Source organism: Rhodoferax sp. RT5P35 (assembly GCF_056521385.1).
This window is the reverse complement of sequence record NZ_JBWMAX010000011.1, coordinates 1-114,917: the sequence shown is the minus strand read 5'-3', so window position 1 is coordinate 114,917 and position 114,917 is coordinate 1. Positions and strand designations below refer to the sequence as shown.

Below are 114,917 nucleotides of genomic sequence, written 5' to 3'. Positions count from 1 at the left end.
GCCACCTGGGTGATGTCCTGGCCGTCCAGGCGCAGAGACCCGGCACTGGGCTCTTCCAGTCCGGCAATCACGTTCATCAGCGTGCTCTTGCCGCAACCGCTGGGACCCACCAGCACCAGGAATTCGCCGTCGGCCAGCGAGATGGTGATGTCGTGCAGGATCTGAACGTTGTCGAAACTTTTTTGGATGTGGACGAGATCTAGCGAAGCCATGTGTTCAACCCTTGACAGACCCGGCCATCAGGCCGCGGACGAAGTATTTACCCGACACCAGGTAGACGATGAGCGTGGGAATCGCGGCGATAAAAGCCCCCGCGAAATGCACGTTGTATTCCTTCACCCCGGTGGAGCTGCTGACCAGGTTGTTCAGCGCCACGGTGAGCGGGAACGAGGTGTAGTCGCTGAAGGATGCGCCAAACAAAAACTCGTTCCAGATGTTGGTGAACTGCCAGATCACCGTCACCACGATGATGGGCGCGCTGTTGGGCAGCAGGATGCGCATCAGCACACCAAAGAAGTTGGCTCCGTCCATGCGCGCCGAACGAATCAGCTCGGTGGGAAACGCCGCGTAGTAGTTGCGAAAGAACAGCGTGGTGAAGCCAATACCGTAGACCACGTTGACAAAAATCAGACCCTTCACCGTGCCCGCCAGCCCCAGAAAACCCAGGGTCTTGGCCATGGGAATCAGCACGATCTGGAACGGAATGAACACCGAGAACAGCATGGCAGCAAACAGCGCGTGGGCAAAGCGCATCTTGAACTGCGTGAGGATGTAGCCGTTCAAGGCACCGATCAGCGTGGAGATCACCACTGCCGGAATCACCAGCAGAAACGAGTTAACAAAGTAGGGCTTCAGCCCCGTGGCCTGCACCCCGATTTGCGCGGTGTTCCAGGCACTGCGCCAGGGGGCCAGCGTCCAATCGACCGGCAGCGCCATCAGGTTGCCACTGCGGATTTCGTCCAGCGGCTTGAGCGAATTCACCACCATCACGTACACCGGCAGGATGAACATCAGCGCCGTACCCACCAGCACGGCATACAGCGCGATGCGCAGAACGCGCGACAAGGTCTTATCCATTTTTGACCTTTCGCATTTCGCCGTACAGATACGGCAGCACCACCACGCCAATCGCCACCAGCATCAGCACCGAGCTGGCGGCACCCACGGCCATTTCGTTGCGGGTAAAGGTGTACTGGTACATGAACACCGAGGGCAGCCAGGTGGAGCGGCCCGGCCCGCCGTTGGTCAGCGCAATCACCAGGTCATAGGACTTGATGGCCATGTGCGCCAGGATCACAAACGCCGAAATGAATACCGGCCCCAGCTGCGGAATGATGATGCGCTGGTAGATCTGCCAGCTCTTGGCACCGTCCAGGCGGGCGGCGTTGATCTGCTCGGAATCCACCCCGCGCAGCCCGGCCAGAAACATCGCCATCACAAAGCCGGTGGTCTGCCACACGGCAGCAATCACCACGCAGTAGATGGCCATTTCCGAATCCTTGATCCAGCCAAAGGCGAAGTTGCTCCAGCCCAGAGTCTGCAGGGTGTGCTCCAGGCCCACGCCGGGGTCGAGCAGCCATTTCCAGGCCGTGCCGGTGACGATGAAGGACAGCGCCATGGGGTACAAAAACACCGAACGCAGGCCGCTCTCGGCGCGCACCTTCTGGTCGATCAGAATCGCCAGCGTCAGCCCCAGCGCCATGGCGATCACGATGTACAGCGAGGCAAACACCCACAGATTCGACAGCGCCACCGACCAGTTTTCCAGGCCCATCAGGCGTACGTAGTTGGCCGTGCCCACCCACTCGTACTGCGGCATCAGCGTCGAGGCGGTGAACGACAGATAAATCGTGAACATGATGTAGCCGTAGACGCACACCAGCACCAGCAAGGCGCTGGGGGTGATCAGCAGCTTGGGTAGAAAACCAGCTTTCATGTGGAACCTTACGAGGGAAAAGGAAAGGCCGACGCTAGCGCGTCGGCCCGCACAAGAACAGGGCGAAAACCCGCTCTGCGAGTAGGTTGAGCCTCTTGTCAACCACCCAACCAAGGCTCAGACGCACGCTTCCCTTCCAGGGATACCGTGGAACCGGCTTTGCCGAGCCACTGGTATCGCCCCCTGCAAGGGGGTTGGCGTAGCGCAGCGAAGCCTGGGGGTGTTCAGCTTTTCGCGGCAGCGGCCAGTTCCACAACGGCTTTCTTCGAGTCGATCTGGCCGTTGAAGTGGCGGGTGATAACGTCGTAGAAAGCGTTCTTGATGGATGCAGGCACGGCGTGGCCGTGCGCCATGGAGCCGACCAAGGTGTTCTTGGCGTTGGCTTCGGCGAAGTCTTTCATGGCCTTCTTGCCGCAGTCGTCAAAGTCCTTGTCGGACACGTCGGTACGCGCAGGCACCGAGCCCTTGACGACGTTGAAGGCCGACTGGAAACCGGGCTCCATGATGGCCGAGGCCAGCTTGGTCTGGGCGGCCACCTTGTCGGCTCCTACCTTGAACATGGCGAACTGGTCGGAGTTGAACGACACCACGCCCTGCGTACCGGGTACGCGGAAGCAGGAGAAGTCTTTGCCCGGCACCTTCTTGGCACCGATGAACTCGCCCTTGGCCCAGTCCCCCATGATCTGGAAACCGGCCTTGCCACTGATGACCATGCCTGCGGCCACATTCCAGTCGCGACCGGAGAAGTCTTTGTCCACCAGCTTGCGCAGCTGCGACATGCGGTCAAAGGCCTTCAGCATGGTGGGCGAGTTCAGGGATTTCGGGTCCAGGTCGATGAAAGCCTTGCGGTAGAAATCGACACCGCCGGTAGAGATCACCACGCCGTCGAACATGGTGGCTTCCTGCCAAGGCTGGCCGCCGTGGGCCAGAGCGATGAAGCCGGCTTTTTGCAGCTTCTCGCCGTCGGCAATGAATTCGTCCCAGGTCTTGGGGTCGGAGGTGATACCGGCCTTGGCCAGCACTTCCTTGTTGGCCCAGACCCAGTTGGTGGAGTGCACGTTGACCGGTGCGGCGACCCACTTGCCGTTGTATTTGGAGAAGCGTTGCAGCGCGGCGGGCACGGTCTTGTCCCAGCCTTCTTTGGCGGCCACGTCGTTCAGGTCGGCCAGCACGCCTTGCTTGGCCCAGTCCTGGATGTCAAAGCCCAGCATCTGCACGGCGGTGGGTGGGTTGCCTGCGGTGACGCGGGCACGCACAGCCGTCATGGCCTGCTCGCCACCGCCACCGGCAACGGGCATGTCGTTCCACTTGATGCCCTGCTTTTCCAGGTTGCCCTTGAGCACACCCAGCGCCGCGGCCTCGCCACCGGCGGTCCACCAGTGCAGCACTTCGACGCTTTGCTGCGCCATAGCCTGACCACTGAAAGCGGCGGCCAGCGCCAAGCCCATGATTGTCTTTTTCATTTTTGTCTCCTGTCATTTTGGTAGTCGAATCACCGGCCAGCCCGAGGTTCTATGCCCCAGGTCCGTGCCGGTGAGGGTGTGGGCGCAGCCATGGCCTTGCCCCCTGCATCCGGGCCTGCAATGCACCACCCAGATTTATTAAGTATTTATTAATTAAAAATAAATAACACCGGTGTTTTCCCTGAAAACAGGGAAGTGACCGGAGGCACTACATACGCACACCGCTTTTCGCATCAAACCAGCTCACATCCGCAGCCGCCACGTGCAGGCCAACGGTGTCGCCGGGCCGGACGCTGACCTGCGGCGCGGTGCGCACGGTGACCAGGCCGGCCTCGGTCTTAACGACCACATAGGTGTCAGCCCCGGTGGGCTCCACCAGGCTGACCTCGCCGCGCCAGCCTGCCGTATCGGCCAGCGCGATGTGCTCGGGGCGCAGGCCCAGCAGCGTGTCCACGCCGGGCAGCGGGCAGTCCAGCGGCAAATGCGCGCCTTGTATAGAAAATTGACCGCTAGCGTCCGCAGTTCCTGCACGGCCAGCTATTAAATTCATAGTGGGCGAACCGATGAAGCTGGCCACGTAGGTATTGGCAGGGCGGCTGTAGATGTCGTCGGGGGTGCCGAGTTGCTGCAGCACGCCATCTTTCATCACCGCGATGCGGCTGCCCAGGGTCATGGCCTCGATCTGGTCGTGGGTCACATAGACGCTGGTGATGCCGCTGACCTGGTGCAGGCGCTTGATTTCGGCCCGCATCTCAACGCGCAGCTTGGCGTCCAGATTGCTCAGCGGTTCGTCAAACAAAAACAGCTGCGGCTTGCGCGCCAGGGCCCGGCCCATGGCCACGCGCTGGCGCTGGCCGCCCGAGAGCTGGGCGGGGCGGCGGTCCAGCAGGTGGGTGATTTGCAGCATGGCCGCTACCTCGTTGATGCGCTTTTCGCGGTCGGCCTTGGGCACCTTGCGCATCTCCAGCGCGAAGCCGATGTTCTCGGCCACGCTCATGGTGGGGTACAGCGCGTAGCTCTGGAACACCATGGCGATGTCGCGCTGGGCCGGGGCCACGCCCACCACGTTGCGGTCGCCGATGCGGATGTCGCCTTCGGTGGGTTCTTCGAGCCCGGCAATGATGTTGAGCAGCGTGGACTTGCCGCAGCCGGACGGGCCGACCAGGATCAGAAATTCGCCCGGGGCCACGTCGATGTCGATGCGCTTGAGCACCTCGACCATTTTGTCGCCGCTGCCAAAGGTTTTGCGGATGCCAGAAATTTTGAGTGCGGATGCCATAAATTAACCTTTCACAGCACCGGCTGTGAGTCCTTTAACGAAGAATTTGCCTGCCAGCACGTAAATGAGGATGGTGGGCAGGCCCGCGATCACGGCAGCCGCCATGTCCACGTTGTAGTTTTTCACGCTGCTGGTGGTGTTGACCATGTTGTTCAGGCCCACGGTGATGGGCTTGCTGTCGGCACCGCTGAAGGCCACGCCAAACAAAAAGTCGTTCCAAATGTTGGTGAACTGCCAGATCAGCGTGACCATGACGATGGGTGTGGACAGTGGCACGATGATGCGGATGAAAATGCGCCAGAAGCCCGCACCGTCGATGCGCGCGGCATTCACCAGCTCTTTGGGAATGGCGGCGTAGTAGTTGCGGAAGAACAGCGTGGTGCCCGCCAGGCCGGCCAGGCAGTGCACAAAAATCAGACCGTACACCGAACTGGAAATGCCCAGCCAGCCCAGAATCTGGCTCATGGGCAGCAGCACCACCTGGAACGGCATGAACACGCCAAACAGCATGAAGCCAAACAGCACTTCACTGCCCTTGAACTTCCACAGACTCAGCACGTAGCCGTTGATCGCGCCCCACAGCGTGGAGATGATCACCGCAGGCACCACGATCAGCACCGAGTTCCAGAAGAAGGGCTGCAGGCCCCGGCAGTCGGTGCCGGTGCAAGCGCTGGACCAGGCCAGCGTCCAGGCTTCGAAGTTCAGGCCGTGCGGCAGGCTGAGCAGGTTACCGCTGCGGATTTCTTCCGCGTCCTTGAACGAGGTGGCCAGCATCACATACATCGGTGCCAGGAAAAACAGCGCAGCGATGAACAGCACGCCGTAGACCAGCACACGGGAAAGGTTCTTACCGATCATGGGGTTTGCTCCGCAGTTCGCTGTACAAATAGGGCACCACGATGGCCGCCACCGTGGCCAGCATCATGGTGGCGCTGGCGGCACCCAGGCCAATCTGGCCGCGGGTAAAGCTCATCACATACATGAAGGTGGCGGGCACGTCGGTGGCGTAGCCGGGGCCGCCGCCGGTCAAGGCCATTACCAGGTCAAAGCTTTTGATGGACAGGTGCGACAACACCATGATGGTGGAGAACACCACCGGCCGCAGGATGGGCAAAATGATGCGCCAGTAGATGCGCGGCAGGCTGGCACCGTCGATCTGCGCCGCCTTGATGATGCTGTCGTCGATGCCGCGCAGGCCCGCCAAAAACAAGGCCATGGCAAACCCGGCCGATTGCCAGATGCCCGCAATCACCACGCAGTAAATGGCGGTGTCGCTTTGTACCAGCCAGTCAAAGCTGAAACTGCTCCAGCCGATGTCGTGCATCAGCTTTTCCAAGCCCAGGCTGGGGTTGAGCATCCACTTCCAGGCCGTGCCGGTGACGATGAACGACAGCGCCATGGGGTACAAATAAATGGTGCGCAGCAGGCCTTCGGCGCGGACTTTCTGGTCCAGCACAATGGCCAGGGCCATGCCGATCAGCATCGCGCCGCCCACATACAGCACGCTGAAGATGCCCAGGTTTTTCAGGGCCAGCCACCAGCGGTCCATTTCGAACAATTTGGCGTACTGGGCCAGACCGACGAATTCGTCGTAGTTGGGCAGCATGCGCGACGCGGTCATGGACAGCACGCCGTTCCAGATCATCAGCCCGTAAATAAAGGCAAAGCCCAGCACAAAGCCGGGCGCAATCACCAGCTTGGGCAGTGCCTGCTCAAAATTTGGTTTCATGGGGGGAGGCTCTCACAATTCACGGCTTAAAAATTAAAACCCCCAGCCCGGCAATGCGGGATGGGGGATGGCTTTAAAAAGCGCGATTTACTTGGTGGCAGCAGCCGCCACGATGTTCTTCATGGCCGCATCGACACTGATCTTGTCGTCGTTCCAGAACTGGCTCACCGCGTCCTTGATAGCACCTTCGGCCGCGGGGCTGACGGCCATGCCGTGGGCGATGGACGGCAGCAGGCTGCCGGTCTTGGCGGTGCTGACAAAGTCCTTGGCCGACTGCTTGGCGCAGTCGTCAAACTTGTCCAGGTTCATATTCAAACGCACCGGGATCGAGCCCTTGTTCAGGTTGAAAATTTCCTGGAACTCGGTGCCCATGATGGCGGCAGCCAGGTCGCCCTGGGCTTTTTGCGCATCGGCGGACTTGAGCTTGAACATGGCGAACGAGTCGATGTTGTAGGTGTAGGCCGTGGCCGTACCGGGGGCGGCCGCGCACAGGAAGTCCTTGCCTGGCACCTTGCCAGCGGCCAAGAACTCGCCCTTGGCCCAGTCACCCATGAACTGGAAGCCAGCCTTGCCCTGCATCACCATGGCCGTGGTGAGGTTCCAGTCACGGCCCGCAGAGGCTGCATCGGTGTAACCCTTGATCTTGCGGAAGGTTTCCAGCGAGGTCTTCATGGTGGGGCTGTTCAACGCCTTAGGGTCGAGCTTGACCAGTGCATCGCTGTAGAACTTGGCACCACCTACACCCAGCACCACCGATTCAAAGGTGGTGAAGTCTTGCCAGTTCTGGCCACCGTGGGCCACGGCGATCAGGCCGGCAGCCTTGATCTTGTCGGCAGCGGCGAAGAATTCGTCGTAGGTTTTGGGCATGCCGGCCACACCAGCCTTTTTCAGCACTTCGGGGTTAGCCCATACCCAGTTCACGCGGTGCACGTTGACCGGTGCCGCCACGTAGTTGCCTTTGTACTTCATGCCATCGGCCACGGCCTTGGGCAGCAGGCTGTCCCACTTCTCGGCCTTGGCGGTGGCGTCCAGGTTGGCCAGCACGCCTTCGGCAGCCCATTCCTGGATGGCCGGGCCCTTGATCTGGGCGGCGGCGGGTGGGTTGCCCGACACCACGCGGCTCTTCAACACGGTTGCGGCGTTGTCGCCACCGCCACCGGCGACGGCGAAGTCTTTCCAAACGTGGCCCTTGGCCTGCATTATTTTCTTCAGCTCAGCGACCGACTTGGCCTCGCCGCCCGAGGTCCAGTAGTGCAGCACTTCGACTTCACCGGCGTGCAATGCACCCGCCGACACCACAACAGCCATGGCCAGCGCCACTTTGGAAAGCTTCATCATCAATCTGTCTCCTGGATTTGCCGCCTCACAAGTTTGGGAGGCCTGGGCAAAGGTTGGGTTCAGCGCAGCACCATGCCGCGTTGAGAGTAGTAATTTTTCATTAATTAATAAATTATGAATACTAGGGCTTTCCCTTGATTTGTTAGAAAATACTACATATTTCATAGCTAAAAGTGCAGATAGACAGTGCGCCAGAAGCACTTTTTATACATAAAACGCGGGTCGAGTCACCCTGCCCGTCTATCATCGCTGCCATGCTCGCCAAGTTCACCAGTTTCATTTTGTTAGGCATCGTGCGGCTGCTCACCGGGGCCCAGGCCCGCTGGTACGGCTGCCCGCCCAAGGCCGAGCAGCGTATTTATTTTGCCAACCACCAGAGCCACGTCGACCTGGTCCTGATCTGGGCGGCGCTGCCCACCGAGCTGCGCAGCATCACCCGCCCCATCGCCGCCAAAGACTATTGGGCCGGGTCGCGCTTCAAGAAATGGCTGACCAGCGCGGTGTTCAACGCGGTGTACGTGGATAGGGTGCGGACTGGCGAGCAAGACCCGTTGGAGCCACTCGTGGACGCGCTGGAGAGCGGTGACTCCATCATTCTGTTCCCCGAAGGTACGCGGGGCTTTGCGCCCGAACCCCAGCCCTTCAAGGCCGGGCTGTTCAACCTGGCGGTGCAGTTTCCGCAGGTGGTGCTGGTGCCCACCTGGATCCACAACGTGCAGCGCGTCATGCCCAAGGGCGAGGTGATTCCGGTGCCGGTGCTGTGCTCGGTGACCTTTGGCACACCGATGCAGGTGCAGCCGGGTGAGGAGCGGCGGGCGTTTCTGGACCGGGCGCGGCTGAACGTGATTGCCCTGCGAGACATATGAACCAGTTTCTACGTGCGCTCAGTGGCAGCCAGCAGGTGGCTGCGCTGTTTTTGCTGGTGTTTGGCGTGCTATCCCTGGCCAGCGCCGCGCTGCTGCTGGTGTCGCTGCGCGAACGCGACGACGGAGCCTTCAAGGCCGCGTTTGGCTCCAACCTGAACGACCTGCGCCGGGTCATGAAAAACACCTGGTTCATGGCCGCCACCTTCTGGCTGGGCTGGGTGCTGGGCGGCTGGTTTGCCATCACCTTGTTTGGCCTGGTGGCGTTTTTTGCGCTGCGCGAATTCATCACCTTGTCGCCCACCCACCGGGGCGACCACCGCAGCCTGATCCTGGCGTTTTTTGTGGTGCTGCCGGTGCAGTTCTGGCTGGTCGGCGGGCGGTACTTCGACCTGTTCACGGTGTTCATCCCGGTGTATGTGTTTCTGGCCCTGCCGCTGGTAGGCGCGCTGGCCGACGACCCGCACCGCTTTCTGGAGCGCAACGCCAAGATGCAGTGGGGCATCATGGTCTGCGTGTACGGCACCAGCCACATCCCGGCGCTGGTGAGGCTGGAAATCCCCGGCTACGCCGACAAAAGTGCCTTTTTGGTCTTCTTTTTAGTGCTGGTGGTGCAGACCTGCATGCTGGTGCAGCACTTGGCCTCTCGCAAGCTCCAACGGCCACCGCGCGCGCCGCACATCAGCCAAAGTTTCAACTGGACCAGCTGGGGCATGGGCGTAGCCGCCGGTGGCCTGGTAGGGGGCTTGCTGGCGGGCATCACCCCCTTCAAACCCGGCCAGGCCCTGGCCATGGCGCTGATCGCCTGCGTGGCGGGCACCGCTGGCCACCTGGTGATGAAAGCCCTGAAACGCGACCGCGGCATCACCAACTGGGGCACCGAGGGCCAGTCCATCACCGGTGCCAGCGGCCTGCTGGACCGGGTGGACGCACTGTGCTTTGCTGCGCCGATCTTTTTCCACTCGGTTCGGTGGTTTTTCAGGCTGTAGCGCATACTCTACTTGCACAATCAGCTCTCAAATAAATAGCATGCGACTTCTCGGCATCGACCCTGGCCTACAGACTACAGGCTTCGGCATCATCGACGTGGATGGTTCCAACCTGGGCTACGTGGCCAGCGGCACCATCAAGACCACGCACCTGGACCTGGGGCAGCTGCCTGCGCGCATCAAGATTCTGTTTGACGGGATTTGCGAGGTCTGTACCCGCTACGAGCCGGATGCCGCGTCGGTGGAAATCATCTTTGTGAACGTCAACCCGCAGTCCACCTTGCTGCTGGGCCAGGCACGCGGGGCCAGCCTGGCGGCGCTGGGGCACAGCAATTTGCAGGTGCACGAGTACACCGCGCTGCAAATGAAAAAAGCCGTGGTTGGCCATGGCCGGGCCGACAAGACACAGGTGCAGGAAATGGTGAAACGGTTGTTGAAGTTGCCCGTGCTGCCCGGCAAAGATGCCGCGGATGCCCTGGGCATGGCCATCACCCACGCCCATGTGGGGCATGCGATGGCCCGGTTGGCGCAGGCCACACCACTGACCCGCAAGACCAGCGGCATGTACCGCGACGGCCGGATTAATTAGTACACCCCCAGGCTGCAGTGCTTCGCATCTTGCGCCAACCCCCTTGCAGGGGGCAACTGCAGCGGCCTGGCAGAGCCAGCTCCGCGCCGTCCACGAAGGGGCTTCGCTACGCTGGCCTTTGTTAAGCCAGGCGTTCGAGAATTAACACCGTGAAGAAACCAAACGCCGCCAGCAGCGTCCATTTCAAAACCACCCAGCCCCAGCGCAAGTAACGGCGGTCGCGCGTGCCGACATAGAAGGCGAAGGACACACCGGCGCCCAGCAGCAGGAACAGGATGGCCCAGCGGAACAGCAGCATGGAGCTACCAAGCCCGGGCGAGTTGGGCGAAGCCTGCGGGGGCCTTGGAGGCATCGTCAAACGTGACGATTTCCCAGGCCTCGGTGTTCAGCATCAGCGCGCGGATGAGTTTGTTGTTCAGCGCGTGGCCAGACTTCATGGCGCTGTAGCTGGCCAGCAAGGGCTTGCCCAGCATGTACATATCGCCCATCGCGTCCAGCACCTTGTGCTTCACGAATTCATCGTCGTAGCGCAGACCGCCCGCGTTGAGCACCTTGTAGTCGTCCATCAGGATGGCGTTGTCCATGCCACCGCCCAGGCCCAGGCCGTTGGCGCGCAGCATCTCGGCATCGCGGGTGAAGCCGAAGGTGCGGGCGCGGGCGATGTCGCGGGTGTAGGAGTCAGATCCCAGGTCGAACTCGACATGCTGGCCGGTGGAATCCACTGCGGGGTGGTCAAAAATGATGTCAAAACTCAGCTTGTAGCCGTGGTACGGCTCCAGCCGGGCCCACTTTTCTGCCGTGCCCGTGCCTTCGCGCACTTCTACCGGCTGGGTCACGCGGATGAAGCGGCGTGGGGCTTTTTGCAGCTCGATACCCGCCGTTTGCAGCAGGTACACAAAGGCCGCAGCGGAGCCATCCAGGATGGGTACTTCTTCAGCGGTGATTTCCACAATCAGGTTGTCGATGCCCAGACCCGCGCAGGCCGACATCAGATGCTCCACCGTAGACACCTTGGCCGTGCCGCTCGACACCGTGGTGGCCATGCGCGTATCGGTCACCGAGGTGGCCGTCATGGCAATGTCTACCGGCACCGGCAGATCGGTACGGCGAAACACAATGCCGGTATCGGGTGGCGCCGGGCGCAGCGTCAGTTCGACCCGCTGGCCGCTGTGCACGCCCACACCCACGGCTTTGGTAAGGGACTTGAGGGTTCGTTGCTGAAGCATGGAGCGATTTTAGTTGGCAGGCCTATCGCCCACGATCAGCAATGTTGATGGCTGAGATCGAGAAAAGGCATTCCCGCCGATCCCGCCACAGGTGCGAGATCGGTGGGTGAAGACCCTTAATCGGCTTGCTTACGGAGGAAAGCGGGGATCTCGTAGTCGTCCATGCCGCCCGACGAGAGTGCGTCCACCCGGGCGCTGGCCTGGGTGCGGTTGGGCGTGCGCCACACCGCTGGGCCGCGCAGCGACTCGTAGTCGGGCTGGCCGTTGCCCATGCCCCCCATGCCGTTACTGTTGCCTTGTACCGGCAGGGTGAAGCCTACGTTGTCGGTGCCGGTGCGCTGCACCACCACTTGCAGCGGGGCCGCTACACGGCGTTTGCTCAGGCCTGTGGCCACCACGGTCACGCGGATTTTCTCGCCCAGGCTGTCGTCGTAGGCCGTGCCGTAGATCACATGCGCGTCCGGCGATGCGTAGGCGCGGATGGTGTTCATGGCCAGCTTGGATTCGTTCAGCTTGAGCGAACCCTTGGCGGCGGTGATCAGCACCAGTACGCCCTTGGCACCCGACAGGTCGATGCCTTCCAGCAGCGGGCAAGCAACTGCCTGCTCGGCGGCGATGCGGGCGCGGTCAGGTCCGTCGGCCACGGCGGTACCCATCATGGCTTTGCCGGGCTCACCCATCACGGTGCGCACGTCTTCGAAGTCGACGTTCACATGGCCGGGCACGTTGATGATTTCAGCAATACCGCCGACAGCGTTTTTCAGCACGTCGTTGGCGTGGGCGAAGGCTTCGTCCTGCGTCACGTCGTCGCCCAGCACTTCGAGCAGTTTCTCGTTCAGCACCACGATCAGCGAATCCACATTGGCTTCCAGCTCGGCCAGGCCGTTGTCGGCATTGGCCATGCGTTTTGGGCCTTCGAAGTCGAACGGCTTGGTGATCACGCCCACGGTCAAAATGCCCATTTCCTTGGCCACGCGGGCAATCACAGGTGCCGCGCCGGTGCCGGTGCCGCCACCCATGCCGGCGGTGATAAACAGCATGTGCGCGCCAGCAATAGCGGCGCGGATGTCGTCCACGGCCAGTTCGGCGGCTTCACGGCCCTTGTCAGGCTTGCTGCCTGCGCCCAGGCCGCTCAGGCCCAGCTGGATGGTCTTGTGCGCCACGCTGCGGCCCAGGGCCTGCGCGTCGGTGTTGGCGCTGATGAACTCCACGCCCTGTACGTTGCAGCCAATCATGTGCTCCACGGCATTGCCGCCGCCGCCGCCGACACCGATCACTTTGATCTGGGTGCCCAGGTTAAATTCTTCGACTTCAATCATTTCGATAGGCATGTGGTTCTCCTTCATGGTGTCAATGGGGTGCTGTTGTTGCAAGATTCAAAAAACGAAACGGGGTTGACCGGGGACCAGGGTGGATGGCAAGTTCGCCATCGCCACAAGGCCATGGGTGCTGGGCTGCCACGCGGAAAGGAGTGGGGGGTGTGGGTAGTACGCATGGTCAGAAGTTCCCTACAAACCAGTCTTTGACGCGGCCCACCGCGGTCTTCATGGAGCCGTTTTTTTGCGCCACCTTGAAGCCGCGGGCACGGCCGATGCGGGCCTCTTCCAGCAGGCCCATCACGGTGGCGGCGCGGGGCTGCGAGACCATGTCGGACAGCGCACCCCGGTATTTGGGCACGCCACGGCGCACCGGTTTCAAAAAGATGTCTTCGCCCAGCTCGACCATGCCGGGCATGACCACGCTGCCGCCGGTGAGCACGATGCCGCTGGACAGCACTTCTTCAAAGCCCGACTCGCGGATGACCTGGGCCACCAGCGAATAAATCTCTTCTACCCGCGGCTCGATCACCCCGGCGAGTGCCTGGCGGCTCAGCATGCGCGGGCCGCGGTCGCCCAGGCCGGGCACTTCCACCTGGGCTTCCGGGTCGGCCAGCAACTGCTTGGCGTAGCCGCTTTCGACCTTGATGTCTTCCGCGTCCTTGGTGGGCGTGCGCAGGGCCATGGCGATGTCGCTGGTGATCAGGTCCCCGGCAATCGGGATGACGGCGGTGTGGCGGATCGCACCGTTGGTGAAGATGGCCACGTCGGTGGTGCCCGCGCCAATGTCCACCAGGGCCACGCCCAGTTCGCGCTCGTCTTCGGTCAGCACCGACAGGCTGCTGGCCAGCGGGTTCAGCATCAGCTGGTCTACATCCAGGCCGCAGCGGCGAATGCATTTGATGATGTTCTCGGCGGCGCTTTGCGCCCCGGTGACGATATGCACCTTGGCCTCCAGGCGGATGCCGCTCATGCCGATGGGCTCTTTCACGTCCTGCCCGTCGATGATGAATTCCTGCGGCTCCACCAGCAGCAAGCGCTGGTCGGTAGAGATGTGGATGGCCTTGGCGGTTTCCACCACGCGGGCTACATCGGCAGCGGTGACTTCGCGGTCTTTCACCGCCACCATGCCGCTGGAGTTGATGCCGCGGATGTGGCTGCCGGTGATGCCGGTGTAGACGTGCGAGATCTTGCAGTCGGCCATCAGCTCGGCCTCTTTCAGCGCCATCTGGATGCTCTGCACGGTGGCGTCAATGTTCACCACTACACCGCGCTTGAGGCCGTTGCTGGGGGCCACGCCAAAACCGGCCAGCTTCAGCTCCCCGCCCGCCAGTACCTCGGCCACCACCACCATCACCTTGGCGGTGCCGATGTCCACCCCGACGACTAAATCTTTGTACTCTTTTGCCATAGTGCGTCCTGTAATTCAATGTCCTGTTGTCTTGGTCTTGGGCACCGGCAGTGGTGCGGCCAAGGTGGTCACGCCGCGCAAGCGCAAGGCGTAACCTTCGGTGTAGCGCAGATCGGCCTGCTCGACGGCATCCACCGTACGGCCATATTCCTTGGCCACCTGGGCCACGGTGCCGATAAAGCGCTGCACGCGCTGGGTAATTTCTTCGGCCGTGCCACGGCCCAGTTCAACCTCGCCACCGGCATCGGTCTGCATGCGCCAGCCGCCGCGTTTGGTCAGGGTCAACTGGTCCAGCGCCATGTCCAGCGGTGCCAGCAAGGGGGCTAGCGTGTGGTACATGCCCAGAATCTGGCCCGCCTGCTCCACCGGACCGTCCAGGCGGGGCATGTCGTCGTGGTCTACCTCGCCCACGTTGGCCTCGAACACTTCGCCAAAGGTATTGAGCAGGCGCGACTCGCTGTCGTCGCCCCAGTACGCAGCCGCCTGCTGCTCTTGCAGTACCACCCGCAGGCGGTTTGGGAACTCGCGCCGCACCACCGCCCTGCGCACCCAGGGCACGGCCTCAAAGGCAGCCTTGGTGGCGTTCAGGTCCACGGTAAAGAACGTGCCCTTGATCTTGCCGCCCAAGTTAGCGCGCAAAGTGACATCGTTGTTGTGCACCACATCGCCCACCACCGAAATCCCACGGATGGCAAACAGCGGCTGGCGTGCCGTCCATTGCACCAGCGCCACCAGCCCGAGGACGAGCGCGCCCAGGAACAGCACCGTAGCGGTGGCGTTCATGAGTTTCACGTCCATGGGGGGGGCGACTTTTTGCATGCTCAGGCCGTCGGGGTTCCGTAGTCCAGCGCCGCGGTTTGCAGCAGGCGCACGCACAGGGCTTCATAGCTGATGCCTGCGGCGCGGGCCGACATGGGCACCAGCGAATGGCTGGTCATGCCGGGGGCGGTGTTGATCTCCAGCAAGTAGGGCTTACGGGTGGCGGCGTCGATCATCACGTCGGCACGGGCCCAGCCGCGGCAGCCCAGGGTCAGAAAGGCTTTGCGCACCAGGGCCTGGATAGCGGCCTCTTCGCCCTCGGGCAGGCCGCAGGGCACCAGATACTGGGTGGTGTCGGTGAAGTATTTGTTCTGGTAGTCGTAGTTGCCTTCTGGAGCCACTATGCGCACCACCGGTAGCGCCTCGGTCTGGGCGCCGGTGCCCAGCAGCGGAATGGTGACTTCGTCGCCGCGGATGAACTGCTCGCACAGCACCGCCGGGTCGAGCTGCGCAGCCAGCGCGTAGGCGGCATCCACTTGGTCCAGCGACAGCACCTTGGTCAGGCCGATGGTGGAGCCTTCGCGGGCGGGCTTGACGATCATGGGTGCACCCAGCGTGGCGAACGCTGCACGGGCCGCGGCCGCGCTGTCCACCTCGAACCAGCCGGGGGTCGGCAAACCTTCAGCACGCCAGATGCGCTTGGTCATCACCTTGTCGATGGCAATGCTGGAAGCCATCACGCCCGAGCCGGTGTACGGAATGCCCAGCAGCTCCAGCGCGCCTTGCACCGTGCCATCTTCGCCGAAGCGGCCATGCAGGGCGATGAAGCAGCGGGCAAAACCCTCGCGCTTCAAGTCGCCCAGATCGCGCTCCGACGGGTCAAAGGCATGCGCATCCACACCCTGGCTGCGTAGCGCGGCCAGTACGCCGGTGCCCGACATTTTGGAGACTTCGCGCTCGGCAGAAGCTCCACCCATCAGCACAGCCACTTTTCCTAATGTTGCCCCCCCGCTTGTCGCTCCGCGTACTACGCTGCCCCCCCGGGGGGTGTTCACGCCTTGGGGCGGCCCTGAGTCGCTCATATTTAAAAAATTTAGAGTCATAGCGCTTATTCCACCTGCGTAAGCAGCTCTTTTTTCGATAGCAAATCAACCACCTTGCCCGGCACGGCACCGATGGAGCCTGCACCCATGCACAGCACCACGTCGCCGTCTCGGGCGATATCGGCAATCGCCTGCGGCATGGTGGCGATATCGTCCACAAAAACGGGCTCCACCCGGGCCGCCACGCGCAGGGCACGGGCCAGCGCCCGGCCATCGGCCGCAACGATGGGGGCCTCACCGGCGGCGTAGATTTCGCCCAGCAGCACCACATCGGCCTCGCCAATCACCCGCACAAAGTCTTCAAAGCAGTCGCGGGTGCGGCTGTAGCGGTGCGGCTGGAATGCCAGCACCAGGCGGCGGCCCGGAAACGCGCCGCGCGCAGCCGACAGCGTGGCCGCCATCTCGACCGGGTGGTGGCCATAGTCGTCTACCAGGGTGAAGTTGCCGCCGTCTTTGGCAGGCTGCTCGCCGTACGGTTGGAAGCGGCGGCCCACGCCTTCGAACGTTGCCAGCGCGCGCTGCACGGCGGCATCGGGCAGGTCCAGCTCGGCGGCGATGGCAATGGCCGACAGCGCGTTCAGCACGTTGTGGCGGCCTGGCAGATTCAGCACCACGTCCAGGTCGGACAGCACCACGCCATTGCGGCGCTGCACGGTGAAATGCATCTGGCCGCCCACGGCGCGCACGTCCACGGCCCGCACCTGGGCGCCTTCTTCAAAGCCGTAGCTGGTGACGGGGTTGGTCACCTGGTCCACGATGGCGCGCACGCCGGGGTCGTCGGTGCACAAAATCGCCGTGCCGTAAAAGGGCATACGGTGCAGAAAATCGACGAAAGCTTTTTTGAGGTTGTTGAAGTCGTGGCCGTAGGTTTCCATGTGGTCGGCATCGATATTCGTCACCACCGCCATCACCGGCAGCAGGTGCAAAAAGGACGCGTCCGACTCATCGGCCTCGACCACGATGTAGTCGCCGGTACCCAGGCGGGCATTGGCCCCGGCACTGTTGAGGCGGCCACCGATCACAAAGGTGGGGTCCAGCCCGGCCTCGACCAACACGCTGGCCACCAGGCTGGTGGTGGTGGTTTTGCCGTGGGTTCCGGCGATGGCAATGCCCTGCTTCAGGCGCATCAGCTCGGCCAGCATCAGCGCGCGCGGCACGATGGGCACCTTGTTTTCGCGCGCGGCCAGCACTTCGGGGTTGTCGGCCTTGACGGCGGTGGATGTGACGATGGCATCCGCCCCGGCCACGTTCTCGGGCGTATGGCCGATGAAGGTGGTGATGCCCAGGTCACCCAGGCGGCGCAGGGTGGCGCTGTCGCTCTGGTCAGAGCCAGAAACCACATAGCCCAGCTTGTGCAGCACCTCGGCAATGGCCGACATGCCGGAGCCGCCGATGCCGACGAAGTGGATGTGGCGTACGGCGTGTTTCATACCAGTTCCTCACAGGCAGCGACTACGGCTTCGGTAGCGCCTATTTTTTGCATCTTTTTGGCCTCTAGCGCATATTTCACCAGTGCATGCCGCTCTAATTTTTGTAGCATTTGGGCTAAACCCTGCGCCGTTAGGTCACGCTGCTGCACCAGCATGCCGCCGCCTGCCTGCACCAAAAACTGGGCATTGGTGGTCTGGTGGTCGTCCACCGCCGCCGGGAAAGGCACGAACAACGCGGCCACGCCCACCGCCGCCAGCTCGGTCACGGTACTGGCACCGGCGCGGCAAATCACCAGGTCGGCGTGCGCGTAGGCGGCTGCGGCATCGTCGATAAACGGGGTCAAATCGCCCTGCACTCCGGCTGCCGCATAGCTGGCGCGCAAGGCCTCCATCTGCTTGGCTCCGCTTTGGTGGCGCACCTGGGGCCGCTGCGCAGTGGGCAGCAAGGCCAGCGCCTGGGGCACGGTGTCGTTCAAAGCCTTGGCCCCCAAGCTGCCGCCGACCACCAGCACCTGCAAGGGCCCGGCTCGGTTGGCGAAGCGGGTGGCCGGGTCAGGCTGGTGCAGGAATTCGGACCGCAGCGGGTTGCCGACCCACACACCGTGGGGCAACACATTTGGAAACGCCGTAAACACCCGTTTGGCCACCCTCGCCAGCAGCTTGTTGACCAACCCGGCGACCGAGTTTTGCTCGTGCAGTACCAGCGGCTTACCCAGCAGCCAGGCCATCAAACCGCCAGGAAAAGCGATGTAGCCACCCAGGCCCACTACCACATCGGGTTGGACGCGGCGCAGCACCTGCGCGCTGTGCCAGCAGGCTTGTGCCAGCCGCAGCGGCAGGCGCAGCAACGTGCCCAGACCCTTGCCGCGCACGCCGCCAAATGCAACCGATTCAAAGGCAAAACCACGCGGTGGCACCAGTTGCTGCTCCATGCTGCCAGGCACGCCCAGCCAGTGCACGCGCCAACCTTTGGCGCGCAGGGCCTCGGCAACGGCCAAGCCGGGGAAGATGTGCCCCCCGGTGCCACCGGCCATCACTAGTGCGCAGCGCTGCGTCATACACGGGCTCCATGCATGAGTTGCCTGTTTTCGTAGTCCACCCGAAGGACGACGGCCAACGCCACCAGGTTCCACAAAATTGCCGACCCGCCAAAGCTCATCAGCGGCAGCGTCAGCCCCTTGGTGGGCAGTGCGCCCAGGTTCACACCCATGTTGATGAAGGTCTGAAAGCCCATCCACAGGCCTACGCCCTGCGCGACCAGCCCGGCAAACAGGCGGTCCAGCGCAATGGACTGGCGGCCGATGTGCATGATGCGGCGGATAAGCCAGAAGAACAGGCAGATCACCGTGATCACGCCGACCAGGCCGAACTCTTCGCCAATCACGGCCAGCAAGAAGTCGGTGTGCGCCTCGGGCAGCCAGCTGAGTTTTTCGATGCTGCCGCCCAGGCCTACGCCAAAGATCTCGCCCCGGCCGATGGCGATCAGCGAGTGGGTGAGCTGGTAACCCTTGGCCAGCGCATTGCTGTCGCTCCAGGGGTCCAGATAGGCAAAGATGCGCGCCCGGCGGTAGTCGTTGAAGGCAATCATCATGCTGAAGGCCCCCACCAGCACGGTGGCGATCAGGAAGAACATGCGGGCGTTTACACCACCCAAAAACAAAATGCCCATGGCGATCACGGCGATCACCATGAACGCGCCCATGTCGGGCTCGGCCAGCAGCAGCACGCCGATGGTACCCACCGCTGCACCCATGGGCCAGACGGCGCGCCAGAAGTTCTCTTTCACGTCCATCTTGCGCACCATGTAGTCGGCCGCGTACACCACCACGGCAAACTTGGCCATCTCGGACGGCTGAAAGTTCATCACCCCTAGGGGCAGCCAGCGCCGCGCGCCGTAGACCACCTTGCCCACGCCCGGAATCAACACTGCGATCAACAGCAGCAGCGAAACGATAAATAGCCACGGGGCCCAGCGCTCCCAGGTGCGCATCGGTACCTGGAACGCGATCAACGCGGCCACAAAGGCTACGCACAAAAACGCGGCGTGCCGGATGAGGAAGAAATTGTGGTCGTACTTGGCGAAGCGGGGGTTGTCGGGCATGGCAATGGATGCCGAATACACCATTACCAGACCCCAGGCCAGCAGTGTCACCGTGACCCACAGCAAGGGCTGGTCGAAGCCATGCACCCGCTGCGGCTGGCTGGGCGTGCGCGAAAAGCCGCTGGCCCCGAGCTTGACCGGCAAGGCATCGGCCGCCGCCTTGGGCAGGCCCTTGAACCAGTCGCGGAACCGCGCAGGCAGGCGCAAAGACAAGGTGCTCATGCCTCGCCCTCCCCTGCATCGGCCAAGGCCATGACAGCTTCAATGAAAACCTGGGCGCGGTGCTCGTAATTTTTGAACATGTCAAAGCTGGCGCAGGCGGGCGACATCAGCACGGCATCGCCCGGGTGGGCGCGCTGGCTGGCCAACTGCACTGCCTGGGCCATGCTGTCGGCATCGACCAGGGCGACACCCGCATCTGCCAGTGCCGCGCGGATCTGCTGCGCATCGCGGCCGATCAGCACCACGGCGCGGGCGTAGCGCGACACGGGTGCGGCCAGCGGCGTGAAGTCCTGGCCCTTGCCCTCTCCGCCCAGGATGGCAACGATGCGGCGCTCGGCCCCCAGGCCATTCAGCGCGGCCACAGTGGCTCCGACATTGGTGCCCTTGCTGTCGTCAAAGTATTCGATCTCGCGCACGGTGTCGACGGATTCGACCCGGTGCGGCTCGCCCCGGTATTCGCGCAGGCCGTAGAGCATGGGGGCCAGCGCGCAGCCTGCTGCCGTGGCCAAAGCCAGTGCGGCCAGGGCGTTGACGGCGTTGTGGCGGCCCCGGATGCGCAATGCGTCGGCGGGCATCAGGCGCTGGATGTACAGGTCGTCTGCGGCTTCGCTGCGTTTGCGCTTGGTTTCATCCGCCTCCAGGGCACGCACCAGCCACGCCATGCCGTTGACCACTTCGATGCCGAAGTCGCCAGGGCGCTGGGGCATGTCGCCGCCAAAGGTGGTGTGGCGGCGCAACTGGGGCTTTTGCAGGCGCACGCGGATCGGCTCGGGCAGCATGGCCATCACACCGGGGTCTTCGCGGTTCAGCAGCATCAGGGCATGCTGGCCAAAAACACGGGCCTTGGCTGCGGCGTAGGCTTGCATGCTGCCGTGCCAGTCCAGGTGGTCTTGGGTAAGGTTGAGCACGGCAGCGGCGGTGGGCTCAAAGCCCTGGGCCGCGTCGAGCTGGAAGCTGGACAGCTCCAGCACCCAGACTTCGGGCAAGGTGTCTGCGGCCATATGGGCCGCCAGCGTATCCAGCAGCGTGGGGCCAATGTTGCCGGCCACCGCCACGGTTTTACCGGCGTGGGCCACCAGTTGGCCGGTGAGCGAGGTCACCGTAGTCTTGCCGTTGGTGCCAGTGATGGCCAACACGGCGGGCTGGTAACCCAGTGGTATAGCGGGTGCGGCGATGGCCGCGGGGGCTTCGTCGTCTTCCGACGGCAAGACCTCCTCGTCCTCCCGCTCAGGCTGCAGCTCTGTAGCAGGTGTATCGGGTGCGACCTGGCGCATATCGGCCAGCGCCCGGGCAAACAGGGTCAGCTCACCGCCGACAGGCACACCCGCGCGCTGCGCCTCGGCCAGCACCGGGGCCAGTACTTCGGGCGACAGGCCGGGCGAACGGTACACGGCGCGCACACCCTGCGCCAGGGCCGCGTTGAACGGACCGGCGATGAACTGCGCGCTGGGCACTTCGGCCTGCAAAGTCGCCAACTGGGGCGGGGCCTCGCGCGTGTCGGCCACCGTGACCTGCGCGCCATGCCGGGCACACCAGCGCGCCATGGCCAGGCCGGACGCACCAAGGCCCAGGATCAACACGGGGAGGTCTTGCAAGTGCCGCATGGTGCTAGCGCAGCTTGAGGGTAGACAGGCCCACCAGGCACAGCAGCATGGTGATGATCCAGAAACGCACGACGACTTGGGTTTCCTTCCAGCCGCTTTTCTCAAAGTGGTGGTGCAGTGGAGCCATTTTCAAAATGCGCCGACCCGCGCCGTATTTCTTCTTGGTGTACTTGAACCAACTCACCTGCAGCATCACCGACAAAGCCTCAACCACGAAGATGCCGCCCATGATGGACAGCACCACTTCCTGGCGTACGATCACTGCCACGGTACCCAAAGCCCCACCCAGCGCCAGTGCGCCGACATCGCCCATGAAGACCTGGGCCGGGTGGGTGTTGAACCACAGAAAAGCCAGCCCGGCGCCGGCCATGGCCGTGCAGAACACCAGCAGTTCGCCCGCACCCGTGATATGCGGCAAAAACAGGTATTTGGAATACACCGCACTGCCCGTCACATAAGCAAACACACCCAGCGCCGAGCCCACCAGCACCACCGGCATGATGGCCAGGCCGTCCAGGCCGTCGGTCAGGTTCACCGCGTTGCTGGAGCCCACAATCACCAGGTAGGTCAACACCACAAAGCCGAGCACACCCAGCGGATAGCTGACTTCTTTCAAAAAGGGCAGTTGCAGGCCGGCCTTGGGCGGCAGGCTCAGGTCAAAGCCGGACTGGACCCAGCTGAAGAACAGCTCCAGCACGCGCATATTGGAGTTTTCGGAAATGCTGAACACCAGGTACAGCGCAGCGACCACGCCGATCAGCGACTGCCACATGTACTTCTCGCGCGAACGCATGCCTTCGGGGTCTTTGTTGACCACCTTGCGCCAGTCGTCCACCCAGCCAATCGCCCCAAAGCCCAGGGTGACCAGCAGAACAATCCACACGAACCGGTTGCTTAAATCCACCCACAGCAGGGTCGAGATGGCGATGGACAGCAGAATCAACACGCCTCCCATGGTGGGCGTGCCCTGCTTGGCCAGGTGGCTTTCCATGCCGTAGCCGCGGATGGGCTGGCCAATCTTCAGCGCCGCCAGGCGGCGAATCACCGCCGGGCCTGCAGCCACGCCGATCAACAACGCCGTCATGGCGGCCATCACCGCACGGAACGTGAGGTACTGGAACACGCGAAAAAACCCGAACTCGGGTGACAGGGTTTGCAACCACTGGGCAAGACTAGGCAGCACGGGGGGAATCCTCGGAATGTTGTTGTTTTTGTACGTATGCGGCGATGAAGGCCACGACCCGTTCCATCTGCATGGAGCGCGAGCCCTTGACCAGCAGGCTGGCCGTATGCGGCAACTGGGCTTGCACACCGGCCAAGAGCGCGTCCATGCTGTCGAAATGCCTAGCCCCAAACGGGGTCAGGTATTTGGCGAGCGTGCCCAAAGTCAAAACCTGCTCGATGCCGCAAGCTTGCGCGTAGGCACCGGCTTCGGCATGGAATTGAGGGCCCTGCTCGCCCACCTCGCCCATGTCACCCAACACCAGCAGGCGCGGGCCGGGCAAAGCGGCGAGTACGGCAATCGCGGCCTGTACCGAATCGGGATTGGCGTTGTAGCTGTCGTCCACCACTGTCAGGCTGCGGCCTTCGATCTGCAAGGCCAGCGCCTTGGAGCGACCTTTGACTGGCTCGAACGCTGCCAGCCCTGGGGCGATGGCGGCCAGGGGTACACCGGCGGCCAGGGCACAAGCGGCAGCCGCCAACGAATTCTTCACGTTATGCAGGCCTGCGATGTGCAAGGCGTAGTCCAACGACCCGGCAGGGGTGTGGGCATGGACTTGCCAAGCGCCATCGGCCCACAGCGGGGTGGCGGCGGTCACGTCTGCAGCATCCAGCGCAAATTGCAGGCGGCGACGCGGAGCGCTGAGCACCTGCCACAGGGGGGTGAATGCGTCGTCCGCCGGAAACACGGCCACGCCGTCAGCGGCCAGTGCCGCCAGCACACTGCCGTTTTCCTGGGCCACGGCTTCCACCGTCTGCATGAATTCCAGGTGCTCGCGCTGGGCGTTATTGACCAGGGCCACCGTGGGCCGGGCCATGGTGGCCAGCAGCGCAATCTCGCCGGGGTGGTTCATGCCCAGCTCGACCACGGCCAGCCGGTGGTGGGCGCGCAGGCGCAGCAGCGTCAGCGGCACGCCAATGGCGTTGTTGTAATTGCCCTGGGTGGCCAAAAAGGCCTCGGGCTGGGCAGCGCGCAGGATGCTGGCCACCATTTGCGTGACGGTGGTTTTGCCGTTGCTGCCGGTCACCGCTATCAGCGGCAGGTGGAACTGGGCGCGCCAGCCGGTGGCCAGCGTGCCCAGTGCGGCCAGGGTGTCTGCCACCTCGATGCACGGCAGACCGGGCAGCGCGTAGCCGGAGTGGCACAAGGCGGCCACGGCACCACTGGCTTGCGCCTGGGCCAGCAGGGTGTTGGCATCAAAGGTGTCGCCCTTGAGAGCCACAAACAGGTCGCCAGCTTGCAGGCTGCGGGTATCGCTGTGCACACGGGTGATGGCAACCGTGCTGTCACCCACCAGCCGTGCGCCTGGCAGCAGAGCCAAGGCTTGTTGCAGCGTCATCATGCGGCGGCTCCTTTGGCAGGGCGGCGCGCCAGGGCGGCTTCGGCATGGGCTTTGTCCGAGAAGGCATGCTTCACGCCCGCCACTTCTTGCGTTGTTTCATGACCCTTGCCCGCCAGCAGCAGCACATCGGCGGGTGCTGCCTGGGCGACGGCTTCGGCGATGGCCTGGGCGCGGTCGGCCTGCACGTGCACGCAGGCGTTGTGGCTCAGGCCCAGCAAAATCTGGCTGATGATGTGCTCGGGCTTTTCGCTGCGCGGGTTGTCGCTGGTGACCAGCACCAAGTCGGCATGCTTCTCGGCCACGGCGGCCATCATCGGGCGCTTGGAGGCATCGCGGTCGCCACCGCAGCCAAACACGCACCACAGCTTGCCACCACGCGCCTGCGCCAACGGCTGCAAGGCCAACAAGGCTTTGTCCAGCGCGTCGGGAGTGTGGGCGTAGTCGATGGCCACCAGCGGCTGACCAGGTGGGTTGATGCAGTCCATGCGCCCCGGCACCGGCAGCAGGCCATGGCAGGCCTGCACAGCCTCAGCCAGCGGCACGCCCACGGCGCGCATGGCACCGATCACGCCCAGCAGGTTGGCTACGTTGTACTGGCCGATGACGGCGGTGCGCAGGCTGTGGCGTGCGCCGCCCTCCACCACCTCAAAGCACAGGCCTCCGGCTTCGTAGCGGATGTTGTCGGCCTGCAGGCGCGCGCTATGGCTGCAGGACAGCGTCCACACATCCAGGCCGCTAATGTCGGTAAGGGATGCGGCCAACTCCGCACCTTGTGGGTCGTCTACATTCACCACGGCGGCCTGCAGACCCGGCCAGCGGAACAGCTCGGCCTTGGCTTGCCAGTAGGCTTCGGTGCTGCCGTGGTAGTCCAGATGGTCCTGGGTGAAGTTGGTAAACACGGCGACGCGGATGCGGGTGCCGTCCAGGCGGCGCTCGACCACGCCGATGCTGGATGCCTCAATGGCGCACGCGCCCAGGCCCAGGTCCACAAAACCGCGGAAGGCCTGCTGCAAGCGCACCGGGTCGGGCGTGGTCAGGCCGGTGGCCAGCACGTCGGGCGGAATTCCAATGCCCAAAGTGCCCACTACCGCACAGGGAGTATGCGCATATAGCTCTGTTTTTGATAGCGCCTGTGCCAACCACCATGCAGTGGACGTTTTGCCGTTGGTACCGGTCACGGCCAGCACGTCCAGGCTTTCGCTGGGCTGCTGGCAGTAAGCGGCGGCAATCAGTCCGGTGCTGGCCTTGAGGCCGGCATAGCTGGCGACCGCATCGCTGGTAAAGCCAAAGGCCTCGCTACCTTCTTGCTCCACCAGGCAAGCGGCCGCACCCTGGGTCAGGGCGGCCTGCACAAACTGGCGGCCATCGGCAGCGGCACCCGGCCAGGCGATGAAGCCATCACCGGGTTGGATGGCGCGGCTATCCACCTGCAGGCTGCCGATGACCCGGCTGCGCAACCAGGCCACGGCCTCGACGGGGGTATGGAGTTGCAACATCAGAACGACTCGTCGACCGCTTTGGAGACCACCTGGGCTTTTACGTCCAGGTCGGGCTGCACACCCATCATGCGCAGGGTTTGCTGCACCACTTCGCTGAACACCGGGGCCGCCACGATGCCACCGAAATAGGAGCCTGCGCTGGGTTCGTCCACCATCACGGCGACGATGATGCGCGGCTTGTTGATCGGGGCCATGCCGGTAAACCAGGCGCGGTATTTGTTGCTGGCGTAGCCTTTGCCGACCTGCTTGTGCGCCGTGCCAGATTTGCCGCCCACCGAATAGCCCACGGTCTGCGCCAACGGGCCGGTGCCGCCAGGGCCTGCGGCCATTTGCAGCATTTTGCGGATGGCGGCGGCGTTTTGCGCCGAGAACACCCGCACGCCCACCGCCGGTTCGTCTGTCTTGAGCATGGTGGCCGGGATGATTTCGCCGTCGTGGGCAAACACGGTGTACGAGTGGGCCATTTGGAACAGGGACGCCGACAAGCCGTAGCCGTAGGACATGGTGGCCTGCTCGATGGGCCGCCAGGTCTTCCAGGGCCGCAGACGGCCCGACACCGCGCCGGGGAAGCTGATTTGCGGCTTCTGCCCAAAGCCGACGGCGGTATAGGTGTCCCACATTTCGTGCGGGGTCATGCGCTGGGCGATTTTGGTGGCGCCCACGTTGCTCGATTTCTGGATCACGCCCTCTACCGTCAGCGCACCATAGTTGTGGGTATCGGTAATGGTGGAGCCGGTAACGGTGTAGCGCCCCGGCGAGGTGTCGATGACGGTTTGCGGCGTGATGCGGCCCGCCTCCAACGCCATACCCACGGTGATGGGCTTCATGGTGGAGCCTGGCTCGAAGGTGTCGGTCAGCGCGCGGTTGCGCAGTTGCTCGCCGGTCAAATTCTTGCGTTTATCAGGCACATAGCTGGGGTAGTTGGCCAGCGCCAACACTTCGCCAGTGATGGCATCAAGCACCACCACGCTTCCAGCCTTGGCTTTGTTGGCCAGCACGGCATCACGCAGCTTCTGGTAGGCAAAAAACTGCACCTTGCTGTCGATGCTGAGCTGGATTTCGCGGCCATCCACCGGGGGCACCTGGTCGCCAATATCCTCTACCACCCGGCCCATGCGGTCTTTGATGACACGGCGCGAGCCGGGCTTGCCGCCCAGATCCTTGTTGAAAGCCAACTCGATGCCTTCCTGGCCGTTGTCTTCCACGTCGGTGAAGCCCACCACGTGGGCAATCGCCTCGCCTTCGGGGTATTGGCGCTTGTATTCCTTGCGCAGGTAAATGCCTTTGATGCCGAGCGCCGCCACCTCCTGGGTGATGGGCTCGTCCACCTGGCGCTTGATCCACACAAAGCTCTTGTCTTCGTCTAGCTTTTTCTTCAGGTCGGCCAGCGGCATCTCCAGCAGCTTGGCGAGTTTCTTGATTTTTTCGGGGTCGTTGTCCACGTCCTCGGGAATGGCCCAGACGCTGGGTGCGATCACGCTGGAAGCCAGAATCAGGCCATTACGGTCCAGAATGCGGCCGCGGTTGGCCGGCAACTCCAACGTGCGGGCAAAACGCACTTCGCCCTGGCGCTGAAAGAACGCATTGCCAATCACCTGGATGTAGGCGGCGCGCGCGGCCAAGCCGACAAAGCCGATCGCAATGGCGGCGACCACCAGCTTGCTGCGCCAAACCGGCGTTCTGCTGGCCAGCAAGGGGCTGGACGTATAACGGACGCTGCGGCTCATGGTGCCTTCCCTGCGGCCGTGCTGGCGGAGTTGGCGGAAGAGGCGGGCGCGGCAGCGACCGTCACGTACTGGGTGATGGCCGGGGTGCTGGTGCGCATTTGCAGTTGCTCTTTGGCCAGTTTCTCCACGCGCAAAGGCGTGGCCTGGGCGCGCTTTTCGACCTGCAGGCGCTCGTTTTCAATTTCCAGCTTGTGCGACAGCGCAATCGCCCGGTCTACTTCGACAAACAGGCTGCGCGAGTCGTACTGCACCCGTACCAGGTACAACGCACTGGCGATCACCGCAAGCATCAACACCAAGTTCAACCGCGTCATAGCGCGGCCGTCCTGCGTGCCACACGCATTACCGCGCTGCGCGAGCGCTTGTTGCCCGCCACTTCGGCCGCGCTGGGTTTGACCCGGCCCAAGGCCTCCAGCTTCATCTGGGTGGTGCCGCCCAGCATCCAGCTCGGAGCCCGACGGTCCACCACCTCGCGCGCATGCTTGGCAATGAATTGCTTGACGATGCGGTCTTCGAGGGAATGGAAGCTGATGACCACCAGACGCCCCCCCGGCTGCAGCACCCGCAGACTGGCGTTCAGCGCGTGTTGCAGCTCCTCCAGCTCGGCATTGATGAAAATCCGAAAAGCCTGAAATGTCCGCGTTGCAGGGTTTTGGCCCGCCTCGCGGGTTTTGACCGTGCCAGCCACGAGCTCGGCCAGTTCAGTGGTGGTTGATAGAGGGCCGCGTTCTTGTCGGCGAGCAACAATCGCCTTTGCAATGGGCCCAGCAAACCGTTCTTCACCGTAGTCACGTACCACCTCTGCGATCTGTTGAACCTCGGCTGTTGCCAGCCACTCGGCCACACTCTCGCCGCGCGTGGGGTCCATGCGCATGTCCAGTGGGCCGTCGAATCGAAAACTAAAGCCACGCACCGGGTTGTCGATTTGCGGCGAACTGATACCCAGGTCCATCAATACCCCTGCCACACTGGCGTCGGGCAAGGTGTCCAGATGGCGGAAGCCCTGGTGGCGGATGGAAAACCGCGGGTCGGTAATGGTCGCCGCCTCGGCAATGGCTTCCGGGTCGTGGTCGAAGGCGATCAGACGATCTTGGGGGGCAAGCTTGGACAGCAGCAGGCGCGAATGCCCGCCGCGACCGAAAGTAGCATCGACGTAAGTAGCCACAGCGCCATCGGCGCTGTGGGTTGAAGAGTCCGGCTTGTCGAGAAGAGCATCAACTGCTTCATCCAACAAGACGGTGGTATGTTTCCACAACGTATCCACCGTAGGGCCTTAGAAAGAAAAATCCTTGAACACTTCGGGCATCTCGCCTTCCATGGCTTTGGCTTCTTGCGCGTCGTAGGTGGCTTTGTCCCACAACTCAAAGTGCCGCCCCATGCCCAGCAACACGGTTTCGCGCTGGATACCCGCGCCTTCGCGCAGCTCCGGCGACACCAGCACACGGCCGGTGCTGTCCAGCTCCACATCCATGGCATTACCCAAAAAGATGCGCTTCCACCACTGGGCAGACATGGGCAGCTCGGCAATGCGCTCGCGGAATTTCTCCCACTCGGGACGCGGGAACAACATCAGGCAACCATGGGGATGTTTAGTGATGGTCAGTTGGCCACCAGCTGTCGCGCTCAGCACGTCACGGTGCCGGGTCGGCACCGAGAGCCGACCCTTCGCATCCAGACTGAGAGACGAAGCCCCTTGAAACACAACAACTGCCCACCCTTGCTATTGAGCGACAACCAAATGGGCGATGCGAAGGCACTTTTCACCACTTAATTGCACTTTTTTGCACTGTATCAGGAAAAAAAGACTGCGCCCACCGGCAGCGCAGTATTTTTTCAATCAAATCAATGACTTAGCCTCATTGTTGCATGTTGATTTGCACAAAAAACGTTAAAAATTAAGGACTTAGAAAGGTTTATGAATGTGCCGAATGAGGCTACGGCATCAGGTGTAACAAAGATGAGCAATCACCTGCGGCAGAACGCGCAGCCTAGAACTTTTACAAGATATACCGCGACAGGTCTTCGTTTTTACTCAGTTCCTTGAGGCGGGTGTCCACGTAGGCGGCATCAACGACCAACGTTTGCCCGGCCAACCGGGCGGCATCAAAGCTGATGTCGTCCAACAACCGCTCCATCACGGTCGACAAACGCCGGGCACCGATGTTTTCGGTACGCTCGTTCACGTCAAACGCAATATGCGCCAGCCGGGTAATGCCTTCGGGAAGAAATTCCAGCGTCACGTTTTCGGTGGCCAGCAGCGCCTGGTACTGCTTGACCAGCGAGGCATGGGTTTGCACCAGAATTGCCTCAAAGTCTTGCACTGACAGCGACTGCAGCTCCACCCGGATCGGAAACCGGCCTTGCAGTTCGGGGATCAGGTCGCTGGGCTTGCTCAAATGGAACGCGCCCGAGGCGATGAACAGGATGTGATCGGTCTTGACCGTGCCGTACTTGGTGGACACCGAGGTGCCTTCGACCAGCGGCAACAGGTCGCGCTGTACCCCCTGGCGCGACACCTCGGCCCCGCTGCCTTCGCTGCGCGAAGTAACCTTGTCGATTTCGTCAATGAAGACGATGCCGTTTTGCTCGGCATTGAAAATGGCCTGGGTTTTGATCTCTTCCTCGTTGACCAGCTTGGCCGCCTCTTCTTCGACTAGCAGCTTCAGGGCTTCGCCAATCGGCAGCTTGCGGGTTTTGCGCTTGGTCTGGCCGATTTGACTGAACATGCCGCGCAGTTGCTCGGTCATTTCCTCCATGCCGGGCGGGCCCATGATTTCCATCTGCGCCTTGGTATCGGCCAGGTCCAGCTCGATCTCCTTGTCGTCGAGTTGGTGTTCACGCAGCTTCTTGCGAAAGCTCTGGCGGGCCGCGCTGTCAGGTGTATCCGACGGTTGGCCCTGCCCTTCCAGGCTCCGCGCAGTGGGGATCAGGATGTCGAGAATGCGGTCTTCGGCAGCGTCCTCGGCCCGGGCACGCACTTTGCGCATCTCGGTTTCGCGGGTTTGCTTGACGGCAATGTCGGCCAGGTCGCGGATGATGGCATCCACGTCTTTGCCCACGTAGCCCACTTCGGTGAACTTGGTGGCCTCGACCTTGATGAACGGCGCATCGGCCAGGCGCGCCAGACGGCGGGCAATCTCGGTCTTGCCTACGCCCGTGGGGCCGATCATCAAAATGTTCTTGGGCGTGATTTCATAGCGCAGCGGCTCTGCAACCTGCTGCCTGCGCCAACGGTTGCGCAGGGCAATGGCCACGGCCCGCTTGGCCTGGTGCTGGCCGACGATGTGCTTGTCCAGCTCGGCAACGATTTCTTGGGGGGTCATGGAGGACATGGGTCAGTCCAGGGTTTCGATGATGTGGTTCATGTTGGTATAGATGCACAGCTCACCCGCGATCTCCAACGACTTTTTGACGATCTGGGAGGCCGACAACTCGGTGTTGTCCAGCAACGCCTTGGCCGCCGAATGGGCATAGGCACCGCCCGACCCAATGGCGACAATGCCATGCTCGGGCTCCAGCACATCGCCGTTGCCGGTAATGATCAAGGACGCGGTCCTGTCGGCCACGGCCAGCATGGCCTCCAGGCGGCGCAGCACGCGGTCGGTGCGCCAGTCTTTGGTGAGCTCTATGGCGGCGCGCACCAGATGGCCCTGGTGCTTTTCCAACTTGCCCTCAAAGCGCTCGAACAAAGTGAAAGCATCGGCAGTTGCACCTGCAAAGCCTGCCAATACACGGTCGTGGTGCAGCTTGCGGACCTTGCGGGCCGTGCCTTTGATAATGATGTTGCCCAACGTGACCTGGCCGTCGCCGCCAATGGCGACTTGCACGCCGTTGGGGGTTTGGCGGCGCACGCTGATGATGGTGGTGCCGTGAAATTGTTCCATAGGGTCTAGGTAAGGGTGGGGGCCATAAATGCAAGCGCAGCACATACGCCGCCAGGGCAGCAGGTCAATTCCGACGCGGAATGACGGTAGCGTTTTCGTTGATGCCGATCACGTTGAAGAAGATGGCGGCCAGGCGGTGCAACCCTGTAAATTGCACCTGGCGGCCCGCAGCATGCTGGTCTGCAGCCCAGTTGAGCACCGAGCCCGCGGCCGAGAAGTCGATACGCACCAAGGTGTCGCAAGCCACCACCAGCAAGTCGCGTCCACTGGCCTGGGCATCCACCAGCGCCAAAGCAACCGAGGCATCGCCCAGCACAAGCCCCGACAAAGCCCCCCGAGACACCAAGGCGGTAGACAGGTCTGGCGGCAGCGTACGCACGCCAGTATCTGAGTCTTTGAAGTCGGAAGATCCAAATGTCGAGACGGCCACCGCATCCCGCAAGACCCCATCGCTGTGTGCATCCAGCACGGCGTATCCGCAATGTGCCGCCTGCCATGCCGGTGGCGACACCTCGTAGGTAATGCAGTACTCCAACGCCACCATGTCAAAAGCATCCTGGCTTTGCAGAATGCGCAGCAGCGCCAGCCGCACGCGCCACCAGTGGGGATGGGCAGTTGCATCGCCCGACACGGTATGGCTTTTAAGCACGTCTTGCAGATGCCCCACATCGGCAAAAGTCAGTTGCACCACCTGGTCGGCCCAGGCCTCAAAAACGTCGCCCAGGGCTTGCACTGCGGTGCTGTCGATGATCCCCAGGCTGGCCCAATCGATCTGCACCGATGCCGGTGCCCGCAATTGCAAGGCAGCTTGCAGGCTGGCCACGGCTGCTGCGCTCAAAACCGCCGGACACATCCAGGTAAAACTCCCCCCCTGGCCTGCGGCCGCGCCAGGCAACACATGGGCCGTCAGCGACAGTCCGGCCTGGTCTGGAATCGAAAACCAGGCTGGTGCGGTACGCCCAAAACGGCCGGCGAAATCAATGGCCACAATGTCAAACCGGTCTTGCTGGTTAGTGGCGCGGTACAAATCAAACAGCGCCACCCACACCTCGGAATGGACCGATGGCACCGGGCTTTGCTGCAGCAAGGCTTGCAAAGCCGCTTCGGCACCGGCTACATCGCCATTGGCAAAACGGATGGCGGCCTCTTCAAGGTCAGGGTTGTGCTCGTACACACCCATTTCCAGGTCGGGCAAATCCAAATCCAGAGAAGCGGGCTGGGCCGCCTTTTGCGCGGGCACGCCAAAATCAAAATCCAGGTTCAGGTTGTGGTCCAGCGCAGCCAGCATGTCCACCATCGGCTCGCTACTCGGCGTGGGCACGCTCCACGGCCGTTCATCGCGCAACGGCGATATGTCGGTGGGCGCAAACGCATTCGCATGGTGGGCAGCAGCCTGGGTGGGCAACGCGGCGGGCACGGTGGGGGCGTAAGCGCGGGTATTGCCCAGCGGATGGGCTTCGGTAGCCGGCAAACCGGCATGACCCGACAGGCGCACGGGCTGGCTGGCACCGGCATCCTTGGCTTTCCACCACTGCTTGGACATTTGCGCTTCGATGTCGTCGATCTTTTTGATCGTACCGGCGCGGTCGTCCAGCTTGGACTGCATGCTGCTTTGGAAGAAGGACGGCCGCTCCACCGCATCAGACGAGGGCTGAACTTCCCGTTGGCGCAATTTGCGCAGCTGGTCAAACTCGCGGCGGCGTACAAAATCGTTGCGCTTTTTACGCTCAATCATCTCCTTGAGCATCTGCTTGCTGTACTGGCTCTCCTTGTCGAGCTCGGGCTGGTCCAGGTCAGACCAGTTCGTCGTCGGATTGCGGACAAACTTGACGACCTTGGACAGCAGACCCGAGGGTTCGTTAGGTGGCATGGTGGCAGCGGCGCAAGCAGCGGGGTTAGATGCGAACTATCAATCGCCAAACATTTTTTGTTTCAGCTCGCGGCGCTGCTGGGCTTCCAGCGACAGCGTGGCCGTGGGGCGGGCCAGCAACCGGCCTACGCCGATGGGTTCGCCGGTTTCGTCGCAGTAGCCGTAATCACCCGCGTCAATGCGGTTGATGGACTGCTCAATTTTCTTGAGCAGCTTGCGTTCACGGTCGCGGGTGCGCAGCTCCAGCGCGTGTTCTTCTTCGATGGTGGCGCGGTCGGCCGGGTCGGGCACGACCACCGTGTCTTCGCGCAGGTGCTCGGTGGTTTCACCGGCGTTGTTCAGCATGTCCTGCTTAAGCACCGTGAGCTTGAGGCGGAAGAAAGCGGTCTGCTTTTCGTTCATGTACTCGGAGTCGGGCATGGCGATGACTTCGGCATCGGTCAGCTTGTCGGCCGGGGTGGTCTTCCAGTTGTTCGCCAGCTTGGGGTCTTTTTTGGCGGCCACGTGGGGCGGAGGCGCAATCATGGGCTCGGGCGCGTTCTGCATGTAGCTGGACTTGGCCGCAGTGGATGCGACAGCCGGCGCCATGGAAGGCACAGTCAACTGCGCCAAACGCGACGAAGGACGCACGCTCTTGGCCGGAATCGACGTGTAGCGGGGGCTGGTCTGCACCGCCGGGGTGGCTTCGGTGGCAGCCGCCACGGGGGCGGGGGTGGGCTTGGGCGCTGTGGTCACTTGGGTAGTACTCATGGTTGGCGCGGGGCTTTAGCGTCCCGCAATCGTCACTATTTCTGTTCTGGGCGTCACACCAAACACTGTTCCATGCCTTGCAAAAAGATGTCCTTGGGCAAATCAATGCCTATAAACACCATTTTGCTGCCGCGTTTTTCGTCTGCAGTCCATTCCGGGCCCAGGTCACTGCCCATTAACTGGTGCACACCCTGGAAAATGACTTTACGCTCGGTGCCTTGCATATTCAAGACACCTTTGTAGCGCAACATGCGCGGGCCGTAAATGTTGACGATGGCGCTCAGGAAGTCTTCCAGCTTGGCCGGGTCAAAAGGCCGGTCGGACTTGAAGACAAAGCTCTTCACATCGTCGTCGTGGTGGTGATGGTGCCCGCCTTCGTGTCCATGGTCGTGGCCGTGCTGGTGCGAGGGGTGGTCGCAATGCTCGCCCTCGGCATGGTCGTGGCCTGCGTGGTCGTCTTCTTTCAGGAAGTCGGGGTCAATGTCGAGCTTGGCGTTCAGATTGAAGCCGCGCAGGTCAAACACTTCGCTCAAGGCTACTTCGCCAAAATGCACGGCTTTTTGCGGCGCCCGCGGGTTCATGTGCTTGAGGCGGTGCATGAGCGCATCGACTTCGGCAGGCTCGACCAGGTCGGTCTTGCTGATGAAGATCTGGTCGGCAAAGCCCACCTGGCGGCGGGCTTCCTGGCGGTCATTGAGCTGGGTGGCGGCGTGCTTGGCATCCACCAGGGTCAAAATCGAGTCCAGCAGGTAGCTTTCGGCGATCTCGTCGTCCATAAAGAAGGTCTGCGCCACCGGGCCGGGGTCGGCCAGACCGGTGGTTTCAATCACCACGCGGTCAAAGTCCAGCAGGCCCTTGCGCTTTTTGGCGGCCAGCAGGCTCAGGGTGGCACGCAGGTCTTCGCGGATGGAGCAGCAGATGCAGCCGTTGTTGAGCTGGATGATTTGCTCGCCCGGCTCGGACACCAAAATCTCGTTGTCGATGTTTTCTTCGCCAAACTCATTCTCGATGACGGCGATTTTCTGGCCGTGGGCCTCCGTCAGCACGCGCTTGAGCAGCGTGGTTTTGCCGGAGCCCAGAAAGCCGGTCAGGATGGTGGCGGGGATGAGTGCCATAGGTTCTTTCATTGCTAACTTTGCACCGGGAGCCGCGCGGCCCACCCGATTTCGTGGAAATTAACAGGTGGGGAGTGTAGCGGCCAATTCAATCGGCATCTGTACAGGCTCATTTACGCAAAATCACCAACCCTTTGAGGTATTCGCCCTCGGGGAAATTGACTGTCATCGGGTGGTCGGGCGCACCGCCCAGGCGCTCGCTGATATAGCCATCCACCCCCGCGTCGATACCGGCCGAGGCCACAATCTTATGGAACAGGTCGGCGTTGATGCCACCCGAGCAGGAATAGGTGAACAGCACGCCGCCCGGCTCCAGTATCTTGAAGGCCAGGCGGTTGATGTCTTTATAAGCCCGGGCCGCACGGTCGGCGTGGGCGGCAGTAGGGGCAAACTTGGGCGGGTCCAGCACGATGCAGTCGAAGGTCTGGCCCCGCACGGCAAACTGGCGCAGCGAGGCGTTCACGTCGGCATCCATAAAGGTGACGCACTCGGGCGCAAAGCCGTTCAGCGCCACATTGGCCGCTGCCCGCTCCAACGCGGGACCCGACGAGTCAATCGAGGTGACGTGGCCCATGGCTCCCCCGGCGCGCATCCCTGCCAAAGCGGCCACGGTAAACCCACCGGTGTAGCTGAAGCAGTTCAGTACCCGCTGGAACTGCAGGCGCTGGGCGTAGCGGGCCATCTTCTGGCGGCTGTCGCGCTGGTCCAGGTAGAAGCCGGTTTTGTGGCCTTCGGCAATGTCCAGCGTGAGCCGCCAGTCGTGCTCCTGGATGGTCAAGTCGGTCGGGCCGTCGCCGCGCAGCCAGCCAGTGGTGGGCTCCAGGCCCTCCAGGGCGCGGGTGCTGGCATCCGAGCGCTCGTAGAGCTGGGTCAGGCCGGTGGCGGCCAAGATGGCATCGATGAGCACGTCTTTCCAGCGCTCCACCCCGGCAAACAGAAACTGCGCCACCAGCGTGTCACCGTAGCGATCAACGATCAGGCCCGGCAAACCATCGGATTCGCCGTGGATGAGGCGCATGCCGTCGCTTTTTACGTCAAATCGGGCTCTAGCGCTTATAGCGCTTGCAACAGCAGCTACAAAAAACGTAGCATCAATGCGCTGAGCCTCGTCAAAGCTCCAGGCGCGGGCCCGTATCTTGGAGGTGGGGCTGAATGCCGCCCAAGCCAAGAACTTGCCTTCGCTGGACTCGACACGCACGGTTTCACCCGCATCGGCACCGCCCCGGGCGATGGCAGATTCAAAGATCCAGGGGTGGCGGCGCTGCAGGGAGCGCTCTTTGCCTTCACGTAAACGAATGGTTTTCATAGGGCCGGATTGTGGGGCCTTCCGGCCTGCTTTCCTGCTTACTTTGCGCCGGGCAGCTTGGCCCGGGGGTGGGCCTTGTCGTAGGTGGCCGCCAGGTGCTGGAAGTCCAGCCGGGTGTAGACCTGGGTGGTGCTGATGTTGGCGTGGCCCAGCAGCTCTTGCACCGCCCGCAGGTCGCCGCTGCTTTGCAACACGTGGCTGGCAAACGAGTGGCGCAGCATGTGCGGATGCACCGGGGTGGCGGTGCCCGCCAGGCGGCTGCGGCGGCGCAGGCGCTGCCACACCGAAGCGGCAGTCAGGCGGGTGCCGTAACGGCCCAGGAACATCGCCGCCGATACCTCTGTGCCCTGCCCTTCGGCGCGTATTTCCAGCCATTTTTCAAGCGCCGCCACGGCAGTTTTGCCGATGGGCACAATCCGCCGCTTGCTGCCCTTGCCCAGCACATGGGCCTCGCCCGCGGCCAGATCGACCCAGCCTTTGGCCGAGGCGTTGGGTGCCGCGTCCAGCCCGGTCAGTTCGCCCACCCGCAGGCCGCCACCGTACAACAGCTCGACCATGGCCGCGTCACGGGCTTCCAGCCACGGGTCGTCGGCTTCGTTTTCAAAGTCGGCAAAACCCACAGCCTCGTCCAGCCCCAGGGCTTTGGGCAGGGGTTTGGCGGATTTGGGGGCGCGCACGTCCTGCACCGGGTTGCTGGACACCCGACCCTGGCGGCCCAGCCAGACGTAAAACCCGCGCCAGCCCGACAAGATCAGCGCAATGCCGCGCCCGCTGCGCCCCTGGCTGTGCATCTGCACCACCCAGCGGCGGATGTGGTGGTGGGCCACATCGGTCAGCGCCACCCCGGCGGACTCGGCCTGGGCGCTCAGTTTGGCCAGGTCCAGCGCGTAGAGCGCCAGCGTGCGCTCAGCCAGGCGCTTTTCAAAGCGCACGTAGTCGAGGTACTGGGCGACCAGCGCGGAGGAATCGCTGGCACCGGCCATTTACACCCGCAGACGCGACAGGGCCGCCCCGGCCAGCTCGGCGATGCGCTCCAGAAAGTCCGTACCCATGGCCGACTCGAAGCGCTGGCCGTCGGGCGAGGCCAGTACCAGCATGCCAAAGGCCGGACTGGGGCTGTTGAGCACGCCGGTACGCAACGGCATCAGGGCAATCGACATGGCGGCGGCGGGGTTGGCCAGCCAGCTGACAGCCTCAAAGCCGGAATTCACACCGCAAAACGGCGCGGTCAGCGACGAGGCAAAAATCTTCGCGTCTTCGCTCACGCCCTGGGCCCAGGCAGCGTGGGCGTATTCGTCCGACACGCCCCAGACCTTGATGGCCACCTGCGGCACCGCAAACTGCACCTCGATCTCGTGGGCGATGCGCTCGGGCAGGTCGCCGGGCGCGCGGGTCAGCAGCAGGCTGCGGGCCCAGCGCTGCAGCTTGTCGGCAATGATCACGTTTTCGTTACCGTTGCGCACCATGTCCATGATGCGGTGCTCCAGGCCCTTGATCTTCTCGCGCAGCATCTCGGCCTGGCGCTCTTGCAGGCTGACCGCCCGGTTGCCGTGCGGGCTGGTGAGCTGCACCGAGGCCAGCACCTGCGAATGGCGCTCGAAGAACTCGGGCGTATTGCTCAGGAAGTTGGCGATGTCGTCTTCGGTGATGGGGTTGTTGGTGTTCATGTTCATAAAAGGTTTAATCTGGAAGGGTGATGCTGCCGTCGAAAACGGTGGTGGCCGGGCCGGTCATCAGCACCGGCTGGTCCATGCCCGCCCAGGCAATGCTCAGGCGGCCCCCAAAGGTGTCCACATCGACTTGTGCGTCCAACAGGCCCAAGCGGATGCCCGCCACTACCGCGGCACACGCGCCAGTGCCGCAGGCCAGGGTCTCGCCCGCGCCGCGCTCGAACACCCGCAAGCGGATATGGCTACGGGACACCACTTGCATAAAGCCCACGTTGACCCCGTTGGGAAAACACGGCAGGGCTTGCACCAACGGACCGGTGGCCAGCACCGGGGCGGTATCCACATCGTCTACCAGGTGCACCGCATGCGGGTTGCCCATGGACACGACTGCTACACTAAAGATAGCTACTTGCGCAGACGCTACCTGCACCAGAGGCCATTTTTGCCAATTATTTACCGCTTTGGGCTGCAGGCCTTGTGGATCGAATGGAATCTGCGCCAGGTCAAACACCGGCAGCCCCATGTCCACGGTGACGCGGTCGTCAGCCTGCATGTGGAGCTGCAGCACGCGCTCCATGGTCTGCACCCGCACGCTGCGCTGCGTGGTCAGCCCCCGGCTGTGGACAAAGCGCATGAAGCAGCGCGCGCCGTTGCCGCAGTGCTCCACCTCGCCGCCGTCGGCATTGTGGATGGCGTATTCGAAGTCGATGCCCGGTGCGCTGGCCGCGCGCACCGACAAAATCTGGTCTGCGCCCACGCCGAAGTGGCGGTCGGCCAGAAACCGGTACTGCGCCTGGGTCAGGCCCAAACGGCCCTGGGTCTCGTCGAGCACCACAAAGTCGTTGCCCGCGCCCTGCATTTTGGTGAATGGGATGTGCATGGGGGAATTATCCGCGCAAGAGGGTGCGCCTTGAAACGCAAACGGCCCGTCGCACGCTGCGACGGGCCGTGGAGCCTGTGAAAGCGGGGGCCTGGCTTACACGCCGTGCTCTTTCAGCCAGTCCAGCGCCAGCTTGGTGGCATAGGTGGCGGCGGTTTTGTCGTAGCTGGGGCGGTAGTCGGCGTTGAAACCGTGGTTCACATTAGGGAACACCACGATCTCCGAGCCACTGCCCGAGGTGCGCAGGCCCGCCGTCATGCGGTCGATGGCGGCGGGCTTGATGAAATCATCCAGCCCGGCGTACATGCCCAGAACCGGCACCTTCAGTTCGCTGGCGAAGTCCACCGGGTCCTGCGGGCGGATGTCGGCCTGCATGCCGTCCAGCAGGCCGTAGTACGACACGGCGGCCTTCAGCTTGGGATTGTGGCGGGCGTACACCCAGGCGACGCGGCCACCCCAGCAGTAACCCACCAGACCGACGCGGCTGGCATTGGCGTGGCCGCTGGCGGCGGCAAAGGCCACGGCCGAGTCCAGGTCTGACACCACCTGGGCATCGGGCACCTTGGAGACCACGGTGGACAAAATTTCGCCGATATCGGTGAGCTTGGACACATCCCCCTGGCGCGCATACATCTCGGGTGCGATGGCGTAGTAGCCCAACTTGGCAAAGCGGCGGCACATGTCCTTGATGTGCTCGTGCACGCCGAAGATTTCTTGCACCACTAGCAGCACCGGGTGCTTGCCGGGCTTGGCAGGCATGGCGCGGTAGCCGGGAATTTTGCCGTCGGCCACGGGAATGCTGACCTCCCCCGCCACCAGGCCAACGGAGTCGGTAACGATGGCCTGGGCCAGCACCGGGTTGGACGCGACCGCAAAGCCGGTGGCCAGCGCGGTCACGGCAAAGCCGCGGCGCGACAGGCCGTCCGACGGCGTTTGCACGGTGGGGTTTTGAAAATCGATGGGCTTCAAGCCGTAATCCATTAACTTCATGCTGCATCCTTGGTTAAAAGAGCTAGAAATTATCTGTGGCCCCGATAGCCCGCGGTGGTTGCGGGGTATGGCGCATGGATGCTATTGAATAAATAGCTACTTGCGAAGGTGGAATATGCGCTAGAGGCCTATTCCACATATAAAAGTGTGAAGCCCACCGATAAGCCGGATTCTGTGCGCGAAGGTTGCCCTTCGTGTGACCGCCATTAATCTGGGCCGGGGATCGCTCGCCCGGCTCGGTGCTACCTACCCGCCAACTCAGGGGGCCCCGTCAACGTTGGCCTATTTGGTATTGCTGCGCGTAGAGATTGCCCGTTTCACCCTTTGCGGGCTCTGTCCGCAAAGGGTGCTGTGCTATCCACGGCTTGCGCCGTGGGCGTGCGGCTTACGCCACCCGCGTGCCAGCTTGCGCTGACACCGCACAGACCACCCGCGGGGGTTGCCTGCAAAGACTCGTCTCTGTTGCTCTAATCCTCACCTCACGGTGGACAGCCATTAGCTGCTACGCTGCCCTATGCAGTCCGGACGTTCCTCCAGTGCCTGGTTTCCCAGATTGCACCAGCGGCGGTCTGGCGGGCTTCACCCCCCGATTATGCAGTGCGCCACAATGGCAAATTTCCGTCCACTTCCGAGGAGACCTATGAAAACCGAAACCATCCTGCAGACCATTGGCAACACCCCGCACATCCGTATCCAGCGGCTGTTTGGCCCGGGGGCCAACGTCTGGATCAAGTCCGAGCGCAGCAACCCGGGCGGCTCGATCAAGGACCGGATCGCCCTGGCCATGATCGAGGACGCAGAAAAATCCGGCGTGCTGCAGCCCGGCGGTACCATCATCGAACCCACCTCGGGCAATACCGGCGTGGGCCTGGCGGTGGTGGCGGCAGTCAAGGGCTACAAGCTGGTGCTGGTGATGCCCGACAGCATGTCTATCGAGCGCCGCCGTCTGATGCTGGCCTACGGCGCCACCTTTGACTTGACCCCGCGCGAAAAAGGCATGAAAGGCGCCATCGCCCGCGCCCAGGAGCTGGTGGCGGCCACGCCCGGCAGCTGGATGCCGCAGCAGTTTGAAAACCCGGCCAACATCGCGGTGCACGTGCGCACCACGGCGCAGGAAATTCTGGCCGACTTCCCCGACGGACTGGACGCGCTGATCACCGGCGTAGGTACCGGTGGCCACATCACCGGCTGCGCCCAGGTGTTGAAGGCGGCCTGGCCGAATTTGAAAGTGTTTGCAGTCGAACCCACGGCCTCACCGGTGATCTCGGGCGGCGCACCGGCGCCGCACCCGATCCAGGGCATTGGCGCGGGCTTCATACCCAAGAATCTGGACGTGTCGCTGCTGGACGGCGTCATCCAGGTAGATGCCGAACCGGCCCGCGAATGGGCCCGCCGCAGCGCCCGCGAAGAAGGCATGCTGGTGGGCATCTCCAGCGGTGCCACGTTGGCGGCGATTGCGCAAAAACTGCCCGAACTGCCCCCAGGCGCACGGGTGCTGGGCTTCAACTACGACACCGGCGAACGCTATTTATCGGTAGACGGGTTCTTGCCCACCTGAACCCCTGGCGCAGGCAGGCAGCCCGTGGCCTCGATTTCCATCAGCAGGTCGTCTCGGCACACGTCGGCCTGCACGTAGACGCGCACGGCGGCAGGCGGCAACTGCGCGTCCAGCACCGCCCGCACCGCTTCAAAATCTGCCGCGTGGCGCACGTACACCTTGTACTGCACGGCGGCCTGGGTCCAGTCCTGGGCATCCTCTGCCCGGTTAGCCTGGGCCAGCAACACGGCGATATTGCGCAGGGTTTCTTCGGTTTGTGCGCGCACATCCCCGGCGTGCAGGGTCTGGTGGCCGACGATGCTGGCGGTGCCGCTGATGAACAGCCAGCGCTGGCCCGGCAGCGTCGCCAGTGCCGCGCGTGAAAATGACGGCGTGCGCGGCCCGTATTGGTCAGGGTAGAAGTAGGCGCTGACTTGGCGCGGGTTTTCCAGCGCCAGCGGCGGTACTTTAGCGGCCAGAAAATACACCTGCAAGCCGCCGCCATGGGTGCCCAGCGCACAGGCCGCCGGGGCATCGGCCAGAAACGGCCGGACCATCTTGCGAAAAGCATCTTGCCGCCCGATGTTGAACTGCAGGTAGCGCTCCATACCCCAGGTCTCGGCGTTGATGGCCGAAAAGTAATTCCAGACGCGCAACAGGTGCGGGTAGCCCAGCGACTCCAGCGCGGCAAACACGGCCAGGTACGCCTGCTCGGAAGCCTGTTGCAGCAACGACGGACGCAGCGGGTCGTAGCCGCCGCCGGGGTACTGCGCCACATCGCTGTCGGTGTCCGCAATGCAAATTGCGCCGAACAGTACGTCGTCCGACATGGCGTAGTGCAGCAGGCCCTGGGTACCAGTGCGCACCGGCTGGCCGGTGTGCCACAGCTCACGCACATCTCCGGCCTGACCGAGCACCGGGGTGGCGATCTCCAGCGACGAGGCCTGCAGCGTGGTGCCACCAAACCGCACGGCACCCAGGGCCGCCGGGTGCGGCCCGGTGCCGCAGGACAGGTAGTGCAAGGACAGCGGTGGGGCAATGGGTGCCAGACCCAAGGGCATAGAGGACAAAGCGTTTTCGGTCTAAATAGAGATGGAGAGGGGTTTCTACTTTCCATAATAAACGCATTCCAGGCCACGTTTTCCTGGCGGAAAACGCACCAAACGCAGAGAAATGGCGGGCGGTGTGGCAAGTAAAATCTGCAACTTCCTGATTCGGTCGTTGCCCGTCCGGGCCCCTGTCATCCCTGCTCTTTGAAGGCCGCCCCATGACCGAAACAAACCCTGCGACATCTGCGCCCACCCCCACCGCCTGCGATGTGCTGGTCATCGGTGGCGGCCCCGCAGGCTCCACAGCCGCCACCCTGCTGGCCGAGCGTGGTTACTCCGTGGTGCTGCTGGAAAAAGCCCACCACCCGCGTTTTCACATCGGCGAATCCCTGCTGCCCGCCAACCTGCCCCTGCTGGACAAGCTGGGCGTGCTGGAACAGGTGAAGGCCGTGTCGATGGAAAAGTGGGGAGCAGAATTTGTCTCGCCCTGGCACGCCCAAAAAAGCTCCACCTTCCACTTTGCCGACGCGTGGGACAAGACCATGCCCTTTTCCTACCAGGTACGGCGCTCGGTGTTTGATGAAATCTTGATCCGCAACGCCGCCACCAAGGGCGCCGAGGTCATCGAGGGCTGCCGCGTGCGCGACGTGGCCTTTGCCCCCGACCATAGCGGTGCCACCATCCACGCCGAGCACGACGATGGTCGCCAGGGCGCATGGCAAGCCCGGTATGTGGTGGACGCATCCGGGCGCGACACCTTTTTGGGCAAAAAATTCGCCTCCAAAAAGCGCAACCCCAAACACAACAGCTCGGCCATTTACGGCCATTTCACCGGTGCCAAACGCCACGACGGGCAGGACGCGGGCAACATCACCATCTTCTGGTTCGACCACGGCTGGATCTGGTTCATTCCGTTGGCCGACGGCACCACCAGCGTGGGCGCGGTGGTCTGGTCGTACTACCTGAAAACCCGCAACCAGCCGGTGAAAGACTTCTTTCTGGCCACTGTGGCCATGAGCCCGGCGCTGTCCGAGCGCCTGGCGGGGGCCACGCTGGTGTCGGATGTGGAGGTGACCGGCAACTTCTCGTACAGCTGCGACCAGACCCACGGCCCCAACTACCTGCTGCTGGGCGACGCGTTTACCTTTATCGACCCGGTGTTTTCGTCGGGCGTGATGCTGGCCATGCATGGTGGCTTCGTGGGGGCCGAAACCGTAGACACCTGCCTGCGCGAGCCCGCCCGCGCGGCCCAGGCGCTGCGCCACTTTGACCAGCAAACCCGGCTCGGGCCGAAAGAGTTTTCGTGGTTTATCTACCGCGTGACCAACCCCACCATGCGCGACCTGTTCATGGGGCCACGCAACGACTTCCGCGTCAAAGAGGCCCTGCTGTCCATGCTGGCGGGCGACATCTTTGGCAAAACCCCCATCTGGAACTCGCTGCGCCTCCTCAAGGGCATTTACTACACCGTCTGCGCGCTCAACTTCAAACGCACCTGGCAGGCCATACGCCGCCGCAAGAGCAACATCCGCGTGCTGGATACGGGGAGCCTGTAGCCTTTGCCGACCTCTCGTCTTTTACGCGGCATCCGCCACGGCGTGGACGCGCTGCGCCTGCGCCTGGGCTTGCTGCTGTTTGCCATGGTGTGCATGGACTGGACGGTGCTGGCCCTGCCCCTGTACTGGCTGCTGCCGCGCGCGGTGGGCACCTGGGTCGGGCGCTGGGGCATCACACTGGTGTTTCGGGTGTATTTACGGGTGCTGGCGTGGATGGGGGCCTGCCAGTTTGACCTGTCGGCCCTGGATGCCTTGCGCGGCGCGCCGGGCATGGTGATTGCGCCCAACCACCCCTCGCTGCTGGATGCGGTGCTGGTGATCTCGCGCCTGCCCCATGTATCGTGCGTGATGAAGGCCGAGCTGATGGACAACCTGCTGCTGGGCTCAGGCGCCCGGCTGGCGCGTTACATCCGCAACGACTCGCTGCGCTCCATGGTGCAACTGGCGGTAGCTGATGTGCGCAAAGGCAACCACCTGCTGCTGTTCCCCGAGGGCACGCGCACCACCCAGCTGCCGGTGAACCACATCCAGGGCACCGTGGGGCTGATCGCCAAGCAGGCCCAGGTGCCGGTGCAAACCGTGTTCATCGAGACCAATTCGCCGTTTCTGGGCAAGGGCTGGCCGCTGCTGCGCCGCCCAGCCATGCCCATGGTTTACCGGCTGCGGCTGGGCCAGCGCTTTGACCCGCCGGACAATGTGGAGGTATTTGCCCGCACGCTGGAGCAGTATTTCCACACCGAGCTGGCCAGCGCCATGCTGCCCGTGACCGAACATTCCCGCTAAATGACTTCCGCCTCATCCACCCACCTCGTGCTGATCCCCAGCTACAACCCCGGCATCAAGGTGGCCGACACCGTGCGCGCGGCCCGCGCCCAATGGACGCCGGTGTGGGTGGTAGTGGACGGCAGCACCGACGACAGCGCCGCCCTGCTGCAAGCCATGGCCGCCGCCGACCCCGGCCTGCAGGTGCTGGTGCTGCCGCACAACGTGGGCAAGGGCGCAGCCGTGCTGCAGGGCCTGGACCAGGCCGCCGCGCAGGGCTTCACCCACGTGCTGACCATGGACTCCGACGGCCAGCACCCGGCGGAGTTGATCCCGTCCTTCATGGCCACATCGCAACAGCAGCCTGCCGCCATGGTGCTGGGCGTGCCGGTGTTTGCCGCCGACGCGCCGCAACTGCGCGTGCAGGGCCGCAAGATCTCCAACGGCTGGGCCAACCTGGAGACGCTGTGGGCCGGCATTGGCGACTCGCTGTTTGGCTTTCGGGTCTACCCCATCGCGCCGCTGCGCCAGGTGATGCAGGGCCAGCGTTGGATGCGGCGCTTCGACTTCGACCCCGAGGCCGTCGTGCGCATGAGCTGGCGCGGCGTGCCCGCCATCAACCTACCCGCCACGGTGAAGTACTTCACCGTGGCCGAGGGCGGCGTGTCGCACTTCAACTACCTGCGCGACAACTGCCTGCTGACCTGGATGCACAGCCGTTTGTTTGCGGGCTTTGTGCTGCGCCTGCCGCTGCTGCTGGCGCGGAGGCTAAAATTAATAGCCTTTTAGGCCTCTAGCGCATATATAACCTGCGCCAGCAGCTATCAAAACAATAGTGTTCTGGTTTATGCCGCTACGCCAGCAGGCACGGGCAGCGCATGCCCCACCTGGGGTAGCCAGCGGCGCAGTAGCGGCGTGGTGATGACAGTGCTGCCAATCGCCATGATCACCAGCATGGTGAACATGTTTTGCGAGATCACGCCCAGGTCAAAACCCACGTTGATGATGATCAGTTCCATCAGCGCGCGGGTGTTCATCAAAATGCCCAGGATGCTGGCCTCGGGGTGGTTCAGGCCGGTAGCGCGGGCGGCGAGGTAGGCCCCGCCAAACTTGCCCAGCGTGGCCAGGCCAAACACCAGCGCGCACCAGCCCCACAGCGCCAGGCTGTCCAGCCCGCCAATGTTGGTACGCAAGCCGGTGTAGGTAAAGAAGATCGGCAAGAAGAACACCAGCACAAATGGGCTGACCCGCGCCTTCCAGGCCCGCACAAAGGCGTGCTCGTCGTGCAGGACCACGCCCATCATGAAGCCGCCAAAAATCGCAAAAATGCCCAGCTTGTAGGTGGCCATGCCCGACACAAACACCATGGCCAGCGCAACCCCCAGCAGGTGCGGGTGCAGCTCATCACTGCCCGCCGCCTGGCCGCGCTCGAAGTGGCGGATCACACGCTTCATCAGCGGCCGCACGCCCCACTGCCACAGCAGCAAAAAGCCCAGCACCAGCGCCACTTTCACGGCAAAGGTCAGCGCGTCAAAGTTGGACACTGCCAGCGTGCTCACCAGGGCCAGCAGCAGCCAGCCCACCACGTCGTTGATGGCCGCGGCGCTGATGGCAATCACACCCAGCGGCGTGCGGGTCATGTGGAACTCCATCAAAATGCGCCCCAGAATAGGCAGCGCGGTGATCGACAAGGCCGTACCGATGAACAGCGACGACACCAGCGCATCGGCCTGCGGCGACAGGATGGGCGCGCTGATCCAGCCCAAGCCCACGCCCAGCGCAAACGGCAGCACCATGCAGGCGATGCTGACCCACACCACGGTGCGGCGGTTGCGGCGCTCGGTCAGGTGGCCAAAGTCAAACTCCAGCCCGATCTGGAACATCAGCAAAATCAGCCCGATCTGCGACAGCATCTGCATCGGCTCACCCGAGGCCGACTTGAACACCGTGGCAAACACGTCCGGTGCCAGCAGCCCAAACAGCGATGGCCCCAGCAAAATACCCACAATGATTTCCCCCACCGCCGCCGACTGTCCCCAGCGCGTGGCCAGCGCCCCGCCCATGCGCCCGGCCAATACGATCAGCGTAAGTTGCAGCAGGGTAAAAAATAGCAGCAACTCGGCCTTGTGGACCGAACCAGCGGCCGCCGCAGCGTGGGTTAAAACGGTCATGCCATGCCTCCGTTGATCGAAATAATTTGTCCGGTGATGTAGGCGGCCCGGTCGGATGCCAAAAAGCTCACCAGGTCGGCCACCTCCTCGGGCTGGCCTGCGCGCTTCATGGGCACCATCTGCGCAATGCGGGTGGCATCGAACGCGGCTTCACTCATGGCGCTCTGGATGATGCCCGGGGCCACCGCATTCACGGTGATGCCCCGGCTGGCCAGCTCTAGCGACAGCGACTTGGTGGCGGCGTGCAAAGCCCCCTTGGCCGCCGAGTAGTTCACCTGGCCCCGGTTGCCCATCAGTGCTGCCACCGAGGTGATGCTGATGATGCGGCCCCAGCGGGTGCGGATCATCGGCATCATCAAAGGCTGTGTGACGTGAAAAAAGCCGTTCAGCGACACATCCAGTACCCGCTGCCACTGCGGCAGTTGCATGCCGGGGAACACCACGTCCTCGTGGATGCCCGCGTTGTTGACCAGCACCTGGATGGGGCCGTCGGCCAGCAGCAGGTCTAGCGCTGCGGTGGTGGCGACCGGGTCGGTGATGTCAAAGGCCACGGCCTGGGCCTGGCCGCCGGCCAAGACGATGTCATCCACCAGCGCCTGCGCAGCCGCCACGCCGCGGTGGGCGTGCACCACCACCGCAAAGCCATCGCGGGCCAGTTGGCGGCAAATGGCCGCGCCAATCGCCCCGCTGCCGCCGGTGACCAGCGCGCGTTTTGTATCCGTCATGGGGAATCCTTGAATAGCGTGGCATCCAGCACCACGGCGGCCCGGCCCGTCAGCAAGGTCTGGCCGTCGGCGGCCACGGTGAACCAGTAGAGGATGTTGTTGGCATCGCCGGTGATGCGCTCGGCGGTGATGGTGAGGTCACCCGCCAGATCGTCCAGGCGCGGCACCCGCAGCGCCACCGCGCGCAGGCTGGCCAGATAGCCCACGCGCGGCGCACTGTCGGCTTGCGCCAACAAAGAACCATGCACGGCCATCGCCTGCGCGGCGTATTCCACGCCACAGGCCGCACCCAGCCGCCCATGGGCCCGCAGTGGGTTGTCCAACGCGCGGTGGCTGCTGGCGGTGCAGACGATGGTGGTGTCATCCCACTGCGTAACAAAGTCCAGCAGGCACATGGCACCGTGGTGCGGAATGCGCCGGGCGATGTCGGCGGCGTTCAGCACGGGGTGAACTCCAGTTCCAGGCGGCAGCCGTCCAGGTAGTCCAGCCGCACCATGCCTGCCTGCTGGCGCACCAGCGCGGCCAGCAGCGGCAGGCCGCGCGCGGCGGGAATGCTCTGGCGCTGGCCTTCCAGCACGGTATCCACCAACACGTCGGCGGGGCCAGGACTGAGGTAGCGGCCAGGGTGCAAACTGATCTGGCCCAGGCTGTGGGCGCTGCGCACCGGCGACAGCACCAGCGCCAGACCAAAGGTGTCGGGCACCGGGCGGTAGCTGCGCAGCGGCTCGGGGTAATCGGTGTCAAAGGCCACCAGCAGCACCGGCTCGGCCTGCACCACCGCCTGGGTCAGGGCCTCGACCAGCCCGGCGGCAAAGCTGCCATCGAACGCACACAGGGCGGTAGATGCCGCCATGGCACCAGTGGCAATACCCCAGTAGCCCGAGGCGGCGTTGTGCACCGAGTTGTGGAAGCGGGTGGGCGAAATCAGGCGGTCGTCGGAGGCCAGCTGGCTGCAGATCTCATGGCAGTTGACCCCGTCGCCGCCGGAGGAAGTGAACACCGACACCAGGCCCTGCGGCGTGATCCCGGCGGCCGCAATCGCCTCGAAACCCACGGCTTGCGAAACCCGGATGACGGCCCCGGAGCGGCGGCGCTCGGCAGGCGGCAAATGCGCGGGTGCGGGCAGCACGGTTTTCAGCCACTGCCCCGGCGCACGGCCCGCCAACTGTTCCTGGCCCTGCGCCCAGTCGGCAATGCCGGGCCCGAGCAGGCCCACGCCGTCGATAAATACGGTGAGCGCGCTCACGGTGCGGTCCCCAGCACCAGGCTGCAATTGGTGCCACCAAAACCAAAGGAATTGCTGAGCACGCGGCGCAGCGGCCGGTTTTGGCTGTACAGCCGGTAGTCCACGTCGAGGCGCGCATCCAGCACCTCGGTATGCACGCCGCCGGGCAGCAGGCCGTGCCGCAGGGCCAGCGCGCAGAACACAGCCTCCAGCCCGCCAGCAGCGCCCAGTGTGTGGCCGGTGGCACCTTTGGTGGAACTGCACGGCGTGGTGCGCGCACCAAACACCGACTGCACCGCCAGGCCTTCGGCGGCATCGTTGCTCTGGGTGGCGGTGCCGTGCAGGTTGATGTAGTCGATGTCGCCCGGCACCAGCCCGGCGCTGCGCAGCGCCTGTTGCATGGCCAGGCGCGCGCCCAGTCCTTCGGGGTGCGGCGACGACATGTGGTGCGCATCGCTGGACTCGCCCAGGCCCAGCAGCAGCACCGCGTCGGCGGGCAACCGCTCCGGTGCGCGCTCCAGCAGCACAAAGGCTGCGCCCTCGCCAATCGAAATCCCGCTGCGCGCCGCATCGAACGGGCGGCATGGATGGCTGGACAGCAAGCCCAGCGAATTGAAGCCGTACAGCGTGGTCAGGCACAGGGTGTCCACGCCGCCCACAATGGCCGCGTCGATCAAGCCCGCCGCCAGCATGCGCTGGGCCGAGGCAAACACCTTGGCACTGGACGAGCAGGCGGTGGACACGGCCATGGCCGGGCCGGTGAGCGCGCAACTGCGGCGCACAAAGTCGGCCACCGAATACGGGTTATGGGTTTGCGGGTAGCAAAAGTCGGCAGGCAATGCGCCGGTAGCCGCATCACGGTGCTGGTAGGCCAACTCGGTCTGCAAAATACCGGCGGTGCTGGTGCCTAGAAACACGCCCACCCGCTGCGGCCCCACGCGCGCCGCCACGGCCTGCACGGCGGTAAAAAAACCGTCCTGGCGCAGGGCGAGTTGTGCCAGCCGGTTGTTGCGGCAGTCAAAGGCCTGCAAATCTGCAGGCATGGCCTCGTCGTCCACCACGCTGACACGGCCTATCCAGGTGTCCAGCACGGCAGACCCGAAGTCGCAGGGCGTCAAACCGCTACGCTGCGCCCGCAATGCGTCCAGCGTCGGCACCAGCCCGTGGCCGATCGCGCTGGTGGCGGTGAAGTGGGAGAGGAGAAGTGCTTGCACAGGGGAGAAGGAAAAAGCTTAGCTAATTTTAAGGATGCGCCGTTACTACGCACACGCATTCGAACGGCAGAACGTCGGCCCCTCAGGGATACCGTGGGACCGGCTTTGCCGGACCACTGGTATCGCCCCCTGCAAGGGGGTCAGCGTAGCCTGGGGGTGAGCCATTACATTGGGCCACGAGCAGCACATTGGCGAATAACGTGCCCTGGCTCATGGGTTGCGGCGTGACAGTGAAACCCAGCGCCTGCAAGGCTGCCATCCAGTCGCCCAGCGGGCGGCAGTGCAAAGCCCCCAGCCGGTGGCCGCGCAAGGTGGTGACCACAAAGTCCACCCAGTTGCTGAAGCGAAACGGCCAGCCCGCGCCCGCGTCGCCGATGCGCAGCAGCAGCACCCCGCCAGGGTTCAAGGCGGATTTGACGCGGCGCAGCACCTCGTCTTGCGCAGCGATGGGCACGTAGTGCAGCACGTCCAGGATCACCACCGCATCGACCGGCGCAAAGTCGGAGCGGCACATATCCCCGGGCAAAAAGCTTACGCGGCCCGCCAGTACCGCCTCCGGCATGGCCGCAAGCGCACGCCGTACGTCGTGCGGCATTAGCTCGATGCCCTGGATGTGCTGCGGGTTGGGAGCCGCCGCCCAGCCAGACGGCCAGCGCCCTTGCGCCGCCAGTTGCCGGGCCGACAACAGCCACGAAGTCAGCAGACCCTGGCCGCAGCCGATGTCCAGAATGCGGGAGCGCCCGGCCAGAAAGCCCTGGGCCAGCAGGTGCACAAACACCGGGTCGCCCCCCAATTTACCGGCGGCAAAGCGCCAGGCGTACTGGCCCGCAGCCCGGTAGGGCGCAGCGGCCTGGGTGATAAGGGTGCGCACGGTCATGGAGAGGGTCATAGCAGGGCCGAACGCAGGGTGACGGGTTTCAGATGGGCGGCCTGGATGGCGGCCAGCAGCAAGGGCAGTACCTCCAGAATCACCGGCACACCTTGCGGGGTGGCGGCGGCATGGCGGTCGTGCAGCAGCAAGATGTCGCCCGCGCGCAGACCACGTGTGAGGATGCGGGCTACCGCGGCGGCATCGCCATTGCGGGTGTCAAAGCCGCGCCGGGTCCAGCTGGCCAGTTGCAGGCCCAGGCGTTGCAGCACCGGGTCCAGAAACGGGTTGCGCAACCCAGCGGGTGCCCGAAAGAAGCGCGGCGGCGTGCCGCTCAAACGGCCCAAGGTATCTTGCGCCGCCTGCAGTTCACGCTGCAGCTTGACCGTGCCGAGCAGCGAAAAATTATGCCGGTGCAGTTGGCTGTGGTTTTCGATGGCGTGGCCCCGGCGCACGATGTCAAAGCACAGATCGGGGTGTAGCGCGGCCTGCGCGCCGATGCAAAAGAAGGTGGCGCGGGCTGCGTGCTGGTCCAGCAAGTCCAGCACCAGCGGTGTGACCAGCGGGTCGGGGCCATCGTCTATCGTCAGCGCCACCTCGCCGCGGGCGGCTGCGGCGGCGGGCAAGCGCGTCCAGTTGGAGCCCAGCAGCGTGCAGCGCGGCAGCAAACCGGCCAGCGTCAGCAAGGCATGGTTCAGCACCAGTGCCCCCACGGCCCATCGCCATAGCGCGGGCTGCCACACCAGCAGCCCCAGCACGAGCACATGCCAGGCCAAGCTCAGCCACACCAGGGGCGCCAGGCGTACGCGCATCAAACCGTCTTTGGGGTCTGCGCCCACACCGCCGAGAAGCAGAGGGCCAGAATCGCCCCCGGCCCCACCGTCAGCCCAATGGCTTGCAGCACCGGCAGCTGCGAGAAGCCCAAAATGCCAAAGCCCGCCACCGTGGTCATGTTGGCAAACAGCAAAGAGGCCAGTGTGCGCGGCGTGATCTCACCCTGGCCGGAGCTGAAAAACAGCGCGTAGTTGGAGCCCACGGCCACAATCAGCAGCAGCCCCACCAGGTGCAGAATCGTCAGGCTCTGCCCGGCCGACACCAGCGCCGCCGCCACGCACAGCACCGCGCCCACCAAGGGAGCCAAAACGCGCAGCACAGCCATGGGCGAGCGCAAGGCCACGGCCAGCAGCAGCACGATGGCCAGCAGCCCGGCCCCCGACAGCAGCACGGCTTCGTGCAGATAGCTGCGGTACAGACTGTCGGTTTCGCCCTTCATGTCTACAAACAAGGCACCGGTTCCGGCCAGCAGCGGGCGGATGCGGACCGGGTCGATATCGCCCGATGCAGCAGCGTGCAGCGGCAAAAACACGCTCCAGCGCGGCGTGCCATCGGTGGACTTTTGTTGCAGCAACATGCCGTCCACCGCCAGCGCCAAAGACGTACCGGCCAGGTCGGCCCGCTGCAAGGGCGGGGCCAGCCGCGCCGCCTCGGCCTCTTGCACAAACGGGGCCAGGCGCTCGGCGCGCAGCGGCATGCCGGCCAGCGCCTCGGCCAGCCGCGCCTGCAGCTCGGAGCTGGCGGGCAGGCTGGCCTGCCGGGCCTGTTGTGTGGCCAGGCTGGGCAGCAAGCTGGTGGGGCTGTCTACCCCGGCAATACTGTGGTCGTCCACCAGCGGCTGCAGGCGGGCGACGACTTTTTCAGCGCCCTGCAAAACTTCTTCCTGGCTGGCCCCCGACACCACTACCAGGTAGCGCACATCGGGCGCACCCAGGTCGGCGCGCAGCGCGCCGTCCAGGGCCATGTCGGATGCCGACACCGGGCTGAGCGCCGACAGCTCCTGGTTCCACACCGTGTTGCGCTGCACGGCCAGCGCCAGCGCCGCCACCGCGCACAGGCCCAGCACGGCCCAGCGCAGGGTCGCAGCCCGCCGCGCCACGACGGCCAGCCGCGCGCCCAGGGCCGATACATCGCGCACCTTGAAGCTGCGGGGCAGCAACTGCGGCAGCACAAACCGGGTTACCAGAGCCGCGGCCACCAGCCCGGATATGGAATACAGACCGAGTTGCGCCAAGCCCGGAAAGCCCGACAACAGCAGGGACGCAAAGCCGCAAATCGAGGTCATCACCCCCAGCCGGATGGTGGGCCAGAAGCGCTTCACCCACGCGCTGCGGTCCCGGTCGGTGGTGGCCGCGTCCGACTGCACAAAAAGGTAGATGGAATAGTCCACCGCCTCGCCGATCAGCGTGGTGCCAAAGCCCAGCGTGAGGCCGTGCACCGTGCCAAAGCCCAGGCTGACCGCCGCAATGCCCGCCACGGCCCCCACCAGCACCGGCAGCAGGCCCAGAGCCAGGGTGCGCAGCGAGCGGTAGATCAGCCAAAGCAAGAGCACGATCAAACCCAGACTGATGATGGACAGGCGCGTGACCTCGGACTCGATGGTGTTGCGCACGTTCACACCAAACACGCCAGGGCCGGTCAGCACCATGGTGGCAGTGGCCGCAGAACCTTTCTGGGCGGCAACGGCTTCCGAAAACGCTGCGCGTATGCGGTCCATGGCCTGTTGCTGGCCATCGGTATCCGAACCCGCCGCGCGGGTTTGCAGCAGCAGCAAGGCACGTTCGCCGTCGCGCGATGCCCACACGCCGTCGGCGTTGCGCGGGCCGGTGCCGCCACGGCCTAAATTGTCCAGCAGCAGCGGCAATTCGCCGGTCGGGTCGCGGGGCAGCAGCGACTTGACCAATAGCCCAGCGGGCGAAGCCAGCAGGTCCAGCGTGTCGCCCAGGGCCGCACGCAGGCCGTCCACCGTGAAGTGCGCGGGCACCATGGCCGGGCTGAGCTGGTAGCGGTGCGCCATCAAAAACGCCTGGTCGCGTTCCAGGGATACCGATTCGCCGTTGCTGACGCTGCTGAATTGCGGCTCGGCGCGCAGCTTTTGGGCTACGGCTTTGGACAGGGCGGCGCGGGTCGGGCCGTCACCGCCCTCCAAACCCACCAGCACCAGTCGCGACACCAGGCCGTCGCGCAACTGGTCTACCAGCAACTGCTGCTCGGGGGTGGGGGCCTGGGGCAAAAAGGCCGACATGTCGGAGGTAAACCGGGTTTGGTGCACCACGGCGCCGCCCAGCAACAGGGCCACCAGGGCCAGCCACACCGGCAGGAAGCTGCGGCTGAAAATGCGCTGCTTCATGTGTTGCTCTATGCCTTGCGTCATGGCGCGGCGGCGTTGTCGATGCGCATCACCGAGCGGTCTTTATCGGCCTGCTCCACCTCGATGCTGCGCAGCTCGGCGCGTTCGCCCTGCATGGTGATGCGCTGCACCACGGCCAGCATCTTGGGGTTCAGTGGGCGCAGTACCAAGGTCCAGCGGGCTTCGCTGCCGTCCAGCGTCAACTGGTACAGGCGCTCCAAAGAGGCCCGGTCGCCCGCCAGCGTGCCGCGGATGCTCTCCACAAACACGCCCAGCTCGGGGTAGTCTTTGACGCGCAGCACGTACTGGCGCTTGCCGCGCTCCACGGTCACGGTGTCGCCGTCCAGCACCAGGGTTTCGGGCTTGGGCAGCAAGGTGCGCTTTTCTAGTCGATCCGGGGCGGTGTAGAGCAGCTCGCCGGACGACAGCACGGGCTTGTCCAGCAGGGCGATAAATTTTTGTTCGGTAAACGTGGCCCGGCCCGAGGTATTGCGGGCCAGGGATTGCATCAGTTGCGCCAGGTCCCACGCGTGGGCCGACAGCGCAGCGCAACCCAAGGCCAGGGCCGCAAGCGATCGAAAGAATGGGGGCATCATGTGCTCAGGATGGGGGTGGCCGGGGGTTGCCAGAAATCAAAGAAGTTGAACCAGTTGGTCGGCGCGGCGTGGCAGTATTTTTCCAGCAATTCCACATACCGCGCCATGGCGGCCTGCACGGCGGCTTCGCGCCCGCCCGCCGGGATCTGCGAGAAGTCGGCTACGGTTTCAAAGTGGATGTCGTAGCGGTTGCCGCCGCCGTACAGGCCGACCATGAACAACACCGGGCGGCGCAGGATCGCAGCCATGCGAAACGGTCCCACCGGCAGCGCCGCCGCAGCGCCTAAAAACGGCAGGCTGCGGGTGCTGTCGCTGCCCAGCGAGCGGTCGGCCAGAATGCCCACCACCGCGCCCGACTCCAGCAGCTCGTGCACCACCATCATCGAATCCACCTTGCCCAGCGGCACGATGTGGCTGTGGGCGGCGGGGTTGATGGCGTGTAGCAAAGCGTTGATCTTGCGGGCGTTTTCTTCGAACATCACCATCGCCAGCCGCAGGCCCGGCTGCTGCTGGCCCACGGCGCGCAGCACCTCGAAGCTGCCCAGATGGGCCCCCAGCATGAACGCGCCCCTTTTCTGGTCCAACACGCTGTGGACCAGTTGCTGGCCATGCAGGCGGATGTCGTACAAATCAAACCGGTCGTTGACCAAGTAGACCCGGTCGTGGATCACCGAGGCAAAGGCCATGAAGTGCTGGAACTGCAGTCTCCAGCCAACCCGCTGGCCGGGGTGCACCCGGCCCAGGTACTGCCGCGATGCCCGCCGCGCCGAGGGCGACAGCAGCAAAAAATAGCCCGCAATGCCGTACAGAATGCCACGCGCCATGCGCCGCCCCAGCCGCAGCGAGATCCAGGTCATGAGTCGCAGCATCGGCATATTGCTGCGCTCCGGACGCTGCTTCCAGTGGGTAGACGGGTCGCTCATGGCGGGGCACCAGCAGTCAGCGCCAACTGGCCCGTCGCCACCTTGCGGCCGCCGCAGGTAATGTCAAAGCGGGCGCTGCCCGGCGTGGTGGACTCCAGAATCATGTTCAGCACCTCGCCAGGGCGCACCGGGCTTAAAAACTTGGCGTTGCCAATAGTGCCCGCCACGCTGTCGGTCACCGTCTCGGCCCACAGCAGCACCGCGTCCAGCAGCAGCACACCGGGCAGGATGGGCGCGCCGGGGAAGTGCCCGGCAAACGCAGGGTGGTCTGGCGCGACAGCCCAGGTGGTTTCAAACAGCATGCGGGGGTCTTTGGAGGTGGTTTGCCAGCGCTTGCAAGGCCTCGCGCGGCAGCTTGCCGGTGCTGTTGCGGGGCAACTCACCCAGCAGCAGCAGCGGGCGCGGCAGAAAAATCGGGTCGATGCGCTCGCGCAGTGCGCCCAGCAGAGCCGCCTGCGTCAAACCCGGGGCCACTACAAAGGCCATCAGCCGGGTCACGCCCTCAAAGTCGCGTTCTTCGGGCATGTAAAAAGCGCCGTCCTGCACCCCGGCAATCGCGTTGAGCTGGTGGTCCAGGTAGGCCAGCGAACTGCGTTTGCCCGCAATATTGACCAGGTCGGCAATCCGCCCGTGCAGCAGGAAATGCGTGGCGCTCAACGGCTCCAGCACGTCGCCCATGGGCACCGGCTGCTCCACATGGCCGCCCGAGACCCAGGTGCCGCCGTCTTGCGCGGTCAATTGCACCCCGGGAAACAACTGCCATTCGGCCCCGTGCGCAGTGCGCCGGGTGGCGACCTGGCCAGTTTCGGTGGAGCCGTAAATCTCCAGCAGCGGCATGTGCAGCGCGGCCTCGGCGGCCTGTGCCAACTGCGGTGACAAGGGCGCGGTGGCCGACACCACCAGGTCCAACGCCGGAATCTCCAACCCCGCATCCAGCAAGGCGCGCAAATGCACCGGGGTGGTGACCAACACACGGGGCCGGTCTACCCGGGCCAGCGCACTGCAGATGTCGGCGGGGTAAAACGGGTGGTCGGCGCTGAACACCGAGCCGCCTTGCCAAGCCACCAGCAGGGTGGATTCAAAGCCGTACATGTGCTGCGGCGGCACGGTGCCGACGATGCTGTGCACCACCCCATCCACCAATCCCAGCCGCTCGGCCTCGGCCCGCACATTGCGCACCAAGGCCCCCCAGGTCTTGCGGTGCGGCACGGGCAGGCCGGTGGAGCCGGAGGTAAACACAAAGGCCACGGTCTGGTCGGCCGGAATCTGCGGCACGGCAGCCACCGGTGCATCGGGGGCCACCCAGGCCGTGGGATACACAAACTGCGGCAGATCGATGGTGCAAGGGCCGTCGCTCAGGCAGAACACGTCGGGGGCAAACACCCGCATCTGGCGCACCATCTCGGGCGTGTGGGTGGACGGCAGCAGGCTGGTCTTGCGCGACACCATGGCTGCAGCCAGGCCGACGGCGAAGTGGTAGCGGTCGGCGCAGGCGTTGAGCACGTGGTCGCCTACGGGCAGCACGGCCACCAGCTGCGCCACGTCGGCCACAAAGCGGGCCACGGTGATGCGGTGATGGTCGGTGCTGCTGAAGCGGCGGGTGGCCACCACGTCGCTCAAATGGGCGTGCGCCACCAGGGGGAAAGTCAAAACGGGCTCCATCAGTGCAAGGGCGGCGTGCCCACTTGGCGGTAAGCCTGCACGGCCTGCCAAATGCCGGTGACCTGCTCGGGTGGCAGCACGCAGCGGCGCACCAGGTAGTCGCCTACAAACATCAAGGCCATCAAGGGCAGGCCCAGCAGATTCGCAAAGCCCGACCACCAGGCCATGGGTGCAAAGCTAAACAGCAGCACCGACAGACTGGCCATCAGACCAAAGTACAGCGTCCAGGCCCAGGTGACCCCACGGGTGTAGCGCTGCAACGGCGGCGACAGCGGGCCGTGCACCACGGTGGCAAAGCGCGACACCAGGGGCGTCTGGCCCGCAGCCAGTGTGCGGCCAAAAGCGATACACAGCAGGCTCTGCATGCCTGCATGCTCCAAAAAGAAAAGCCAGTGGTAGTGCAGCCGCAGCCAGTCACCCATGCTGAGCAGCATCGCAGCCCCGGCCACGCAAAGGGCCAGCATCGGCCAGCGGTGCGCCGAGCGCCAGGCTAGGGACACGGCCAGCACCAGCACCAGAAACAGGGCTGTCAGCACCTGCCATACGCCGGGCTCCGGGTGCACGCTGGCCAGGTGCGCCAGCAGCGAATAGGCTAGGCACAGCGCCACGCCCCCGGCGACTTTGCCCCAGCGCATCCAGCGGGCAAAGGTCGGCGCAATCACTTGGTGCGCTGGGCCGCAATATGGTCGGTCAGGCTGCGCAGGGAGCTGAAAATCTGGGCGTTGTCTTCGTGGTCGGCGCGCAATTGCAAGCCGTATTGCTTGGACACGCTGAGCGACACCTCCAGGATGTCGATCGAATCCAGGCCCAGGCCGTCGCCGTACAGCGGGGCATCGGGGGCGATATCGGCAGCGGCCACTTCCAGGTTCAGCGCAGTCACCACCAGCTCGGCCACTTCCCGCAGCAGGGCGGCATCGCCGGTGGCCAAAGAAGTTGCGGGCGCGGCTGGGGTAGGTAATGCAGACATGGGGAGTTTTGGAGAGAAGGGCTGCGTGCCCATCGGGCACACGCTAAAACCCTTGAGTTTAACTGGCTTTAGGGTCCTGCCAGGCGGGTAGCCCCAGCGCACAGGGCGCACAAACCGGCAGCTGTGCGGTGGACGGCACGTTACTATTCCCGCATGGAAAGTCTGGATTTACGCGTTTTGGGCGATGCCCTGGCTTGGCGGCATGCCGGACATGCCGTGTGCTTGTTCACCGTGGTGGAAACCTGGGGCAGCGCCCCCCGCCCGCCAGGAGCGCTACTGGCCTTGCGCGGCGACGGACTGGTGAGCGGGTCGGTGTCGGGCGGCTGCGTCGAAGACGACCTGCACACCCAGCGCTTGCCCGCCTCGGCTCTGCCCAGCCTGCTGTCTTACGGCATAAGCCATGCCACCGCCGCCCGGGTCGGCCTGCCTTGCGGCGGTAGCCTGCGACTGGTGCAAGAACCGCTGACCGACACCGGCTGGATCACCACGCTGCTGCAACGCACCGCCGCCCACCAGTTGGTCGCCCGCACGCTGGACCTGGCCACGGGTGCCGTGCAACTGCACGCCGCCACGCGCGGCCAGACCCTGGCGTTTGACGGCCAGACCCTGACCACCCTGTTCGGACCGCGCTGGCGGCTGCTGCTGGTCGGCGCCGGGCAGCTCTCGCACGCCGTAGCCGCCATGGCTACCGCGCTGGACTTCGAAGTGCTGGTCTGCGACCCGCGCGATGCCTATGTCCAGCCGCTGCCCCCCGGCGTGCGGCGCGTGGACGGCATGCCCGACGATGCCGTGCGGTCCCTGCCGCCCGATGCCCACACGGCCATCGTTGCCCTCAGCCATGACCCCAAGCTAGACGATATGGCGCTGATCGAAGCCCTGGCCTCCGACGCCTTCTACGTCGGCGCGCTAGGCTCGCAGCGCAACCAGGCCAGCCGCACACAGCGCCTGGCCGACCACTTTGGCCTGGGTGCCGCGCAGCTGGAACGCCTGCACGGGCCGGTCGGCCTGCGCATCGGCGCGCGCACCCCGGCGGAGATTGCGGTGTCCATCCTGGCGGAGATCATCCAGGTCAAAAATGCCGTGGCCGCACCCCATGGCACGGCCCATGGCTGAATCCATCGCTGAGCCCATCGCTGAGCACTTGCCGGTGGTGCTGGTGCTGGCCTCCGGGCGCGGCGAGCGGTTTACAGCCTCCGGCGGCAGCGGCCACAAACTGCAGGCCGACCTGGGCGGCACAAGCGTGCTGCAACGCACCCTGGCCGCCGTACGGGCCAGTGGTTTGCGCTGGCATGTGGAGGACGCAGGCCACCCCGGCATGGGCGACAGCATCGCCGCTGCCGTGCGGGCCACGCGGAATGCGCCGGGCTGGCTGGTGCTGCCAGGCGATTTGCCGCTGGTGCAGGCGCAAACCCTGTGGCACGTCGCCACAGCCCCCATGCCGACGGAGATGCTGGTGCCGGTGTTTGAAGGACAGCGCGGGCACCCGGTACGCTTTGCGGCGGCCTGCGGGGAGGCGTTGGCCAATTTAAAAGGAAATCGGGGTGCAGCGCATATTCTGCCTACGCAAGCAGCTACAGAAATCGTAGTACTGGACGCGGGGTGCGTGCTGGATGTGGATACGGTGGAAGATTTGGCGCGGGCGCGGGGATGTCTAGAGAAGCGTCAAACCACGCCTTGGCGCAGGTAATAGGGCAGGTGGTGGGGCAGTGCATCACGCGACGGCTGGTGAGTCGCTGAGAAATTCTAAGAAAATACGGCTCCAGCGCATATTCCACAAGCACGAGTAGCTACAAAAACTGAAGCATCGAATATGTATGCAAGCCCCATGCCGCCCGGCGGGCAGCGCCCTCTCTGGCAGTAAACTGCCAGAAATAAAGGGAAATTCCAATTGGCAAAAGTGTCCACGATTCGCGATGTTGCCGAGCATGCGAACGTCTCCGAGGCAACGGTTTCGCGGTATCTGAACCGCAGCCTGACTTTGCTACCGGAAACCGCAAAGCGCGTCGATGAAGCCGTGGTCGCGCTGAACTACCGGCAAAACAGCCTGGCCCGCCGCCTCAGCCTGGGCAGCAGCGAAACCATTGGCCTGGCCATGCCCGATGTGGCGAACCCGTTTTTTGCCGAACTCGCCGACGAGGTCGAAGAAGCCGTCTCCGAGGCAGGTTACGGCCTGGCGCTGTGCATCACGCGCAACAAGCTGGAGCGCGAAAAACTCTACCTGCGCTGGCTGGACACCCAGCATCTGGACGGGCTGGTCTTCGTCACCAACCGGCCCGACGATGGTTCGCTGCGCAACCTCATCAGCGGCCGCAGCAATATTGTGCTGATCGACGAGGACGTGCCCGGCGCCGACGTGCCCAAAGTGTTTGTGGACAATGTGGGCGGCGGCTACCAGGCGACCCGGCACCTGATTGCGGCGGGCCACCAACGGATTGCCCACGTCACCGGTCCGTCCGAGCTGTTCAGCGTGCGCGAACGCCTGGCAGGCTACCAGCGTGCCTTGAACGAAGCCCATATTCCCTTCGATACCAAGCTGGTGTGGTTTGGTACCTACGACCGCAAGTTTGGCCAACAGGCCGCCGCTGAGCTGCTGGCGCTGGCCCAGCCCCCCACCGCCGTGTTTGCCGCCAGCGACTATCTGGCTGTGGGCATTCTGGAAACCCTGCGCGACCGGGCGCTGGACGTGCCCGGCTACATGTCGCTCATCGGGTTCGACGACATGGAATTTGCCAGCCTGCTGATGCCGCCCATCTCCACGCTGCGCCAGTCGGCCCGGGATATGGGACGCACCGGCGTCGGCATGCTCATCAAGATGCTCTCCGGCCAGGCCAGCCCGGCTTCGCTGCGGCAGCCCGCCATCCAGCGTTTGCCGATCCAGCTGGTACAGCGGGCCTCGGTGGGGCCGCCGCGCACCGCACCCTAGTCCTGGTCCTGGCCCACCTGCGGCATGGCGGGAACGAACGCCCAACACTTTTATTTTGCATGTATTGACGCACGAAAAAATTTCCCATAAACTTTTAGTAAACCGGTTTACTAAATAGGTAAATGTGGTTTGGGTGGCCTCCTTGGGGAGGTTTTTCGGTCCATGCAAAGGGCTCCACTGGCGGCGCAAGCGCCCGGAGGTGGGCCCGTCCAACACAAAGGGGTAGGTGATGCGTTTCATTCTGAATTTCCGTCAGATCGCCGTGCTTGTATGCACGGCCGCCATGCTGGGTACGACCGTGGGGGCGGTCGCCGCAGAGAAGAAAAAAATCGCTCTGGTGCAGATCAACCAGGAGGCGCTGTTCTTCACCCAAATGAACCAAGGTGCCAAAGATGCCGCCAAAGCCGCCGGTGTGGACCTGACCATCTTCAACGCCAACGACGACCCCACCGCCCAAAGCAACGCGATTGAAACCTACATCCAGCAAAAGGTGGACGCGATTCTGGTGGTGGCCATCGACGTGAACGGCATCAAACCCGCCATCACCGAAGCCAAGAAGGCCGGTATCCCGGTGATCGCCATCGATGCGGTCATCAACGGCGACAACGCGGTGCAAGTGGGCGTGGACAACAAGCAGGTGGGCATGGACATTGGCAAGTACACGGCCAACTACGTCAAAACCAACCTGGCGGGCAAAGCCCAGGTCGGCGTGGTCGGTGCGCTGAATTCGTTCATCCAGAACCTGCGCCTGGACGGCTTCAAGGCCGGTCTGGCCGATGCCCCAGGTGCCACCGTGACCGCCACAGTAGACGGCAAAAACGTGCAGGACCAGGCCCAAACCGCGGCTGAAAACCTGATTTCCGGCAACCCCGGCTTGCAAGTGGTGTACGCCACGGGAGAACCGGCCTTGATCGGCCTGGTGGCCGCCACCGTGGCACAAAACGCCACCCAGCGCGTGAAGATCATCGGTTGGGACCTGAGCCCCCAGTCCATCAAAGGCCTGGATGCCGGTTTTGTCACCGCCGTGGTCCAGCAAGATCCTGCCGGGGAAGGCAAGGCCGCCATCGACGCTGCCGTGAAGATTTTGAAGGGCCAGCCTTTCGAGAAGAATATTGCGGTGCCAGTGACCATCGTGACAAAAGCCAACGTGGGCAAGTACCGCGCGGCATTCAAGTAAACCGATCCCCGTGCCAAACAGCCACAACCCAGCCACAGCCTAGCCCTGGCTACGCGGCACGGTATATGCCTCACCTGGCGGTAAACAAAGGAACACCATGGACAGCACGGCAGTGCCTGCACGCGTACGCATGCACAACATCACCAAAAGCTACGGCGCCATCCGATCCCTGCGCGGGGTCAACCTGGAGGTCGCGCCGGGGGCGGTGCTGGGCATCGTGGGCGACAACGGGGCGGGTAAATCCACCGTCTCGAAAGTGCTGTCGGGTGCCGTGATCCCGGACACGGGCCAGATTGAAATCGACGGCCAGGCGGTGCGCTTTTCCGACCCCGGCGATGCCCGTGCACACCAGATTGAAATGGTCTACCAGGACCTGTCGCTGTGCGATACGGTGGACGTGGCGGGCAACCTGTTTCTGGGCCGCGAACCGGTGCGCCGGGTGTGTGGCGTGCAGGTGCTGGACCACGCCAAAATGCACCACGATGCCCAGGCCATGCTCGACGGGCTGGGTATCCGCATCCCGAACACCCGGCTGGCGGTGGAGCATTTGTCCGGCGGGCAGCGGCAGGCCATTGCCATCTCGCGGGCAGTGTCCTTCAACCCCAAAGTGCTGATCATGGACGAGCCCACGGCCGCCCTGGCGGTGGCCGAGGTGGAGGCGGTGCTGAAGCTGATCCGCACCATCAGCGCACGCGGTGTCAGTGTGATTTTGATCAGCCACCGGCTGCAAGACCTGTTCCTGGTGTGCGACCACATCACCGTGATGTACGAAGGCCAGAACATCGCCGACCGGCGCATTGAAGACACCAACCTGGAAGAGATCGTGAACCTCATCGTGGGCCACAAATTCATGGCCCGCTCGGCCCAACCGCTTGTCGCACACTGACCATGGACACGACCGCTGAAATGACCGCCGAAATGCCCCCTGCATCCGATGCCCCCCAGAAGCGCCCGCACCCGGCCCTGCAACTGCTGCTCGGCCAGAACGCAGGCGTGGCCAGCATTGCCGCGTTTTTTCTGTGCTGCACGCTGGCCTTTACGCTGTCCACCGACACGTTTTTGACCTCCGGCAACCTGCTCAACATCCTGCGCCAAAGTGCGCCGCTGCTGATCGTGGCCACCACCATGACGCTGGTGATCACCACCGGCGGGATCGACCTTTCGGTCGGCTCCACCCTGGCGCTGGTCGGTGCCTTGTCGGCGATTGCGCTGCAGGCAGGTGTGCCCGACATGGTGGTCATCGCCGGGGGCCTGGCCCTGGGCATCGCCGTAGGCGCCATCAACGGCTACTTCATTGCCTATGCGGGCATGCCGGCCTTCATCGTCACACTGGGCACCTTGTCGGTGGTGCGCGGCATTGCCTTGCTGGTCACGCAGGGCTACTCGGTGGCGGTGGACAGCACGGGCTGGTTCGTCGAACTCGGCCGGGGCAAATTACTGGGCATTCCCCTGCCCGCACTGGTGGCCGCCCTGGTGCTGTTTGCGGGCTGGGTGGCGCTGCGCCACACCCGCTTTGGGCGCTACGTGGTGGGCATTGGCACCAATGCGGAAGGGGTGCGCCGGGCTGGCGTGGATATCCGCAGCGTAACGCTGAAGGTCTACATGCTCAGCGGGGCCGCAGCGGCCCTGGCGGGTCTGATCATCACCGCCCGGCTGGGCAGCGGCTCGTCCAACCAGGGTGTGGGTTTCGAGCTGGCGGTGATTGCGGCGGTGGTACTGGGCAGCACCAATCTGTTTGGCGGCAGCGGCACCATCCTCGGCTCCTTGCTGGGCGCACTGACCATCGCCGTGCTGGGCAACGGGCTGATCCTCATCCATGTGTCGCCGTTCTACACGCAGATCCTCCAGGGGGCCATCATGCTGCTGGCGATCTGGCTGAACACCCGCATTTTCACGCCCCAACGGCGCAGCCAAGGCTAAACCATGGCCGACTCTATTTTTCGCAGTGGCGCGGTCCTGCCCATCGGCGTGGACAGCGGCCAGGTGATGACGGTGCTGGGGCCGATACCAGTCGGGGACATGGGTGTCACGCTGATGCACGAGCACATACTGATCGACGCGGCGGGCAAATGGGTGGCCCCCACCTGCTGCAGCGACCGGCATATCGGCGAGCAAAAAGTGCACATGGGCATCCTCGGTGCGCTGCGCATGAACCCGCTGATGAACCGCGACAACTGCCAGCTCTTCGATGCCGATCTGGCCGCAGAGGAGCTGATGCTGTTCCGCGAACTAGGCGGCAACACCGTGGTAGACCCGACCAACCTGGGCATTGGCCGCGACCCGCTGGCCCTGCAACGCATCGCCCGGCGCACCGGCTTGAACATCGTCATGTCCACCGGCTTCTACCTAGAGCCATCGCACCCAGCCTACGTCAACCGCCAGTCGATTGACGAACTGGCCGAGCAACTGGTGTTCGAGGTCGGCGGTGCCAGCACCCAGCCCGCGGTGGTGGCCGGCCTGATTGGCGAAATCGGCGTGTCCGCAGCCTTTACCGCCAACGAAGAAAAATCCCTGCGCGCCGCCGCGCGGGCCAGCGCTGCCACCCAGGTGCCCTTGTCTGTGCACCTGCCGGGCTGGGCGCGGCTCGGGCACCGGGTACTGGACATCGTGGAAGCCGAGGGCGCAGACCTGAACCACACCGTGCTGTGCCACATGAACCCCAGCCACCGCGACACCGCCTACCAGCACGCGCTGGCGGCGCGCGGTGCCTGGCTGGAATACGACATGGTCGGCATGGACTACTACTACCCGGAAGAAGATGCGCAATGCCCTTCGGACGAAGACAACGCCCACGCCATCCACGCGCTGATCCAGGCCGGTTGCATCCACCGGGTGCTGGTCTCGCAAGATGTGTTCCTCAAAACCATGCTGACGCGGTATGGCGGCCATGGCTACGGCTACATCCTCAAACACTTTCTGCCCCGCTTACGCCGACACGGCGTGACCGAGGCGCAACTGGAGACCCTGATAGTCCACAACCCGGCACGGGTGTTCTCGCGCCAGACCTAGTGCTGGCTGGCACTAGCAAATGCTGGCAAGCACAATTTTTTGACACAAGGCCTGCACAGACTGTGCTGCATGGCCCCATCCACAGGAGAAAACAATGGTGAAATCCGTACTGCTGGCAGGCGAAACCTGGACCAGCACCGCCACCCACATCAAAGGCTTTGACCAGTTCCCCACGGTCACGTACCACAACGGCGCAGAGGCCTTTCTGGGCTGCCTGGTCGACAGCGATTACCGCATTACCCACATGCCCAGCCACGAGGCACAGGAAGACTTCCCCCTGTCTCTGGAAGACCTGATGGCCTACCAGGCCATCATCCTGTCCGACATCGGAGCCAATACCCTGCTGCTGCACCCCGACACCTGGGCCAAGAGCCAGCGCACGCCGAACCGCCTGAAGCTGCTGCGCGAATACGTGCGTGCCGGTGGCGGGCTGATGATGGTGGGCGGCTACCTGAGCTTCCAGGGCATCAACGGCAGCGCCCGCTACCGCAACACGCCGGTGGAAGAAACCCTGCCGGTGGCCTGCCTGCCCTACGACGACCGTATCGAGGTGCCCGAAGGCTTTACGCCGCAGATCGTGGCACAGCACCCCGTGGTGGCCGGACTGGGCAGCGACTGGCCGCACCTGCTGGGCTACAACGAGGTGCTGGTCAAGCCCGGTGCCAGCGTGCTCGCCAGCGTGCCCGACACCGGCCACCCGCTGCTGGTGGCCGGAGAATTTGGCCAGGGCCGCACGCTGGCCTGGACCAGCGACATGTCGCACCATTGGCTGCCGCCCGAGTTCTCTAGCTGGCCAGGCTACCGCCAGCTCTGGATCAACAGCCTGGACTGGCTGACCGCGCGATAGCACTCCCCACCCATTCCACCTATTGCAAGGTACCGCCATGCAGTCCATCGACCCGGTAGAACTGACCCGCCAACTGGTGCGTTTCAACACCGTCAACCCGCCTGGCGACGAAGAGGACTGCGCGCGCTTTCTGGCCCAGTTGCTAGAGGCGGCCGGATTCGCCACCCAACTGCACCGGTTCGGCGCGCAGCGCTTCAACTTGCTTGCCAGCGTGGCCGGGGCCACCGGCGGCGCGCCCTTGGGCTTTACCGGCCACCTGGACACGGTACCGCTGGGCACCGCCGCCTGGACCCACGACCCCTACGCTGGCGACGTTGCGGACGGCAAGCTCTACGGGCGTGGCACCAGCGACATGAAGGCGGGCATTGCAGCCTTCATCGCCGCCTGCATCCCGCGGGTGGATGCGCTGCGCCGCAGCCACGGCCTGCAACTGATCCTGACCGGTGGCGAAGAAACCGGCTGCGACGGTGCCAAGGCCCTGCTGGCCGACCCCGCCCTGCTGCGCCCCCTGGGTGCGCTGCTGGTGGGCGAACCCACCGGCAACCGGGTACTGATCGGCCACAAAGGGGCGCTGTGGCTGCGCGGTACGGCGCGCGGGGTCACGGCGCACGGTGCCATGCCGCACGAGGGCATCAACGCCATCTATCTGGCGGCCGAGGCGCTGCAAAAAATCCGCCAGTTCAGCGTCGGCGAGGCGCATCCGGTGATGGGCGCGCCCACACTGAATGTGGGTACCATCCAGGGCGGTCTGAACACCAACTCGGTGCCCGACCGCACCGACTTCAGCATCGACATCCGCACCGTGCCCGGCATTGCCCACGCCTGCCTGACGCAGCGTTTGCACCAGCACCTGGGCAGCATCGAACTGTCGCCTTTGATAGACCTGCCGCCCCTGTACTCCGACCCCACCCACTCCTGGGTGACCCGGATGACCCTGCTGGCCGCCACCTACAACGGCCATGCCACCGGCCCGCGCACGGTGCAGTACTTCACCGATGCCGCCGTGCTCACCCCCGCCACCGGCTACCCGCCCACCATCATCCTCGGCCCCGGCGAGGCCGAAATGGCGCACAAGACCGACGAGTACTTCCGCATCGACCGGCTGCACCAGGCGGTCGACCTGTACCGCGCCATCCTCGACGACTGGGTGGCCACCTCCACTCCGGCCCCATGACCATACCGACCGTGCAGGTCTGCGTAGTGGGCAATGCGGCCATGGATCTGCTGCTGTCGGTACCCCATCTGCCCCGCGCAGGCGAAACCCTGCTGGTGCACAGCAGCCTGCAAGACTTTGGCGGCAAGGGCGCGAACCAGGCCGTCATGGCGGCCCGCAGCGGGGTGCCGGTGCTGCTGTTTGCCGCCCTGGGCCAGGACGACGCGGGCCATCGGTTTCTGGCCCAACTGGCCGCGGAGCACATCGCGACGCAACACATCACCCGCCTGGATTGCGCCACCGACCTCTCGGTCATCACCGTGGACCCGCAGGGTGAAAACACCATCGCCACCCGCAACACCGCCGCCGCCCAGTACCGCCCCGACCTGCAGGCGCTGTTGCGCGCCACCCAGGTGGGCGACTGGGTGCTTCTGCAAGGCAACCTGGGAGCGGACATTACCGTGCAAACCCTGCGCCACGCACGCCAGCACCAGCGCCGCACCCTGTTCAACCCCGGTCCGGTGCACTTCGATAGCCGCAGCATGCTGGGCGATGTGGATGTGCTGGTGGTCAACCGCGTGGAAGCCGCAGAGCTAACCGGCAGCAGCAGCCCCGAGGCCGCCACCGAAGCCCTGTACCGGGCCGGCGCGCGCACCGTCTGCACCACCCTGGGGGCTGACGGCGTGCTGCTGCGCCACAGCACCGGCACACAGCACCTGCCCGCGCTGCCCACCCAGGCCATCGACACCGCCGGTGCGGGCGACGCGCTGTGCGGCACCCTGGCCGCCACCCTGGCACGCGGCTTCTCCCTGGGTGATGCACTGCAATGCGCGCAGTGGGCCGCCGCGCAGACCGTCACGCGCAGAGGCACGCAGGCCAGCTTCCCGAGCCGGGAGGAGATGCAGGCCTGGTTTGCGGTTGACCGGGTGCGGTAAAGCGCGAAGGGCTGCTGTACGCGCACCTGGCGCAATCATTTGAATGCAATCGTGCTCTAGCGCAATGGATATCTGCACTATTAGTTATAAAAATAAGAGCACCCAGTCCACGCGCCTGTAACGCTACGGGCCCCGCACCCGCGCCACCGCCTGCGGCAGATCCGCCCACGCGGCCTTGTCCGGCGCAAAGCGCTGGCGCATATAGCCCGCCAGCTCGGCCACCTGCGCGTCCGACAGGCTGTGGCGAAAGGCGGGCATGAAGCCGACATCGCGGCCCGCAGGCTCCTGCACGCCGTTCAGGATGGTTTGCAGCAGGTTGTCTGGGCGGTCGCTGTGCAGATTGCTGTTCAGCGCCAGCGGCACGTTGACACCCAGCAGGCGCGGGCCGTCGCCGTCGTGGTGGCAGGCACCGCAGGCACCGGCGAACAGCCGCTGGGCGGCACCCGGCAAGGGGGCGGCCTGGGTGGCTTGCTGAACGACAGCCTGGGAATTCGTTTGGGGTGTGGCCTCGGTCTGGAAGCTAGCCAGATAGCCCGCTATGGCGCGGATGTCGGCATCGGGCACAGCTGCCAGCGCGCGCACCACCGGGGCCATGGGGCCTGCGGCTGCGCCGTGCTCGGGGGTGTGGCCCTGGCGCAAGTAGCTGTAGAGCGCGTCGGCGCTCCAGGGCACGGGCGCTTTGGACAGCGCGGTCAGGGCCGGGGCCTCCCAGCCGTCGACCAGCGCCCCGGCCAGGTAGGCGCTGCCGCCCCGCTCTGCGCCCAGGGCGTTGCGCGGCGTGTGGCAGGCACCGCAATGGCCCAGGCCGTTGACCAGGTAGGCACCGCGGTTCCATTCGGCGCTTTGCTGGGGCTGGGGCTGGTAGGGCGTGGCATCGAGGTACAGCGCGTTCCACCCGGCCATCAGCGGGCGCAGGTTGAACGGGAAACGCATCTGCGCGGGTGGCGTGGCGGCCTGGACGGCGGGCTGGGCCTGCAGGTAGGCGTAGAGCGCAGTCAGGTCTTCGTCGCGGGTTTTGGCGAAGGCGGTGAACGGAAAGGCGGGGTAGAGCTGGCGGCCATCGCGGCCAATGCCCTCGCGCATGGCGCGCTGGAAGGCCGGATACGACCACTGGCCAATGCCGGTTTGCGGGTCGGGCGTGAGGTTAGTGCTGTAGACCGTGCCAAACGGCGTGTGTATTGCCAGGCCGCCCGCGTTGGGCTGGCCGCCGGGTGCAGTGTGGCAGCCCACGCAGTTGCCCACGGCGGCCAACTGGCGGCCGCGCTCTATGGTGGCTGCGGTGTAGGCGGATGGACCGGTCTGCAGGCTGGGCGCGATGGCGGCGCGGCCACCGAACAGCGCCGCGCCCAGGCCGACCACGCCCGCCAGCAGCGCGCCCGCGCTGGCCCACAGCGCGCGGCGTGGGGGCCAAGGCAGGCGGGCTAGTTCGGCAGCATTTACTCCTGAATTAATAGCAACAGGCGTGGGCGGAACATGCGCCGGAGGCACATTTAATGCCAAACGCACGGTTTCGGGGGTAAACGGTGGCTCGCGAAAGCGCACGCCGGTGGCATCAAAAATGGCGTTGGCAATCGCCGCCGTGCCGGGCACCGACGAGGATTCGCCCGCACCCAATGCGGGTTCGCCGGGGCGCGGCATGTGCAGCACCTCGATCACCGGCACTTCGCGGAAGTTCAGGATCGGGTAGCTACCCCACTCCTGGTTGGCCACGGTATTGGTGCCGGGGCTGAACTGCACTTTTTCCTTCAGTGCGCGGCTGGTGGTTTGCAGCACGTTGCCGTGGATCTGGTGATCGACACCGGCAGGGTTCACCAGCAGGCCGGCATCGTGCCCCACCACCACACGGCGCACATGCACCTCGCCGGTGGCGCGGTTCACCTCCACATCGGCCACCCAGGCGGCCCAGGCCGAGCCGTAGCCCGGCCATTTGCTGTGGTTGTAGCGGGCGTAGGCGAAGCCCTGGCCGGTAAGCCAGTCGCCCTGCGCGGGCTGCAGCTGCGGCTGGGTGTGCGGCTTCCAGCCGGCCTTGTCGGCAGTGGCGCGCACCAGCTCGGCGGCGCGCGGGTCGTGGAGGTAGCGCAGGCGGTAATCCACCGGGTCCACACCGGCGGCGGTGGCCAGCTCGTCGATATAGGACTCGTGAGCGAACGAGTTTGGCAATGCTGACACGCCGCGCAGCCAGGAGGCGCGCACGATGGGCGGCATGTCGTGCACGCTGACGCGCAGGTTGTCATAGCTGTACGGCGGGCGCGCCGTGCGGTCGCCCATCTCGAAGGCCTGGGCCACCGGCTCGATGCTGCGCGTCAGCAGCAGGGCCAGAGTGGGCGCGCCGTTGGACGGATACGAGGTCTGGAAATCGTAGGCGGCAGGCGAGCCATCGGCATTCAGACCGCCCTGCACTTCCATCAACTGGGCCGCGCCCTTGGGCTCCCACAGGTGTTCTTGCTCGCGTGTCAGCTGCACCCGCACCGGCGCGCCCACGGCACGCGACAGCAGGGCTGCATCGGCCGCCACATCGTCGGCGCCATTGCGGCCATAGCAACCGGCGGCTTCCATGCGGATGACGTTGATGGCCACGTCGGGCAGGCCCATCAAACGCGACAAATCGAAGCGCAGCACATGCGGATTTTGCGTGCCGGCCCAGACGGTGAGCTGCGCCCCCTGCCAATCGGCGACCGCACACGACGGCCCAATCGACGCATGCATCTGGTACGGCCAGACGTAGGTGCGCGGCATCGACTGGGCGGCTGCCGCCAGCGCCACATCCACATCGCCCTCGTCCACCAGCGTGCGGGTGGTGCGCGGGTTGTTGCGGATGGCCTGCTGCACATCGCGCAGATCCGGCATGCCGGGCCAGGGCTTCCAGTGCACGCGCAGTTCGCGCAGGGCCTGCTCGGCCTGTTCCTCGCGCTCGGCAACGATGCCGACGAAGTCGCGCAGCACCACCACCGCGCGGATGCCGGGGATGTGGGCGATGCTGGATTCGTCTACCGACTGCAGCGTGTTGCCGATGAAGTCGCCATGGTCGGCCCCTGCATACGGCGGGCGCACCACCCGGCCGTGCAGCATGCCGGACACCCGCATGTCATGCACAAACACCAGTGCGCCGGTGAGCTTGTCCAGCATGTCCACGCGCGGGACCGACTGGCCGACGGTGCGGTAGTCCTTGGGGTCTTTGACCGGCGCGTGCAGGTCCAGCAACAATTGCACATGCTGGCCTGCCAGCGCCTCAAAAATGCTGGGCGCGCCGCGCTGGGCCAGCCAGGCCTTGGCCTGGGCGGCGGCGCGGCGCAGCGGCTCGGCATGGATTTGCAACGAGGCGCTGGCGATGGTGGCACCCTGGTTGGGCGCGCGCGCCGTGTCGCCCAGCACCATGTGGATGCGCTCCATGGGCAGGTCCAGCTCTTCGGCCACCACCTGGGTGAGCGCGGTACGGATGCCGGTGCCCAGATCGACGTGGCCATTGAGGGCGGTGACGCTGCCGTCGTCCCACACGGCCAGCAGAATCTCCACCCCTTCGGCCGGGTTGGCATGCACCGCTGCCGGTTGGCCGGGTGCGGGTGGCGGCACCGGCGGCGGGTGGCGCACCACCAGCAGCACGCCGCTGGCCGCATGGAAGTCGGCGCGGGTCAGCGCATCCTGGGCCCGCATACTCATACGGATGCCGCCAGCAAGACAGCGGCGCGCTGCACGGCCCGCAGTATCTCCACATGCGTACCGCAGCGGCACAGGTTGTGGGATAGCTGGGCGCGGATCTCGGCCTCGGTGGGCTGCGGGTTGTGCTGCAGCAGCGACACGGCCACCATCACCATGCCGTTCAGGCAGTAACCGCACTGGGCGGCCTGGGTGTCCAAAAAGGCCTGCTGCACCGGGTGCAAACCCTGGGCCGTGCGCAAGCCTTCCAGCGTGGTGATGTCACGCCCAGCCACGCCCTGCGCCGGGATCACGCAGGCACGCGCCGCCACACCATCCACCAGCACCGTGCAGGCCCCGCACTCGCCCAGGCCGCAGCCGTACTTGGGGCTGTTCAGGGCCAGATCGTTGCGCAGCAGGTGCAGCAGGGTGGCGCCACGCTTAGGCAGCGGGTGGGGGTGGCCGTTGACGGTGAGCGTGGGCATGCACCTACACACTCAAATAGGCGCGGCGTACTTCGTCGTTCGCGGCGAGATCGCGCATCGGGCCTTGGTAGCGGATCTGGCCTTTTTCGAGTACGTAGGCGCGGTCGGACACCAGCTCGGCGAAGTGCATGTTTTGCTCGGACAGCAGGATGCTCACGCCCTGGGCCTTCAGTGCCAGGATCATGTGCGCCATCTGCTCGACGATGACCGGGGCCACGCCTTCGGAGGGTTCGTCCAGCAGCACCAGGTACGGGTTGCCCATGAGGGTGCGGGCCACGGTGAGCATCTGTTGCTCGCCGCCGCTCATCTGGCCGCCGGGGCGGTGCGGCATCTCGCCCAGGTTGGGAAACAGCGTGAACAGCCGCTCAGGCGTCCACAGCGGGGCCGCTGTGCCGTCGGCCCAGCGGCGCGGCGGCTGCTGGCCGACAGACAGGTTCTCCAGCACCGACAGGTCGGTGAAGATACGCCGGTCTTCGGGCACATAGCCCAGGCCCAAGCGGGCGGCGTGGTGCGGCTCGCTGCTGGAGATGTCGTGCCCCATGAACTGCACGCGGCCCTGGCGCTTGGCCAGCAGGCCCATCACGGCCTTGAGGGTGGTAGATTTGCCCGCACCGTTGCGGCCCATCAAGGCCACCACTTCGCCGCGCTGCACGTTCAGGTCCACGCCGTAAAGCACCTGGGCCGCGCCGTACCAGGCGCACAGGCCTTGGGCATCCAGCAAGGCTGCCGTGGAGTTTGGGGTTTGCACTGCCATCAGGCCACCTTTTCCACCGCCAGGGCGGGTTTCTCGAATGTCTTGCCGGTACCGAAGTAGACCTCCTGCACCTTGGGGTGGTCGCGGATCTCCAGCGGCTTGCCCTCGGCGATCAGGCGACCGCGTGCCAAGACGATCATGCGGTCGGCGTAGGCGAACACCACGTCCATGCTGTGCTCGGTAAACAGCACGGCCATGCCGCGGTCGACCACCAGCTGCTTGGTCAGGGCCATCAGGTCGTTGCGCTCCTTGGGGGCCATACCGGCGGTGGGCTCGTCCATCAGCAGCAGCTTCGGCGCATTGGCCATGGCGATGGCTAGCTCCACGCGCTTCACGTCGCCATAGGCCAGCACATTGCAGGGCCGGTCGGCCTGGGCGCGCATGCCGACCTGGTCGAGCAGATGCAGGGCTTCGTCACGCTGAAAGTCCGCCGCCCGCCGCCACAGGGAAAACAGCTTATCCGCCTGCGACAGCAGCGCCATTTGCACGTTTTCCACCACGGTGAGCGAGGCAAAGGTTTCGGCAATCTGAAAGGTGCGGCCCACGCCCATGCGCCAGATATCGCGCGGCTTGCGGCCTACCAGCTCCTGGCCGTTCAGCTGGATCGAACCGCGGTCAGCCTTGAGCTGGCCGTTGACCATGTTGAAGGTGGTGGACTTACCCGCGCCGTTGGGGCCGATCAGCGCCAGCAGCTCACCGGCGGCCAGCTCGAAGGCGATGCCATCCACGGCCTTGTTGCCGCCAAAGGACTTGCCCAGGCCGGTGACTTTCAGCAACGGTATGTTGTTCATGGCTTGCCCTCCGGTACGCGGCGCAGGCGCGCAAACAGCTGCTGGGTAAAACCGGCAATGCCCTGCGGAAACAGCAGCACCAGCAGCAGGATGATGCCGCCCAGCGTGGCGCGCCAATAGTCGGTGTTGCGGGCTACGGTGTCGTGCAGCCAGGTGAAGGTGACGGCACCCACCACCGGCCCGGCCAGGGTCTGGATGCCCCCCAGCAGCACCATCACCAGGCCGTCGACCGAGCGGCCCACGCTGAGGGTTTCGGGCGAGATACTGCCTTTGGAAAACGCGTACAAGGCCCCGGCCAAGCCCGCCGCCCCACCGGCCAGTACAAAGGCCAACCACTGCATGCGCTTGACGTTGATGCCAATCGCATCGGCACGCAAGGCCGAATCACGCCCGGCCCGCAAGGCATAGCCAAACGGCGAAAACAGCACCCGGCGCAGCCACAGTACGCCTGCCGCCACCAGCACCAGAGTGAGGTAGTAGTAATGTTGTTTGTCCGACAGCCACTCCGACGGCCAGACGCCGGTAAGCCCATTGCTGCCGCCGGTGAACGCATCCCACTGGTAGGTGATGGCCCAGGTGATCTGCGCAAACGCCAGGGTCAGCATGGCCAGGTACACACCCGACAGCCGCACCGCAAACCAGCCGTAGACCAGCGCGCCCAGCGCGGCCACCCATGGCGCGGCGATCAACGCCACTTCCATCGGCATGCCGGTACTGCGCACCAGCAGCGCCGCGCCGTAAGCCCCCAGACCGAAGTAGGCCGCGTGGCCGAAGGAATGCATACCCGCTGGCCCCATGATGAAGTGCAGGCTGGCGGCAAACAGGGCGGCCACCAGCAGGTCGATCATCAGCACTGTGGTGTACGGTGAACCGGCAGTGAGCAAGGGCAAGGCCAGCAACACCAGGCCCAGCACCGCAGCCGCGACGCAATAGGTTTTGCTGGCGCGGCGCAAGGGCTCTTCCTGCATGCCAACGTAGCGGCTGGCGGGCTGGGGCCGTCCCATCAGGCCCCAGGGCCGGGCCACCAGCACCACGGCCATGACCAAAAATTCGACTACCAGGGTCAGCTTGGAAAACGACAGGCTGTAACCCATGATCTCGACCACACCCAGCCAGATGCAAACGGCCTTGATTTCAGAGATCAGCAGCGCCGCCACATAGGCACCGGGGATGGACCCCATGCCGCCTACCACCACCACCACGAAGGCCGCGCCGATGGTGTTCAGATCCATCTCCAGCGTGGCCGGTTCCCGTGGCAACTGCAAGGCCCCGCCGAGGCCGGCCAGCATGGCCCCCAGGGCAAACACTGCCGTGAACAGCCAGGCCTGGTTGACACCCAGTGCGCTGACCATCTCGCGGTCTTGCGTGGCGGCGCGCACCAGGGTGCCCCAGCGGGTGCGGGTAAGCAATAGCCAGAGCAGGCCCAGCACAATCGGCCCGACAAAAATCAAAAATACATCGTAGGACGGAAACTGCCGGCTCAGAATTTCCACAGCGCCCGACAGACCGGGCGCACGCGGGCCCAGCAACTCGTCTGGCCCCCAGAGCCACAGCACGGCATCTTTGATCACCAGCACCAGCGCAAAAGTGGCCAACAGTTGAAACAGCTCCGGGGCTTTGTAAATACGCCGTAGCACGAGCATTTCCAGCAAGGCACCTAGCACACCCACCGCTACCGCCGCCAGCAATACGGCGGGCCAGAAACCCAGGCGGGTGCCCAGGTGCTCCACCAGCGAATACGCCACGTAGGTGCCGACCATGAAAAAGGAGCCATGGGCAAAATTTACGATGCGGGTCACGCCAAAAATCAGCGACAGGCCCGCAGCCACCAGAAACATCGACGATGCCCCGGCCAGCCCATTGAGCAGCTGGACCACAAAGCCTGAAAAGTTCATTCCATGTCCTCAAGTGCCGTGGGCATCGTCTGCGGTGGTTGCGGTGGTACGGGGGCTCAGTCCGGTGCACGCAGCTTGGCTACCTCGGCATCCGTGGGCAGGTATTTCGCGCCGTCCAGGTAGGTGTAGTCCACCATCACACCCTTGCCGCCCTCGTTCTTGGTCTTGCCGACAAAAGCACCCATGGTGGACTGGTGGTCTTGGGCACGGTAGGTGATCTTGCCGAAGGGGCTATCGACCTGCAAACCTTGGAAGGCCACGGCCAGTTTTTCGGACTCACTGCTCTTGGCTTTCTTCATACCGGCAGCCAGCGATTTGATGGCGGTGTAGCCGACCACCGAGCCCAGGCGCGGATAGTCTTTGTACTTGCCGTGGTAGGCCAGAAAGAAAGCCTTGTGCTCGGGTGTCTGGATGCCGTACCAGGGGTAGCCAGTGACGATCCAGCCATTGGGCGACTCGTCTTTCAGTGGATCCAGGTACTCGGGCTCGCCGGTCAGCACGCTGACCACTTCACGGTCTTTGAACAGTCCACGGGTATTGCCTTCGCGCACAAACTTGGACAGGTCGGCACCAAACAGCACATTGAAAATGGCATCGGGTTTGGCATCGGCCAGGGCCTGGGCCACGCTACCGGCATCGACCTTGCCCAGCGGCGTGGCCTGCTCGGCAACGAACTCCACATCCGGCTGCGCGGCCTTCAGCAGCTGCTTGAAGGCGGCCACGGCCGACTGGCCATATTCGTAATTGGGGTAGACCACGGCCCAGCGTTTTTTCTTCAGCTTCACGGCTTCGGGCACCAGCATGGCGGCCTGCATGTAGGTCCCGGGGCGCAGGCGGTAGGTGTACTTGTTGCCGCTGCCCCAGATGATCTTGTCGGTCAGCGGCTCGCCGGCCAGGAAGAAGAACTTCTTTTGCTTGGCGAAGTCGGTCATGGCCAGTCCGGTGTTGGACAAGAAGGTGCCGGTCAGCACATCGACCTTCTCGCGCGAGATCAGCTCTTCGGCCACGCGCACGGCATCGCCCGGGTTGGCGTTGTCGTCGCGGGTGACCAGCTCGATTTTCTTGCCGTTGACACCGCCGCTGGCGTTGATTTCTTCCACCGCCAGCTCCATGCCCTTTTTGTAGGGCTCCAAAAAGGCGGGCTGGGCTTTGTAGCTGTTGATTTCGCCGATTTTGATAACCCCCTGGGCATGGGCGGTGGAGAGCGTGGCCAGCGCGGCAACACAGCTGGCGGTGGTAAGCAGGGGACGCAGTAACTTCATGGCAAAACTCCTGGGTTCAAAAAGGGAAAGCGTTTAACGCAAGCCGTCTTGGCCAACGAGCTCGGATGCCTGCAAACCGCCAATGCGCGGCAAGGGCCGGCCACTGTCGGTCACCACCACGGCCACCACGATCTCATGGGCGCGGGGCGCATCCGATACCCTGGCTTCCATGGCGTCGAAATGGCTGCGCACAAAGGCCGCATCCTTGTGACCCAGCGGCACATCCACTGCTGTGCCCAGGCCGCCGATCTTCTTGGCCGATGGCACCAGGGCCGCGCCCTTCTCCACCGCCTTGCGTAGCGGGGAACCGAGCTTGGGGTGCAGGATGGCGGCCGCATGTTCCAGCTCGCCCCCCTCGCCCACGATGGCGGCCTTGCCGTAACTGTGTGCCGCACCCGGCGCAATGCCGAGAGCTTGCACGCACTTTTCGCCCAGCAGGCCACCGAGCTCTTCGCCGATGGCAATCAGTTCATCAAGATTCTCGCAATAGCGGCCCGCGTAAGGGTTGGCAATCACGGCCATAGCCAGTGCACGGCGGGTGGGCGGCGAAACGGGCTGGCCCATTTCAATATGGACTTCATCGACCTGGACGATGATTTTGCGGATCTTGGCATTCATTGACTCACCCCCAGGCTTCGCGCACTCCGTGTCGCTTCGCCAACCCCCTTGCAGGGGGCAACACCAGCGGCCCGGCAAAGCCGGTTCCGCGGTGCTCCTGAAATAAAGATGCTCGGCGTGATCTGTATGACGTTGTTCATCGGAGTCCGTCCCATTTTGAAATGTTCTCTGCATGTAAACCACCGACACGGGCGTGCACCCGCGCACCCGAAGACATCGCCAGGATAAAGACGATTTCATCGGCTGCGGGCGCACCCGGAACGCGCACTTCGATGGCATCGAAATGGCTGCGCACATAGATGGCATTGATATGGGTCAGCGGCACGTCCAGCGCGGTCCCGGGCGCGCCGACTTTCTTGGTGGATGGCACGATGGCCAGGGCATTGCCGGGCTGGCCTGTTTTCTCTTCGGCCTGGCCCTTGGCGTAGGCGTTGCGGTCGCCCTTCCAACCCAGCAGCTCGCGCATGGCGTAGCCACCAGGCACATGCCACAGGGCACCGTGCTCCAGTTCACCGGCCGCGCCGATGACCGCGCCCTTGCCGTAGCTGGCGATACGCTCCACCGGTAACTGCATAGCGGCCAGCAGGCGGTACGCCATGGTGATGCCCACGTCTTGCAGCGCGTCCATCATGGGCAGAATGTGGGGCTCAAAGCGGCCCGCAAACGGGTTGGTCAGCACCGCGCCAATGGCACCGCGCACCAAGGGGACGGCGGCTTCGGGACCGAACTCGTGGTGGATCTGCTCCACGTGGGTAAAGATGCGTCGGATCGTTATCATGGGATGGGTCACGGTATGAATTTCATTAAGCAAATACTGAACCAACTTGCAAAACCTCGGGTGTGTGCCGCCATTGGCCCTGGCACACCAAGGTAGCGGACCACAACAAGCCAGCCTGCTGCAGTTGCAACGCCTTGGCCAAGCCGGCCGCCAGTGCGACGTGCACCACATCGGGGGGTAAACGGGGCACCTCGGTGGTCACCGGCAAAGCCCCCAGGTCGCTGTCGTCGCGCACGGAGCACGCGGGCTGGCGGACGATGGCCGGGTGCTGTGCGTTGACCGCATTGGCCACCACCGTGGCGGCTGCATCGGCTTGGGCAGCGCTGGCGGCCAGCACCGTCACGCTGTCGGCAATTCCCCGTGAAAGGCTGCGTCCGCGCCAGCCACTGGTGGCGATGCCGCGCACCGGCCAGCCGTATTCCACCGTGGCCTGGGCATCGCAGCGCACACCCTGGGGATCGACCAGCGCAGAGCCCACGGTCGCCAGGTCTGCAAACAGACCCACGCGCCAGCTGTGCCCGGGTGTCAAATGCAAGGCGATATCGCCCCCGTTGTTGACCCAGGCCCGGTCTATGCCCGTGTAGTCGTAGCATGCCATCAGCTCTTGCGCCACCGCCCCCGCCACTGCCGCCATGGGGGTAATAAACCCGGCTCGAAAAGGTGCACAAGCATTCCACATGCGTTGCGCCACCCCGCCCTTGAAAACCGCCCCGGCCAGCGGCAGCGCACCACCGCAAGGCAAAGCTTGGCGCAATACCGGCAGCTCCGCCACCAACTCTTCCAATACGGTGCCAAAACGACTCCATGCGGCCGCGTGTGCCAAAGCCAACGCGTCCGGGGTGCCACTGGCACCGACCACGATGTCGATTGGCCCGTGCTGAAAGTGCCAGCGGCCATCGGACAAAGCCATGCGTTGGGCAGCCATGGTGCTGTGTCAGCCCAGCAGGGGCGGCTGGCCCAGCGGCCAGGCATTGGCAGCCGGGTTTTGCACCCATAGGCGCGCAGTTGGAGCACCCTCGTTGTGCCAGGCCCCCGTGTGCAGCGCCTGCTCCAGGCTGCGCACATGGTCCATGTGGCCGCCCAGGGCGCGGTAGTCGTCTAGCCGCATGCTGAACTCCACAGGGGCGACGATGGCCGGGGTGGGCACGGTACCAAAGCTGTTGTCGGGCATGCGCACCACATCAACCATGACGGTGATGCCGCCGCCCGGCCACACATAGGCGGGCGCCCCACCACAGGTCACATTCACCAGTGCCTGCTTGATGGCGCGCGTCAGCAGCACCGGGTTCTCGGTCACGCCCGCACGCAGGCTGCCCCCGGCTCCGCCGAGAAACAGCACGGTGCAGAGCGAGGGTTCACAGTTTTCGCCAATCCGGTCGACGATACGCTGCACGCTCTCCGGCATGGTCTGCGCTACCGGTTGCAGCGCGTTGTCCAGCACGTACCAGGCCGCGTGCTCACCGGTGGTGGAGGTCATCAGCAAACGCGTGCCGGGCCGGGCGACTTCGGGGTCCCAGCCTTCGATGATGGACAAGGGATCGGCAATATCGGTGCCGCCCCAGCCCGTGCCGGGATTGGCCACCTGGAAGTAGCGCCCCGGCGTGGATTTGCGCCCGCGCAGCTGGATGCCGGAGCGCGGCATGTCCAGGCAGCGTCCCGCCTGGTGCTCGGTTAACACCCCGGTAATGTGGTCGTCCACCACCACCACCTCGTCGGCCTCGCCCAACAGCTGCTTGGCAAAAATACCCACGGCGGCAGAGCCGCAACCCACCCGCATGCGCCGCTCTTCCACCCCGTTGACGATGGGCGCACGGCCCGCCTGCACCACAATCTGCGAGCCGCCGTCGATGGTCAGTTCCACCGCCTGCTTGTTGCCCAGGGCCTCCATCATCTGCACGGTGACACGGCCCTCTTTTTTGCTGCCACCGGTCAGGTGGTGCACGCCGCCCAGGGACAGCATTTGCGAGCCGTACTCTGCCGTGGTGACGTGGCCAACCACCTCGCCCTTGCAGCGCACATTGGCCTGCTCTGGGCCCAGATAGCGGTCGGTGTCGATCTTGATTTTGAAGCTACAGTAGCTGAAGATGCCCTCGGTCACCACCGTCACCATGTCCACCCCCTGGGCCTGCGAGGCGATGATGAACGGCGCGGGCTTGTAGTCAGGGTAAGTTGTAGAGGCCCCCACGCCGGTCACAAACACCTCATCGGCCAGGAGCAAGTCGCCACTCCAATCGGCTGCGTCGGTTGACAGCGCGGCAAACGACACCAGCGGCGCAGACACATCCGACACCGCGCGGCGCAACAGCACGACCGGATCGACCCGCACCAAGACTCCCGCCTGGTTGGCGTAGCGGTCGCAAGCCCCGGCACGGCCTTCCGATATCTGGCACAGCACCGGGCAGGCGTTGCACGCGATCTTGCCGGTAACCGGGCGCCCGTTGCGCGCTGCCGCCTGGTCCAGCAGATGGGACGGCCCGCCGGCATCCATGGCGGGCAAGCCATCAGTTTTGGTGTGTTCTGTCATCGTGGGCATCAACCGGGCAGAGGTTCAAAAAACACAGTACTAACGCAGCCGCGTAAGTCCTAAAACACTTGTACCGCCTTCGCAATGTAGGTAGCATCTACTCCACTTACATGTTGCAAACACTACATTTATTGCGGTGTTGGCAATTTAGCATAGGCCCCTGAACGTCGCAACATAAAAAACACCGCAACCCGCCCGCATCCACTATGTCCAGCACTGCCAAACCCGGTCGCCAACCCGTTGCCCGCAAGAAAGCTGCCACCCCAGCCAGCGGCAAAACCGCCAAAGCTGTCAAACCCGGCGTGCGCGAACAGAATGCCCAGGCCACGCGCGACAACATCCTGCGCGCCGCCACCAAGGTTTTTGCCAAGCACGGGTATGACGGCGGCAGCGTCGAGAAAATCTCTACCGCTGCCAAGTCCTACGACCGCATGATCTACTACTACTTTGGTAGCAAGGAAGGCTTGTATATCGAAGTATTGGAAGGTATTTACCGGCGCATGAACGAGGCCGAGTCACGCCTGGCGCTAGACGTAGGCCAGCCGCTGGAAGCGCTGCGCGCAGTCATCCGCTTTGTGCTGGGCTATTACCGCAAGCACCCGGAATTCATCACCCTGCTGAACACCGAGAACCTGCACAAGGGGCGGCATATTGCCAAGTCGCTGCGGGCCCGCGAATTCTCGTCACCGGCGATGGCCATTCTGGACAAAATTTTGAAGAATGGCATCTCCCAAAAGCTGTTTCGTGCAGAGCTGCACACCCGCGATGTGTACCTGTTGATCGCCTCGCTGGGCTATTTTTACCTGTCCAACCGCCATACCCTGTCGGCCTTCTTGGGCGACAACCTCGAAGCCCCGGATGCGCTGACACACTGGGAAGAGTTTGTGATCGACACGGTGGTGCGTACCGTCACCCGCTGAACCCCCACATACGCCAGGCCGCGTAAGTCCAATACACATTCCACCCCACGAAAGACCCCCATGGCAGAAGCAGCAACCGGCGCAAAGTCCGGCAAAGTCGTGATCCAGAACATTGGTCTGCTCCTATCGGGCGACATCGACCACCCCATCCTGGAGGCAGACACTATCGTGGTCCAGGACGGCCTGATCGTCGCCGTAGGCCGCGCCAAAGACTGCGATACCAGCGCAGCCCGCACCACCATTGATGTGCGCCAAACTTGCGTTGCCCCCGGCCTGATCGACAGCCATGTGCACCCGGTGTTCGGCGACTGGACCCCGCGCCAGAACCAGCTTGGCTGGATCGACTCCACCATGCACGGTGGCGTGACCACAATGGTATCGGCGGGCGAGGTGCACCTGCCCGGCCGCCCCAAGGATATCGTCGGACTGAAGGCGCTGGCCATCACCGCCCAACGCGCCTTCGACAACTTCCGCCCTGGTGGCGTAAAGGTCATCGCGGGCGCGCCCATCATTGAAAAAGGCATGGTTGAGCAGGACTTCAAGGACTTGAGTGAAGCGGGCGTAACGCTGCTGGGCGAAGTCGGCCTGGGCTCGGTCAAGGCGGGCTATGAAGCCCAGCAAATGGTGGCCTGGGCGCGCAAATACGGCATCCAGAGCACCATCCACACCGGCGGCCCGTCCATCCCCGGCTCGGGCCTGATTGACAAGGACGTGGTGCTGGAGGCCGATGCCGACGTGATCGGCCACATCAACGGCGGCCACACCTCCTTATCGGAAGCCCATGTCTGCGAGCTGTGCGAAAAATCATCGCGCGCCATCGAAATCGTACACAACGGCAACGAAAAGGTCGCCATCGCCGCCGCCCAGGCTGCACTGCAGCTCAAATGCCCGCACCGCGTGATCCTCGGCACCGATGGCCCGGCAGGATCGGGCGTACAGCCCCTGGGCATGCTGCGCATGGTTGCCCTGCTGTCCAGCCTGGGCAACATCCCGCCCGAGCTGGTATTCTGCTTTGCCACCGGCAACACGGCACGCATCCGCAACCTGAACTGCGGCCTTATCGAGGTCGGCCGCGCTGCCGACTTCGTCTTCATGGACAAGGCCCAGCACTCCGCCGGGCGCGACCTGCTGCACAGTGTGCAACTCGGCGATTTGCCCGGTATCGGCATGGTGATGATCGACGGCATCGTGCGCTGCGAGCGCAGCCGCAACACACCGCCCGCCACGCAGATTCCGGTGGCCACCCACCATTGAATGGCTAAGCCGGCTGCGCAAACAGCGCACGAAAAGCCTGCTCGCCGCGCGGCGTGAAGCGGATCACCCGCGAATCCGCATCGCGCTGGGCCCAGCCCAAGGCGTAGACGCGCTGTAGCAAGGCCGTGCCTAAAGCCCCACCCAGATGGTGACGGCGCTCACCCCAATCCAGGCAGGGCCGGCAGAAAGCGCGCTTTTGCGCCTGTGCGGCCGTGGCATCTACGCCGAGCGCGGTAAACCAACCATGGCCGGACGGCGTCAGCTGCACGCCGTTGGCCTGGGCCTGCAGCACCTGCTGGCCCAGCAAAGCCTCGTAGGCCATCACACCCATTTCTCCGGCCAGGTGGTCGTAGCAAATGCGCGCCTTGCGCAGGGCCGGCTCGCGCGGGCTGGAGCGCAGGCGTACCGCGCCGGTACGGAACGCCACGCCCATCAGCGACTCCAGCAGATGCGCCACATCATGGTCTGCCAACCGGAAGTAGCGGTGCCGACCCTGGCTGTCCACGGCCACCAGACCAGCCTCCACCAGCTTGGCCAGGTGCGCGCTGATGGTCTGCTTGGTGACACCGGCAATGCCGGCCAGCTCGGTGGCGGTAAGCGCACGGTCGGCCATCAGGGCGGTAAGCACCTCGGCACGGGCGTGGTCGCCGATCAGCGCGGCGATGCGGGCAATGCTGGGTCCATCTTTCATGGTTCGATCTTCAACGAACTGCTTCATGCCGTCAAGCCACTATCTTTGCGATACCGCAACTGAAAGCCACTCCATGAAAATCACCTGCTGCATACGCTACGAAATCGACCCCTTCCAACGCCAGGCCTTCCAGCAATATGCCGAGAACTGGGGCCGCATCATTCCCCGCTGCGGCGGCCACCTGGTCGGTTACTTCCTGCCGCTGGAAGGCAGCAACTACGAGGCCTGGGGCCTGATCGCCTTCGATTCGCTGGCCGCCTACGAGCGCTACCGGGCGCGTCTCAAAACCGATGCCGAAGGCCGTGTCAACTTTGCCTTCGCCCAGACGCACAAGTTCATCCTGCGCGAGGAACGCAGCTTTGTTGAGGTCGTGGACGGCACCCTGGGTATTGCGGCGCACGCCGTGGAGGCCGCCGCATGATGGCCGTGATTTTCGAAGTGCAGCCCCATGACGAACACTTCGGCGCCTACCTGGACACCGCTGCAGCCCTGCGCCCGCAGCTGGAGGCAATGGACGGCTTCATTTCCATTGAGCGCTTCAGCAGCCTCAGCCAGCCCGGCAAGTTACTGTCGCTGTCGTTCTGGCGCGACGAAGAAGCCGTAAAGCAGTGGCGGCAATTAGACAGCCATCGCCAAGCACAGCAGGCCGGGCGGCAAGAAATATTTGCCGGCTACCGGCTGCGCGTGGTCCAGGTGGTGCGCGACTACGGCATGTTCGACCGGGCGCAGGCCCCGAACGACTCGCAGCAGGTGCACGGCTAAACAGCGCCCCTCCTTTAAAATTCAGGCCTCTTGCTTGATAACTACAAGCCGTTAGGCCCCCCATGATCCGCATCTCCGAACTCAAACTTCCTCTCGACCACGCCGAAGAGGCTCTGCCCGCCCTGGTCGCCCACACCCTGGGCCTGGCACCCGCGCAGATAGCGCACTTCACTGTCTTCAAACGCAGCTTCGATGCCCGCAAGGCGACGCTGATGCAGGTCTACATCGTGGATGTGGCCCTGGTAGATGCCGCCCACGAGGCCGAACTGCTGCGCCGGCACCCCGACAATCCGCACCTGCGCCCCAGCCCCGACATGGCCTACCATCCGGTGGGCCAAGCCCCTGCCGATATAGCCATCCGCCCGGTGGTGGTCGGCTTCGGCCCCTGCGGCATCTTTGCAGCGCTGGTGTTGGCGCAGATGGGCTTCAAGCCCATCGTGCTGGAACGCGGCACCACGGTGCGCCAGCGCACCCAAGACACCTGGGGCCTGTGGCGCAAAAACTTGCTCAAGCCCGAGAGCAACGTGCAGTTTGGCGAAGGCGGCGCAGGCACCTTCTCCGACGGCAAGCTGTACAGCCAGATCAAAGACCCGCGCTTTCTGGGCCGCAAGGTGATGCAGGAATTTGTGAAAGCCGGTGCGCCCGAAGAGATTCTGGTGGCCGCGCACCCGCACATTGGCACCTTCAAGCTGGTCAAGGTGGTGGAGCATCTGCGCGAGCAGATCATCGCGCTGGGCGGCGAAGTGCGGTTTGAGCAGCGCGTGACCGACGTGTTGATCGAAGACGGCCACATGCGTGGCCTGACCGTTTTGAACCAGGCGACCGGTGAAACCTCGGAGCTGCGCGCCGACCACGTGGTGCTGGCCCTGGGCCACAGCTCCCGCGACACCTTTGCCATGCTGCATGCACGCGGTGTGTACGTGGAGGCCAAACCGTTTTCCATCGGCTTTCGCATCGAGCACCCGCAAAGCCTGATCGACCGCGCCCGTTGGGGCCGCCACGCGGGCCATCCGTTGCTGGGCGCAGCGGATTACAAGCTGGTGCACCACGCCAGCAATGGCCGCGCCGTCTACAGCTTTTGCATGTGCCCCGGCGGCACGGTAGTGGCTGCCACCAGCGAGCCGGGCCGCGTGGTCACCAACGGCATGAGCCAGTATTCGCGCAACGAGCGCAATGCCAACGCAGGCATCGTCGTCGGCATCACGCCCGAAGACTTCCCCGGCACCCACGCGCTGGCCGGTATCGACCTGCAGCGCCAGCTCGAATCCCACGCCTACGTGCTGGGCGGCAGCAGCTACGAGGCCCCTGGCCAACTGGTCGGCGACTTCATCGCCGGGCGCGCCTCCACCCAGCTCGGCAGCGTCGAGCCATCCTACAAACCCGGCGTACGCTTAAGCGACCTGCACAGCGCCCTGCCCGGCTACGCCATCGAGGCCATCCGCGAAGCCCTGCCCGCCTTTGGCCGCAAGATCAAAGGCTTTGATCTGCCAGATGCTGTGCTCACCGGCGTGGAAACCCGCACCTCCTCGCCCATCAAGATGGCCCGTGGCGACGACTTCCAAAGCCTGAGCGTGCGCGGCCTGTACCCGGCGGGTGAAGGGGCCAGCTACGCGGGCGGCATTTTGTCGGCGGGGGTGGACGGCATCAAGGTGGCCGAGGCGGTGGCACGGAGTTTGTTGGAGTAGCGATGTTTCAGCCCCCATAGCGCCCTGTTATCGTTGCGACATGCCCGCCAAACGATCCACCTCCCCCACGGCGACCTCCGCCGCGCCCATGGTCCGCTACCAACATATCAAAGACTTTGTGGCCGGCAAGATCCAGGACGGCACTTGGACGCCCGGCGACCGCCTGCCGTCCGAGAACGACCTGGTGCTGCAGTTCGGCATGTCGCGCATGACCGTCAACCGCGCGCTGCGCGAGCTGCAGGAGCAGGGCCGCATCCGCCGCGTAGCCGGGGTGGGTAGCTTTGTAGCCGACGACAAACCCCAGGCTAACCTGCTGCAGATTGCCCGCCTGGCCGACGACATCCGCCGCCGCGGCCACGACTACCAATGCCAGATGGTCACCGTTGAGCGCATTTCAGCCACGCTGGAAGTGGCATCCGCTTTAGGCCTGCACACCGGCGAATCGGTGTTCCATTCTGTCTGCGTGCACCTGGAGGACGGCGTGGCCATGCAGCTCGAAGACCGCTTCGTCAACCCGCGCATGGCCCCCGACTTCGGCAGCCAGGATTTCCACACCGAGCAGCCGTCCGACTACCTGGTGCGCACCGTGTTGTTCGACCAGATGGAGCACGTGGTGGATGCCGTGCTGCCCAGCGCCGAGCAGGCCACCCTGCTGCAAATGGATGCGCACCAGCCCTGCCTGCTGCTGACCCGCCGCACCTGGATGCGCGATGTCCCCATCACCCTGGTGCGCTGCCTGCATCCCGGCGCCCGCTACCGTCTGGGCAGCCGTTTCCGTACGGATGGCAACGCCATCACCGGCTGAAAAGGGGATTTTTCCTTTTTTTGCGCAAGCTGTATATACAGGACTAGACAAGTTATTTAAAATTGCCGCACCACCGCTCTAGTGCCCCCTTTTTAATTAGGAATTGCCGCCATGACCACCACCCTGCAAGACCCCCGCTTCGATGCCAGCCGCGTCATCCGCGCCCCGCGCGGCAGCACATTGAACTGCAAAAACTGGATTGCGGAGGCGGCCTACCGCATGCTGCAAAACAACCTGGATGCCGAGGTGGCCGAAGACCCGAAGAACCTGGTGGTTTACGGCGGCATAGGCCGCGCCGCCCGCAACTGGGCCTGCTTTGACCAGATCCTGGCCTCGTTGAAAGTTTTGGAAGAAGACGAAACCCTGCTCATCCAATCCGGCAAACCGGTGGGCGTATTCAAAACCCACGCCAACGCCCCGCGCGTGCTGATCGCCAACTCCAACCTGGTGCCCCAGTGGGCCCATTGGGAACACTTCCACGAGCTGGACCGCAAAGGCCTGTTCATGTACGGCCAGATGACGGCCGGCAGCTGGATCTACATCGGCAGCCAGGGCATCGTGCAGGGGACCTTCGAAACCTTCGTCGAAGCCGGTAAACAACATTACAACAACGACTGGGCCGGTAAATGGATCTTGACCGCCGGACTGGGTGGCATGGGCGGCGCACAGCCACTGGCCGCCACGCTGGCCGGGGCCGTGTCGCTGAACATCGAATGCCAGCAAAGCAGCATCGACTTCCGCCTGCGCACCCGCTACGTGGACAAGCAGGCCAAGGACATTGACGACGCGCTGGCGCTGATCGCCCACCACTGCGAACGCAAGGAAGCTGTGTCCATCGCCCTGCTGGGCAACGCCGCCGAAGTGTTGCCCGAACTGGTGCGCCGCGTGAAATCTGGTGGAGCAGGCAGCATCCGCCCCGATATGGTGACCGACCAAACCTCGGCCCACGACCTCATCAACGGCTACCTGCCCGCAGGCTGGAGCTTCGACCAATGGAAGGCCGCGCAAAAAGACCCTGCCCAGCACGCCACGCTCACAGCCGCCGCTGCCCAAAGCTGCGCCGTGCACGTGCAGGCCATGCTGGATTTCCAGGCCCTGGGCATCCCCACGGTGGACTACGGCAACAACATCCGCCAGGTGGCGTTTGACGCGGGTGTCAAAAACGCCTTCGACTTCCCCGGCTTTGTGCCCGCCTACATCCGCCCGATGTTCTGCGAGGGCAAGGGGCCGTTTCGCTGGGTGGCCTTGTCCGGCGACCCGGAAGACATCTTCAAGACCGATGCCAAGATCAAAGAGCTGTTCCCCGACAACCACCATACCCACCGCTGGTTGGACATGGCACGCGAACGCATCGCCTTCCAGGGCCTGCCCGCACGCATCTGCTGGCTGGGCCTGGGCGAGCGCCATATTGCCGGGCTGGCCTTCAATGAGATGGTGCGCAATGGCGAGTTGAAAGCCCCCATCGTCATCGGCCGCGACCACCTGGACACCGGCTCTGTCGCCAGCCCGAACCGCGAGACGGAGGCCATGCTGGACGGCACCGATGCCGTCAGCGACTGGCCGCTGCTCAACGCCCTGCTGAACACTGCAGGTGGTGCCAGCTGGGTCAGCCTGCACCACGGCGGCGGGGTGGGCATGGGCTACTCGCAGCACTCGGGCATGGTCATCGTGGCCGACGGCACGGACGCCGCCGCCGAGCGACTGGCCCGCGTGCTGGTCAACGACAGCGGCAGTGGCGTGATGCGCCACGCCGATGCCGGGTATGAGATTGCGGTTACCACGGCCAAAAAGCAGGGGCTGAACCTGCCGATGGTGAAGTAAGTCGTTTGCTCTTGTATTAATAGCTGATAGCGTAGACAGTACCTGCGCTAGTAGCCTATTTAGCTTAAAAATGCCTACCCAGCCTTCCATTACCCTCGGCGACACACCTCTGGGCTTGCGCGACCTGGTGGCCGTCGCCCGCGATGGCGCGCGGCTGGAGATTTCTCCCGGTGCCTGGGCCCGCATCGCCAACGCCCAGGCCATAGTGCAACGCATCGTGGCCAGCGGCGAGCGGGCCTACGGCATCAGCACCGGGCTAGGGGCCTTGAGCCAGGTGCTGCTGCATGGCGAGCAACTGGCCCAGTTGTCAAACAACACACTGCTCAGCCACGCCTGTGGGGTTGGCCCGCTGCTGAGCGAGTCGCAAACCCGCGCCATCCTAGTGGCGGCGTTGGCCAACTTCTGCCAGGGCTATTCGGGCCTGCAACCCAAAGTGGTCAAAGGGCTGCAAGCCTTGCTGAATCTGCACATCACCCCCTGCGTGCCCTCACAAGGCTCGGTGGGCTACCTCACCCACATGGCCCACATCAGCGTAGCGCTGCTGGGCGTGGGCGATGTGCGCTGGCAGGGCCGCACCCTTCCCGCCGCAGAGGCCCTGGCCGCCAATGGCCTGCAGCCCCTGGTATTGGGCGCGAAGGATGGCCTGTGCCTGGTCAACGGCACGCCCTGCATGACCGGCCTGGCGGCGCTGGCCCTGGCCGACATCGAACGCCTGGCCGACTGGGCCGACGTGACCGGGGCCATGAGTTTTGAAGCCCTGCGCGGGCAGATTGCGGCCTTCGATGCCGACATCCTGGCCCTCAAACCCCACCCCGGCATGCAGCGCGTGGGCCAGCGTTTGCGTAGCCTGCTGGCAGGCAGCGAGGTGATCGCCAGCAGCCTGGGCCTGCGCACACAGGATGCACTCAGCCTGCGCTCGATGCCGCAAATCCACGGTGCCTGCCGCGACCAGATCGCCCATGCGGCCAAACAGATCGAAACCGAGCTCAACTCTGCCACCGACAACCCGCTGCTGCTGGGCACGCCGCAGGCTTACCGCGTCATGTCGCAAGCCAACCCGCACGGCGAATCGGTGGCCATGGCCTGCGACCTGCTGCGCATTGCCGCCGCCGAGCTGGGCGGTGTGGCCGAGCGGCGGCTGGACCGGCTGGTGAACCCGGTGCTGAGTGGCCTGCCTGCGTTTCTGGTGGCCGAGCCGGGCGTGAATTCGGGCCTGATGATTGCGCAGTACACCGCTGCCTCGCTGGTAGCCGAAAACCGCCGCCTGGCCCAGCCGGTAGTGGTGGACAACTTCGTCACTTCCGGCGGGCAGGAAGACCACCTCAGCCTGGGCACCACCGCCGCACTGGACCTGCACCGGTCGCTGGAGAACCTGACGCAGATTTTGGCCATCGAATACCTGCTGGCCGCGCAGGCGCTGGAGTTTTTGAAAGCGCAACCATTCGGTGAAGGTACGGGCCGGGCGTGGCAATGGCTGCGCCAGCACGTGCCATCGTTCGATGCCGACCGCTTTTTAGCTCCCGACATTGCGCAAGCCGCCAACCTGCTGCGCACCCCCTTCGTATGATCCACACCTTCGACACCGCCGCCCTGCCCGCCACCCCGTGGAAGAACGGTGGCGGCACCACCCGCGAGATCGTCTGCCAGCCGCCCGGCGCGGGCATGGACAGCTTCGACTGGCGGGTGAGCATTGCCACCATTGCCGCTGCCGGTCCGTTCTCGGCCTTTCCCGGCGTGGACCGGGTGATCCTGTTGCTGGACGGTGCGGGTGTGCGGTTGTTTGGCGATGGCATAGACCATCGGCTGGACACACCCGGCGTGCCGTTTGCGTTCTCGGGCGACGTGGCGCTGGATTGCAGCTTGTTGGGCGGCGTGTCCACCGATTTCAACCTGATGACGCGGCGCGGGCGGGTGCAGGCCGAGGTGCGCATGGTGACCGCGGCAGCAAATATTTCAGCCGACTGCGGCCTGCTGCTGGCGGTGCGCGGTACATGGCAGTTAGGCGATGCCTGTTGCCCCCCCAGCCACGGCCTGTGGTGGGATGCGCCCGTGCAATGGCGCGCCACACCGCAGACCGCCGACGCATGGCTGGTGGCAGTTTTTTTAACAAAATAGGCCTCTAGCGCATATTCTGCATACGCATACCGCTCTTTATTTAATAGCACACACACTATGCAACACCTCCCCCACGCTGACGGCATCTGGCACAACCTGCGGCTGGCCGATAGCGGCGCGGCCAACGCCCTGGCGGTGCAACACGGCCAGATCACTTGGATGGGCGACATCGGCACGCTGCCCGCCGACTTGCAAGACCTGCCGCGCATCGATGCCCGCAACGCGCTGGCCACGCCGGGCCTGGTCGATTGCCACACCCACCTGGTCTACGGCGGTCAGCGGGCGAATGAATTTGCCATGCGGCTGGCGGGCGCGAGCTACGAGGCAGTGGCGAAAGCCGGTGGCGGCATCGTCTCCAGCGTGTTGGCGACCCGCGCTGCCAGTGAAGACGATTTGTACGCACAATCCGCAGCCCGTGTGCAGCAGTTGCTGGCCGAAGGCGTATGCGCCATCGAGATCAAATCCGGCTACGGCCTGGCTCTGGAACATGAGCGCAAACAGCTGCGCGTGGCCCGCCGTCTGGGCGAGGACTTCTGCGTGACGGTGCGCACCACCTTCCTCGGCGCGCACGCCCTGCCGCCCGAGTACGCGGGCCGCAGCCAGGACTACATCGACCTCGTTTGCAATGCCATGCTGCCCGCCCTGGCTGCCGAGGGCCTGGTGGACGCGGTGGACGTGTTCTGCGAGCGCATTGCGTTTTCGCTGGCCGAGACAGAGCAGGTTTTTAAAGCCGCGCAGGCACTGGGTCTGCCGGTGAAGCTGCATGCGGAACAGCTGTCCGACATGGGCGGCTCGGCCCTGGCGGCGCGGTATGGGGCCTTATCCAACGACCACATCGAGCATCTGTCTGCCGCCGGTATCGAGGCCATGCGCGCATCCGGCACGGTGGCCGTGCTGCTGCCCGGCGCGTACTACACGCTGCGCGACACGCACCTGCCCCCCATTGCCGCCCTGCGCGCCGCCGGTGTGCCCATGGCCGTGTCCACCGACCACAACCCCGGCACCTCGCCCACCCTGAGTCTGCTGCTGATGGCCAACATGGCCTGCACCCTGTTCCGCCTGACCGTGCCCGAGGCGCTGGCCGGCATCACCACCCACGCCGCCCGCGCCCTGGGCCTGCAAGACACGCACGGCACGCTGGCCGTGGGGCGGCCTGCCAACATCGTCCTGTGGGACCTGCACGACCCCGCCGAGCTGGTCTACTGGCTGGCCCACCAAACACCCCGCACCGTGATCCGGCAAGGGCGGGTGGCAGTGGACACCCTGGGGCTGCTGCGGCCATGACAGAATCAATAGAGGTCAGAACCCCATTAACGGCGGTAGGCAATAAGGGTCAGATCCCAATTGCGCACTTGCTGCTGACGGGGGGAGACCGGAGCTTCACGCATTTGGGCTCTGACCCTTATTGCCGGATTAACGTTAACGAAGATCCCCAGCCGGGATGTGCCCCCGGCAGGGCAGTAACTTTTCTTTGCTTGGCCAAAGAAAAGTCACCAAAAGAAAGGCCACCCCCACTACCTGCGCCCCACCGCTTGCGCGTCGGGGAACCTGCGGTGCTCGCTTTGGGCGGGGTCTGGCTAAACTCGCCTGCGGCTCAAACAACGCCAGCCCTGATCCGCCCAAAGCTGCGCTCCTCGGCGCATACAGAGGGGGACCCCGGGTACGGGATCGGCGGCGCAAAGCGCCGCATCGCGCCTAGGGCGCGAAACAGGGGCAGTCCGCCAATCGCGGTCCGCTCGGACATAACAACCCGCACCACCACCCCCATCTCGCGCCCTAGGCGCGACGCCCGGCACCTCCGGGCCGATCCCGCTCCCGGGGTCCCCCTCTGTATGCGCCGAGGAGCGCAGCTGCAAGTGGACCAGGGCCCGCGATTGTCTGAGCCGCAGGCGAGTTCGAGCGGGACCCCACTTGCAGCGAGCACCGCAGGTTCCCGCAGCGCAAGCGGAGGGCGCAGACAGTGGGGGTGGCCTTTCTTTTGGTTACTTTTCTTTGGCCAAGCAAAGAAAAGTGACTGCGCCGCCGGGCGCACATCCCGGCAGACCATGCCCATAGACAAGGCAAATCCATGACAAGCCTTTACGCAAAAAACGCCCTCCTCCCTACCGGCTGGGCTACAAACGTCCTCCTCGAATGGAACGCCCAAGGTGAACTCACAGCAGTCACCCCCAACGCCAACCCTGGCAGTACCCCACAAGCAGCGGGCCCCCTCACCCCAGGCCTTCCCAACCTCCATTCCCACGCCTTCCAGCGCGCCATGGCCGGACTCACCGAATTCCGGGGTGCCGCCCAAGACAGCTTCTGGAGCTGGCGCACGCTGATGTACCAGTTCGCCGCCCGCCTCTCCCCCGAGCAGGTCGAGGCCATCGCCACCTGGCTCTATATCGAAATGCTGGAAGCGGGCTACACATCCGTCTGCGAATTCCACTACCTGCACCACAGCGCCGACGGCACGCCCTACGCCGATGACGCGGAGCTGTCCAAGGCGTTGCTGCGCGCGGCTAAAACAGCAGGCATCGCCATCACCCTGCTCCCCGTGCTGTACCAAACCAGCGGCTTTGGCGGCACGCCACCCACCACCGGCCAGCGCCGCTTCATCCGCTCCACTGACTCGATGCTGCGCCTGCTGGAGACGCTGAAACCGCTATGCGACGCACAAGGAGCACGCCTCGGCCTGGCTCCGCATTCCCTGCGCGCCGTGCCGCCCGACAGCCTGATGAATGCGGTGGCCGGGCTGCATGCCATGGACGTATCCGCCCCCGTGCACATCCACATCGCCGAGCAAACCGCCGAGGTCGATGCCTGCCTGGCCTGGAGCGGCCAGCGCCCGGTGGAATGGCTGCTGGACCACGCACCGGTCGATGCGCGCTGGTGCCTCATCCACGCCACCCACATGAGCGATGCCGAATACCGGGACGCGGCGGCCAGCGGCGCGGTGGCGGGCATCTGCCCCAGCACCGAGGCGAACCTGGGCGACGGCCTGTTCGACATGCCGCGCTGGCGCAGTGCCGGCGGAGCCTGGGGCCTGGGCTCCGACAGCCACGCCTGCGTCAACGCCGCCGAAGAGCTGATGCTGCTCGAATACGGCCAGCGCCTGCAGTTCCGCCAGCGCAATGTGCTGGCCAGTGCCGACCACAGCCAAGTCGCCACCGCCACCCTGCTGCAAGCCGTGGCCGGGGGCGCGCAGGCCTCAGGTAGAGTGGCCAAGGGTTTGGCGGTTGGCCAGCGTGCCGACTTCTGCGTACTCGACGCACAGCACCTGGCCTTGGCCGGACTGGCAGCCCCCGACATGCTTTCGGCCCACGTCTTCGCCAGCCACCGCACCTCGGCGCTGGATGCCGTCTGGGTCGGCGGCCAGCAGCGCACCCACAAAGGCCGCCACCCGTTGCACGATGCAGCCGCCGCGGCCTTTATCCAAGCCCGCACCCAACTTACGCAAGGGTAAATATGCAAGCTTTCACATTCATCCCAGGCACCCAGCCGCTGCTGATCTCCATGCCCCACGTGGGCACCTACCTGCCGCCCGCGCTGGCCGCGCGCCTGACCCCCACCGCCCGGCAGGTGCACGACACCGACTGGCACCTGGAGCGCCTGTACGGCTTCGCCCAGGAACTCGGCGCGTCGGTGCTCATCGCCACCCATTCCCGCTACGTGATCGACCTGAACCGCGACCCCACCGGGGCCAGTCTCTACCCCGGCCAGAGCGTCACCGGCCTGTGCCCGGTGGACGACTTCGACAACCAGCCCCTGTACCAGGACCCCGCTGACGTGCCCAGCACCGCCGAGATCGCCCTGCGCCGCGACACCCTGTGGCAGCCCTACCACCAGCAACTGCACGCCGAGCTGGCCCGTATCCAAGCGGTCCACGGCAAAGCGGTTTTGTGGGACGCCCACTCCATCCGCTCCGTGGTGCCGCGCTTCTTCGACGGCAAGCTGCCGGATTTGAATTTAGGCAGCGGCAACGGCACAAGCTGCGACCCCGCGCTATCCGCTGCGCTGCTGGCCATCGCACAAAGCGCCCCCGGCTACACCGCCGTGCTCAATGGCCGTTTCCAAGGCGGCTACATCACCCGCCACTACGGCCAGCCCGCACACAACATCCACGCCATCCAGCTGGAAGTGACCCAAAGCAGCTACATGCAAGAAGCCATGCCCTTCGACTACCTGGCCGAGGTGGCGGCGGGCATCCAGCCGCATCTGCGGCGGATGGTGGAGGCGGCGCTGGGGTTTGGGGTGGCGGGGTAAAAATCACCCCTCTGCAACGCCAGCACGGACGGTAGCCCAGTAGGGTCAGACCACCCATGCGCGCAAAAAAGTGGGTGGCTATCACGGCCCCAAACCGCATGCGTGTTCTGACCCCGCTGGGCGGTTAATCACACCAAAGACGAGCACCGCGCGACAGGTATCGCTGCATGCCATCGAGGTGTTGGATGTTCAGAATGCATCGGAATACAGCGCGCTAAATCGCCAAAAGGGGTCGGAGCACAAATGCGGGCTATTGCCGCTCCGCCGCGGTACCCATCCAGCGCGCAATTGTGATCCGACCCCCATTGGCTAGGCCGCTGATGCCTGCGACAGAGTCGGTGCCAAACCGCTCGCCAGGCCGCCGCTATTGCAAATCCGCCCATTGCACCCAGCTAGCATTGCCCATGGACACCCCCACCGCCACCTTCCTAGCCCTCCTGCTCCTCGCTACCGTTTGCACCCTGGGCTGGCTAACTCCCAAATGGTGGATCGCCCGGCGCAGACGCAGAATTCGGCAGCAGCCCTTCCCCGCCGTGTGGCGAACCGTCTTGCGCCGCCGCGTACCCCTGGTGCGGCGCATGCCCGCAGACCTGCAACTGCAGCTAAAACAACAAATGCAGGTCTTCATCGCCGAGAAGGCGTTTCTGGGCTGCGCGGGCCTGGTCGTTACCGACGAGATGCGGGTGGTGATAGCAGCCCAGGCCTGCTTGCTGGTGCTGAACCGGCCCACGGGCTTGTACCCGCACTTGCGGCAAATTCTGGTCTACCCCGGCGCATTCGCAGTGCAGCGCACACACACCGATGGCGTGGTGCAGCGCGAGGAACGCCAGGCGCTGCTGGGCGAATCCTGGGCCCAGGGACAGGTGGTTTTGTCATGGCACGACGCGCTGGAAGGGGCGACCACGCCCGGCGATGGGCGCAATGTGGTGGTCCACGAATTCGCCCACCAACTGGACCAGGAAAAAGGCCATGCCAATGGCGCACCCCACCGCAGCCGAAATGCCGACCCGGCCCGCTGGTCCCAGGTGTTCCACGCCGCCTACGCCAAACTGCGGCGCGAGGCCCATGTGGGTGAGCCCGGCCTGCTGAACCATTACGGCGCGCAAGACCCGGCCGAGTTCTTTGCCGTGGTGTCCGAGGTGTTCTTCGAGCAGGCGGCGGAGTTGAAGGACTACGACCCGGCGCTGTACCAGGAACTCAGCGGCTACTACCGGGTGGACCCGGCGGGCTGGTGAAATAGATTTTTAAGCAAAATAGGCCGCTAGCGCATATTCCACCTGCGCCAGCAGCTCCTATTTAAATAGCATCCCTCACTTCGCCGCCACGGCCTCCCCGGTCCAGCCCCCACCCAGCACCTTGTACAGCGTGACCTCGTTGGCCAGGCGGGACAGTTGGGTGCCGATCAAACCCTGCTGGGCGGTGTACAGGCTGCGCTGGGTCACCATCACGTCGAGGTAACTGTCCACGCCGCGCTGGTAGCGGGCGTCGGACAGTTTGAAGCTGTCGGCCGTGGCATCCACCAGAGCTTGCTGGGCGCTGAGCTGATCGCCCAGATTGCTGCGCTGTGCCAGTGCATCGGCGACTTCGCGGAAGGCGGTCTGGATGGCTTTTTCGTACTGGGCCACGTGGATGTCGCGGGTCACGGTGGCGATGTCCAGGTTGGCCTGGTTGGCACCGCCATCGAACAGCGGCAAAGTGATTTGCGGCACGAAGCTCCAGGCACCCGAACCGGCTTTGAACAGGCCCGCCAGGTCGTTGCTGCTCGTACCCGCCGACGCGGTAAGACTGATGCGCGGGTAGAAGGCGGCACGGGCCGCGCCGATGTTGTAGCTGGCGGCTTGCAGGGTGTGCTCGGCCTGCAGGATGTCAGGGCGGCGCTGCAGCAGGTCGGACGGCAAACCGGCGGGCAAATCGGGCAGCGCGCTGACGCGGGTGGCCAGGCCGGTGGGGGTTAAATCGGCAGGCACGGCGGTGCCCAGCAGCAGGGCCAGGGCGTTCTGGTCCAGCGCCACCTGGGCGGTGTAGCTGGCCACATCGACGCGGGCAGATTCGACGCTGGTTTGCTGCTGACGCAGGGTCAGGGCCGAGTCGGTGCCCAGCGCGAACCGGCGCTGGGTAAGGCCGTAGGTGTCGCTCTGGCTTTGCAGGGTTTGGCGGGCCAGGGCCAACCGGTCCAGGTCGGCCGACCAGGTGAGGTAAGCGCTGGCGACTTCGGCCACCAGGCTGATCTGCGTGCTGCGCCGGGCTTCGGCGGTGGCCAGGTACGACTCCAGGGCCTGGGCGTTCAGGCTGCGCACGCGGCCAAACAGGTCCAGCTCGTAAGCGCTGGTGCCGATGTTGGCGCTGTACTGGTGGCCCACCACGGCTTGGCCGGTGCCCGACAGGCTGGCCGGGGTGCGGCTGGCGCTGCCACTGCCGGTGGCGTTCAACGTAGGCCAGGTTGCGGCATCTTGCACCCGGTACTGGGCGCGGGCCTGGGCGATATTGAGCACGGCCACGCGCAGGTCGCGGTTGTTGGCCAGGGCCAGGTCGATCAGGCTGCGCAGCCGCACATCGGCAAAGAAGCTGCGCCAGGCTATATCGGCCGCAGCCGCGCCAGCGGATGCTGTGCCGCTGGTGGCAAAGCTGGCAGGCACGGGAGCCGCCGGGCGCTGGTAGTCGGGTGCCAGGCTGCTGCAGCCGGCCAGCGCCAAGGCCAAGGCCAAGGCCAGGGCGGTGAAGTTGCGTTTTTTCATATCAGTGGGCCTCTTGGAGGGTGGCCGCAGGCTGCGGCAATGCGGGTGCGCCAGGGGCCGGATTGCCCTTGAAGATGCTGCGCACCAGCACAAAGAACAACGGTACGAAGAAGATGGCCAGCACGGTGCCAGAAACCATGCCGCCGATCACCGCCGTACCCAGCGCGTTCTGGGCACCAGCGCCCGCACCACTGCCCAGCACCAGAGGCAGCACGCCCAGGATGAAAGCCAGCGAGGTCATCAGGATCGGCCGCAGGCGCAGCCGGGCGGCGGTGATGGCCGACTCCACCAGGCCCATACCCTGGGCCTGCAAGTCCTTGGCGAACTCGACGATCAGGATGGCGTTCTTGCAGGCCAGGCCGATAGTGGTGAGCAAGCCCACCTGGAAGTACACGTCGTTCATCTTCCAGGTCAGGATCGCGCCCAGCAAGGCGCCAAACACGCCCAGCGGCACCACCAGGATGACGGAGAACGGGATCGCCCAGCTCTCGTACAGCGCGGCCAGGCACAGGAAGACGATCAGGATCGACAGGCCGTAGAGCAACGCGGTCTGGCCGCTGGACTGCTTTTCCTGCAGCGACAGGCCGGTCCATTCGTAGCCAATGCCGGGCGGCAGCTTGGCTAAAGCGGCTTCCACGATCGCCAACGCCTGGCCGCTGGACGCGGTGCCCGGCTTGGCCATGCCCAGGATTTCGACCGAGGGCACGCCGTTATAACGCTCCAGCCGCGGCGAACCTACCGACCAGCTGGCGGTAGAGAAGGCCGAGAACGGCACCATGCTGCCCGCACTGTTGCGCACATACCAGTTGTTGATGTCTTCAGGCAGCATGCGGTACGGGGCATCGGCCTGCAGCATCACCTTTTTGACGCGGCCCTTGTCGATGAAGTCGTTCACATAGCTGCTGCCCCAGGCGGCGGAGAAGGTGTTGTTGATGTCGGCCATGGTCAGTCCCATGGCGCCTGCCTTGTGCGCGTCGATGTCGAGCTTGAACTCGGGCGTGTCCTCCAGGCCGTTCGGGCGCACCGCCACCAGGCCGTTTTCCTGGGCCAGCAGGCCCAGCAGTTGGTTGCGTGCCTGCATCAGGGCATCGTGGCCCAGGTTCGCGCGGTCTTGCAGCATCAGGTCGAAGCCGGTGGCATTGCCCAGCTCGGACACCGCGGGCGGCGCGAAGGCAAATACCCGCGCATCGCGGATCGTGGCAAAGAAGGCGCCGGCCTTGGCCGCCACACCACTGACGCTCAAGGCCTCGGTCGTGCGCTGGTCCCAGGACTTGAGCCGCACAAAGACCAGGCCGGCGTTCTGGCCGCTACCGGCAAAGCTGAAGCCCGCCACGGTGAACAGGCCTTCCACCGCGTCTTTCTGGTCTTCCAGGAAATGGTGTTCAACCTGCTGCATCACCTCCTGGGTGCGCGCCTGGGCGGCACCGGGCGACAGCTGGACCAGGCCAAACAGGGTGCCCTGGTCTTCGTCAGGCAAGAAGCCGACCGGCAGCTTGAGGAAGCCAAATACCACCAGGGCGACGATCACCGCATAGGCAACCATGTAGCGCCAGCCCTTGCCCACCATGTGGCGCACCACGCCCTGGTAGCGGCTATTGCCGCGGTCGAAATTGCGGTTGAACCAGCCGAAGAAGCCGGTAGTGGCCATTGCATGGCCCTTGGCCACCGGCTTGAGCAAGGTGGCGCACAGCGCCGGGGTCAGCACCATGGCCACCAGCACCGACAGCGTCATCGCCGCGACGATGGTAATGGAGAACTGGCGGTAGATCACGCCGGTAGAGCCGGGGAAGAAGGCCATGGGCACGAACACCGCGGCCAGCACCAGAGCTACGCCGACCAGCGCACCGGTGATCTGGCCCATGGATTTGCGCGTGGCCTCCAGCGGCGACAAGCCCTCTTCGGTCATCACCCGCTCGACGTTTTCTACCACCACAATTGCATCGTCCACCAGCAGGCCGATGGCCAGCACCATGGCGAACATGGTCAGCGTATTGATCGAATAGCCAAACATCGACAGCACGCCAAACGTACCTAATAGCACCACCGGCACGGCAATTGTCGGGATCAGCGTGGCGCGGAAGTTCTGCAGGAACAGGAACATCACCAGGAACACCAGCACCACGGCTTCGATCAGGGTCTTGATCACTTCCTCGATGGAGATACGCACAAAGGGCGTGGTGTCTAAGGGCTTTTGCACCTTCATGCCGGTGGGGAAGAACTTGCTCAGTTCGTCCAGCCGTGCGTCAATGCCCCGCACCGTGTCCAGCGCATTCGCGCCAGTGGCCAGCTTGATGGCCAGACCGGCTGCGGGTTTGCCGTTGTAGCGCGACACTACGTCGTAGCTTTCGCTGCCCAGCTCGATGCGGGCCACGTCGCGCAGCCGCACCTGGGCACCATCGGCCTGGGTGCGCAGCAAGATGGCCTCAAACTCAGCCGCCGTCTTGAGTCGGGTCTGCGATGTGATGGTGGCATTCAGCTGCTGGTTCTGGGTGGCTGGCAGGCCGCCCAATTGGCCGGCCGACACCTGGGCGTTCTGCGCCTGGATGGCGGTTTTTACGTCCAACGGTGTCAGCTTGAAGTTGTTCAGCTTGTTCGGGTCCAGCCAGACGCGCATCGCGTACTGCGCACCGAACAAGGTGGTGTCGCCCACCCCCTCCACACAGCTCAACGGGTCCTGGACGTTGGCGGCCACGTAGTCGGACAGGTCCGAGCCGTTCATACTGCCGTCTTCCGAGGTGAAGGCCAGGATGTTCAGGAAGTTGCTGGCCGACTTGGTGACCTGCACGCCCTGCTGCTGCACCTCTTGCGGCAGCAGCGGCGTGGCCAGGGCCAGCTTGTTCTGCACCTGCACCTGGGCGGTGTCGGAGTCGGTGCCGTTCTCGAAGGTCAGGGTAATCGTCACCGAACCCGAGGACTCGCTGGTCGATGCCATGTAGGCCAGGCGGTCCAGGCTCTTCATTTTCTGTTCAATGACCTGGGTGACCGTGTCCTCCAGGGTCTTGGCGGAAGCGCCGGGGTAGCGGGCGGAAATGGCAATGGCGGGCGGCGCAATGCTGGGGTACTGCGCAATCGGCAGGGTGTTGATCGCCAGCACACCGGCCAGCATCACGATGATGGCAAGTACCCAGGCGAAGATCGGGCGGTCAATGAAAAAACGGGCCATGGTGATCGTCCTTGTGCTCTAGCTCTTGGCGGGTGCCGATGCGGGCGGCTTGGCCGCAGCCGCGCGGGCGGGGTCGTAGGCCACCGCTTCCACGGTGGCACCCGGGCGGGCTTTCTGCTGGCCTTCCACCACCAGGCGGTCACCGGCTTGCAGGCCGCTGGTTACCAGCCATTGGTCGCCAATCGCCTGGCCGGTTTGCAGCGCGCGCTGCTCCAGCTTGCCGTCGGCCGCCACCACATAGGCGATGGGCTTGCCGGTGGCGTCGCGGGCCACGGCCCGCTGGGGTGCCAGCACCGCCTGCTCCATCACGCCTTCTTCGAGCACGGCGCGCACATACATGCCGGGCAGCAGTTCGCCCGTGGGGTTGGGGAACTCGGCGCGCAAGGTGATGGCACCGGTGTTCGGGTCTACCGTCACGTCAGAGAACTTGAGCTTGCCTTCCAGCGCATAGCTGGAGCCGTCTTCTAGCAGCAGCCTGGCCTTGGCCGTGCCGCTGCGCAGGCTGCCCTGGGACAGCGCGCGCTTCAGGCGCAGCACGTCGCTGCTGGACTGGGTCACGTCCACATACATCGGGTTCATCTGCTGCACTGTTGCCATCGCGGCGGCCTGGTTGGCGGTGACCAGCGCGCCCGGGGTGACCGAAGACTTGCCGACCCGGCCGCTGATTGGCGAGGTGATGCGGGTGTAGTCGAGGTTGATCCTGGCGCTTTGCAGCGCGGCCTTGGCCGAAGCCACATCAGCCTCGGTTTGCAGCAATGACGCCGCCGCATCGTCGGCCTCCTGCTGGCTGACCGCCTTGATCGCCACCAGTTCCTTGTAGCGGCCCGACTTGAGCTTGACCGACACTAGGTTCGCCTCGGCCTTGGCCAGCGCTGCCTGGGCACTGTCGGCACTGGCGCGGTAGGTCGCCGGGTCGATCTGGTACAGCAACTCGCCCGCCTTCACATCGCTGCCCTCGGTAAAACGGCGGGTCTGTACCAAGCCGGTGATCTGCGGCCGCACATCGGACACCAGCACCGGGGCGGTACGGCCCGGCAGCTCGGTGGTCAGCGCCACACGCTGCGGCTGCACCACGACAAAGCTGACCTGGGGCGTGCCCTGCGGGCCGGGGGCCCCGCCTTGTGGTGGTTTACCACAGGCGGCTAGAGCCAACACCGTAGCCGCCGCCGAGACGGCCATCCAGGCCGCGGTGGGCCGTTGCGAGAAATAGGGAATGTGCATGGAAAAACTCCTGGGTAAGCAGCCTATTTGCCAAAGGGTTGCAAAGGCCTAAGAAAAACCTAAGCCTTGTTTATAACTGTACTGTACGGTTTATTTTAGATTTGACATTTACCACCTGTCAAGCAAAAATGAACACATGAGTACACTTAAAAGAGACATCCCATGAAAGTCCGCACCGATGCCAAGCGCGATGCGATCCTGAAAATCGCCTCCGAGGTGTTTTTGGAAATGGGCTACGAGCGTGCTTCCATGGCAGAGATCGCAGCTCGCGTGGGTGGCTCCAAGGCCACGCTGTATGGCTACTTTCCGTCGAAGGAGGCGATCTTCATGGAGTTGGCGCACAAGTTCGGGGCCGACCACCTGGATCCGGTGATGGACGAGCTGATGGCCGCCGCAGACGAAGACATACCCACCGTGCTGCAGCGTTTTTGCGAGCTCCTGCTGGACTTTTTGAGCGCGCCAGAGACCGTTTCCGCCCACCGGCTGGTGCTGGCCGAGGCTGGGCATTCGGAGGTGGGGCGGCTGTTCTACGAAGCCGGCCAGGAGCAAGGCGTCGCAAAGATGGGCGTCTACCTACAGTCGCTGATGGACCGCGGACGGCTGCGCCACGCCGACCCGGTGGTCGCTGCGCGGCACCTGGGGGCGCTGGTGCATTCCGAGGTTGACCACCGCTACTTCTACCGCGATCTGCCCGCGCTGAGCCCCGAGCAGATCAAGGGCATGGCGACGCGGGCGGTGCAGGTATTCCTGGGCGGGTACAGACCCTGAGCGCCCTCCAGAAAATTGTGACCAGAACTTTCGCAGTGTCACCCTCTGGGCACACAAAGGAGCTCGTACCGGCCATTTTCAAGCCTTTTAGGCCGCCAGCCCATATATAGACTACACCAGCAGCTATATAAAAAATAGCACTAGAAATATGGCGCTGCTCCTCTACACTTCGGCCATTGCCTGTCACCCAAGTGCGCACGATGAACACCGCAACCCACGCCACCTCTTCCACGGCCTCCACAGCCTGTACCGCGCCTCCGGTGGTGGAACACTTCCGCCAGGTTTTGCTGTGGCCGGTGCGGCTGATGCCGGTGCGCGGCAGCGAGGGCACGGTGGCCAAGCCCTGGCAGGTGCTGGCCGATATGGGCGATCAGGGCGGGGCGTCCAACTGGCGCGAGGTGGTGGACGAGTTCACCGGCGACAGCAGCAGCTTCCACGAGCGGCATTACAACGAATTCGTGACGTTTTTGCCCTACGTGCAGCGTTTTCTGTATGGCGAGGGCCTGCCCAGACACGGCGAATCGTACAAGGTGCAAGGCTCGCCCATGCGGGTCTTTCGCCGCCACGACATCGCCGCCGTGCGGGTGGTGCCGCGCCCGGGTGACGCGCCCATTACGCTGGACACGGTGCACGTAGACCTGTACTTCTTTCTCGACGTGGACCTGGTACTGCTGAATGTAGAGGTGGCCGCCCAGCACCTGCAACTGGAGCAGGCGCAAGAGCTGCTGTACCGCTTCGGCCGCGCCTACCCGGCGGGCTGGGACGGTGCAGGCCAGGCCCTGCACTGCCTGGCCAGCGCCGAGTGGCTGGACGCAAAGGGCCAGGTGCTGGCCGCGTCCGACGCCCACCAGCGCGATGCCTTTCTGTCCCACGTCAGCACCCGGCGCGCGCCGCGCATCTCGGCCCACTGGGACTTCATGATGCAACCGTTGGTAGGCGACCATTCCGACCACCCCGGCCCGCTGCGCTTTCGCCAGATCGAGTACTACCGTATGCCGCTGATGGCGTATCTGGCCCTGGACCGGCCACGCGACCTGACCCGCAGCGACTTTGTGCGCCTGGGCCTGGTTACCGGCTCGGGCGCGCGCGACCCCGCCGGGGGCTGCGCCCTGCCCTACGGCGACCAGCACCTGAGCGACTTTGAGCAAAAATATTGCTATGACCGCTTTTGGACCGAAGGCGGTGCCGCCCCCAACACCCGCTACCTGTGCAACGGCCACGCCCTGGTGGTGGTGGGCGATGCGCGCAGCCCGTTTTATGGCTGCCGCGACCGGGGCGTGCTGGCGCAGTTCCGGCACCAGCATTTTTTAATCTTCCTGATCGCCCACTTCCAAAAAGCCGCGCTGCTGATGTATTCCGACCGGCTGGCCGAGACGCTGAAAAACCTGGACATCAGCGACCCCGCCAGCGTGCGCCAGTTCAAGCGCTCCATCCGCTACGGCTTTGGCAGCTTCTTGCGCTTCACCCACCGCTACTGGTTCCATGAACTGTCTGAGCAAGCCCAGGTGCGCGCGCTGTTCCACATGTGCTCCCAGCACCTGGGGTTGGAGCCGCTGTACGCCGAGGTCAAGGAACGCATCGCCGAGATGAACCAGTACCTGGAGGCCGACAGTCTGCGCCGCCAGGCCAACACCGTGGTGCGCCTCACCGTGGTCACCATCTTCGGCCTGATCGGCACCGTGACCACCGGCTTTCTGGGCATGAACCTGATGGCCGAAGCCGATGCCCCGATGGAGCGGCGGCTGGCCATCTTTGCAATTGTTTTCATCCTGACCACGGTGCTGACGGTCTACACCATGGTCAAGTCCAAGCGCCTGTCGGACTTTCTGGACGTGCTGTCCGACGAGCGCCTGTCGGTGTGGCAAAAGGGCAAAGCCCTGGTCGGCGTGTGGACACGCAAGGACGACTAGAGGCGTTCTACATCCGCTTGGCGACCGCCATCCCGACCAGCATCGCCACCACAAACACCGCCACCGCGCTGCCACCGGTCAGCACGCTGGCCAGCGCTGGGCCAGGGCAGTAGCCTGCCAGGCCCCAGCCCACGCCAAACAGCGACGCGCCCAGCACCAGCCGGGTGTCAATGTCGCGGCGGGTGGGCAGTTGGAAGGCCGTGGCCAGCCAGGGCTTGCGTGCCGGATGCCGGGGCGTGGGCGGGGTCACGGCAAACGCCAGCAAGGTCACCAGCAACGCACCACCCATCACAAAGGCCAGGCTGGCATCCCAGGGGCCAAAGCGCTGCGCGTCCCACAGCCCGCCCAGGTTCAGGAAGCCTTGCACCTTGGCTGGCAACACCATGCCCGACAGCACCAGCCCCGCCGCAAACAAACCGCCCGCCAGGGCTGCCACCAGAATTTTCAGCATGATTTAGACCTCTTGCGCATATAAATCAAAGGCTTCTAGCTATGAATACAGTAGCAAATCCACACGCCATGAATACCCCCGTGGCCACCAGCGAACGCAGCGATCGCCGCCCCAGCCCGCACACGCCGTGTCCGCTGGTGCAGCCCGAGCCCAGCACCGTGCCCACCCCCACCAGCAGCCCGGCGGCCACCAGCACCGCCCACGGTGGCGAGGGCTGCGCAGGCATGCCCTGGGTCAGCACCGCGCCCACCCCCACCAGCCCGGCCAGAAAGGCCCAGCGCCAGGCCCGCTCGCCCGGCTGGGGCGACAAGGCCCCGGCCACAATGCCGCTGATGCCCGCCACCCGGCCCAGGGAAGCCAGCAGCAGCCAACAGGCCAGGCCAATCAAAATGCCACCCAGAGTGGCTTGCAAAAACGGATGCATGCAGTTCGCCTCAAAATAGGCCCGCAGCATACCCCGGAGGCCCCCATGCACGCCCTGCAACCCATCCAGCTTTTCGACCCCGCCACCCACACCTATACCTACGTACTGGTCGATCCGCACAGCCGTGCCGCCGCCATCATCGACCCGGTAGACACCTTGCTGGAGCGCGACCTGGCGCTGCTGCAAACCCAGGGCCTGTCGCTGGTGTGGACGCTGGAAACCCATGCCCATGCGGACCACATCACCAGTGCAGGCCTGTTGGCCGAGCACGCCGGGGCGCAGACCGCCGTGCCTGCGGGCTGCGGCATCCAGGGTGCGGCGGTGCAGTTGCAGCACGGAGACCTGCTGCGCTTTGGCAGCGAAACCCTGCAGGCACTGCACACACCGGGCCACACCGCGGGCAGTATGAGCTTTGTGTGGCGCGACCACGTCTTCACCGGCGACACCCTGCTCATCGGCGGCTGTGGCCGCACCGATTTCCAGTCGGGCAGCGCCGAGGCCCTGTACCACAGCATCACCCAGATCCTGTTTGCCCTGCCCGACACCACGCGGGTCTGGCCGGGGCATGATTACCACGGCAAAACCCAGTCCAGCATCGGGGCCGAGAAGTCCCACAATCCGCGCATCGCCCACAAAACACTCACGGAATTCACCACCACCATGGATGCACTGCACCTCCCCCGCCCGCAACGCATGGACCAAGCCGTGCCCGCCAACCAGGCCCTGGGCCTGCCGCACGAAGCCAGCCCGTTGGCACCCCTGGTCCGCCCCGCCGAAGGCTATGCAGGCGACGTGTCGCCGCAACTGGCCTGCGCCTGGTGGCAGGCGGGCGAGGCGGTGCTGGTCGACGTGCGCACCGATGCCGAGCGCGCCTGGGTCGGCGAGGTGCCCGGTGCCGTGCCACTGGCCTGGAAGCAGTGGCCTGGCATGGCCCCGAACCCCGATTTCGACACCGGCCTGCAGGCCGCGCTGGCAGGCGGCAAAAAAGCCGTGCTGCTGTGCCGCAGCGGCGTGCGCTCCGTGGCCGCCGCCAAGCGCGCCACCGAGCTGGGGCTGCAGGCCTACAACATCCTGGAAGGCTTCGAAGGCGACCCCGACACCGATGCCCACCGCGGCCGCAAAGGCGGCTGGCGCTTCCACAACCTACCCTGGCGGCAAAGCTAAGGGCGGATGTGCCGTGGCGGCTGGGCGGCCAGCCACTGGGCGTAGCCGGGGCCTTCTACCGGCACGGCAAACAGTGCGCCCAGCAGGGTGTCGTCCCGGCCCAGCGCAAAGGCCGGGGCCAGCGGCGGCGCGTCGCTACGGCCCAGCGCCTGGTACAGCTCCACCGCCATGAGTTGCGCGCCTTGGCGAATACCGGCCTGCATGGCGGGCGTGGCTCCCACGGCATCGGCCAGCTCGGCCAGTTCATCCAGCCCGCTGTACGGCTCCAACTGTAGCCAGCCGGTAGCGCCCTGGGCATCGCGGCCCAGTACACCAAACGGCGCACCCAGCACCACATATTCCACCCAGCGCCCGGCAACCCACCGCTGCAGCGCGTGGGCGATGGCCGGGCTGTGCAGCAGCGCGTTCTGTACCGGGGTGAGTGTGGCGCGCCACAGGGCCGCCTGGCGCTCGCTGGCTTGGGCCAACAGTTGGGTCACGGCATCCACCACGCGCAGCGCCATATCGGAGGCCTGTTTGGGGATAAATTGCGCAATCAGCCCGTGGTTGAAAGCCTGCACTGCCAGTTGGCCGTCGGCCTGCCCGGTCAGCAACAGCTTGGCACCCGGCCAGTCGCGCAGCTGGTGCAGCACCTCCAGCCCGTCGGTCTGCGGCATCGAATAATCGACCACGCAGACCTGGGTCAGCGCGTAGCGGCGCGGCGCGTGTTCGGCCCAATAGCGCAGGACCTGCGGAATCAGCGGCAAGCCCTGGCGGTGCCAGCGGTCGATCACGTCCTGCTGGGCCCAGGCATCGGCCTCCGCCAGGGCCGACTCGCCCAGGATCTGCTGCAGACACTGCGCCGGGTCCTGGTAGAACCGCACATGCCACTGCGCCGGCGCCAGCAGTTGCAGCATGCGCAGGTAGTCGGGGTCGTCGTCTAAAAAAGCGACGCTGCCGGGAGCGGTAAAGAGGGGAAAACGCATGGCTCTTGGTGGTAAAAAATGTTTGTATGCACCGCAGGGAATTGTCATTCAAATGTAAACACCCGCAGCCAGGGCAAGCCTGGGGGTTGATAATGCGCCCCAAATAGTAACGACACGCCCAGGCTTCAGCCAGAACGCATGCCCCCAGAATTCCGTGGGGTTGGCGAGAATGGCACCGCCCTGCAGCCTGGCGGTGTGCAACAGAACATCAGGAGACTGGATGAGCTTCCTCGCCATCGACATTGGCAACACCCGTCTCAAGTGGTCGCTATACGACGCGCCCCGCCCCGGGGCCGCGCTGCTGGCCCATGGCGCAGAGTTTCTGGAAAACATCGACAAGCTGGCCGACGGCCCCTGGGCCAAACTGCGCGCGCCCACGGCCATCCTGGGCTGCATCGTGGCCGGAGATGCCGTCAAACGCCGGGTGCTGGAACAACTGGAGCTGTGGGACGTGCACCCGCAGTGGGTGGTGTCCAGCCCCGCCGAGGCGGGTTTGACCAATGGCTACGACCACCCCACCCGCCTGGGGGCCGACCGCTGGGTCGCCATGGTGGGCGCACGGCACCGCATGCTGGCCCAGGGATCCGAGCGGCCCATGGTGGTGGTGATGGTGGGCACGGCGGTGACGGTGGAAGCAGTGGACACCCACGGCAAGTTCCTCGGCGGTCTGATCCTGCCCGGCCACGGCATCATGCTGCGCGCGCTAGAGTCCGGCACGGCGGGCCTGCACGTACCCACCGGCGAGGTGCGCCTGTTCCCCACCAACACCAGCGACGCGCTGACCAGCGGCGGCACCTACGCCATCGCCGGAGCCGTGGAGCGTATGGTGCAGCACGTGCGCCAGCACTGCAAAGCCGAGCCCGCCTGCTACATGACCGGCGGCGCAGGCTGGAAGATGGCGCCCAGCATGTCGGTGCCTTGCGAACTGGTGGACAACCTGATTTTTGACGGCTTGCTGGCCATGGCTGCAGAGCGGTTTTAGAGCACACCCCCAGGCTACAGCGCAAGCGCTTTTCGCCAACCCCCTTGCAGGGGGCAACACCAGCAGCCTGGCAAAGCCAGTTCTGCGGTGTTTCTGGCTGGCGCGCGTCATGCCTGCAAGAGGAGGCTGCCACTTTTAAAAGCTTTTTAGGCCTCTAGCACATGTAAGGACTGCACTAGTAGCTATTTATTTAATAGCATTCGTTTATAACGGCTTCAGCCACGCCTCGGCGAGTCGTACCCAATACGTCGCGCCCAATGGGATCAAGTCGTCGTTGAAGTCATAGCTGGGGTTGTGCAGGGTGCAGGGGCCTGCGCCGTGGCCCAGGGCGCGGTGGTCGCCGTCGCCGTTGGCGATGAAGCAGTAGGCCCCCGGCTTGGCAAGCAGCATGTAGGCGAAGTCTTCCGCGCCCATGGTGGGTTCCTGGCTGATGACGTTAGCAGGCCCCACGATGTCGGCCATCACCTGGCGGGCAAAAGCGGCTTCGGCGGCGTGGTTGATGGTGGGCGGGTAGTTGCGGGCAAATTCAAAGTCGCAATGGGCTCCAAAGGCTTCGCACAGGCTATCGGCAATCTGGCGCATGCGGGCTTCGATCAGGTCCAGCACCTCCAGCGTGAAGGTGCGCACCGTGCCCTGCAGCTCCATGCTGTCGGGCACGATGTTGGTAGCCGAGCCGCCGTGCACCATGGTGACCGACACCACGCCCGCGTCGATCGGCTTTTTGTTGCGGCTGATGATGGTCTGGAAGGCTAGCACCATCTGGGCGGCAATAGGCACCGGGTCGATGCCCATATTGGGCATAGCGGCGTGGCTCCCTTTGCCGTGGATGGTGATTTTGAATTCGCTGCTGGAGGCCATCACCGGGCCTGGGCTGAGGGCAAACTGGCCCACCTGCATGCCAGGCCAGTTGTGCATGCCAAACACCGCGTCCATCGGGAAGCGTGTGAACAGGCCTTCCTGCACCATCTCGCGGGCCCCGCCGCCGCCCTCTTCGGCAGGCTGGAAGATGAGGTATACCGTGCCGTCAAAGTTGCGGTGTTCGGCCAGGTACTGCGCAGCGGCCAGCAGCATGGCGGTGTGGCCATCGTGCCCGCAGGCGTGCATCTTGCCGGGGTGCTGGCTGGCGTGGGCGAAGGTGTTGAATTCTTGCAGGGGCAGCGCGTCCATGTCGGCACGCAGGCCAATGGCGCGCGGGGAATCGCCGTTTTGCAAGATGCCCACTACGCCCGTACCCGCCAGGCCCCGGTGGATGGGAATACCCCATTCGGTCAACTGGTGCGCCACCAGGTCGGCCGTCCGCACCTCTTGAAAACTCAGTTCCGGGTGGGCATGCAGTTCGCGGCGCAGGGCTTGGATGCCGGGAGCTTGTTCAAGCAATTGGTCAATCACGGGCATGCCATTCTCCTTACATGCGGATGCGCCCATCGCCTGTGAGCATGGACAAATCCACAAAACCCGATCCTACATGGTCGGTTGCCGATAGTGTGACGGCAAAGCCGCCATACGACTGCGCACCCAGCGATTCCAGACCGGCCACCAGGGCTTCGCGGGAAATGCCCTTGCCGGCGGCAGCCCGCTTCAAACCATCCACCAAAACTTTGGCCGCCACATAGCCCTCGATGCTGGAGAAATTGGCCCGCGCATCGCCGCCCGCACTTTTTACGGCGGCAGAAAACTCTCGCCCAATTGCGCTGCTGAGACTGTAAGGGGACGGCATGACCTGCGACACCACAATGCCTGCGGCATCCTTGCCCAGTTCGTCCGACAAAGCCTGGGTACCCACAAACGACACGTTGAAGAACTGCCCGCCGTAGCCCAGCTTGCGGGCCGCCCGGATCAAGGCCGCACACGAGGTATAGGCGCTGATTTGCACAATCGCCTGGGGCTCGGCCGCGCGCAGTATCTTGGCGGCAGCGGCCACATCCACCGAATTGCGCTCTACCGTGGCCAACACCACCGGCTTGCGGCCTAGCTTGGACAAGGCCAAATTCACGCCCGCCAGACCGGCTTTGCCGTAGGCATCGTTTTGGTAAAACACGGCAATGCGGTCCAGCCCCAACTGGGTGAGCTGCTTGACGATCAAGGCCGTCTCGTCCTGGTACGAGGCCCGCACGTGGAACGCATATTTATTGAACGGATCGCGCAACGCCATGGCCCCGGTGAACGGCGCGACAAACGGGGTTTTTTCCTGGGTCGCCAATGGCAGAGCCACCAGGCTGGTCGGCGTGCCCACGTAGCCAAACAAGGCCACTACGTCGGAGGCCAGCAGCTTGCGGGTGTTATCCAGGCAGCGGTCGGGCTCGTAGCCGTCGTCCAGCGTGCGCAATTCGATTTGCCGACGTTCCACGCCGCCCTGCGCATTCACCTGGTCCAAATACATTTTGGCACCTTGGGCATACTGGATGCCTAGCTGGGCTGCAGGCCCGGTCAAGGCCGCCGATTGGCCCAGCACAATCTTGCTGCCCGATTGCGCGTGCACCGCAGGGAAACCCGCCGCAGCGGCCACCCCGGTGGCGATAGAAAAACGACGGCGATTTATCATTGATACATTTTGTCACAGACGGGATAACCCTTATGCAAGCGCCAAACCACTCTGCGACAGCCTCCGTGCACCAGGTACGGGGTGCCTGTCCACACGACTGCCCCGACACCTGTGCGCTGTTAACCACGGTGCAGGACGGGATAGCTATCAAAGTACAGGGCAATCCGGCCCACGCGCATACCGACGGCGTGCTGTGCACCAAGGTGTCACGCTATACCGAACGCACCTACCATCCGGAGCGCATCCTGCAGCCGCTCAAGCGCAGCGGCCCCAAGGGCTCGGGCCAGTACACCCCGGTAGGCTGGGACGAGGCGCTGGGCGACATCGCCGCGCGCCTGCAGGCCATTGCCGCCCGCAACCCAGAAGCCATCATGCCCTACAGCTATGCGGGCACCATGGGGCTGGTGCAGGGCGAAAGCATTGCCGCGCGCTTCTTTCACACGCTGGGCGCATCGCTGCTGGACCGCACCATATGCGCGTCGGCGGGTGCCGAAGGCCTGGTGCACACACTGGGCGGCAAAGTGGGCATGCAGGTGCAGTTTTTTGCAGAGTCAAAATTGATTCTGATTTGGGGTAGCAACTCTATCGGCAGCAATCTGCACTTCTGGCGCTACGTGCAGCAGGCCAAACGCAACGGTGCCCGCCTGGTGTGCATCGACCCACGCAAAACCGAAACCGCCGAAAAATGCCACGAGCACATCGCCCTGCGCCCCGGCACCGATGCTGCACTGGCGTTTGCTCTGATGCACCAGCTGATTACCCACGACTGGCTGGACCACGCCTACCTGGCCGAGCACACCGTTGGCTGGCCTGCGCTGCGCGAACGCGCCTTGCAGTGGCCTCCTGAGCGCGCTGCAGAGGTGTGCGGCGTGCCAGTGGAACAGATCGTGTCGCTGGCGCGCGACTACGGCCAGTGCTTTGTCAACGCAGAGCCAGCCGCCATCCGCCTCAACTACGGCATGCAGCGCACCCGGGGCGGCGGCAATGCCACCCGCGCCGTGGTCAGCCTGCCCGCGCTGATAGGCGCATGGAGGCACCGCGCAGGCGGCGTATTGATGAGCAGCTCAGGCCAGTTCCCGGTACAGCGCGCGGCCCTGCAACGGCCCGATTTGCTGGCCGGGCGCAGGCCCCGCACCATCAACATGAGCACGATTGGCGATGCCTTGCTGGACAACACCACACCACGGATCGAGGCGCTAGTGGTTTACAACAGCAATCCCGTTGCCGTGGCCCCCGACTCGGGCAAGGTAGTGCAGGGCTTTGCCCGCGAAGACCTGTTTACTGTGGTGCTGGAGCATTTTCAGACCGATACCGCCGACTACGCCGATTACATCTTGCCCGCCACCACGCAGCTGGAGCACTGGGACGTGCACAGCGGTTACGGCCACACCGATGCCTTGCTGAACCGGCCCGCGATTGCGCCTTTGGGCCAGTCCAAAACCAACACCCAGGTCTTCCGAGAGCTGGCAACCCGCATGGGCTTGACCGAGCCCTGCCTTAGCGAGAGCGATGAGGAGTTGTGCCGCACCGCGTATGGTGACCAGGTGGATTTTGGTGCGCTGCTGGAGCACGGCTTTGCAACTATTCCGCTGCCCGATGCGCCGTTTGCCGCAGGGCAGTTCCCCACGCCGTCGGGCAAGTGCGAGTTTTTCAGCGCGCGGCTGGCGGCCTTGGGGCTGGATGGTTTACCGGATTACCTGCCCAATTATGAGGCAGCTGGCACTTCTACCGACTTTCCACTGGCAATGATTTCACCGCCCGCCCGCAACTTCTTGAACTCCAGCTTCGTCAACGTCACTAGCTTACGCCACATCGAAGGCGAGCCGCTATTGGAAATCCATGCCAACGATGCCCAGCAGCGAGGTATCACCAGCGGCGCGGTAGTGCGCATTTTCAACCAGCGCGGCACGTACCGCTGCAAAGCCAAGGTATCGGCGAGAGCCCGGCCGGGCGTTGTCAATGGATTGGGGGTGTGGTGGCGCAAACTGGGGCTGGATGGCAGCAACGTGAACCAGCTTACCAGCCAGCAGTTGACCGATCTAGGCCGCGCGCCTACGTTCTATGACTGCTGGGTCGAGGTCGCATTAGACGCGCCCCTGGAGAGTGAAACAGCCTGACTTTCATGGGCCAGGGTGCAAAGCACCGCCAGCCCTGAAAGTTGTGCCGCCTTAGGCCGAAACAGCGGACTTGTCGCCCTTTGCCTTGGCTACCACGGGCGGTGCACCAACCACTTGCCAGATCGTCTTAAAACCCGTGTCGGGAATCTGCAAAGGTTTGGTACGCGTTGCCTCAGGAGGAGTGACGACAACCGCAGGAGCTTTCTTAGCCATGAACACTTTCAAAATTTTGGGAGGGCCGATTGTCGCAGCAGCACCGTGTTAACCCGCACTGGATGCATATTCTTACGCCTTCCCCCTACCGCGGCGTTGTTAACAAACTACAAACGCGGCGTGGCACTACTTTTTCCACAGACAGCGTTAAAGACAAGTCATTTGTGTTTTAGATGAAAATACGGCTTGTTCGCGCACTCTTTGCGCCTGTTCCCCACCGCATACCCACACCACCGTGACCACTCCCCTCGCACACAACACTAAAACCCCGATACCGCGTGCACCCAAGCAGCAGCGCGCCCCGCACAGCCGAGAGGTGCATCCCCTGCTACACAAGCTATATGACCTGTACCCCAAAGTGTTTGGCGCCCAGGCGTTGCCATTAAAACTCGGCATCTTTCACGAACTCGTCGCCAATCACCCCGATCTGCTCGAAGCCAAGGCTTTGCGCGAAGCCCTAGGGCAACACACCCGGTCCACCCGCTACCTGGAGCAAGTCGCCACCGGCGTGCAGCGCCACGACCTACAAGGCACCCCTGTGGAAAGCCTGGCACCAGAGCACATACACCAGGCCATCATGGAAGTTGCCCGACGGGACCGTGCAGGCAACAGCCCATCAGCACAGGCCAAGCTGCGCAGGCGGCTGCGCAATGCCTTTGAAGCCTCAGGATTGAGCCGTGGCGCGTATGCAGAGCAAGTCAAACCTCCGCTGGAAGCATGGAATGCCCTGATAGACCACGCCTACACCGAAGATGGCGCCGCTGCAGCGAAACGCGAAGCACTTCTTAAAGCGTTTGAAAACAGCGGCCAAACCTTGGCGCAATTTGCCGACATGTATGGAATGGATCTGGCCAGCACCGACAGCTCGCTGGAACAAGCCAGACAAGACCGGACCAGCAAACAGGCCGAATAGAAGGGCAAACCTGTGGCGCAATTAGTTGTTCCACGGGCTTCAGATGGGGAGGAAGGCGCTTACTTTTGCCGCAAAGTAAAACTGACCAAGACACAACCGTAAGCGTCCGGCCATCCCATGTTGACCACTGGCCACAGCCATGGTTGATTTCAAGGAGGGATGGGCTGCCAGCGATGCGGCAGCAGTTGTTCAATGTCCCGGGCCCTGTGCGTTGG

103 protein-coding genes, 1 other RNA gene and 2 pseudogenes (1 of these 106 running past the window's edge) are annotated in these 114,917 nt (G+C 64.4%); 37 read left to right on the top strand and 69 right to left on the bottom strand.

Going from position 1 to position 114,917, the window contains the following annotated elements; all coding sequences use genetic code 11:
• From AC097L_RS17635 to AC097L_RS17600, 8 genes are all read right to left on the bottom strand, one after another.
• A protein-coding gene (locus AC097L_RS17635) for an ABC transporter ATP-binding protein (protein ID WP_479587841.1) crosses the window boundary here: on the bottom strand, positions 1-212 show its beginning. Its footprint begins 904 nt before the window's first position; only the first 212 of its 1,116 coding nucleotides appear in the window; it begins with the start codon at positions 210-212; its stop codon lies off the left edge, out of view.
• A gap of 4 nt (positions 213-216) precedes the next feature.
• The gene (locus tag AC097L_RS17630; protein ID WP_479587840.1) at positions 217-1,077 is read right to left on the bottom strand and encodes a carbohydrate ABC transporter permease; all 861 of its coding nucleotides are present in this window, start codon (positions 1,075-1,077) and stop codon (positions 217-219) included.
• Entirely contained in the window at positions 1,070-1,936 is an 867-nt protein-coding gene (locus AC097L_RS17625) for a carbohydrate ABC transporter permease (protein WP_479587839.1), read from the bottom strand. The genes AC097L_RS17630 and AC097L_RS17625 overlap by 8 nt, the downstream gene beginning before the upstream one ends.
• Before the next feature lie 224 nt (positions 1,937-2,160).
• Positions 2,161-3,399, bottom strand: a complete 1,239-nt coding sequence (locus AC097L_RS17620; protein ID WP_479587838.1) for an ABC transporter substrate-binding protein — start codon at positions 3,397-3,399, stop codon at positions 2,161-2,163.
• A 208-nt stretch (positions 3,400-3,607) separates the two neighbouring features.
• The gene (locus AC097L_RS17615) at positions 3,608-4,678 is read right to left on the bottom strand and encodes an ABC transporter ATP-binding protein (RefSeq protein ID WP_479587837.1); all 1,071 of its coding nucleotides are present in this window, start codon (positions 4,676-4,678) and stop codon (positions 3,608-3,610) included.
• Positions 4,679-4,681: 3 nt separating this feature from the next.
• Positions 4,682-5,536 (bottom strand): carbohydrate ABC transporter permease, encoded by an 855-nt coding sequence (locus AC097L_RS17610; protein WP_479587836.1) that lies wholly within the window; start codon positions 5,534-5,536, stop codon positions 4,682-4,684.
• On the bottom strand, positions 5,526-6,407 hold the full coding sequence (locus tag AC097L_RS17605; protein ID WP_479587835.1) for a carbohydrate ABC transporter permease: 882 nt from the start codon (positions 6,405-6,407) through the stop codon (positions 5,526-5,528). Before AC097L_RS17605 ends, AC097L_RS17610 begins: the two co-directional genes overlap by 11 nt.
• An 87-nt stretch (positions 6,408-6,494) precedes the next feature.
• The gene (locus AC097L_RS17600) at positions 6,495-7,745 is read right to left on the bottom strand and encodes an ABC transporter substrate-binding protein (RefSeq protein ID WP_479587834.1); all 1,251 of its coding nucleotides are present in this window, start codon (positions 7,743-7,745) and stop codon (positions 6,495-6,497) included.
• 254 nt (positions 7,746-7,999) lie between these two features.
• Between AC097L_RS17600 and AC097L_RS17595 the strand changes: the two genes are divergently transcribed.
• The 3 genes from AC097L_RS17595 to ruvC are packed head-to-tail and all read left to right on the top strand — an operon-like array spanning position 8,000 to position 10,186.
• The gene (locus tag AC097L_RS17595) at positions 8,000-8,611 is read left to right on the top strand and encodes a lysophospholipid acyltransferase family protein (RefSeq protein WP_479587833.1); all 612 of its coding nucleotides are present in this window, start codon (positions 8,000-8,002) and stop codon (positions 8,609-8,611) included.
• Positions 8,608-9,597 carry a phosphatidate cytidylyltransferase gene (locus AC097L_RS17590; RefSeq protein WP_479587832.1) on the top strand — a complete coding sequence of 330 codons (990 nt, stop codon included), beginning with the start codon at positions 8,608-8,610 and terminating at the stop codon, positions 9,595-9,597. Before AC097L_RS17595 ends, AC097L_RS17590 begins: the two co-directional genes overlap by 4 nt.
• Positions 9,598-9,637: 40 nt before the next feature.
• Positions 9,638-10,186 (top strand): crossover junction endodeoxyribonuclease RuvC, encoded by a 549-nt coding sequence (gene ruvC, locus AC097L_RS17585; protein WP_479587831.1) that lies wholly within the window; start codon positions 9,638-9,640, stop codon positions 10,184-10,186.
• Positions 10,187-10,307: 121 nt separating this feature from the next.
• On the opposite strand, the gene AC097L_RS17580 is transcribed toward ruvC, so the two are convergent.
• The 28 genes from AC097L_RS17580 to rnpB form a co-directional block, all read right to left on the bottom strand.
• Entirely contained in the window at positions 10,308-10,484 is a 177-nt protein-coding gene (locus AC097L_RS17580; RefSeq protein WP_295958291.1) for a hypothetical protein, read from the bottom strand.
• A 4-nt stretch (positions 10,485-10,488) separates the two neighbouring features.
• The gene (gene lpxC / locus AC097L_RS17575) at positions 10,489-11,412 is read right to left on the bottom strand and encodes a UDP-3-O-acyl-N-acetylglucosamine deacetylase (protein WP_479587830.1); all 924 of its coding nucleotides are present in this window, start codon (positions 11,410-11,412) and stop codon (positions 10,489-10,491) included.
• A gap of 116 nt (positions 11,413-11,528) precedes the next feature.
• Positions 11,529-12,743 (bottom strand): cell division protein FtsZ, encoded by a 1,215-nt coding sequence (gene ftsZ / locus AC097L_RS17570; protein WP_479587829.1) that lies wholly within the window; start codon positions 12,741-12,743, stop codon positions 11,529-11,531.
• A 166-nt stretch (positions 12,744-12,909) separates the two neighbouring features.
• Positions 12,910-14,139 (bottom strand): cell division protein FtsA, encoded by a 1,230-nt coding sequence (gene ftsA, locus AC097L_RS17565; RefSeq protein ID WP_479587828.1) that lies wholly within the window; start codon positions 14,137-14,139, stop codon positions 12,910-12,912.
• 15 nt (positions 14,140-14,154) lie between these two features.
• A complete protein-coding gene (locus AC097L_RS17560; protein WP_479587827.1) occupies positions 14,155-14,958 on the bottom strand; it encodes a cell division protein FtsQ/DivIB in 804 nt (267 codons plus the stop codon).
• 2 nt (positions 14,959-14,960) lie between these two features.
• The gene (locus AC097L_RS17555) at positions 14,961-15,980 is read right to left on the bottom strand and encodes a D-alanine--D-alanine ligase (RefSeq protein WP_479587826.1); all 1,020 of its coding nucleotides are present in this window, start codon (positions 15,978-15,980) and stop codon (positions 14,961-14,963) included.
• A 26-nt stretch (positions 15,981-16,006) separates the two neighbouring features.
• On the bottom strand, positions 16,007-17,431 hold the full coding sequence (gene murC, locus AC097L_RS17550) for a UDP-N-acetylmuramate--L-alanine ligase (RefSeq protein ID WP_479587825.1): 1,425 nt from the start codon (positions 17,429-17,431) through the stop codon (positions 16,007-16,009).
• Entirely contained in the window at positions 17,428-18,489 is a 1,062-nt protein-coding gene (gene murG, locus AC097L_RS17545; protein WP_479587824.1) for an undecaprenyldiphospho-muramoylpentapeptide beta-N-acetylglucosaminyltransferase, read from the bottom strand. Before murG ends, murC begins: the two co-directional genes overlap by 4 nt.
• On the bottom strand, positions 18,486-19,754 hold the full coding sequence (gene ftsW, locus AC097L_RS17540) for a putative lipid II flippase FtsW (RefSeq protein ID WP_479587823.1): 1,269 nt from the start codon (positions 19,752-19,754) through the stop codon (positions 18,486-18,488). The genes murG and ftsW overlap by 4 nt, the downstream gene beginning before the upstream one ends.
• Positions 19,751-21,358, bottom strand: coding sequence for a UDP-N-acetylmuramoyl-L-alanine--D-glutamate ligase (gene murD / locus AC097L_RS17535; RefSeq protein ID WP_479587822.1), 1,608 nt, complete (start codon positions 21,356-21,358; stop codon positions 19,751-19,753). Before murD ends, ftsW begins: the two co-directional genes overlap by 4 nt.
• Before the next feature lie 4 nt (positions 21,359-21,362).
• Positions 21,363-22,541 (bottom strand): phospho-N-acetylmuramoyl-pentapeptide-transferase, encoded by a 1,179-nt coding sequence (gene mraY, locus AC097L_RS17530; protein ID WP_479587821.1) that lies wholly within the window; start codon positions 22,539-22,541, stop codon positions 21,363-21,365.
• Positions 22,531-23,922, bottom strand: a complete 1,392-nt coding sequence (locus AC097L_RS17525; protein ID WP_479587820.1) for a UDP-N-acetylmuramoyl-tripeptide--D-alanyl-D-alanine ligase — start codon at positions 23,920-23,922, stop codon at positions 22,531-22,533. The genes mraY and AC097L_RS17525 overlap by 11 nt, the downstream gene beginning before the upstream one ends.
• On the bottom strand, positions 23,919-25,418 hold the full coding sequence (locus AC097L_RS17520) for a UDP-N-acetylmuramoyl-L-alanyl-D-glutamate--2,6-diaminopimelate ligase (RefSeq protein WP_479587819.1): 1,500 nt from the start codon (positions 25,416-25,418) through the stop codon (positions 23,919-23,921). The genes AC097L_RS17525 and AC097L_RS17520 overlap by 4 nt, the downstream gene beginning before the upstream one ends.
• Positions 25,418-27,148 (bottom strand): peptidoglycan D,D-transpeptidase FtsI family protein, encoded by a 1,731-nt coding sequence (locus tag AC097L_RS17515; protein WP_479587818.1) that lies wholly within the window; start codon positions 27,146-27,148, stop codon positions 25,418-25,420. Before AC097L_RS17515 ends, AC097L_RS17520 begins: the two co-directional genes overlap by 1 nt.
• Positions 27,145-27,462, bottom strand: coding sequence for a cell division protein FtsL (ftsL, locus tag AC097L_RS17510; protein ID WP_479587817.1), 318 nt, complete (start codon positions 27,460-27,462; stop codon positions 27,145-27,147). Before ftsL ends, AC097L_RS17515 begins: the two co-directional genes overlap by 4 nt.
• Positions 27,459-28,412 carry a 16S rRNA (cytosine(1402)-N(4))-methyltransferase RsmH gene (gene rsmH / locus AC097L_RS17505; protein WP_479587816.1) on the bottom strand — a complete coding sequence of 318 codons (954 nt, stop codon included), beginning with the start codon at positions 28,410-28,412 and terminating at the stop codon, positions 27,459-27,461. The genes ftsL and rsmH overlap by 4 nt, the downstream gene beginning before the upstream one ends.
• Positions 28,413-28,421: 9 nt before the next feature.
• Positions 28,422-28,850, bottom strand: coding sequence for a division/cell wall cluster transcriptional repressor MraZ (gene mraZ / locus AC097L_RS17500; RefSeq protein ID WP_479587815.1), 429 nt, complete (start codon positions 28,848-28,850; stop codon positions 28,422-28,424).
• A gap of 295 nt (positions 28,851-29,145) precedes the next feature.
• Complete coding sequence (hslU, locus tag AC097L_RS17495; RefSeq protein WP_479587814.1) at positions 29,146-30,480, bottom strand: ATP-dependent protease ATPase subunit HslU; 1,335 nt, start codon at positions 30,478-30,480, stop codon at positions 29,146-29,148.
• A 3-nt stretch (positions 30,481-30,483) separates the two neighbouring features.
• Entirely contained in the window at positions 30,484-31,032 is a 549-nt protein-coding gene (gene hslV, locus AC097L_RS17490; protein ID WP_479587813.1) for an ATP-dependent protease subunit HslV, read from the bottom strand.
• A 64-nt stretch (positions 31,033-31,096) separates the two neighbouring features.
• Positions 31,097-32,902, bottom strand: coding sequence for an STAS domain-containing protein (locus AC097L_RS17485; protein WP_479587812.1), 1,806 nt, complete (start codon positions 32,900-32,902; stop codon positions 31,097-31,099).
• A gap of 39 nt (positions 32,903-32,941) precedes the next feature.
• Entirely contained in the window at positions 32,942-33,652 is a 711-nt protein-coding gene (dksA, locus tag AC097L_RS17480; RefSeq protein ID WP_479587811.1) for an RNA polymerase-binding protein DksA, read from the bottom strand.
• 53 nt (positions 33,653-33,705) lie between these two features.
• A complete protein-coding gene (locus tag AC097L_RS17475; protein WP_479587810.1) occupies positions 33,706-34,767 on the bottom strand; it encodes a CobW family GTP-binding protein in 1,062 nt (353 codons plus the stop codon).
• Positions 34,768-34,876: 109 nt separating this feature from the next.
• Positions 34,877-36,073 (bottom strand): class I SAM-dependent rRNA methyltransferase, encoded by a 1,197-nt coding sequence (locus tag AC097L_RS17470; protein ID WP_479587809.1) that lies wholly within the window; start codon positions 36,071-36,073, stop codon positions 34,877-34,879.
• A gap of 38 nt (positions 36,074-36,111) precedes the next feature.
• The gene (locus tag AC097L_RS17465) at positions 36,112-37,056 is read right to left on the bottom strand and encodes a tyrosine-type recombinase/integrase (RefSeq protein ID WP_479587808.1); all 945 of its coding nucleotides are present in this window, start codon (positions 37,054-37,056) and stop codon (positions 36,112-36,114) included.
• Positions 37,057-37,740 (bottom strand): DUF484 family protein, encoded by a 684-nt coding sequence (locus AC097L_RS17460; protein ID WP_479587807.1) that lies wholly within the window; start codon positions 37,738-37,740, stop codon positions 37,057-37,059.
• A 13-nt stretch (positions 37,741-37,753) separates the two neighbouring features.
• Entirely contained in the window at positions 37,754-38,623 is an 870-nt protein-coding gene (gene dapF / locus AC097L_RS17455) for a diaminopimelate epimerase (protein ID WP_479587806.1), read from the bottom strand.
• A gap of 96 nt (positions 38,624-38,719) precedes the next feature.
• Positions 38,720-39,613 carry a dienelactone hydrolase family protein gene (locus AC097L_RS17450; RefSeq protein ID WP_479587805.1) on the bottom strand — a complete coding sequence of 298 codons (894 nt, stop codon included), beginning with the start codon at positions 39,611-39,613 and terminating at the stop codon, positions 38,720-38,722.
• Positions 39,614-39,758: 145 nt separating this feature from the next.
• Positions 39,759-40,194, bottom strand: an RNA gene (rnpB, locus tag AC097L_RS17445) — RNase P RNA component class A.
• A 59-nt stretch (positions 40,195-40,253) separates the two neighbouring features.
• Here rnpB and cysK point away from each other — a divergent pair.
• Positions 40,254-41,171: a cysteine synthase A gene (cysK, locus tag AC097L_RS17440; RefSeq protein ID WP_479587804.1), complete on the top strand. Its 918-nt coding sequence runs from the start codon at positions 40,254-40,256 to the stop codon at positions 41,169-41,171.
• Here the strand turns inward: cysK and AC097L_RS17435 are convergent.
• A complete protein-coding gene (locus AC097L_RS17435) occupies positions 41,138-42,211 on the bottom strand; it encodes a chorismate transformation FkbO/Hyg5 family protein (RefSeq protein ID WP_479587902.1) in 1,074 nt (357 codons plus the stop codon). The two genes, cysK and AC097L_RS17435, sit on opposite strands and share 34 nt — an antisense overlap.
• Positions 42,212-42,417: 206 nt before the next feature.
• On the opposite strand from AC097L_RS17435, the gene AC097L_RS17430 reads away from it, so the two are divergent.
• From AC097L_RS17430 to AC097L_RS17420, 3 genes are read left to right on the top strand one after another with little or no spacing between them, the layout of a single operon-like run.
• Entirely contained in the window at positions 42,418-43,755 is a 1,338-nt protein-coding gene (locus tag AC097L_RS17430; RefSeq protein ID WP_479587803.1) for an NAD(P)/FAD-dependent oxidoreductase, read from the top strand.
• A 3-nt stretch (positions 43,756-43,758) separates the two neighbouring features.
• The gene (locus AC097L_RS17425; RefSeq protein WP_479587802.1) at positions 43,759-44,538 is read left to right on the top strand and encodes a lysophospholipid acyltransferase family protein; all 780 of its coding nucleotides are present in this window, start codon (positions 43,759-43,761) and stop codon (positions 44,536-44,538) included.
• Positions 44,539-45,306 carry a glycosyltransferase family 2 protein gene (locus AC097L_RS17420; protein WP_479587801.1) on the top strand — a complete coding sequence of 256 codons (768 nt, stop codon included), beginning with the start codon at positions 44,539-44,541 and terminating at the stop codon, positions 45,304-45,306.
• 56 nt (positions 45,307-45,362) lie between these two features.
• Here AC097L_RS17420 and AC097L_RS17415 read toward each other — a convergent pair whose 3' ends face one another.
• The 13 genes and pseudogenes from AC097L_RS17415 to AC097L_RS17355 form a co-directional block, all read right to left on the bottom strand.
• The gene (locus tag AC097L_RS17415; protein ID WP_479587800.1) at positions 45,363-46,688 is read right to left on the bottom strand and encodes a cation:proton antiporter; all 1,326 of its coding nucleotides are present in this window, start codon (positions 46,686-46,688) and stop codon (positions 45,363-45,365) included.
• Positions 46,685-47,413, bottom strand: coding sequence for a 3-oxoacyl-ACP reductase FabG (gene fabG, locus AC097L_RS17410; protein ID WP_479587799.1), 729 nt, complete (start codon positions 47,411-47,413; stop codon positions 46,685-46,687). Before fabG ends, AC097L_RS17415 begins: the two co-directional genes overlap by 4 nt.
• Positions 47,410-47,856: a hotdog family protein gene (locus AC097L_RS17405; RefSeq protein WP_479587798.1), complete on the bottom strand. Its 447-nt coding sequence runs from the start codon at positions 47,854-47,856 to the stop codon at positions 47,410-47,412. Before AC097L_RS17405 ends, fabG begins: the two co-directional genes overlap by 4 nt.
• Positions 47,850-48,659, bottom strand: a complete 810-nt coding sequence (locus AC097L_RS17400; RefSeq protein WP_479587797.1) for a beta-ketoacyl synthase chain length factor — start codon at positions 48,657-48,659, stop codon at positions 47,850-47,852. The genes AC097L_RS17405 and AC097L_RS17400 overlap by 7 nt, the downstream gene beginning before the upstream one ends.
• Positions 48,656-49,852: a beta-ketoacyl-[acyl-carrier-protein] synthase family protein gene (locus tag AC097L_RS17395; RefSeq protein WP_479587796.1), complete on the bottom strand. Its 1,197-nt coding sequence runs from the start codon at positions 49,850-49,852 to the stop codon at positions 48,656-48,658. Before AC097L_RS17395 ends, AC097L_RS17400 begins: the two co-directional genes overlap by 4 nt.
• An 82-nt stretch (positions 49,853-49,934) precedes the next feature.
• Positions 49,935-50,729, bottom strand: a complete 795-nt coding sequence (locus AC097L_RS17390; RefSeq protein WP_479587795.1) for an SAM-dependent methyltransferase — start codon at positions 50,727-50,729, stop codon at positions 49,935-49,937.
• Between the two features lie 8 nt (positions 50,730-50,737).
• Entirely contained in the window at positions 50,738-51,532 is a 795-nt protein-coding gene (locus AC097L_RS17385) for a polysaccharide deacetylase family protein (protein ID WP_479587794.1), read from the bottom strand.
• A complete protein-coding gene (locus AC097L_RS17380; RefSeq protein WP_479587793.1) occupies positions 51,532-53,904 on the bottom strand; it encodes an MMPL family transporter in 2,373 nt (790 codons plus the stop codon). The genes AC097L_RS17385 and AC097L_RS17380 overlap by 1 nt, the downstream gene beginning before the upstream one ends.
• Before the next feature lie 20 nt (positions 53,905-53,924).
• The gene (locus AC097L_RS17375) at positions 53,925-54,500 is read right to left on the bottom strand and encodes a LolA-related protein (protein WP_479587792.1); all 576 of its coding nucleotides are present in this window, start codon (positions 54,498-54,500) and stop codon (positions 53,925-53,927) included.
• Positions 54,497-55,423: an LpxL/LpxP family acyltransferase gene (locus AC097L_RS17370; protein ID WP_479587791.1), complete on the bottom strand. Its 927-nt coding sequence runs from the start codon at positions 55,421-55,423 to the stop codon at positions 54,497-54,499. The genes AC097L_RS17375 and AC097L_RS17370 overlap by 4 nt, the downstream gene beginning before the upstream one ends.
• Positions 55,420-57,085, bottom strand: a pseudogene (locus AC097L_RS17365) (AMP-binding protein). The gene AC097L_RS17370 and the pseudogene AC097L_RS17365 overlap by 4 nt, the downstream one beginning before the upstream one ends.
• A complete protein-coding gene (locus AC097L_RS17360) occupies positions 57,085-57,747 on the bottom strand; it encodes a COG4648 family protein (RefSeq protein WP_479587790.1) in 663 nt (220 codons plus the stop codon). The pseudogene AC097L_RS17365 and the gene AC097L_RS17360 overlap by 1 nt, the downstream one beginning before the upstream one ends.
• Positions 57,744-58,052, bottom strand: a complete 309-nt coding sequence (locus tag AC097L_RS17355; protein ID WP_479587789.1) for a phosphopantetheine-binding protein — start codon at positions 58,050-58,052, stop codon at positions 57,744-57,746. Before AC097L_RS17355 ends, AC097L_RS17360 begins: the two co-directional genes overlap by 4 nt.
• A gap of 153 nt (positions 58,053-58,205) precedes the next feature.
• Between AC097L_RS17355 and AC097L_RS17350 the strand changes: the two genes are divergently transcribed.
• The 10 genes from AC097L_RS17350 to AC097L_RS17305 all read left to right on the top strand — a co-directional run bounded on the left by AC097L_RS17350 (position 58,206) and on the right by AC097L_RS17305 (position 68,096).
• Positions 58,206-59,165, top strand: a complete 960-nt coding sequence (locus AC097L_RS17350; protein ID WP_479587788.1) for an XdhC family protein — start codon at positions 58,206-58,208, stop codon at positions 59,163-59,165.
• Positions 59,158-59,739: a nucleotidyltransferase family protein gene (locus AC097L_RS17345; protein WP_479587787.1), complete on the top strand. Its 582-nt coding sequence runs from the start codon at positions 59,158-59,160 to the stop codon at positions 59,737-59,739. The genes AC097L_RS17350 and AC097L_RS17345 overlap by 8 nt, the downstream gene beginning before the upstream one ends.
• Positions 59,740-59,949: 210 nt before the next feature.
• A complete protein-coding gene (locus AC097L_RS17340) occupies positions 59,950-60,975 on the top strand; it encodes a LacI family DNA-binding transcriptional regulator (RefSeq protein ID WP_479587786.1) in 1,026 nt (341 codons plus the stop codon).
• Positions 60,976-61,204: 229 nt separating this feature from the next.
• Positions 61,205-62,152, top strand: a complete 948-nt coding sequence (locus AC097L_RS17335) for a substrate-binding domain-containing protein (protein ID WP_479587785.1) — start codon at positions 61,205-61,207, stop codon at positions 62,150-62,152.
• A gap of 97 nt (positions 62,153-62,249) precedes the next feature.
• A complete protein-coding gene (locus tag AC097L_RS17330; RefSeq protein ID WP_479587784.1) occupies positions 62,250-63,038 on the top strand; it encodes an ATP-binding cassette domain-containing protein in 789 nt (262 codons plus the stop codon).
• Positions 63,039-63,040: 2 nt separating this feature from the next.
• The gene (locus tag AC097L_RS17325) at positions 63,041-64,072 is read left to right on the top strand and encodes an ABC transporter permease (protein ID WP_479587783.1); all 1,032 of its coding nucleotides are present in this window, start codon (positions 63,041-63,043) and stop codon (positions 64,070-64,072) included.
• A 3-nt stretch (positions 64,073-64,075) separates the two neighbouring features.
• Positions 64,076-65,161 carry a phosphotriesterase family protein gene (locus AC097L_RS17320; protein WP_479587782.1) on the top strand — a complete coding sequence of 362 codons (1,086 nt, stop codon included), beginning with the start codon at positions 64,076-64,078 and terminating at the stop codon, positions 65,159-65,161.
• A 94-nt stretch (positions 65,162-65,255) separates the two neighbouring features.
• Entirely contained in the window at positions 65,256-66,008 is a 753-nt protein-coding gene (locus AC097L_RS17315; protein WP_479587781.1) for a glutamine amidotransferase, read from the top strand.
• A gap of 37 nt (positions 66,009-66,045) precedes the next feature.
• The gene (locus AC097L_RS17310) at positions 66,046-67,182 is read left to right on the top strand and encodes a M20 family metallopeptidase (RefSeq protein WP_479587780.1); all 1,137 of its coding nucleotides are present in this window, start codon (positions 66,046-66,048) and stop codon (positions 67,180-67,182) included.
• Entirely contained in the window at positions 67,179-68,096 is a 918-nt protein-coding gene (locus tag AC097L_RS17305) for a ribokinase (RefSeq protein WP_479587779.1), read from the top strand. Before AC097L_RS17310 ends, AC097L_RS17305 begins: the two co-directional genes overlap by 4 nt.
• Before the next feature lie 123 nt (positions 68,097-68,219).
• Here AC097L_RS17305 and AC097L_RS17300 read toward each other — a convergent pair whose 3' ends face one another.
• The 10 genes from AC097L_RS17300 to AC097L_RS17255 all read right to left on the bottom strand — a co-directional run bounded on the left by AC097L_RS17300 (position 68,220) and on the right by AC097L_RS17255 (position 80,836).
• Positions 68,220-71,753: a molybdopterin cofactor-binding domain-containing protein gene (locus AC097L_RS17300; RefSeq protein ID WP_479587778.1), complete on the bottom strand. Its 3,534-nt coding sequence runs from the start codon at positions 71,751-71,753 to the stop codon at positions 68,220-68,222.
• A complete protein-coding gene (locus tag AC097L_RS17295; protein WP_479587777.1) occupies positions 71,750-72,214 on the bottom strand; it encodes a (2Fe-2S)-binding protein in 465 nt (154 codons plus the stop codon). The genes AC097L_RS17300 and AC097L_RS17295 overlap by 4 nt, the downstream gene beginning before the upstream one ends.
• Positions 72,215-72,218: 4 nt before the next feature.
• Positions 72,219-72,968: an ABC transporter ATP-binding protein gene (locus tag AC097L_RS17290; protein ID WP_479587776.1), complete on the bottom strand. Its 750-nt coding sequence runs from the start codon at positions 72,966-72,968 to the stop codon at positions 72,219-72,221.
• Positions 72,968-73,750 carry an ABC transporter ATP-binding protein gene (locus AC097L_RS17285; protein WP_479587901.1) on the bottom strand — a complete coding sequence of 261 codons (783 nt, stop codon included), beginning with the start codon at positions 73,748-73,750 and terminating at the stop codon, positions 72,968-72,970. Before AC097L_RS17285 ends, AC097L_RS17290 begins: the two co-directional genes overlap by 1 nt.
• Positions 73,751-73,755: 5 nt before the next feature.
• Positions 73,756-75,654 carry an ABC transporter permease gene (locus tag AC097L_RS17280; RefSeq protein ID WP_479587775.1) on the bottom strand — a complete coding sequence of 633 codons (1,899 nt, stop codon included), beginning with the start codon at positions 75,652-75,654 and terminating at the stop codon, positions 73,756-73,758.
• Between the two features lie 56 nt (positions 75,655-75,710).
• Positions 75,711-76,916 (bottom strand): ABC transporter substrate-binding protein, encoded by a 1,206-nt coding sequence (locus AC097L_RS17275; RefSeq protein ID WP_479587774.1) that lies wholly within the window; start codon positions 76,914-76,916, stop codon positions 75,711-75,713.
• A 33-nt stretch (positions 76,917-76,949) separates the two neighbouring features.
• Positions 76,950-77,534, bottom strand: coding sequence for an amino acid synthesis family protein (locus AC097L_RS17270; protein ID WP_479587773.1), 585 nt, complete (start codon positions 77,532-77,534; stop codon positions 76,950-76,952).
• Between the two features lie 136 nt (positions 77,535-77,670).
• Positions 77,671-78,312, bottom strand: a complete 642-nt coding sequence (locus tag AC097L_RS17265) for an amino acid synthesis family protein (protein WP_479587772.1) — start codon at positions 78,310-78,312, stop codon at positions 77,671-77,673.
• Between the two features lie 25 nt (positions 78,313-78,337).
• A complete protein-coding gene (locus tag AC097L_RS17260; protein ID WP_479587771.1) occupies positions 78,338-79,237 on the bottom strand; it encodes a UPF0280 family protein in 900 nt (299 codons plus the stop codon).
• 9 nt (positions 79,238-79,246) lie between these two features.
• Positions 79,247-80,836 (bottom strand): 6-hydroxynicotinate reductase, encoded by a 1,590-nt coding sequence (locus tag AC097L_RS17255; protein WP_479587900.1) that lies wholly within the window; start codon positions 80,834-80,836, stop codon positions 79,247-79,249.
• 206 nt (positions 80,837-81,042) lie between these two features.
• Between AC097L_RS17255 and AC097L_RS17250 the strand changes: the two genes are divergently transcribed.
• Both AC097L_RS17250 and AC097L_RS17245 read left to right on the top strand, forming a co-directional pair.
• Complete coding sequence (locus AC097L_RS17250; RefSeq protein ID WP_479587770.1) at positions 81,043-81,756, top strand: TetR family transcriptional regulator; 714 nt, start codon at positions 81,043-81,045, stop codon at positions 81,754-81,756.
• A gap of 60 nt (positions 81,757-81,816) precedes the next feature.
• Complete coding sequence (locus AC097L_RS17245; RefSeq protein ID WP_479587769.1) at positions 81,817-83,010, top strand: amidohydrolase family protein; 1,194 nt, start codon at positions 81,817-81,819, stop codon at positions 83,008-83,010.
• Between the two features lie 4 nt (positions 83,011-83,014).
• On the opposite strand, the gene AC097L_RS17240 is transcribed toward AC097L_RS17245, so the two are convergent.
• The gene (locus tag AC097L_RS17240; protein WP_479587768.1) at positions 83,015-83,701 is read right to left on the bottom strand and encodes an ArsR/SmtB family transcription factor; all 687 of its coding nucleotides are present in this window, start codon (positions 83,699-83,701) and stop codon (positions 83,015-83,017) included.
• Between the two features lie 73 nt (positions 83,702-83,774).
• On the opposite strand from AC097L_RS17240, the gene AC097L_RS17235 reads away from it, so the two are divergent.
• The 11 genes from AC097L_RS17235 (at position 83,775) to AC097L_RS17185 (ending at position 96,369) form a co-directional block, all read left to right on the top strand.
• Positions 83,775-84,122: an NIPSNAP family protein gene (locus AC097L_RS17235; RefSeq protein WP_479587767.1), complete on the top strand. Its 348-nt coding sequence runs from the start codon at positions 83,775-83,777 to the stop codon at positions 84,120-84,122.
• Complete coding sequence (locus tag AC097L_RS17230) at positions 84,119-84,463, top strand: antibiotic biosynthesis monooxygenase family protein (protein ID WP_479587766.1); 345 nt, start codon at positions 84,119-84,121, stop codon at positions 84,461-84,463. The genes AC097L_RS17235 and AC097L_RS17230 overlap by 4 nt, the downstream gene beginning before the upstream one ends.
• Before the next feature lie 62 nt (positions 84,464-84,525).
• Positions 84,526-86,148, top strand: coding sequence for an NAD(P)/FAD-dependent oxidoreductase (locus tag AC097L_RS17225; protein WP_479587765.1), 1,623 nt, complete (start codon positions 84,526-84,528; stop codon positions 86,146-86,148).
• A gap of 88 nt (positions 86,149-86,236) precedes the next feature.
• A complete protein-coding gene (hutC, locus tag AC097L_RS17220) occupies positions 86,237-86,953 on the top strand; it encodes a histidine utilization repressor (RefSeq protein WP_479587899.1) in 717 nt (238 codons plus the stop codon).
• A gap of 111 nt (positions 86,954-87,064) precedes the next feature.
• The gene (hutU, locus tag AC097L_RS17215) at positions 87,065-88,774 is read left to right on the top strand and encodes a urocanate hydratase (RefSeq protein ID WP_479587764.1); all 1,710 of its coding nucleotides are present in this window, start codon (positions 87,065-87,067) and stop codon (positions 88,772-88,774) included.
• Positions 88,775-88,844: 70 nt separating this feature from the next.
• Entirely contained in the window at positions 88,845-90,341 is a 1,497-nt protein-coding gene (locus tag AC097L_RS17210; RefSeq protein ID WP_479587763.1) for an HAL/PAL/TAL family ammonia-lyase, read from the top strand.
• Entirely contained in the window at positions 90,338-90,889 is a 552-nt protein-coding gene (locus AC097L_RS17205) for a HutD/Ves family protein (RefSeq protein ID WP_479587762.1), read from the top strand. The genes AC097L_RS17210 and AC097L_RS17205 overlap by 4 nt, the downstream gene beginning before the upstream one ends.
• A gap of 57 nt (positions 90,890-90,946) precedes the next feature.
• A complete protein-coding gene (gene hutI / locus AC097L_RS17200) occupies positions 90,947-92,173 on the top strand; it encodes an imidazolonepropionase (RefSeq protein ID WP_479587761.1) in 1,227 nt (408 codons plus the stop codon).
• Between the two features lie 784 nt (positions 92,174-92,957).
• Positions 92,958-94,334, top strand: coding sequence for a formimidoylglutamate deiminase (locus AC097L_RS17195; RefSeq protein WP_479587760.1), 1,377 nt, complete (start codon positions 92,958-92,960; stop codon positions 94,332-94,334).
• Positions 94,335-94,336: 2 nt separating this feature from the next.
• Complete coding sequence (hutG, locus tag AC097L_RS17190; protein ID WP_479587759.1) at positions 94,337-95,134, top strand: N-formylglutamate deformylase; 798 nt, start codon at positions 94,337-94,339, stop codon at positions 95,132-95,134.
• Positions 95,135-95,538: 404 nt separating this feature from the next.
• The gene (locus tag AC097L_RS17185) at positions 95,539-96,369 is read left to right on the top strand and encodes a M90 family metallopeptidase (protein ID WP_479587758.1); all 831 of its coding nucleotides are present in this window, start codon (positions 95,539-95,541) and stop codon (positions 96,367-96,369) included.
• Positions 96,370-96,444: 75 nt separating this feature from the next.
• On the opposite strand, the gene adeC is transcribed toward AC097L_RS17185, so the two are convergent.
• Genes adeC through AC097L_RS17170 form a run of 3 tightly spaced genes read right to left on the bottom strand, consistent with a single transcriptional unit; the run spans position 96,445 to position 102,253 of the window.
• Complete coding sequence (adeC, locus tag AC097L_RS17180) at positions 96,445-97,869, bottom strand: AdeC/AdeK/OprM family multidrug efflux complex outer membrane factor (protein ID WP_479587757.1); 1,425 nt, start codon at positions 97,867-97,869, stop codon at positions 96,445-96,447.
• Between the two features lies 1 nt (position 97,870).
• Complete coding sequence (locus tag AC097L_RS17175; RefSeq protein WP_479587756.1) at positions 97,871-101,032, bottom strand: efflux RND transporter permease subunit; 3,162 nt, start codon at positions 101,030-101,032, stop codon at positions 97,871-97,873.
• An 18-nt stretch (positions 101,033-101,050) separates the two neighbouring features.
• Positions 101,051-102,253 carry an efflux RND transporter periplasmic adaptor subunit gene (locus AC097L_RS17170; protein WP_479587755.1) on the bottom strand — a complete coding sequence of 401 codons (1,203 nt, stop codon included), beginning with the start codon at positions 102,251-102,253 and terminating at the stop codon, positions 101,051-101,053.
• 162 nt (positions 102,254-102,415) lie between these two features.
• Here AC097L_RS17170 and AC097L_RS17165 point away from each other — a divergent pair, with 162 nt between their 5' ends.
• Positions 102,416-103,021: a TetR/AcrR family transcriptional regulator gene (locus AC097L_RS17165; RefSeq protein WP_479587754.1), complete on the top strand. Its 606-nt coding sequence runs from the start codon at positions 102,416-102,418 to the stop codon at positions 103,019-103,021.
• Positions 103,022-103,221: 200 nt separating this feature from the next.
• On the top strand, positions 103,222-104,931 hold the full coding sequence (locus tag AC097L_RS17160) for a hypothetical protein (RefSeq protein WP_479587753.1): 1,710 nt from the start codon (positions 103,222-103,224) through the stop codon (positions 104,929-104,931).
• A 7-nt stretch (positions 104,932-104,938) separates the two neighbouring features.
• On the opposite strand, the gene AC097L_RS17155 is transcribed toward AC097L_RS17160, so the two are convergent.
• Entirely contained in the window at positions 104,939-105,379 is a 441-nt protein-coding gene (locus AC097L_RS17155) for a DUF6691 family protein (RefSeq protein ID WP_479587898.1), read from the bottom strand.
• A gap of 28 nt (positions 105,380-105,407) precedes the next feature.
• A complete protein-coding gene (locus AC097L_RS17150; RefSeq protein WP_479587752.1) occupies positions 105,408-105,806 on the bottom strand; it encodes a YeeE/YedE family protein in 399 nt (132 codons plus the stop codon).
• Between AC097L_RS17150 and AC097L_RS17145 the strand changes: the two are divergent.
• Both AC097L_RS17145 and AC097L_RS17140 read left to right on the top strand, forming a co-directional pair.
• A pseudogene (locus AC097L_RS17145) lies at positions 105,801-106,361 on the top strand (MBL fold metallo-hydrolase); the annotation flags it as partial. The gene AC097L_RS17150 and the pseudogene AC097L_RS17145 sit on opposite strands and share 6 nt — an antisense overlap.
• A gap of 138 nt (positions 106,362-106,499) precedes the next feature.
• The gene (locus AC097L_RS17140; RefSeq protein WP_479587897.1) at positions 106,500-106,970 is read left to right on the top strand and encodes a rhodanese-like domain-containing protein; all 471 of its coding nucleotides are present in this window, start codon (positions 106,500-106,502) and stop codon (positions 106,968-106,970) included.
• On the opposite strand, the gene AC097L_RS17135 is transcribed toward AC097L_RS17140, so the two are convergent.
• Positions 106,967-107,935 carry a response regulator gene (locus AC097L_RS17135; protein ID WP_479587751.1) on the bottom strand — a complete coding sequence of 323 codons (969 nt, stop codon included), beginning with the start codon at positions 107,933-107,935 and terminating at the stop codon, positions 106,967-106,969. The genes AC097L_RS17140 and AC097L_RS17135 overlap by 4 nt on opposite strands.
• Positions 107,936-108,155: 220 nt before the next feature.
• Here AC097L_RS17135 and AC097L_RS17130 point away from each other — a divergent pair, with 220 nt between their 5' ends.
• Entirely contained in the window at positions 108,156-108,917 is a 762-nt protein-coding gene (locus AC097L_RS17130; RefSeq protein WP_479587750.1) for a type III pantothenate kinase, read from the top strand.
• A 204-nt stretch (positions 108,918-109,121) separates the two neighbouring features.
• Here AC097L_RS17130 and AC097L_RS17125 read toward each other — a convergent pair whose 3' ends face one another.
• Positions 109,122-110,312 (bottom strand): M20 aminoacylase family protein, encoded by a 1,191-nt coding sequence (locus AC097L_RS17125; protein ID WP_479587749.1) that lies wholly within the window; start codon positions 110,310-110,312, stop codon positions 109,122-109,124.
• Positions 110,313-110,322: 10 nt separating this feature from the next.
• Positions 110,323-111,459, bottom strand: coding sequence for an ABC transporter substrate-binding protein (locus AC097L_RS17120; protein WP_479587748.1), 1,137 nt, complete (start codon positions 111,457-111,459; stop codon positions 110,323-110,325).
• A gap of 32 nt (positions 111,460-111,491) precedes the next feature.
• Between AC097L_RS17120 and AC097L_RS17115 the strand changes: the two genes are divergently transcribed.
• Both AC097L_RS17115 and AC097L_RS17110 read left to right on the top strand, forming a co-directional pair.
• Positions 111,492-113,576 (top strand): molybdopterin-containing oxidoreductase family protein, encoded by a 2,085-nt coding sequence (locus tag AC097L_RS17115; RefSeq protein WP_479587747.1) that lies wholly within the window; start codon positions 111,492-111,494, stop codon positions 113,574-113,576.
• 448 nt (positions 113,577-114,024) lie between these two features.
• Entirely contained in the window at positions 114,025-114,702 is a 678-nt protein-coding gene (locus tag AC097L_RS17110; protein ID WP_479587746.1) for a ProQ/FINO family protein, read from the top strand.
• The last annotated feature ends 215 nt before the right edge of the window (positions 114,703-114,917 follow it).

Bases quoted from the DNA above. Each gene is read 5' to 3' on its own strand.
- AC097L_RS17630 (WP_479587840.1), bottom strand. From the start codon at position 1,077: ATGGATAAGACCTTGTCGCGCGTTCTGCGCATCGCGCTGTATGCCGTG.
- AC097L_RS17625 (WP_479587839.1), bottom strand. From the start codon at position 1,936: ATGAAAGCTGGTTTTCTACCCAAGCTGCTGATCACCCCCAGCGCCTTG.
- AC097L_RS17620 (WP_479587838.1), bottom strand. From the start codon at position 3,399: ATGAAAAAGACAATCATGGGCTTGGCGCTGGCCGCCGCTTTCAGTGGT.
- AC097L_RS17615 (WP_479587837.1), bottom strand. From the start codon at position 4,678: ATGGCATCCGCACTCAAAATTTCTGGCATCCGCAAAACCTTTGGCAGC.
- AC097L_RS17610 (WP_479587836.1), bottom strand. From the start codon at position 5,536: ATGATCGGTAAGAACCTTTCCCGTGTGCTGGTCTACGGCGTGCTGTTC.
- AC097L_RS17605 (WP_479587835.1), bottom strand. From the start codon at position 6,407: ATGAAACCAAATTTTGAGCAGGCACTGCCCAAGCTGGTGATTGCGCCC.
- AC097L_RS17600 (WP_479587834.1), bottom strand. From the start codon at position 7,745: ATGATGAAGCTTTCCAAAGTGGCGCTGGCCATGGCTGTTGTGGTGTCG.
- AC097L_RS17595 (WP_479587833.1), top strand. From the start codon at position 8,000: ATGCTCGCCAAGTTCACCAGTTTCATTTTGTTAGGCATCGTGCGGCTG.
- AC097L_RS17590 (WP_479587832.1), top strand. From the start codon at position 8,608: ATGAACCAGTTTCTACGTGCGCTCAGTGGCAGCCAGCAGGTGGCTGCG.
- ruvC (WP_479587831.1), top strand. From the start codon at position 9,638: ATGCGACTTCTCGGCATCGACCCTGGCCTACAGACTACAGGCTTCGGC.
- AC097L_RS17580 (WP_295958291.1), bottom strand. From the start codon at position 10,484: ATGCTGCTGTTCCGCTGGGCCATCCTGTTCCTGCTGCTGGGCGCCGGT.
- lpxC (WP_479587830.1), bottom strand. From the start codon at position 11,412: ATGCTTCAGCAACGAACCCTCAAGTCCCTTACCAAAGCCGTGGGTGTG.
- ftsZ (WP_479587829.1), bottom strand. From the start codon at position 12,743: ATGCCTATCGAAATGATTGAAGTCGAAGAATTTAACCTGGGCACCCAG.
- ftsA (WP_479587828.1), bottom strand. From the start codon at position 14,139: ATGGCAAAAGAGTACAAAGATTTAGTCGTCGGGGTGGACATCGGCACC.
- AC097L_RS17560 (WP_479587827.1), bottom strand. From the start codon at position 14,958: ATGCAAAAAGTCGCCCCCCCCATGGACGTGAAACTCATGAACGCCACC.
- AC097L_RS17555 (WP_479587826.1), bottom strand. From the start codon at position 15,980: ATGAGCGACTCAGGGCCGCCCCAAGGCGTGAACACCCCCCGGGGGGGC.
- murC (WP_479587825.1), bottom strand. From the start codon at position 17,431: ATGAAACACGCCGTACGCCACATCCACTTCGTCGGCATCGGCGGCTCC.
- murG (WP_479587824.1), bottom strand. From the start codon at position 18,489: ATGACGCAGCGCTGCGCACTAGTGATGGCCGGTGGCACCGGGGGGCAC.
- ftsW (WP_479587823.1), bottom strand. From the start codon at position 19,754: ATGAGCACCTTGTCTTTGCGCCTGCCTGCGCGGTTCCGCGACTGGTTC.
- murD (WP_479587822.1), bottom strand. From the start codon at position 21,358: ATGCGGCACTTGCAAGACCTCCCCGTGTTGATCCTGGGCCTTGGTGCG.
- AC097L_RS17525 (WP_479587820.1), bottom strand. From the start codon at position 23,922: ATGATGACGCTGCAACAAGCCTTGGCTCTGCTGCCAGGCGCACGGCTG.
- AC097L_RS17520 (WP_479587819.1), bottom strand. From the start codon at position 25,418: ATGTTGCAACTCCATACCCCCGTCGAGGCCGTGGCCTGGTTGCGCAGC.
- AC097L_RS17515 (WP_479587818.1), bottom strand. From the start codon at position 27,148: ATGAGCCGCAGCGTCCGTTATACGTCCAGCCCCTTGCTGGCCAGCAGA.
- ftsL (WP_479587817.1), bottom strand. From the start codon at position 27,462: ATGACGCGGTTGAACTTGGTGTTGATGCTTGCGGTGATCGCCAGTGCG.
- hslU (WP_479587814.1), bottom strand. From the start codon at position 30,480: ATGTCCTCCATGACCCCCCAAGAAATCGTTGCCGAGCTGGACAAGCAC.
- hslV (WP_479587813.1), bottom strand. From the start codon at position 31,032: ATGGAACAATTTCACGGCACCACCATCATCAGCGTGCGCCGCCAAACC.
- AC097L_RS17485 (WP_479587812.1), bottom strand. From the start codon at position 32,902: ATGCCACCTAACGAACCCTCGGGTCTGCTGTCCAAGGTCGTCAAGTTT.
- dksA (WP_479587811.1), bottom strand. From the start codon at position 33,652: ATGAGTACTACCCAAGTGACCACAGCGCCCAAGCCCACCCCCGCCCCC.
- AC097L_RS17475 (WP_479587810.1), bottom strand. From the start codon at position 34,767: ATGGCACTCATCCCCGCCACCATCCTGACCGGCTTTCTGGGCTCCGGC.
- AC097L_RS17470 (WP_479587809.1), bottom strand. From the start codon at position 36,073: ATGAAAACCATTCGTTTACGTGAAGGCAAAGAGCGCTCCCTGCAGCGC.
- AC097L_RS17465 (WP_479587808.1), bottom strand. From the start codon at position 37,056: ATGGCCGGTGCCAGCGATTCCTCCGCGCTGGTCGCCCAGTACCTCGAC.
- AC097L_RS17460 (WP_479587807.1), bottom strand. From the start codon at position 37,740: ATGAACACCAACAACCCCATCACCGAAGACGACATCGCCAACTTCCTG.
- dapF (WP_479587806.1), bottom strand. From the start codon at position 38,623: ATGCACATCCCATTCACCAAAATGCAGGGCGCGGGCAACGACTTTGTG.
- AC097L_RS17450 (WP_479587805.1), bottom strand. From the start codon at position 39,613: ATGAAGTTAATGGATTACGGCTTGAAGCCCATCGATTTTCAAAACCCC.
- cysK (WP_479587804.1), top strand. From the start codon at position 40,254: ATGAAAACCGAAACCATCCTGCAGACCATTGGCAACACCCCGCACATC.
- AC097L_RS17435 (WP_479587902.1), bottom strand. From the start codon at position 42,211: ATGCCCTTGGGTCTGGCACCCATTGCCCCACCGCTGTCCTTGCACTAC.
- AC097L_RS17430 (WP_479587803.1), top strand. From the start codon at position 42,418: ATGACCGAAACAAACCCTGCGACATCTGCGCCCACCCCCACCGCCTGC.
- AC097L_RS17420 (WP_479587801.1), top strand. From the start codon at position 44,539: ATGACTTCCGCCTCATCCACCCACCTCGTGCTGATCCCCAGCTACAAC.
- AC097L_RS17415 (WP_479587800.1), bottom strand. From the start codon at position 46,688: ATGACCGTTTTAACCCACGCTGCGGCGGCCGCTGGTTCGGTCCACAAG.
- fabG (WP_479587799.1), bottom strand. From the start codon at position 47,413: ATGACGGATACAAAACGCGCGCTGGTCACCGGCGGCAGCGGGGCGATT.
- AC097L_RS17390 (WP_479587795.1), bottom strand. From the start codon at position 50,729: ATGACCGTGCGCACCCTTATCACCCAGGCCGCTGCGCCCTACCGGGCT.
- AC097L_RS17385 (WP_479587794.1), bottom strand. From the start codon at position 51,532: ATGCGCGTACGCCTGGCGCCCCTGGTGTGGCTGAGCTTGGCCTGGCAT.
- AC097L_RS17380 (WP_479587793.1), bottom strand. From the start codon at position 53,904: ATGAAGCAGCGCATTTTCAGCCGCAGCTTCCTGCCGGTGTGGCTGGCC.
- AC097L_RS17375 (WP_479587792.1), bottom strand. From the start codon at position 54,500: ATGATGCCCCCATTCTTTCGATCGCTTGCGGCCCTGGCCTTGGGTTGC.
- AC097L_RS17370 (WP_479587791.1), bottom strand. From the start codon at position 55,423: ATGAGCGACCCGTCTACCCACTGGAAGCAGCGTCCGGAGCGCAGCAAT.
- AC097L_RS17355 (WP_479587789.1), bottom strand. From the start codon at position 58,052: ATGTCTGCATTACCTACCCCAGCCGCGCCCGCAACTTCTTTGGCCACC.
- AC097L_RS17350 (WP_479587788.1), top strand. From the start codon at position 58,206: ATGGAAAGTCTGGATTTACGCGTTTTGGGCGATGCCCTGGCTTGGCGG.
- AC097L_RS17345 (WP_479587787.1), top strand. From the start codon at position 59,158: ATGGCTGAATCCATCGCTGAGCCCATCGCTGAGCACTTGCCGGTGGTG.
- AC097L_RS17335 (WP_479587785.1), top strand. From the start codon at position 61,205: ATGCGTTTCATTCTGAATTTCCGTCAGATCGCCGTGCTTGTATGCACG.
- AC097L_RS17330 (WP_479587784.1), top strand. From the start codon at position 62,250: ATGGACAGCACGGCAGTGCCTGCACGCGTACGCATGCACAACATCACC.
- AC097L_RS17325 (WP_479587783.1), top strand. From the start codon at position 63,041: ATGGACACGACCGCTGAAATGACCGCCGAAATGCCCCCTGCATCCGAT.
- AC097L_RS17320 (WP_479587782.1), top strand. From the start codon at position 64,076: ATGGCCGACTCTATTTTTCGCAGTGGCGCGGTCCTGCCCATCGGCGTG.
- AC097L_RS17315 (WP_479587781.1), top strand. From the start codon at position 65,256: ATGGTGAAATCCGTACTGCTGGCAGGCGAAACCTGGACCAGCACCGCC.
- AC097L_RS17310 (WP_479587780.1), top strand. From the start codon at position 66,046: ATGCAGTCCATCGACCCGGTAGAACTGACCCGCCAACTGGTGCGTTTC.
- AC097L_RS17305 (WP_479587779.1), top strand. From the start codon at position 67,179: ATGACCATACCGACCGTGCAGGTCTGCGTAGTGGGCAATGCGGCCATG.
- AC097L_RS17300 (WP_479587778.1), bottom strand. From the start codon at position 71,753: ATGAGTATGCGGGCCCAGGATGCGCTGACCCGCGCCGACTTCCATGCG.
- AC097L_RS17295 (WP_479587777.1), bottom strand. From the start codon at position 72,214: ATGCCCACGCTCACCGTCAACGGCCACCCCCACCCGCTGCCTAAGCGT.
- AC097L_RS17290 (WP_479587776.1), bottom strand. From the start codon at position 72,968: ATGGCAGTGCAAACCCCAAACTCCACGGCAGCCTTGCTGGATGCCCAA.
- AC097L_RS17280 (WP_479587775.1), bottom strand. From the start codon at position 75,654: ATGAACTTTTCAGGCTTTGTGGTCCAGCTGCTCAATGGGCTGGCCGGG.
- AC097L_RS17275 (WP_479587774.1), bottom strand. From the start codon at position 76,916: ATGAAGTTACTGCGTCCCCTGCTTACCACCGCCAGCTGTGTTGCCGCG.
- AC097L_RS17270 (WP_479587773.1), bottom strand. From the start codon at position 77,534: ATGAATGCCAAGATCCGCAAAATCATCGTCCAGGTCGATGAAGTCCAT.
- AC097L_RS17265 (WP_479587772.1), bottom strand. From the start codon at position 78,312: ATGATAACGATCCGACGCATCTTTACCCACGTGGAGCAGATCCACCAC.
- AC097L_RS17260 (WP_479587771.1), bottom strand. From the start codon at position 79,237: ATGGCTGCCCAACGCATGGCTTTGTCCGATGGCCGCTGGCACTTTCAG.
- AC097L_RS17255 (WP_479587900.1), bottom strand. From the start codon at position 80,836: ATGACAGAACACACCAAAACTGATGGCTTGCCCGCCATGGATGCCGGC.
- AC097L_RS17250 (WP_479587770.1), top strand. From the start codon at position 81,043: ATGTCCAGCACTGCCAAACCCGGTCGCCAACCCGTTGCCCGCAAGAAA.
- AC097L_RS17245 (WP_479587769.1), top strand. From the start codon at position 81,817: ATGGCAGAAGCAGCAACCGGCGCAAAGTCCGGCAAAGTCGTGATCCAG.
- AC097L_RS17240 (WP_479587768.1), bottom strand. From the start codon at position 83,701: ATGAAAGATGGACCCAGCATTGCCCGCATCGCCGCGCTGATCGGCGAC.
- AC097L_RS17235 (WP_479587767.1), top strand. From the start codon at position 83,775: ATGAAAATCACCTGCTGCATACGCTACGAAATCGACCCCTTCCAACGC.
- AC097L_RS17230 (WP_479587766.1), top strand. From the start codon at position 84,119: ATGATGGCCGTGATTTTCGAAGTGCAGCCCCATGACGAACACTTCGGC.
- AC097L_RS17225 (WP_479587765.1), top strand. From the start codon at position 84,526: ATGATCCGCATCTCCGAACTCAAACTTCCTCTCGACCACGCCGAAGAG.
- hutC (WP_479587899.1), top strand. From the start codon at position 86,237: ATGGTCCGCTACCAACATATCAAAGACTTTGTGGCCGGCAAGATCCAG.
- hutU (WP_479587764.1), top strand. From the start codon at position 87,065: ATGACCACCACCCTGCAAGACCCCCGCTTCGATGCCAGCCGCGTCATC.
- AC097L_RS17210 (WP_479587763.1), top strand. From the start codon at position 88,845: ATGCCTACCCAGCCTTCCATTACCCTCGGCGACACACCTCTGGGCTTG.
- AC097L_RS17205 (WP_479587762.1), top strand. From the start codon at position 90,338: ATGATCCACACCTTCGACACCGCCGCCCTGCCCGCCACCCCGTGGAAG.
- hutI (WP_479587761.1), top strand. From the start codon at position 90,947: ATGCAACACCTCCCCCACGCTGACGGCATCTGGCACAACCTGCGGCTG.
- AC097L_RS17195 (WP_479587760.1), top strand. From the start codon at position 92,958: ATGACAAGCCTTTACGCAAAAAACGCCCTCCTCCCTACCGGCTGGGCT.
- hutG (WP_479587759.1), top strand. From the start codon at position 94,337: ATGCAAGCTTTCACATTCATCCCAGGCACCCAGCCGCTGCTGATCTCC.
- AC097L_RS17185 (WP_479587758.1), top strand. From the start codon at position 95,539: ATGGACACCCCCACCGCCACCTTCCTAGCCCTCCTGCTCCTCGCTACC.
- adeC (WP_479587757.1), bottom strand. From the start codon at position 97,869: ATGAAAAAACGCAACTTCACCGCCCTGGCCTTGGCCTTGGCCTTGGCG.
- AC097L_RS17175 (WP_479587756.1), bottom strand. From the start codon at position 101,032: ATGGCCCGTTTTTTCATTGACCGCCCGATCTTCGCCTGGGTACTTGCC.
- AC097L_RS17170 (WP_479587755.1), bottom strand. From the start codon at position 102,253: ATGCACATTCCCTATTTCTCGCAACGGCCCACCGCGGCCTGGATGGCC.
- AC097L_RS17165 (WP_479587754.1), top strand. From the start codon at position 102,416: ATGAAAGTCCGCACCGATGCCAAGCGCGATGCGATCCTGAAAATCGCC.
- AC097L_RS17160 (WP_479587753.1), top strand. From the start codon at position 103,222: ATGAACACCGCAACCCACGCCACCTCTTCCACGGCCTCCACAGCCTGT.
- AC097L_RS17150 (WP_479587752.1), bottom strand. From the start codon at position 105,806: ATGCATCCGTTTTTGCAAGCCACTCTGGGTGGCATTTTGATTGGCCTG.
- AC097L_RS17140 (WP_479587897.1), top strand. From the start codon at position 106,500: ATGGACCAAGCCGTGCCCGCCAACCAGGCCCTGGGCCTGCCGCACGAA.
- AC097L_RS17135 (WP_479587751.1), bottom strand. From the start codon at position 107,935: ATGCGTTTTCCCCTCTTTACCGCTCCCGGCAGCGTCGCTTTTTTAGAC.
- AC097L_RS17130 (WP_479587750.1), top strand. From the start codon at position 108,156: ATGAGCTTCCTCGCCATCGACATTGGCAACACCCGTCTCAAGTGGTCG.
- AC097L_RS17125 (WP_479587749.1), bottom strand. From the start codon at position 110,312: ATGCCCGTGATTGACCAATTGCTTGAACAAGCTCCCGGCATCCAAGCC.
- AC097L_RS17120 (WP_479587748.1), bottom strand. From the start codon at position 111,459: ATGATAAATCGCCGTCGTTTTTCTATCGCCACCGGGGTGGCCGCTGCG.
- AC097L_RS17115 (WP_479587747.1), top strand. From the start codon at position 111,492: ATGCAAGCGCCAAACCACTCTGCGACAGCCTCCGTGCACCAGGTACGG.